The sequence below is a fragment of the Rathayibacter sp. VKM Ac-2929 genome (assembly GCF_022815495.1).
GTDB classification, from domain to species: Bacteria; Actinomycetota; Actinomycetes; order Actinomycetales; family Microbacteriaceae; genus Rathayibacter; species Rathayibacter festucae.
This window is the reverse complement of the sequence record NZ_JALGRV010000001.1, coordinates 859,060-971,303: the sequence shown is the minus strand read 5'-3', so window position 1 is coordinate 971,303 and position 112,244 is coordinate 859,060. Positions and strand designations below refer to the sequence as shown.

Genomic DNA, 112,244 nt, shown 5'->3' with positions numbered 1-112,244 from the left:
GCCACCTGCTGGCCGCGGGCGCGCTGGTCGGTGTGCGGCGCCTGAACGGGGCCCAGCTCGGCGCGCGCGCGGAGCAGCAGCTCGGCGGTGCGCACGGCGGTGCCGGAGGGCGAGTCGACCTTGCGCGCGCCGTGGGTCTCGACGATCTCGACCGCGTCGAAGAAGCGCGCCGCGACGGTGGACAGCGCGGTGGCGAGGACCGAGCCGAGCGAGAAGTTGGGGATGATCACCACGCCCGCGCCGGGCTGCGCGTCGACGCTGCGGCGGAGCGCCGCGATGCGGTCGCCGGTCCAGCCGGAGGTGCCGACGAGCACCTTCCTGCCGTTCGCGACGGCGAGGTCGACGATCTGCTGGCTGACGGCGGGAAGCGACATGTCCACGACGACGTCCGCCGCGAGCATCTCGCGCGGGTCGCTGCGCGAGCCGAGCCGGGCGACGAGGTCGAACTCCTCCGAGGCCTCGAGGAGCGAGCAGGTGAGGGAGCCGAGTTTGCCGGTTGCACCGACGACGGCGACGGAGGTGGTCACCGTGCCAGCCTAACGACCGCGGGTGGGGTGGGACTGCGGGCGGAGCGGGATCTCGATACGCCCGCTGCGCGAGCTACTCGATCAGCATGAGGGCGACACGGCCGCAGGCGACTGCGCGATCACGGGGACGGCGACAGCTCCGCTTCATGCTGGTCGAGCAGCCCCGGTGGGGCGTATCGAGACCGACCGTCGCCGGCAGGGCGGGTCTGCAGGCTTCTGTTCTGACGCTGGTGGATCTCGAGACGCCCGCTGCGCGGGCTGCTCGATCAGCATGCAGGCGATGTCAGTAGGACTGGGCCTCGGGGAGGCCGGTGCGCAGCTCGACCGGGAGGTGGGCGAGGTCGTTGTGGACGACGAGGACCGGGGGCTTGCGGGAGCGGACGCGGATGATCGTCAGGCCGCAGTTGGCCTGGTTCACGCCGAGCCAGCGCCAGTCGGGGGCGTCGAAGACGTGCCGGACGAACCAGCCGATGACGAAGTTGTGCGTGATGAGCAGGTCGTGGCGGTCCTCGCGGGACGGGGCGAGGAACTCGGCCACGGCGTCCTGCATCTGCGCGTGCCCGGCGTCGATCTCGGCCGGGGTGACGCTGCCGAAGAACGGCTCGAAGGCGCGCGGCATGTCCGGGGTCGGGCCGGAGGGGATGCAGTCGAACAGCAGCGAGGACGGCTCGATCGACAGCCCGGGCAGGACCGCCTGGAAGCGTGCGGCGGTCTCCTCCGCCCGGCGCAGCGGCGAGTGCCACGCCCCGGTGAAGGGGACGCCGCCGAGCCGCTCGGCGATGAGCCGGGCCTGGCGCTCGCCACGGGCCGACAGCGGCCCGTCGGGCATGCCGTGCTCGGCGTCCTGCTGCTCGCCGTGGCGGACGAGGTAGATGTAGTGGGACACGGAGGTCCTCCCTGGTGCGGCGCGACGGTGCGCGGTCAGCGGGTGTTCTCAGAGCGGATCAGGCCGCTGGAGTGGTCTCGATCTCGGCGATGCCGGCGAAGGTCGACTCGTCGACCGCCCCGACGGCCGAGATCGACGACGGCCCCCGGGCCAAGTCTGCCGCGAGTGCCTGGACGTCCTCCGCGCCGACGAGGGCGAGTCGGCGCAGGCTCTCGTCGAGGTCGACGAACTCGCCGAAGGTGAGCTCGGAGCGGCCGAGCCGCGACATCCGGGTGTCCGAGTCCTCCAGGGCGAGCGCTGCCGCGCCCGAGAGCTGGCCGCGGGCGCGGGCGAGCTCCTCGGCGGTGACGCCGTGCTCCGCCAGCCGGGTGAACTCGGCCAGCAGCAGCTCGGCGACGGTGCCGGCCTTCGACGGCGTGCAGGCCGCGTAGAGGCCGAAGAGCCCGGCGTCGGAGTAGGACGGGGCGAAGGAGTAGACGGAGTAGGCCAGGCCGCGCTTCTCGCGCACCTCCTGGAAGAGGCGCGAGGACATGCCGCCGCCGAGGATCGAGTTCAGCACGCCCATCGTCATCCGCCGGTCGTCCGCGGCGGCCAGGCCGGGGAAGCCGATCAGCAGGTTCGCCTGCTCGGTCGGGCGGTGCGTGATCGAGAGGGCGGTGCCGCGGGTGAAGACGGCCGAGCCGCCGACCCGGCGCTCGACCGGCGCGGCCGGCGTGCTGAGATCCCAGCCGTCGGCGGCGAGGACGCGCTCGAGCTGCGCGACGAGCACCTCGTGGTCGACCGCTCCCGCGACCGTGACGACGAGGTCGCGCGGGCGGTAGGCGGCGCGGTAGTGCGCCCAGACGGCGTCCCGGGTGGCCTCGCCGATGATGGCGGGGGTGCCGCCGATCGGGCGCCCGAGCGGGTGCTCGCCGAAGACGGCCTCGAAGAGCCGCTCACTGGCGACGTCGGCCGGGTCGTCATCGGCCATCGCGAGCTCCTCGAGGATGACGCCCCGCTCCGTCTCGAACTCGGCCGGGTCGAGCAGGCTCGAGGTGACCATGTCGCCGATGACCTCGACCGCCATCGGCAGATCGCGGTCCTGCACCTTGGCGTAGTAGCAGGTGTACTCCTTGGCGGTCAGCGCGTTGTGCTCGCCGCCGACCGAGTCGAAGGCGACCGCGATGTCGAGCGCCGACCGGGTGCCCGTGCCCTTGAAGAGCAGGTGCTCGAGGAAGTGCGTGGAGCCGAAGTTGGACGGCACGGCGGGACGTCCGTCGACCGCGGGAAGGGCGGGCGCCTCGTCGCGGGAGCCGGCCGCGACCCAGAAGCCGATCGTCGCGCTGCGGGCTCCGGGCATCGCCTCGCTGAGGATGCGGACACCGCTCGAGAGGACGGTCCGGCGGACGAGCGAGCCGCCGGCGGCCCCGATGGTCGTCTCCGGCTGTTCGAGAGGGAGTGCGACACCGTGGTTCATCCGGCACAGCCTAGGCCACCTGCACCGGGTGATCCCTGCGCGACCCGTCAGCGGCGGGCGCGCTCCAGGGCCGCCAGGTGCCCGGCGTCGAGCTCGAGCGAGACGGCGCGCACCACCGCGTCGACGTCGGCGGGAGATCGCGGGGCGACCGCAGCCGCGGTCACTCCCGGCCGGAAGAGCAGCCAGGCCAGTGCGACGGCGGCCGGGGTGGCCGAGAGCTCGGCGCCGATGGCGTCGAGGGCGACCAGCACGCGCCGCCCGCGCCGCCCGACGTGGGCGGCGGCGAGGACGCCGTCGGGGAGTCGGCCGAGCTGCCGTCGTCCGCGCTCGACGCCGTCGAGGAAGCCGTGCGCGAGCGGCGCCGTGCAGAGCAGCGAGAGACCCTGGCCGGCCGCGACGAGACCGAGGTCGCCGTCCGCCCGGGTGCTGTCGAGCAGGCTGTAGGGCAGCTCGACGCCGGCGAACCGCGGGTGGCCGTGGCCGGCGAGCACGCGCGCCTCGAAGAGCTCCTCGGCGGCGAATCCCGAGGCGACGGCGGTGCCGACGAGACCGCGCGCGAGCAGCACCTCGACGGCGCTGAGCAGCTGGTCGAGGCGACCGGCGCCATCGGGGCGGACTGCGAGGACGTCGAGTCGCTCGACTCCGAGGCGTCGCAGCGACTCCTCGACGCGGGTCACCAGGGCGCGCGGGGAGGCGACGGCGGACGGGGAGCCGCCGAATCGGCCGAGCAGCCGGAACCGATCGCGGTCGCGGTGGCCGGCGAGCCAGGCGCCGATCCGCTCCTCCCCCGACGCGGATCCGGCCGTGTCCGCGACGACGACGCCGTCGCCGCCCCAGGCCGCGAAGCGCTCGAGCAGCTCGGGGCCGCCGACCTCGCGCCGCGCGAGCGCTGCGGCGTCGAGGACGAGCGGGAAGAGGGACTCGGCCGTGTCGCCGAGCGAGCGCCGGAGGGCGGCGGGGGCCACGACGGGTCCGCTGTCCGCGAGGGGCGGATGCGCCGCGGTGCCGCGCACCGTCCGCGCGCCGGAGCCGGCCTTCACCCTCGCCACTCGCCCACTCCCCCGCGGCGGTCGGGTCCGCCGAGACCGAGGGTATCCGAGCGCGGCGGGCGCCTCGCGGGGCGCTCGGGAACGCTTAATCCGATCGTTACACGGTGTTCTCCGGCGGTCTCGCGAGGGTGCCCGGCGACGGTGCGGCGACCCCGCCGGCGTCGGTGGTGGCGGCTAGATTCGGGCCATGGAGCCCCTCACCCCGACCCCCGCGACGCCCTGGTGGACGAGCGCGGTCGTCTACCAGATCTACCCCCGCTCGTTCGCCGACTCGAACGGCGACGGGTTCGGCGACCTCGGCGGCATCCGCGCGCATCTCGACCACCTCGCCGACCTCGGCGTGGACGTCGTCTGGCTGTCGCCGGTCTACCCGTCGCCCCAGCACGACAACGGCTACGACATCTCGGACTACCAGGACATCGACCCGCTGTTCGGCTCGCTCGAGGAGTTCGACCTGCTCCTCGCCGAGGCGCACGAGCGCGGCATCAAGCTGGTGATGGACCTCGTGGTGAACCACACCAGCGACGAGCACGCCTGGTTCGTGCAGTCGCGCTCCTCGCAGGAGGACGCGCAGCGCGACTGGTACTGGTGGCGGCAGGGGCGCGAGAACGCGGCTCGGGAGGCGGTGCTCGCGCCGGACGCCGAGCTCGAGGCGACCGCGGAGGCGGGCTTCGACGTCGCCGAGCCCAACGGCTGGCGCTCCTACTTCTCCGGCCCGGCCTGGACCCTCGATCCGGCGACCGACGAGTACTTCCTGCACCTCTTCGCGGTGCAGCAGCCCGACCTCAACTGGGAGAACCCGGAGGTCCGGCACGCGGTGCACGCGATGATGAACTGGTGGCTCGACCGCGGGGTCGACGGCTTCCGGATGGACGTCATCAACCTGGTCTCGAAGAACGTCGAGGAGATCGACGGGCCGGGCGGCGGCTCCGGGATCGTCGGCGGGGTGGGCCCCCGGCTGCACGAGTACCTCCGCGAGATGAACGAGGCGGTGTTCGCCGGGCGCGACGCCGCGCTGATGACGGTCGGCGAGATGCCGGGCGTCACGCTCGAGGAGGCGGTGCTCGTCACCGACCCGGAGCGGCGCGAGCTCGACATGGTCTTCCAGTTCGAGCACGTCGGGATCGACCACGGCGTCGACAAGTTCCACCCGGTCCCACTCGATCTCGTCGCCCTCAAGGCGAATCTCGCCCGCTGGCAGGACGGACTGGCCGAGCGCGGCTGGAACAGCCTCTACCTCGGCAACCACGACCAGCCCCGGCTGGTGTCCCGCTTCGGCGACGACGCCACCTGGCGCTACGAGTCGGCCACGCTCTGGGCGACGCTCCTGCACCTGCAGCGCGGCACGCCGTACATCTACCAGGGCGACGAGATCGGCATGACCAACGTGCCGTTCGCCGGCATCGAGGACTTCCGCGACGTCGAGTCGCTGAACTACTACGCCGAGGCGGTGGAGGAGCGCGGCGAGGACCCGGAGCAGGTGCTCGCGGGACTGCGCGCGCAGAGCCGCGACAACGCGCGGACGCCGGTGCAGTGGGACGGCGGACCGCAGGCCGGCTTCACGACGGGCGAGCCGTGGATCCCGGTCAACCCGAACCACGTCGAGGTGAACGTCGCGGCCGACCGTGCGGCGGAGCGCTCCGTCTTCGAGTACTACCGCGCGCTGATCGCGCTGCGGCACGAGGACGAGACGGTGCAGCTGGGCCGCTTCGCCCTGCTCGAGGCCGAGCATCCGACGCTCTTCGCGTTCACCCGCACCGGGGCGAGCGAGCTGCTCGTGGTCGGCAACGTCTCCGGCGAGCCGCTCGAGGTCGCGCTGCTCGAGGAGTGGGCCGGAGCCGAGACGGTGCTGGGCAACGTCGCGGGCGCGTCGGGATCGACGCTCGGGCCGTGGGAGGCGCGCATCCTGCGTCGCTGACCGCCGGACCGGCAGCACCCCTGCTCGGCGGGGCGCTGCCGGGCCGGCCTGTGCTGCCCACCGACCTGTGGGGGCGCCGCTCAGGCGGAGGCGCGGTCGAGCTGGGCGATCTCGCTCCGGGTGATCGGCAGCGTGGCGGCTCCGAAGATCGATGCCAGTTCCTCGGCGCCGCGGGCGCGCACGATGACGGCCGAGACCTCCTGGTGCGCGAGCACCCAGGCGAGCGCGGCGGTGCCGGGGTTGCTGCCGTGCGCCTCCGCGACCTCGTCGAGCGCCGCGAGCACCTTGTTGCCGTGCCGGCCGACGTAGTCGAGCGCGGCCTCGAACATGACCGACTCCGGCTCGTCGGAGCGGTGGCGCAGCCGACCCGTCAGGTAGCCGCTCGCGAGCGGCAGGCGGGCGAGGGTGCCGAGACCCTGGCGGAGCACCTCGGGGGCGACGTCGGCCTCGTAGTGCTTGCGCTCCATCAGGTTGTACTCGGCGATCACCGCGGTGAAGGCGGGCAGGCCGAGGTCGCGAGCCGCCGCCTCCGCCTCGGCCAGGGCGGCCCCGCTGAAGTGCGCCGCGCCCAGGGCGCCGACCGAGCCGTTCTCGATGAACGGGGCGACGGCGGCGAGGCTCTCGGCGATCGGGACCTCCGGGTCCTCGCTGTCGAAGGAGAGCAGGTCGATCCGGGTGCCGAGCCGCTCCAGGCAGCCCTCGATCGCGACCCGCACGTCCTCGGCCGCGAGGCCCGGGGCGTCGGGGTGGCGGCCGACCTTGGTGGCGACGAGCAGCTCGTCGCGCCGGGTGGACTGCTCGAGCCAGCGGCCGATCATGTACTCGCTGCGCCCGGTGGCGTAGTGGTCGGCGGTCGAGATCAGCGTCCCGCCGAGCTCGGCGAACGCGTCGAGGACCTCGGTGGTCTCGTCGATGCTCGCGGCCCAGCCGAAGACGGAGCCGTCGAGGGCGACCGGGTGCACGGGCAGACCGGTGGCTCCGAGGAGGCGGGGCGGAAGGGGCGTCTCCGGCGCGAGGGCCGGGGGCGTCGAGTCGGTCACGGGGTCCTCCGGTCGGGGCGGTGCGACGGCACGGTCCCGCCACCGTACCCCACGGACGACGGGCCGCCGGCCCACCGGGGTGCGGCCGTACTCCGGGAACGACGGACGCCCGCCCCACCGGAGGGGACGGCCATCACCCCCGGGAACGACGGACGCCCGCCCCACCGGAGTGGGACGGGCGTCGGTCGTGCGGGAGGGATCAGCTCTCGGCGGGGACCTCGACGGGCGCCTCGGCGTCCTCGGCCACGACGGGCGCGAGGGACAGCTTGCCGCGGTCGTCGATCTTGGTGATCGAGACGAGCAGCTTCTGGCCGACTCCGAGGACGTCCTCGACGTTCTCGACGCGCTTGCCGCCGGCGAGCTTGCGGACCTCGCTGATGTGCAGGAGGCCGTCCTTGCCGGGGAGGAGCGAGACGAACGCACCGAAGGTCGCGATCTTGACGACGGTTCCGAGGAACTGCTCGCCGACCTCGGGGTTGGTCGGGTTCGCGATGGCGTTGACCTGGGCGCGAGCGGCCTCGGCCGACGGTCCGTCGACGGCACCGATGTAGACGGTGCCGTCCTCCTCGATGGAGATGTCGGCGCCGGTCTCGTCCTGGATCGCGTTGATCGTCTTGCCCTTGGGGCCGATCAGCTCGCCGATCTTGTCGACGGGGATCTGGACCGAGATCACGCGGGGCGCGGTCGGGGCCATCTCGTCGGGCTGGTCGATGGCCGCCGTGAGCACCGCGAGGATCGTGGTGCGCGCGTCCTTGGCCTGCTTGAGCGCGGCGTCGAGGACCGACGACGGGATGCCGTCGAGCTTCGTGTCGAGCTGGATGGCCGTGACGTACTCGGAGGTGCCGGCGACCTTGAAGTCCATGTCGCCGAGCGCGTCCTCGGCGCCCAGGATGTCGGTCAGCGCCGCGTAGCGGGTGTGACCGTCGACCACGTCGGAGACGAGGCCCATCGCGATGCCCGCGACCGGGGCGCGCAGCGGCACACCGGCGTTGAGGAGCGACAGGGTCGATGCGCAGACGGAGCCCATCGAGGTGGAGCCGTTGGAGCTGAGCGCCTCGGACACCTGGCGGATCGCGTAGGGGAACTCCTCGCGGCTCGGCAGCACCGGCACGAGGGCGCGCTCGGCGAGGAAGCCGTGCCCGATCTCGCGACGCTTCGGCGACCCGACGCGGCCGGTCTCACCGGTCGAGTAGGGCGGGAAGTTGTAGTGGTGCAGGTAGCGCTTCTTCGTGACGGGCGACAGCGAGTCGATCTGCTGCTCCATCTTGAGCATGTTCAGCGTGGTGACGCCCAGGATCTGGGTCTCGCCGCGCTGGAAGATCGCCGAGCCGTGGACGCGCGGGATGACCTGCACCTCGGCGTCGAGCGGTCGGATGTCGGCCAGGCCGCGGCCGTCGATGCGGACGCCGTCGCGGAGGATGCGGCCGCGGACGACCACCTTCGTGACGGACTTGTACGCGGCGCCGACCTGCGCGAAGGCCTCGGCGGAGAGGCGGCCGGAGGCGATGCGCTCGGCGATCTGCTCCTTGACCTTCGCCTTGAGGGCGTCGTCGGCGTCCTGACGCTCGACCTTGTCGGCGATCTGGTAGACGCGGACGAGCTCGTCGTAGCTGAGCTCGGCGACGTTGTCGTAGGTCTCCTGCGCGTAGGGCAGGAAGACCGGGTAGTCCTTGACCGGCTTCGCGGTCTCGGCGGCCAGCTTCGACTGCGCCTCGACGAGCGCGCGGAGGAAGGGCTTGGCGGCCTCGAGGCCCTGGGCGACGACGGCCTCGTCGGGCTTGGTGGCGCCCGCCTTGATGAGGTTCCACGACACGTCGGTGGCCTCGGCCTCGACCATCATGATGGCGACGTCCGAGGAGCCGTCCTCGTTGGTGACGACGCGGCCGGCCACGGTGAGGTCGAAGACGGCGTTCTCGAGCTGCGAGGCCTTGGGGAAGGCGACCCACTGGTCGTTGCCGGAGCCGTCGGACATGAGCGCGAGGCGCACACCGGCGACCGGGCCCGAGAAGGGCAGGCCGGAGATCTGGGTCGAGGCGCTCGCGGCGTTGATCGCGAGGGCGTCGTAGAACTCGTCCGGGGCGATGCTGAGGACCGTGATGACGATCTGGACCTCGTTGCGCAGGCCCTCGACGAACGAGGGGCGCAGCGGCCGGTCGATCAGACGGCAGACCAGGATCGCCTCGGTGGAGGGGCGGCCCTCGCGGCGGAAGAAGGAGCCGGGGATCTTGCCGGCGGCGTAGGAGCGCTCCTCGACGTCGACGGTCAGCGGGAAGAAGTCGAAGTTGTCCTTCGGGTTCTTCGACGCCGAGGTGGCGGAGAGGAGCATGGTGTCCTCGTCGAGGTACGCGGCGACCGCGCCCTGAGCCTGCTGCGCGAGGCGGCCGGTCTCGAAGCGGACGGTGCGGGTGCCGTACGAGCCGTTGTCGAGAACGGCTTCGGCGAATGTGATTTCAGGACCTTCCAAGAGGTCTGTCTCCTTAACGTCTGCAGCGGCACCCCTCTGGGCGCCGGCGTTCGTCGGAGCGGCATGACGGTCAGGAATCGCACGCGATCCCACGGCAGGGCTTCGCGCCGTGCCGTCGTGTGGAGGGCGTTCGTGCTGGCCACCAGTAGAAGGGCTCCGGGTCTGCCCGACATCGTCCACTGCGCTGCAGCAGCGCGTGATGTCGCGAACCGGGACTCCACCACCGAGGACCAGCTTCCTGCCGGCCTGCTCCGTGGTTCGAACCCGACGGCGACCGGCGGTCGCTCCCGGATTCGGAACCGGTTCATGCTATCAGTGCGGGCCCCGATCGACCAGGAACCGCGGGATCGCCGCGCGGCTCCGCCCCGGGATCACCGCCGCACGGCTACCAGATCGTGCCGGCCCCGACGGTGATCGCCGCGAGCATCAGCGCGCCGAGGACGAGTCCGACCACCGCGCGGGTCACGCCCGCGCCCCGCCGCGCGCCGCCCTTGACGAGTCCGACGACACCGAAGACGACGGCGAGCAGGTCGAGCGGGCCGCCGAGCAGCAGGCCGATGAACAGCGGGATCGGGGTGAGGAGCACGCCCAGGATCCCGAGGACGAGAGACGCGGTCGCGGCGGCGTTGCCGAGCGGGGCCGCGGGCGGTGCGAGCGGAGCGAGGTCGCCGGTCCACGCGCGGCCGTCCCAGTAGCGCTGCGTGTTCACCTGCGCCGGGTCCGGGTACCAGCCGGCCGGCGGACCCGCCGCAGCCGGCTCGTCCCAGAAGCCGGCCGCCGAGCGGTCGGCGCCGGCCGGGCCCTCGGCGTCAGCCACGGGTCTCGTGCATCAGCAGCTGGACCCGGAGACCGCCCTTGCCCCTCACGATGCGGGCGGGGATGCGCGGCTGCTTGCCGGCCTCCGTGAGCCGGGCCAGGGCCGCCTCGACCACGTTCTCGAGCCCGCGGGGCACGTAGCCGACGAGATCGGTCGGCCGGTGGTTCGCGAAGAGCCGGACCGGCATCGGGGCGTCGGTGCGCTCCTCCTCGATCGTGCGACGCGGGATGACCGCCGTGATCTCCTCCTCGCCGAGGGCGTGCACGCGGGCCAGCTCGTCCTGGTGCGGCAGGGAGTCGGCGATGCCCAGGAGGGTGTCACCGCGCTTGGACTTCGGCCGCAGCTCGTAGTCGTAGTCGTCGAGCTTGCCCGAGCCGCGGTCGCCGGCGGGCAGGGGGTCGGAGTCGGAGCGGCCGAACGAGAAGAGCTTCATGCCTCCATCATGGAGCGCCGGGGCCGCCCCTGTCGCGGGCCGCGCCCGCCTCCCGCAGCAGGCGTCCTCAGACGGCCGAGCGCAGCATCCGCGCGATGGCCACCAGCACGAGCGCGAGCACGATCGCCACGAAGCCGACCAGCACCGGAACCGCGGGGAGGACGGCGAGCGCCGCACCGATCAGGAGGACCGGGACCGCGAGACCGACGTAGGAGGCGAGGAACATCCCGGCGAGGACCTCGCCGCGGGTCTCCTCGGAGGCGAGCGAGCCGGCGACCCCGAGCGCCAGGCGGAAGATCAGGCCGACGCCGGCCCCGGCGATCACGCCGCCGCCGATGAAGGCGGGCAGCACCACGGCGACGGCGCCCCAGGTGACGAGCACGAGCCCGACGGTGAGGGCCGCGGCGGAGAGGAGCAGCGCGCGGCGGACGGGCAGGCGCGCGGCGGTCAGCTGGGCGACAGCTCCGGCCGCGAAGACGCCGAAAGAGACGACGCCCGCCAGCAGGTGCGAGGTCTCACCGAAGCGGCCGGCCAGGAAGGTCGGCGCGAGCGAGGTGAAGAGGCCGAAGACGGCGAAGCCGGCGAACGCGCCGACCGCGGCCGACAGGAAGGTGCCGCGCGAGGCGGCGGGGACGGCGAGCCGCTGCGGCCGGTAGGCGGGCAGCTCCTCGCGGCGCTCGACGGTCTCGGGGACGAGGGCGACCGCGATGCCGAGCACGACGAGCAGCACCAGGAAGACCTCGTAGGGCACGACGAGGGGGCGGTCGACGGTCACCGCGAGGACGCCGCCGATCAGCGGGCCGAGGGCGAGGCCACCGACGTTGACGAGGGTCGAGACGGCGCGCGAGGCGCCGGGTCCCTCCTCCGGCCGGGCGATCGCGCGGAGCTCGGAGAGGTGGGCGGTGGCGGTCGCGGTGAGCGCGCCGACGCCGATGCCGGTCAGCAGACGGGCGACGATCAGACCCGGCACGTCCGGCCAGAGCAGGAAGACGATGCTCGCCAGCACCTCGACGAGGATCGCGGCGAGCAGGATGCGGCGCCGGCCGAGCCAGTCGCTGACGTGGCCGGCGAGGAAGAGGCTGGCCACCACTCCGACGGCGTAGGCCGCGAAGATCACCGTCACGACGAAGGCGGGGAAGCCGTCGCGCTGCTGGTAGATCGCGTAGAGCGGGGTCGGCACGGTCGAGAAGGCCATCACGGAGAGGAAGGCGACCGCGATCACCCAGAAGCCGAGGTGGTGCCCGAGCTCGGGGCGGCGTGCGGCGGAGGAGGCGGTGCGGGCGGTCGTGCGCTCGGCGGGGGTTCCGGTGGTCGGCATGCGCCCAGACTGCTCCTCCCGATCGTCCACGTCCAACGGAGGATCATGGACGCATTGATCGACGATCCTGCATGATTCTCGGATGGACGATCGTCAGCTCGCCGCCTTCGTCGCCGTCGCGGAGGAGCTCAGCTTCACCCGCGCGGCCGCCCGCCTCTACGTGGTGCAGTCGACGCTGTCGGCGACCGTCCGCGCGCTCGAGCAGGACCTGGGGGCGCCGCTGTTCACCCGCTCGACGCGGCGCGTGGCGCTGACGGCCGTCGGCGAGGCGCTGCTGCCCTCGGCCCGCGCGGCGATCGACAGCGTCGACCGGATGCGCTCGCTCGCGGCCGAGGACGCGGCGGGGCTCCGCGGCCGGGTCCGGGTCGGCACCTTCTCGGCGCTCGACATCCTCGACCTGCCGGGTGTCCTCGGCGCGTTCCGGCGCCGGCATCCGCTGGTCGACCTGCTCCTGCGCACCTCGCCGAGCGGATCGACCGGGCTGGCAGAGGACCTGCGCCGTGGCCGGCTCGACGTCGCCCTGCTCGCGCTGCCTGTCGCCGAGCTGGACGATCTCGCCGTGACGACCGTCGTCCGCGACCGGTACGTGCTGCTGGTCGACAGCGCGGACCCGCTGGCAGGGCTGGTGCGGCCCTCCCCCGCGGACCTGGAGGGCGCGGCGTTCATCGACACCCCGTCCGGCTTCGGCAACCGCGTCAGCGTGGACCGGGCCTTCCGTGCGGCGGGAGCGACGCGACGGGTCGCGACCGAGGTCGCCGATCTGCCCGCCATCCCGCTCTTCGTGCAGGCCGGTCTGGGACCCGCGGTGGTCCCCCGATCGGGCATCGCGCCGCTGGAGGGGGTGACCGCGATCGAGCTCGACTGGCCCGGGCTGGTCTGGGAGGTCTCGGTCTGCAGTGCGCAGCGCCCCTCCGCGGCCGTGCAGGCCCTCACCGCGCTGCTGGCGGAGCGGACCGGGGCGGTCTGACGCCTCGGCCGGTCCGGCCCGCGGGCGCTCAGCCCTGGCGTAGGGGCCCGCGGACGATCGAGTCTCCCGAGTGCTGCGGGTCTCCGTCGTCGGGCTCCTCGGAGATGTCGACGAGCGAGTACTCGGAGAGGTCGATGTCGGCGGGGACCGTGAAGCGGCCGTCCGTGCCGTCCAGCACCCCGAGCCCCACCAGTCCGGTGGCGTCGGCGGCGATCAGCCAGACCTCGCGGTAGGAGTCGGTCGCGCCGGCCGCGTCGAGGTGCACGACCAGCCGGCGCTCGCCGTCGGCGTCCTCGAGCTCGGCGCTGCCGCTCGCGCCCTGCCAGTCGGGGAAGGCGGCGAGATCGGCGCGGGCGACCACGACCGCGTCGGTGCCCTGCGACGCCTGCAGCCAGAAGCCGCCGACGACGCCGATCGCCAGGGCCGCGAGGGCGGCGAGCGCTGCGGGGAGCAGCCGGCGAGCGCGCGGTCGGCGGTGCGAGGGCGTGTGGCGGCCCACCGGGAGCGCGGTGACCGGGGCGATCGGCGCATCCGCGCTCCCCAGCGCGAGCTCCCCGCGGATCCGGTCCCAGACCTCCGCCGGCGGCGCCTCGAGGGTCAGCGAGCGGCTCTGCCGGCCGAGACCGGCGGCGTGGCCGAGCTCGACCAGCTGCTGAGCGCACTCGGGGCACGCCTCGAGGTGGGCGGCGGCGTCGGCGGAGGAGTCCTCGCCGAGGGCGAGGAGGGCGAGCTCGTCGGGATCGAGGTGGGTCATGTGCTGCTCACCTCCAATCGGGAGCGGAGTCTGTCGAGACTGCGGCGGATGTGGCTCTTGACGGTGCCGAGCGGCAGGCCCGTCAGCTCGGCGATCTCGGTGTGGGTCAGGTCGTCGTAGAAGGCGAGGCTCATCACCCGCCGCGGGACAGGGTCGAGGCGGGCGAGCTCGTCGGCCACCAGGACCCGCTCCTCGAGATCGACCGCCGGCTCGCCCTCGTCCGCCGGGGCGACCGCGACCAGCGCGGCGGTGAGCCGGCGCTCGCGCGAGCGGTTCTCGTGGGCGTCCGCGATGCGCTTGCGCGAGATTCCGACCAGCCAGGCGCCGAGCGCCGCGCGGCCGGGGTCGAAGCTGCCGCGCCCGGTCCAGGCGGAGACGAAGACCCGCTGGACGACGTCCTCGGCGTCGCCGCGGTCGCCGAGCGAGCGCAGGGCGAGGGTGAACACGAGCGGGGACCAGCGGGAGTAGGCCTCGGCGAGCGCCGACTCCTCCCCCGCGGCGAACCGGAGGCCGAGGCGCTGGACGAGGGCGCGCTCGTCGGCGGCCTCGTCGTCGGGCTCGCGGGTCTGGGCGTCGCTCAGGGGGGTCCTCCTGGACTGGGGGCGGCAGCGGAGCCCGGTCGCGAGTGGCTCTGCGGCCGGCGGCGCTGCGGTGACGCTCATGCTACGGCTCGCTCACGGCGGGAGCACGGAAGCGGCCGGCGGGAGTCATCGTCGGGCGGTCACGGCGAGGGGGTCGCGGTGACGACCACGTTGCTGAGGTAGTGGCGGGTGTCGTAGTCGAAGTCGCCGCCGCAGGTGATCAGGACCAGCCGGGCAGCGCCGTCCTGGACGAAGACGCTGGAGAGGTCGACCGTGGTCTTCTCCGTGGTCTCGACGGTGTCCACCGTGTAGACACGCTGGACGCCGTCGTCGCCCGTGAGGCCGATGCGCTGGCCGGGCTGCGCCTTCTTCAGCTCGGCGAACGGGCCGAGGCCGTAGGTGAGGGAGTCGACGTGGGCGGCGATCACGGTCGTCCCCTCCGCGGCGTCGAGCCCCCGGCCGTAGCGGTACCAGCCGGCCACGTCGGTGTCGTCGACCAGCTCCATCGTGCCGTCGTCGGCGACGCCGACCGGCTGCACGGGCATGTCGATCGGCAGGCCGTCGACGACCAGGCGCGTCGGCGCGAGCACCACCGGCGCGGGAGTCGCACCGAGGCGGGCGTCCGCGACCGGGACGTCCGGCACCGCGGCGGCGGACGGGCCGGGAGTGCTGGAGGGGATCGCGGCCGGCGTCGACGTCGGGAGCGGCGCACTCGCGTCAGGGGCGGGCACGACCCCGACCGCCTGTGCCGAGCAGCCGCCGAGGCCGAGGCCGACCGCGATCGCGCCGACCACGAGGAGAGCGCGCGGCCGGGTGGGGATCCTGCTCATCACGTCCTCCTCTCGTCGTGGTCGGCGGCCGGCCCGGGTGCGGGGGCACACCGGGCCGGCGGTCTTCGGTGCCGGTCGGGGACCGGCGGTCGTCCGCGTCGGTCAGCGACCGGCGGCGGCCTTGCGGCGGCCGACCAGCGCGGCGCCGATCAACGCGAGCGAGGCGAGGGCGGCAGCGCCCCACCAGCCCGCGGCCGCGTCGGTGCGGTTGTCGGCGGCGAGGCCGGCCTCACCGGCGGGGACACCGGACGGCGAGGAGTGCAGACCGCCGATGGTCTGCGTCGCGAGGGCGAGGTTGCCCTTCTCCAGGCTGCCCCAGGCGTAGACGATCGTGCTGACGCCCTCCTGGACCTGGACGTCGGCCGGGCCGATGACCGGGGTGGTGGTCCCGGTCGCGGCGACCACGGTCGAGATCGTGGCCGGAGCGAGGTTCAGGACGCCCTCGTTCGGGTTGGTCACGTTCGTCAGCACGGGCGAGCCGCCGGCGAGGATGTCCACGGCGGGCGCCGCGGCGATGTGGCGGACCGTGAGGCGTCCCTCTCCGGCCGCGGTGGCGGAGATGTCGTTCGGGAACAGCGTCGCGGTGGGGGTGTTCTCGGGCGTGAGGTGCGCGGCGACGGTGTAGCTCTTGCCGGCCTCGAGCGCGAGGTCGACCGGGCCGATGACGGGAGCGCTCGCGTCGGCGGCGTCCGCGGCGGTGATCGCGACGGTGTACGTCCCGGTGGGCAGGTCGAGCGGGCCGGCCAGCGAGCCGGGCGTGAAGTCGTCGAGCGTCAGTGCTCCGTTGACGTACACGTCGACCGGGGTGTCGGGGACCGCGTGCAGCACGTAGAGGTCGGCCGAGTCGGCGTCGGCCGCGCTCGCGGGGGCGGCGGCGAGACCGGCGACGGCGAGGGTGCCGAGGCAGGCTCCGGCGAGCAGGCGGTGGGTGAGGCGGGAGGTGGTCACGGTGTTCCTCTTTCACGACGGGACCCGCGGGCGGGTCGGTGGGTTCTCGAGAAGGGCCTTCACCACTACTTCCGGCCGAGGGGCCTCCGCGGATGCACCGGACCGGAGAATTCTCGAAGGAATTCCCGTCCCTTCCCCACCGGTCGCGCTCAGGGCCTGGTCAGGGTCCGGTTCCGGGTCTAGCCTCCGAGCAGAGGGAGTCCCGCATGGTGCGTCGAGGCACGGTGGCGTCCGCGCTCGATCGGGTGCGGCGGGGTGGAGTGCGGCCGAATCGCTCCGTCGCCGCCGTGCGTCGCCGCGATTCCCCCGGCCGGCTCCTCGGCGCGACCGCCGCCTCCGCCGCCGCGATCGCGGTGCTCGCGCTCGCCCTCGCCGCCCTCGCTCCCCTCGCCGGGCTGCCCTCCGCGGCCGGCGGGACGACCGGGCCGTGCGACGAGCCGCGCGAGCTGCTCGCCGCCTCCTCCGTGCTCGACCGCGAGGGCGAGGCGCTGGCCGGGCATCTGCTGGCCTGCGTCGACGCCGACCACCGGAGTCTGACCATCCACAACGACACCCCCGTCGTCTGGGTGCTGAGCGATCCCGGGGTGCGCGGGGTGGTCGGTCAGAGCGACCCGCGCCGCGACGCCGGAGTCACCGGTCTGCTGAGCGCGTACTCCGCTCGGATCGGCCGCGGCCTGGTGCTCCCTCCGGGAGCGTCCGCCGCGATCTCGGCCGGTCCGGGCCGGCTGGCACCGCGACCGGACGAGGAGGCGACCCGGCTGTTCCTCGCGCTGACGGCGATCGTCGGGGCCCAGGACCAGGTGCGGGCCACCGAGCCGGCGCGGGCGCCGCGGAGCGTGGTCCGGACGGCGGCGCTGACCTGCGCGCTCGCACTCGTGCGGGACGGCGCCGCCCCCGGCGCCGCGTCGATCACCCGGGCGGCCGGCGAGCCCGCCTGCTCGGACGCCTGGCAGCGGGCGCAGGCGAAGGCCCTCGACGACCGGTGGACTCTGCCCGGTCTCGCCGAGGCCCTGGCGCTGCCCGGACGACCTGAGGCGGACGCCACGCTCGCCCGATCGGCGGACGACTGGTTCTCGGCGTCGGCCGGCTTCTCCTGGGGCGGCGTCGACCGGCCGGAGCGCCTGGACTGAGCACGCCGCCGGGGCGCGCGATGCCGGGGAACTCGGTGGCCGGGAACGCGGAACGGGCCGCCCTCCCGGAGGAGAACGGCCCGTTCTGAAGAAGATCGCGGTGTCATCGAGACCCCGCGCTCGACCCGGTGAGGGGAGGAGCGGAGGGGACTATCGACGCAGGCCGAGACGCTCGATCAGCGAGCGGTAGCGGCTGATGTCCACGTCCGACAGGTAGCCGAGGAGTCGACGACGCTGACCCACGAGCAGCAGCAGACCACGACGCGAGTGGTGATCGTGCTTGTGCTCCTTGAGGTGCTCGGTGAGGTCCTTGATCCGCTTGGTCAGGACGGCCACCTGCACCTCGGGGGATCCGGTGTCACCGGGGTGGGTCGCGTACTCTTCGATGATCGCCTTCTTGACGTCTGCTTCGAGTGCCATGAATGGGATCCCCTCTCTCTCGTTGCGCGGTGCCCGGCGCCTGATGCGTGGGCTCTCTTGATCCGCGGCCGTTGGACGGCAACCTGAGGAGCCTACCAGAGCGCAGGGGCCGGTGGTCGAGCGGATCGGGAGCCGGCCGGCGGGGACCGGTGGTCAGGCGCCGACGGCCCGGTTCCAGAGCTCGACGAGCCACGGCGAGACGAGCAGCTCCCAGAACACGACGACGAGCACGTTCAGCACGACGCCGATCCAGCCGGCGATCGCCGGACGGCCCTCGCGGCGCCGCGCGCGGATCGAGGAGACGCCGAGCAGCACGCCGGCGAGCAGGAGCGCGTGGATGATCGCGGTGTAGAGGACGCCGACGAGCAGGTCGCTGACGGCCTGGTCGCCCGGGTAGGCGCCGAGCGAGATGATCGCGTACCAGACGAAGAACGCGATCGGGACGACGACGATCGCGAGGAGGATCGAGGCCGTCGCGGCCCCGTAGCGACGACGGAGCGTGGCGAAGCGGCCTCCCGGGGCCGCGGCGCTCGAGCTCGCGGTGCGGGTCAGGGTGCGCGGAGCGGGGGCGGCGCGGCGCGCGGGGGCGGCGCCGGCGACGCGCGACGCGGTGGTGCGCGGGCGTCGGGGCGCGCCGTCGGATGACGTGCTCATGCTCCCCACCCTACGGGCTCAGTCCTGACGGCCTCGTGCGCCCGATCGCCGCGCTGCACCACCGCGCAGCACCACCGCGCTGCACCACCGCGCTGCACCACCGCCGTCGCCTCCGCACGGCCCCTGCGGGCAGGCACGAGAATGGAGCAGGTGAGCCAGCCCCCCTCCGCGCCCCGGCGCAGCCACGTCGTCGACCTCTCCCCCCTCCGCGAGTCCCCCGCCTTCGCCCGCCTCTGGGCGGGCAACGTGATCTCCGGCATCGGCGGGCAGATGACGATCGTCGCCGTCGGCCTGCACATCTACGAGCTGACCGGATCGACGCTCGCCGTCGCGATGGTCGGCGTGGTGGCGCTGGTGCCGACCGTGATCGCCGGGCTGTACGGCGGGATGCTCGCCGACGCCTTCGACCGGCGGCTGGTGCTGCTGCTCTCCGCGATCGTCGCCTGGGGCTCGACCGCGGCGATCGCGGCGCTCGCCTGGTTCGGGGCGGAGACCCCGCTCACCCTCTACGCCCTGACGGCGGTCAACGCCGTGGCGACGACCATCATCGGCGCGACCCGGATGACGGTGGCGCCGCGGCTGCTGCGGCTCGAGCTCGTGCCGGCGGCGGCGGCGCTCGGCGGGATCGCGGGCGGCGTGGAGGTGACGGTCGGGCCGGCTCTCGCGGGCGTGCTGGTCGCCTCCTCCGGCTTCGCGGTGACCTACACGATCGACGTGGTGCTCTTCCTCGCGGCGTTCCTCGGCATCGCCGGGCTGCCCGCGCTGGTGCCCGAGGGCGAGCGGCAGCGGCCGGGGCTGGAGTCGCTGCGCTACGGGCTGCGGTTCCTCCGCGGGGCGCCGAACATCCGGCTGTCCTTCGTCGTCGACATCGTGGCGATGACGTTCGGGCAGCCGCGGGTCGTCTTCCCGGCGGCGGCGGCACTGCTGCTGGGCGGCGGTGCGGTGACGGTCGGCTTCCTCACCGCGGCGTACGCGGTCGGGGCGCTGCTGAGCAGCGTCTTCTCGGGGCGGCTGACCGGGGTGCGGCGTCAGGGGCTCGCGATCGGCCGGTCGATCCAGGCCTACGGCGCGCTGATCCTCGGCTTCGGCGCGGTGCTGCTGGTCGCGGAGCTGACGGCGCACGACGCCTCCGAGCCGAACCTCGGCCTGATCGCGGCGGCGTCGGTCGCGCTCGCGGGAGCCGGTGCGGCCGACAACGTCAGCTCGATCTTCCGGCAGACGATGCTGCAGACCGCGGTGCCCGACAACATGCGCGGGCGGCTGCAGGGCGTCTTCATCGTGGTGGTGACGGGCGGGCCGCGGGTGGGCGACCTCTACACGGGGCTGCTCGCCTCGCTCGCACTGCTCTGGCTGCCGCCGCTGGCCGGCGGACTGGCGATCGTCCTGATCCTGGCGGCGGTGCTGCGGCTCAGCCCGAGCTTCCGGCGCTACGACGCGCTGCACCCGGTGGCCTGAGGCCCGGGGGACCGCGCCGCACCCCGCTGGACGGGCGTGCGACGCGGTCGAGGGGCTACTCGCCCGCGTAGGCGCCGGCGGCGTTGCCGTCGGTGAGGTCGTTCGAGACCTCGCCGCTGTCGTCGTCGCGTCCCTCGACGCGGACGGGGCGGTAGACGTGGAAGCCGTCGATCTCGCCGTCCAGCTCCCAGACGACCTCGACCTCCTCGCCGTCGATGTCGGCGACGCGGGTGAGGGAGCGCTGCGGGGAGCCGTCGATGAGTTCGAGGCGGATGCTCTCCTGCTCCGCGCCGCTGTCGAGCATGGCCGTGTACGTGGTGGTGTCCATCCCTCGACGCTAGCCAGGCCGTCGGCGCGCTCGCCACCCCTTGCGGCGGCCGTGCTTCCGCGTAGCGTCGGCAGCATGACCGACACCACCATCACCCCCGCCACGGACGACGACCGCGCTCAGATCACCGAGATCGTGAAGAGCGCGAAGATCGGACTCCTCACCACCGTCAACGAGACCGGGCAGCTCGTCAGCCGGCCGCTCGCCGCTCAGGACGTCGACTTCGACGGCGACCTCTGGTTCTTCACTCAGGACCCGTCGGCGAAGGTCGACGACATCCGCGCCAACCCGAGCGTCAACGTCGCCTTCGAATCGAAGAAGGGCTACCTGTCGGTGGCCGGCTCGGCGACCGTCGTGCACGACCCCGCCAAGGTGGACGAGCTGTGGTCGCCCTCGATCTCGGCCTGGTTCCCCGACGGCAAGGACGACCCGACCGTTGCGCTGCTGCGCGTCTCGGCCGAGACCGTCGAGCTCTGGGTGACCGACTCCCCCGCCCCCGTCGTGCTCTTCAAGGTCGCCAAGGCGGCCGTCACCGGCGGCCAGCCCGACATCGGCGAGAACCGCACCGTCTCCTTCGAGTAGCCGCGGCTCCTTCCTCTCCGCGAGATGCCACTTGTGCGCGCTTTTCACGGCGTGTCGTGCTCATAAGTGGCATCTCGCGGGAGGGGTAGAAGTGCGGACTCTTTCCGCGAGATGCCAGTTGTGCACGCCTTCTGCGGCGTGTCGCGTGCACAAGTGGCATCTCGCGGAGGGGGGCAGGGGTTACGGGCCGCCGAAGCGCTCGGTGCGGACGCGGGCGGGGTCGTGGCCCTGGGCGACGAGGGCGGTGGCGACGGCCTCGACGAAGGCGGTGGGACCGCAGACGTAGACCGTCGGCTCCTCCGAGGCGGGGATCGCCGTGGCGGCCAGCAGCTCGGGCGTGAGCCGGCCCGCGGGACGGGCGGCGTCGGGCGGGGCGACGCGGGTGTACACGAGCTCGGTCTCGACGCCGCCGCGGTCGGCGGGAAGCTCGCCGAGTGCGCGCAGGTCGTCGCGGTAGTAGGCGAAGACGCTGGAGCGCACGGAGTAGAGCAGGCGCATCGGGGCGGCGCTGCCGACGCGGCCGTGCTCGCGGGCCATCGCCATCAGCGGGACCAGACCGCTGCCGCCGGCGATCAGCTGCACCGGCTCGGTCTGCTCGGGACGCCAGACGAACCAGCCGCCGATCGGACCGCGCACCTCGAGGCGGTCACCCGCCTCCAGGCCCTCGACCAGGTAGGGCGAGACCTCGCCGTCGTCGAGGCGCTCGACGGCCAGCTCGACGCGCTCGCCGTCGGAGGGGGCGCCGATGGAGTAGGAGCGGCTCGCCTGGTAGCCGTCGGGCGCGGTCAGCCGCACGTCGAGGTGCTGCCCGGCGAGGTGCCCGGGCCAGCCGGGGACGCGGAGCGCGATGAGGCGAGAGGTCGGAGTGAGCGGCAGGACCGACTCGGTCACCGCCTCCGTCCAGATCACCAGTAGCGCTCCTCCTTCCAGGGATCGCCGTGCATGTGGTAGCCGTTCTGCTCCCAGAAGCCGGGCTCGTCGCCGGGCATGAGGCGGAGGCTACGGACCCACTTCGCGCTCTTCCAGAGGTAGAGGTGCGGCACGAGCAGCCGCGCGGGGCCCCCGTGCTCGGCCGCGAGCGGCGCACCCTCGAACTCGGTCGCGATCCAGGCCTTGCCGTCGCGGATCTCGGAGAGCGGCAGGTTGGTCGTGTAGCCGCCGTAGCTCTGCGCCATCACGAAGCCGGCGTCGCTCTCGATGCCGTCGAGCAGGAGGTCGACCGAGACGCCGCGCCAGTTCGTCGCGAGCTTGGACCAGCGCGTGACGCAGTGGAGGTCGGTGTGGATGTCCTCGCGGGGCAGCGCGGCGAACTCGTCCGCCGTCCAGCGGCGCACTCCTGCGGGGCCGGCGTCGATCGAGAAGGCCCACTCGTGGATGTTCGGGGTCGGTCCGATCGAGAGGACGGGGAAGCCTTTCTCCAGGTACTGGCCCGGCGGGATGTCCGGGTTCTGCTCGCGCTTGCCGAAGAAGCCCCGCGTGATGATGCCCATGTCCGCCTCAAGTCCTCGGGTGCGCCCCGGTCCGTGGATGCCGCTCGTCGCTCGCCAGGCTAGCGCGCGGCGCCCCGCTACCGCATCGGGCCGCGAGCGGCGAGCCCGCGACCGTGTCGGGGGTGGGTGCGAGGATCGGGCCATGAGCAGAACAGTCGTGCCGCCGTATCTCCTCGTCCGCATCGCCCGACTCGACGACCCGGCGTTCGCCCGGGCCGCGCGGGCGGCCAGCCGCTCGCTCGAGCAGGACGTGCCCTTCCGTCGCGTCCGGCCGGGCGAGCCCTCCCCCGGTCGCTCGACCGCCACCGCGTCGCCGGTCCCCCGCGCGGAGCGGGTCGCCGCCCTCCAGCGGACCATCTCGGACGCGCAGTCGACCGAGACCCTGCCCGGCACCGTCGTGCGCACCGAGGGCGCTCCCGCCACCGGCGACGCCGCGGCGGACGAGGCCTACGACGGGCTCGGCGCGATGTCCGAGTTCCTGCAGCAGGCCTTCGGCCGCGACTCGATCGACGACGCCTGGCTGCCGCTGGACGCGACGGTGCACTTCGGCGAGGACTACGACAACGCCTTCTGGGACGGCTCGCGCATGGTCTTCGGCGACGGCGACGGGCAGGTCTTCCGCCGCTTCACGGTCTCGCAGAGCGTGATCGGCCACGAGCTGGCGCACGGGATCACCGAGTACACCGCCAACCTGGTCTACCGCGGGCAGTCGGGGGCGCTCAACGAGTCGATCTCGGACGTGTTCGGCGCGATGCTCGAGCAGTTCGGCGCCGGCCAGAGCGCGGAGGACGCGAGCTGGCTGATCGGCGAGGGCCTCTTCACCGACGAGGTGCAGGGCACCGCGCTGCGCTCGATGATCGCGCCGGGCACCGCCTACGACGACGACGTGCTCGGCAAGGACCCGCAGCCCGGATCGATGGCCGACTACGTCGACACCGAGGACGACAACGGCGGCGTGCACATCAACTCCGGCATCCCCAACCGCGCCTTCGCGGTGGCGGCGATCGAGCTCGGCGGTCCCTCGTGGGAGCGCGCGGGCCAGGTCTGGTACGACGTGCTGACCGGCGGCGTGCTCACCGCGACGGCGGATTTCGAGGGCTTCGCCGCCCTCACCGTGGCCGCCGCGGCCGAGCGCTTCGGCGGCGGCTCCGAGGTCGAGGCGGCGGTCCGCACCGGCTGGACGACGGTGGGGGTCGCGCTGCCGGAGTAGCCGGCTCCCCCTGCTGGTCGAGGAGCCCCGCAGGGGCGTATCGAGACCCACCATCGTCAGCAGTCCCGTCTGCAGGCTCGCCTCTCGGCGGTGGTGGATCTCGATACGCCCGCTGCGCGGGCTACTCGATCAGCATGGGGGCCCAACGCGCGGGTCACACGGCCAGCATGAGCGCCCGTCGCGCGGACCACACGGGCAGCATGAGGGGCCGTCGCGCGGGCTGCTCGACCAGCATGCTGTGGGGGCGGGCGCGTACGATCGCGGCCATGGATGTGATCGTGTCGCGCAGTGGCGGCTTCGCCGGGCTCCGCCGGGTCTGGCGGATCGATGTCGATCAGCAGCCGGACGAGGGCGCCTGGCACGCTCTGATCGGCTCGCTCGACTGGGACGACCGGCCGCGCGCCGCGGCGACCCCCGCCGGGCGGCCCGACCGGTTCGTCTACGAGATCCGGGTGCAGACGCACACGGTGCGGCTCGGTGAGACGGAGCTCGACGGGGCCTGGCGCGAGCTGGTCGAGCGGGTGAAGAGGGCGCAGCCGCGCTGAGGGCCTCGGTAGTCGACGAGCGAAGGCGCAGACCCCGGTGATCCGGGGGCTGCGCCTTCAGTGCTTGCGGGGTGGGTCTCGATACGCCCCTTCGGGGCTACTCGACCAGCATGAATCGAGACGCCCCTTCGAGGTACTCGACCAGCACGAATCGATACGCCCCTTCGGGGCTATTCGACCAGCATGCGGCGGAGTGCGGGCTACTTCGTGCCGAGGAGGTCGATCACGAAGATCAGGGTCTTGCCGGAGAGGGGGTGGCCTCCGCCGGCGGGGCCGTAGGCGAGGGCGGGCGGGCAGATCAGCTTGCGACGGCCGCCGACCTTCATGCCGGGGATGCCCTGCTGCCAGGCGCGGATGAGGTTGTTGAGGGGGAAGTTGATCGACTGGTTGCGGCTCCAGGAGGAGTCGAACTCCTCGCCGGTGTCGTACTCGACGCCGAGGTAGTGCACGTCGACGGTGGAGCCGGGCTGGGCCTCGGCGCCGTCGCCGATGACGAGGTCCTCGACGACGAGGGTGTCGGGGGCCGGGCCGTCGGGGGCGTCGAGCTCGGGCTTGGTCAGGTTCTCGCTGCTCATGCTCTCCATCCTAGGAGGGCCGCCCTGGACGCTCGGTCCGGCCGCTCCCCCGCCCGGGCCGCTCACTCGACCAGGGTGAGGCGCTGCGTCGGCCGGGTCATCGCGACGTACAGCGAGGCGGCGCCGCGCTCCTCCGCCGCGATCAGCCGCGGCCGGGCGATGACGACGGAGTCGAACTCGAGCCCCTTCGCGTCGGCCGTCGAGAGCACGGCGACCGGCCGGTCGAGTCCGCGGGAGCCGCGGCCGACCTCGCGGCCGAGCTCCTGCTCCAGCCGCGCGGTGATCGCGTCGAGCTCGTCGTCGGGCGCGATCACGGCGAGCGTGCCGTCCCCGATCGCCCGGTCCTCCAGGACGACGGCGAGCACCCGGTCGGCGACCAGGGCGTCGCCGCGATCGCGCACGGTGCGGACCGGCCACTCCGTGGAGCGCACCGCCTCGCCCGGGGTGATCTCGAGTCCGTTCTCGCGTGCGGTGCGCTCGGCGTAGGCGACGATCTGCGCGGGCGTGCGGTAGTTGACCGTCAGCTCCTCGAGGCGCCACGGAGCCGCCTCGCCGTCGCGGCCCTGCCGGCCGAAGGTGTCGCGGAGGGCGGCGTCCCAGCTGGACGCGGCCGAGGCGCCGGACGCCTGGGCGACGTCGCCGACGATGGTGAAGGAGCGCATCGGGCAGCGGCGCAGCAGCACCCGCCACTGCATCGGCGAGAGCTCCTGCGCCTCGTCGACCACGACGTGGCCGTAGGTCCAGGAGCGGTCGGCCGCGGCTCGCTCGGCGGTGATGCCGACGCTGGTGCGCTCGGCGAAGCCGGCCGCGAGGTCCTTGGCGTTGACGAGCCCGTCGACGCCCATATTGCGGATCGCGGCCTCGGCGTTCTCGACGTCGCGGCGGCGCTGCTCCTTCTCGGCCTTCTTCTGCGCGTCGGCGTGGTCGTCGTAGGCGCCGAGGAGCTCGGCCGCCTCGTCGAGCAGCGGCACGTCGGAGACGGTGAAGGCCGCGTCGCGGTCGCGGCGGAGCAGGGCGCGCTGCTCGGGAGTCCAGCGCGGGGTGAGCGAGGCGAACCAGTTCGGCCGGGCGTAGAGGTCCTGCAGCAGCTTCTCCGGGGTGAGCGGGATCCACGCGGTGTTGAGGGCGACGCGGACGTCGTAGGCGGTGCGGACGTCCTCGCGGAGGACGGCCTCGTCGGCCTCGTCGACCGTGTTGCCGTGGCTGCGGAGCTGGTCGGCGAGCTGCCGCGTCAGCTGGGTGATCATCGCCTTGACGAAGGTGACGCGGGCCTCGTTGTGCGGCTTCCGGGAGTCGCGGGCGCGGGTGATCGCCCGCTCGACCTCGTGCGGCTCGAGCCGCAGCTTCTCGCCGTTGACGTCGAGGACCAGCGTCTCGGCCGGCACGGCCTGGCGCGAGCGGACGGCGCGCTTGAGCAGCTCGGCCATCCGCGCGGAGCCCTTGACCCGGGCGACCGCGGGGCGGTCCTCCTCGATCAGGTCGAGGCCCGGGTAGAGCTGGCCGAGGGTGGAGAGCACGACGCCGGTCTCGCCGAGCGACGGCAGCACCGCCTCGATGTAGCGCAGGAAGGAGCGCGACGGCCCGACGACGAGCACCCCGGAGGACGCGATGCGGTCGCGGTGCGAGTAGAGGAGGTACGCGGCGCGGTGCAGCGCCACCGCGGTCTTGCCGGTGCCAGGGCCGCCCTGCACGACGAGCACGCCCCGCAGCTCGGAGCGGATGATGCGGTCCTGCTCGCTCTGGATGGTCGCGACGATGTCGTGCATCCGCCCCGTGCGCTGGGCGCCGAGGGCCGCCATCAGCGCGCCCTCGCCCTGAAGCGCCGTGCCCTCGCGGAGCAGCTCCTCGTCGAAGACCTCGTCCTCGAAGCGGACCACCTCGCGGCTGCGGAGGGTCAGGTGCCGGCGGGCGCGGGTGCCCATCGGCCGGGCGGCGGTGGCCTGGTAGAAGGCGGCCGACTGGGGAGCGCGCCAGTCGAGCAGCAGGGTGTCCTGCTCGTCGTCGCGGAGGCCGATGCGGCCGATGTAGCGGTGCTCCGTCTCGGCGTCGGCGAGGGTGAGCCGGCCGAAGGCGAGCCGGTCGTCGGCGCCCGAGAGCGAGCGGATGCGGTCCTCGTAGAGGCGCGCGAACGCGTCGCGCTCGGACCGGCTCTGGTGGTTGCCGCCGACGCTCTCGATCCGGACGGAATCGAGCGCCTCCCTGGACTGCGCGATCAGCTCGTCGAGGCGGGCGTAGAGCCCCGCCACGTACGCGCGCTCGCGCGAGAGCTCGGACTCGAGGATCGTGTCGCTGTCCGTCATCGTGCGCCCTTCCCTGCCGGTTCCGCGGTCTCGGGCGGGAGGCGGATGCGCTCCGGGGACCGTCGAAAACAGGCGGTCCAGTCTAACGACCGCGCGGGCGCCGACCGGCGCGACGGGGCTTCTCGCGCCTCGCCGTGGGCGAACGGCGCCGCCCTCTTGCGGGCGGCCGCCGAGAGGCGCATGCTGTCCTCCAAGAAGAGCTCGACGCCCCGTCAGAGCAGCCGGCCCTGCCGCTGCCGCAGGGCGTCGAGGTCTTTAACGGGCGTTCTCCGGCGCCGATCTCGTCGGACCCGCTCGGGAAGAGAAGCGGCCGCCCCCGCGTTGCAGGATGCATGCCTTCGACGAGCAGCACTGTCACCGCCCCCTCCCGCGCCTCGATCGACACCACCGAGTCGGCTCGCGCCGGCTGGGAGTCGTGGCTCGCGCGCCGTGCCGAGCGGGTCACCGGCCCGCACGGCGACCTGGCCCTGGTCGAGACCCGCTGGCTCGAGCCGGGCGAGCGCGTCGACGACGAGGCCGCGCTGGCCGGCTACGGGCCGACGGCGACCCTCACCCGGATGCGCCGCGCGAGCCTGGACACCGGCGAGGAGGAGTACGGCTATCGCGTCTGGGACGCGGCCTCCGAGGGCATCCGCTCCTTCGACGCGATCGAGACCTTCCCCTTCGACGCCGCCTGGGTACTCGAGGCCTGGTTCGAGCCGGTCGACGACGCGCGCACCATCCCGTTCGAGCACCTCCGCGACAACGGGGCGACGCGCGACCTCGTCGTGCCCGGCGACATCACCTTCTCGCTCGTCGACGACGGGCGGGCGCACGAGTACACGGTCGCCGCGTTCGACGACGGCGGCACACTGCTCGTCCCGTTCGGCGACCCGACCAACCGCAGTGACGACCCTGAGCTGAAGAGCTACCCGGTCGGCCGGTTCCTCGTGGTGCAGCGCCTGGGCGGAGCGGCCGACGCCGGGACGCCCGGCCCGGTGCTGCTCGACTTCAACCGCGCCTACATCCCGCCGTGCGGGTTCTCGCCGCACTACAACTGCCCGCTGCCGCCCGCGCAGAACCGCCTCGGCGTCGCTGTGACCGCCGGCGAGCGCCGGGTGCTGCGCGCCGACTGAGGCCGCTCGGGCTCAGGATCGGCCGTCTCCCGCGGGAGGCGCCGGCCTCGGGTCCGCCGGCCTCGGCTCAGAGACTCTCCCAGGTCGTGCGCGCGGCAGGGCCCGGCACGATGCGGACGCGGTCGATCGACGACCGACGCCCCTCCCGGTCGACGAAGGCGAGCTCCAGCCGCTCGCCCGAGTCCGCATCGGAGGCGAGCGAGGCCGCGCCGTGCGGGGCCGGGCGGTTCTCGTCGCCCCACTGGGCGAGCGCGACGAGGACGAGCTTGAGCGCACGGCCCTGCTCGGTCAGCTCGTAGCGCGAGCGCTCCCGCGAGCCCTCCGGCCGGTAGGGCACCTTCTCGAAGACGCCCGCCTCGGTCAGGGTCCGCAGCCGCGCCGAGAGCACATCGCTCGGCACCCCGAGCCGCTCGCGGAACTCCGAGTAGGTGCTCGCCCCGCGCAGCGCCTCGCGGACGATCAGGAGGCTCCAGCGCTCGCCGAGCAGTTCGAGCGACCGGGCGACCGAGCAGCGCTCGGCCCGGTCGTCGTCGACATCGACGGGGCTGCGGGCAGTGGGCACTCATCGAGACTAACCCGGCTCGACCTCGCTTGGACATTCCAAGCCAGGGCACTAGCGTGACCTCCATGCCGACTCCCAGCACCCTCGTCCGCCCTCCCGCGCGCTTCGGGCGGCGAGGCGCCTTCTGGGTCTCGACGCTCGTGCTGGCGCTCTGCCTCTGGTCCAGCGGCGCCCCCTCCGTGCTCTACCCGAGCTACGCCCAGGAGTGGGGCCTCTCCCCCGTCGTCATCACCTCCGTCTTCGGCGCCTACCCCGTCGCGCTGCTTCTCGCGCTGCTCCTGGTCGGCGGACTGTCCGACGTGATCGGGCGGCGGCGGACGATGCTGCTGGGCATCGCGCTGATCGCGGTCTCGGCGGTCGTGTTCTCGCTCGCGGACGGCGTCGCGCTCCTCTACGTCGGCCGGGCGATGCAGGGTGTCGGGACCGCGCTGGCGCTCAGCGCGGCGAGCGCCTCCCTCGTGGACGACAACGTGTCCGCGAACCCGCGCCTGCCCTCCTCGCTCACGACCGTGTCGACCGCCGCGGGGCTCACCCTCTCGCTGCTGCTCTCGGGCGCGCTGGCGCAGTACGCGCCGCTGCCGCTGCAGCTGAGCTACTGGGTCCTGGCGCTGGTCGGGGCGGTCACCCTCGTCCTGCTGGCGCTCGGCCGCGACGACCGCCCGGTCGCGGGCGCCCGCTGGCGGCCGCACCTCCCCTCCGTGCCGGTCGGCCTCCGAAGGGCGTACGCCGGCGCGACCCTCGCCGTCTCGGTCGCCTACGCGGTCGGCGCCCTCGTGCTCTCCCTCGGCGCCCAGATGGCCCGGGAGCTGACCGGCACGACCGACCTGCTCGTGATCGGCTCGGTGCTCGCGCTCTCGTCGATCGTGATCGGGCTCACCGCCCTGGCGATCCAGCGCGTGCTCGCGCACCTCGCGATCATCGTCGGCGCCGTGGTCGCGATCGCCGGGCTCGCGCTGATGGAGTGGACGGCGGCCAGCGGCTCGCTCGTGCTGTTCGTCGCCTTCATGATCGTCGGCGGCGTCGGCTACTCGCTCAGCTTCTCCGGCGGGCTCGCGCTGGTCGGGCAGGCGGCTCCGGCCGAGCACCGCGGCTCGATGATCTCGGCCGTGTACCTCCTGAGCTATCTGGTCCAGGCGATCACGGCCGTCGCGGCCGGGGCCGTGGCGACGGCGCTCGGGCTGGAGGCGGCGATCGACCTGGTCGCGCCGGCCGTGGCGGTCCTCGCTCTCGCCTCGGGGGTCGTCGCCGTCGTCGATCTGCGGCGTCGCCTCGCGGAGGGGCGCGGCGTCGAGACGGCGCCTGTCGCGGAGGTCGCGGCGGTCCAGCCGCGCTGATCGGCGCGCTCGACCGCGGAGAGCGGCGTCAGCTGAGGGCGGCGTCAGCTGACGGCGATCAGGCGGCCGAGCGCCTCGGGCAGCCGGCGCAGCACCGAGACGTGGCCGTCGTCGGGGTGCTCGATCAGCTGGGCGGTCGGGAGCAGCGCCCGGAGCCGTCGGGCGTGGTGCGCCGGGATCACGCGGTCGAGGCCGCCCTGGACGAGGACGACCGGGCAGCGGATCGCCGCGAGGTCGACTCCCCACGGCGCGGCGAAGGCGACGTCGTCGTCGATCAGGCCGCCGTCACCCCACTCCTCCGAGCGCGCGACGTCCTCGCCGAGGGCCGTCCACTCCTCCTCGAGGGCCGCGTAGTCGGCCGCCACGAACGACTCGGGGTCGAACTCGTCGGTCTCGGCGAAGCGGGCGCGCGCCTCGCGGCCGTCGCGCGCCGACGCGAGGCCGCCCGGAGCGGCCATGCCGTCGAACCAGGCGGGGTCGCCGTCGTCCGGGGCGGGTGAGGCGAGGACGACGACGCCGTCGACCCTGTCGCCGAGCAGTGCGGCGCAGGCCAGGGCGTGCGGGCCGCCACCCGAGGCGCCCGCGGTGAGGATCCGGTCGAGGCCCAGCGCGTCGAGCACGGCGCGGACGTCCTCCGCCGCGGAGGCGACGTCGCGGCCCGGGAGCTCGGTCGAGCCGCCGTAGCCGGGGCGAGCGTAGGAGAGGAGGCGGAGTCCGCGCGCGCGGGCGGCCTCGAGCACCGGGGGGAGCAGGGCGCCGGTCTGCGGGGAGCCGTGCTGCCAGAGCAGCGGCCGCCCCTCGTCGCCACTGTCGTGGACGACGAGCGTCCTGCCGTCGCCGGTCGCGACCTCGATGGTGGGGGCCATGTCCTGCTCCTGTCCTCTCGCGGACCCCGCGGCCCGCTGATGCCTCGGTCCGGACCGCTCAACCGCCGGTGAGCGCCGCGCGGCGGGCGACGAGCTCGTCGAGCAGCATGCGCTCGTCGACGGCGGCCGCTCGACCGCCGCGGCCGGCGAGCTGCTGCTGGCGCACGTGCGCGAGCCTCGTCGCGGAGCGGATGAAGCCGCGCATCGCCCGGGGCCGGTCGCCCCCGGCCACCCGGGCCCAGCGCGCCGCGGTGCGACGACCCTCGGCTGTGCCGATCATCCGCACCTCGGTCGGCGAGAGCCAGCCCGCAGCCGCGTAATCGCCGAGTCGCTCGAGCGTGACCCGCCGCTCCTGCCGGCGCAGGAGCGCCACGACCACCACGGCGACCACGAACAGCGGCACCTGCACCACGCCGTAGAAGCCGAACCAGTCGGCGACGAGGAAGGACGAGCCGTTCCAGAGCGCGTGCAGGAACGCCGCGAGGGCGAGTCCCAGGAGCGCGATCGGCAGGCGCGCGGCCGGCGGGCGGCTCATCGCGAACCCGAGGGCCGCACCGGTGCAGGACGTGAAGAGCACGTGCGCGAAGGGCGACAGCACGCCGCGGAGGAAGAACGTGACGGCGAGCGAGCCGAGACCGCCCTCCACCAGCGCGCTGCCGAAGTAGAGGATGTTCTCGACGAAGGCGAAGCCGGAGGCGACGACCGCCGCGTAGACGATGCCGTCGACCGGTCCGTCGAAGCTGCGGCGCCAGATCAGCAGGATCAGCAGCACGCCGAGGCCCTTCGCCGACTCCTCGACGATCGGCGCCTGGATCACGGCGCCGACGAAGTCCGACTCGCTCGGCTGCGCACCGGAGGCGTAGACCGCGATCTGCACGCCGAGGTCGACCAGCAGCGAGATGGCCACCGAGCCGGCCGCTCCCCAGAGGAAGGCGAACCAGAGGCCGAGCGGCGCTTCGGGCTCCCAGCGGTCGACCCAGCGGACGCCGGCCAGCACGATCAGCAGCGGCACCAGGGCGACGACCGCGCAGATCCCGGCCGCGGTCGCGCCGAGCCCGGAGACGACGTAGGCGAGGACGAGGAGCAGCAGGACCCCGAGCAGCGCGACGCCGATCGCGCCCAGCACCGTCGGGACGATCGAGGGGCGGGCGGGGGCCGGCGGCGGATAGGCGCTCATGGGCTCCGAGGGTAGGGCACCGGCGGGCGCGCGGTCCGGCGGTTGACAGGGGGTGCGGGTGTGGCGTGCCGCGGGACCGCCAGGGTGATCGAGTAGCCCGCGGAGCGGGCGCATCGAGATCCGCCGTTGTCAGAAGCCCTGTCCGCAGACCCGCCCCGCCGACGACGGCGGGTCTCGATACGCCCCTCCGGGGCTACTCGACCACCATGACCTCGTCGGTGCGGGGATGTCCATGCTGATCGAGTAGCCCGCGCAGCGGGCTTATCGAGATCCACCACCGTCAGAAGCCCGGTCCGCAGACCCGCCCCGCTGGCCACGGCGGGTCTCGATACGCCCCTCCGGGGCCACTCGACCACCATGACCTCGTCGGTGCCGGGAGGTCCCTGCTGATCGAGGAGCCCGCGCAGCGGGCGTATCGAGATCCACCACCGTGAAGACGGACGCCGCCGCATCCTCCCCCTCACCACCGAGTCGCGAAGCGGCTTCGTCGTGCGGGTCGGAGGCAGCGCAGCGCGCGGAGCCGTGTCCGATTCCCGCGATCCTCCGGCCGCGGGGCGTGCCAGTCTCGGAGCATGATCGAGGATCCGCTGTTCGAGGAGCGCTACCGCGCGGTCGCCTCGCGCGACTCCCGCTTCGACGGCCGGTTCATCACCGGGGTGCACTCGACCGGCATCTACTGCCGGCCGAGCTGTCCCGCCACGACGCCCCGGCCCGCGAACGTCCGGTTCTACCCGACCGCGGCGGCCGCGCACGAGGCGGGCCTGCGCGCCTGCAAGCGCTGCCTGCCGGACGCGGTGCCCGGGTCGCCGGAGTGGAACCTGCGCGACGACACCGCGGCGCGCGCGATGCGGCTGATCGGCGACGGTGTGGTCGATCGCGAGGGGGTCGAGGGGCTGGCCGGGCGCCTGGGCTACGGCGCCCGCCAGCTCGGGCGGATCCTGCGCGTCGAGCTGGGTGCGCCGCCGCTCGCCCTCGCCCGGGCGCAGCGGGCGCAGACCGCCCGGCTGCTGCTCACCGGCACGGAGCTGCCGGTGTCGGAGGTGGCGTTCGCCGCGGGGTTCGCGAGCATCCGGCAGTTCAACGCGACGATCCAGGAGGTGTACGAGCGGAGCCCGAGCGCACTGCGGGCCTCGGCCCGGGGAGGCCGGTCGGAGGCGGCCGTCCACGCGGGCGCGACGACGCTCGAGCTGCGGCTCGCCGTGCGGGCGCCGTTCGATCCGGGCGTGCTCGCCGTCCTCGGCGCCGACGCAGTGCCGGGGCTCGAGGAGGCGGGGCAGGGCCGGTACTCGCGCTCGCTCGCGCTGCCCGGCGGCCCGGCGGTCGTGCGGCTCGAGCCGGACGGCGAGGCGATCCGCTGCACCGCGACCCTGGTCTCGGTGGCCGACGTCGGCCCCCTGGTCGCGCGGGTGCGCCGGCTGCTCGACCTCGACGCCGACTCCGCCGCGATCGACGAGGCGCTCGGCGCCGATCCGGTGCTGGCGCCGCTGGTCGCCGAGACCCCCGGGATACGCCTGGCGGGCTCCGTCGACCCGGCCGAGACCCTGCTGCGCGCGCTGATCGGGCTCGGTGCGCCGGCTGCGGTCGCGCGCACGGCGCTGACCCGGCTGGTCGCGGCGCTCGGCGAGCCGCTGCCCGCCGGCCTCGCCGCCGGCGGCGTCACCCACGCGTTCCCGTCTCCCGCGGCGATCGCGGAGAACGGAGCGGACGTGCTGCGCGGCTCCGAACGCCTCATCGAGACGGTCCGGCGGAGCGCGGCCCTCCTGGCTGACGGCACTCTGCGCCTGGACGCGGGCCTCCGCCGCGAGGACCTGGTGGAGCGCCTGCTCGCCGTCGACGGCATCGACCCGGCGACGGCCGTCTCCGTCGCGGCGCGGATCACCGGCGACCCGGACGTCCTGCCGGCCGGCGACCAGGCGGTCCGCGCCGGCGCCGCCGCACTCGGCCTTCCCTCGACTCCCCGAGCTCTGACCGAGGCGTCCCGCCCCTGGGCCCCCTGGCGCAGCTACGCCGCCCGCCACCTCGCCGCGAGATGCCACTTATGAGCGCGACACGCCGCAAAGGGCGCGCACAAGTGGCATCTCGCGGAAAGCTGACCGCGACGCACCAGCACTGAGTGCGACCCGCCCGGGTGATGCTCCTCGGCAGCTGCGCGCAGGCGCTCCCCGCGAGATGCCACTTATAAGCGCGACACGCCGAGGAAAGCGTGCACAAGTGGCATCTCGCGGAGGGGGCGGGGCGGGCTACTCCGTGGGGGGCTCGATGATCGGGAGGGCGGCGGTCATCGCCTCGATGCCGGAGAGGCGGGCGGGTGAGATGAGGCGCAGGACCTCCTCGCGGGACATCAGGCCGGCCTCGACGACGAGGTCGGCGACGTTGCGGCCGGTGGCGAGCGCCGCCTTCGCGATCGCCGCCGACGCGGTGTAGCCGATGCTCGGGGTCAGCGCGGTCACGACGCCGACGGAGGAGGCGACCATCGCCTCGAGCCGGTCGACGTTCGCGGTGATGCCGTCGATGCAGTTGATGCGAAGGGTGAGGCAGGCCTGGGTCATCCAGGTGATGCTCTGCAGGAGCGAGTGCGCGATGACGGGCTCGAACGCGTTCAGCTGCAGCTGACCCGCCTCGGCCGCCATCGTCACGGTGACGTCGGCGCCCGCCACCGAGTAGGCGACCTGGTTGACCACCTCGGGGATCACCGGGTTCACCTTGCCGGGCATGATGCTCGAGCCCGCCTGGCGCGACGGCAGGTTGATCTCGCCGAAGCCGGCCTGCGGGCCGGAGGAGAGCAGGCGCAGGTCGTTGCAGATCTTCGACAGCTTGATGGCCGAGCGCTTCAGCGCGCTCGAGAACGACATGAAGACCCCGGTGTCGCTGGTGGCCTCCACGAGGTCCTGCGCCATCTCGAGGTCGAGGTCGGTGAGCTCGTTGAGGTGGCGGACGGCGGCCGCGCCGTAGCGCGGGTCGGCGGTGATGCCGGTGCCGATCGCGGTGGCGCCGATGTTGACCTCGGCGAGCAGCCAGATCGTCTCCGAGAGGCGGGCGTGGTCCTCGCCGAGCGTGGTGGCGAAGCCGTGGAACTCCTGGCCGAGGGTCATCGGGACGGCGTCCTGCAGCTGGGTGCGGCCGACCTTGAGGACGCTGCCGAACTCGACGGCCTTCCGCGAGAACGCGGCCTGGAGCAGGGCGAGCTCGTCGAGCAGGCGGCGCAGCGACCAGGTCATCGCGATCTTGATCGAGGTGGGGTAGACGTCGTTCGTCGACTGGCTGCGGTTCACGTCGTCGAGCGGGTGCAGGAAGGCGTAGTCGCCCTTGGGGCGCCCGGCGATCTCGAGGGCGACGTTGGCGACGACCTCGTTCGCGTTCATGTTGGTCGAGGTGCCCGCGCCGCCCTGGATCACGCCGACCACGAACTGGTCGTGGAACTCGCCGTCGATGATCCGCCGGCAGGCCTGCTCGATCAGCTCGGCCTTCGCCGGGGCGAGGCTGCCGATCTCGGTGTTCGCCCGCGCGGCGGCGAGCTTGACGGTCGCCAGGGCGCGGACCAGATCGGGGTAGATCGAGATCGGGCGCTTGGAGATCGGGAAGTTGTCCAGCGCTCGGGCGGTGTGGATGCCCCAGTAGGCGTCGGCCGGGATGTCGAGCGGGCCGAGCGAGTCGGTCTCGGTGCGGGTGGCGGCGTCCACGGGGGGTCCTTCCGGCGGGGCCTGCAGGGCGGTGCCCCGCGGGCCGTTGCTCACGGGGTCGTTGCTCAGGGGGTCGTTGCTCGCAGGGTCGGTGCTCTCGGGGAGGGTGGTCGAGGCGGATGTCACGTCAGCTCCGTCGCTGTCGTCGTGCGGCCCCGAAGGGTGCAGGGGGTCCGCGAACTGCGCCGCCAGCCTACGCCGGGGCTCCGCTCCGGGCGGATCGGCGGCGTTCGGCGCAGGCTCCGGCCCGCCTCCTGCTCGACGGATCGCCGGACGCCGGTCGGGTGGACGGATCCACCGTCGGTCGGGCCACCTCGGACGAAGCGGCCACCGAAGGACCGTGACGCGCAGAGTGGCCCTTCTTCTCGCCCCCAGGGACGCGTGGACCGGGCCACTCTCGGAGCATCACCTCGAGATCGGATGCCCCATGCTCGCCCTGCTCCTCGTCCTCGCTCTCCTCGCCGCCGTCGCGGTTCCGCTCGCACTCGCGGTCCGGCGCGACGGCTACTCCCCCGTCGCGTTCGACCGCGCCTACGACAGCCGGGGCGGCGGCGCCTGACACGGTGCCGCCACCCCGCGCTCAGTCGACGCGGTCCGGCTCCGGGATGCTCGGCGCGGCCTGCAGTCCGCCGCTCAGCGCGTAGCGCTCCTCGGGCGAGAGGACGAGGCGCTTCCGGCCCCAGACGGCGAAGCCGATCAGGATGATCACGTAGACCACGGCGATCGCGATGATCGCCGGCTGGAACGCGTCGTTGAAGAGGAAGCCGAGGAAGATCAGCACGTTGATCAGTGCCGCGATCACCGCACCCGGGAGGCCCCACGGGCTGCGGTAGGGCCGGCTCGCGTTCGGGAACCGTCGGCGCAGCAGCACGAACGACACCATCTGCATGAAGTAGGCGACGACCGCGCCCCAGACCGCGATGTTCAGCACGATCGCGCCCGCGACGGCGCCGGCGTTGTCCGGGTCGAGCCTGCTGAGCACGTCGACGACGACGAGGGCGACGAAGCCGATCACGGCCCCCACGGTGAGCGCGATCCACGGAGTCTGGCGCTTACCGGTGAGCGAGAACACCCGCGGGTAGTAGCCGGCCCGGGAGAGCGAGTACATGTTGCGCCCGTAGGCGAACATGATGCCCTGCAGCGACGCGAGCAGCCCGATCAGGGCGAAGAGCGCGAGCACAGCGGCCGCGCCGTCGCCGACCATCGCGCGGAAGCCGTCGAGCAGCGGCTCGGTCGAGACGCCCATGTCCTCGGAGCCGATCAGCGCCGTGTTGAGGAAGAGGACGAGCAGGCCGGTCACGATCAGGGTGCCGCGGGCCCAGAAGCCGGCACGGGGGATGTCGCGGACCGGGTCGTGCGCCTCCTCGGCCGCGAGCGGCAGCTCCTCGATGCCGAGGAAGAACCACATGGCGAACGGCAGCGCGAAGAGGATCGGCAGGACGCCGTGCGGGAGGAACTCGGTCTGACCCGCGTCCGGCGCGATGTTCCACAGACTCGACCAGTCCAGCGCCGGCGACAGCAGCGCCATCACGGAGAAGGCCAGGAGGATCGCGATGGACACGATCGAGACGACGATCGCGAAGCGGAACGAGATCGCCGCGCCCGCCGAGTTCAGGGCGACGAAGACGATGTAGAGCACCAGCCACCAGATCCACATCGCACCGGAGAGATCGAAGCCGAGCAGCTCGCTCGTCACCCCGTTCGCGTACTGCGCGGAGAAGAACACGACGACGGCGGTGGTGGCCACGTACTCGATGGTCTCGGCCAGCCCCGTCACCAGGCCGCCCCACGGCCCCATGGCCGAGCGGGCGAAGGAGTAGGCGCCGCCGGTGTGCGGCATGGCGGCGGACATCTCGCCGATCGAGAAGATCAGGCCGTAGTACATCACCACGAGGACGGCGAAGGCGATGAGCATCCCGCCGAAGCCGGCGAAGGCGATGCCGAAGTTCCAGCCCGAGAAGTCGCCGGAGATGACGGCGGCGACCGCCAGGCCCCACAGGCCCCAGACGCCCGCGGAGCGGCGCAGGGTGCGCTTCTCGAAGTAGCCCTCCTCGGCCTCGCGATAGGTCACCCCCGCGGTGCTGGTGACGTTCGCGGAGTCGGGTCCCGACGCCGCCGGGCGCCGCGCACCCTTGCTCGTCGGAGTCTGCTTCGTCTGCTCTGCCATCGGGTCTCCTCGGCTCGGGTGGTCCGAGCATAGGGACCTCAATGGACGCTGGGAAGACCGATGGCGTTACGACGGTGTGAACGGCGCGATCCGAAGGATCCGACGATCGGCGCGAGCTCCGCGCCAGCGAGCGCGGCGTCACTCCCCGGCGACAGCGGCTGTGCTTCAATGGACCCCGATCCGACCATGCGGCCTCGTCCGGCCACCCGGCGGAGTGACCCCCGGAGGCATCCCATGGCACCTGTCAGCGCCGAGAGCCGTGCCGCCGATCGACGAGGTGCCGCCGATCCCGCCCCGGTGCGGGGCATGCTCACCCTCGAGCGACTCGACGATCTCATCGACGCCGGTGAGATCGACACGGTGATCGTCGCCTTCACCGACATGCAGGGCCGGCTCGTCGGCAAGCGGATCTCGGCGAGGCTCTTCCAGGACGAGGTCGCTGCGCACGGAGCCGAGTGCTGCAACTACCTGCTCGCCGTGGACGTCGAGATGAACACCGTCGAGGGCTACGCGATCTCGAGCTGGGAGCGCGGCTACGGCGACATGAAGATGATCCCGGACCTCTCGACGCTGCGTCTCGCGCCGTGGCTGCCGGGGACCGCGCTGGTCACGGCCGATCTCACCTGGCTCGACGACGCTCCGGTCGGCGAGGCGCCGCGGCAGATCCTCCGCGCGCAGCTGGACCGCCTGGCCGAGCGCGGCCTCGAGGCGTTCGTCGCCACCGAGCTCGAGTTCATCGTGTTCGACGACTCCTACCGCGAGGCCTTCGCGAAGGGCTACCGCGGCCTCACGCCCGCCAGCGACTACAACATCGACTACGCGCTGCTCGCCTCGACCCGGATGGAGCCGCTGATGCGGGACATCCGGGTGTCGATGGAGGGCGCCGGCCTGTACTGCGAGGGCATCAAGGGCGAGTGCAACCTGGGCCAGCAGGAGATCGGCTTCCGCTACGACGCCGCGCTCGTCACCTGCGACAACCACTCGATCTACAAGTCGGGGGCGAAGGAGATCGCCGACAAGCACGGCAAGAGCCTGACCTTCATGGCCAAGTTCAACGAGCGCGAGGGCAACTCGTGCCACATCCACCTCTCCCTCCGCGGCACCGACGGCACGCCCGTCTTCGCCGACGCGGAGAGCGAGCACGGGATGTCGCCGCTCTTCCGGCACTACCTGGCCGGCCAGCTCGCCGCGATGCGCGAGTTCACCCTCTTCTTCGCGCCGAACATCAACTCCTACAAGCGCTACGTCGACGGGTCGTTCGCGCCGACCGCGGTCGCCTGGGGTCTCGACAACCGCACCTGCGCCCTGCGCGTCGTCGGCCACGGCGCCGGGATGCGCGTCGAGAACCGGGTTCCGGGCGGCGACGTCAACCAGTACCTGGCCGTCGCCGCGCTCGTCGCCGCCGGGCTGCACGGCATCGAGAACGAGCTGGAGCTCGAGGACGTCTGCACCGGCAACGCCTACGGGTCCGGAGCGCCGCGCGTCCCGACGACCCTGCGCGAGGCCGCCGACCTGTTCGAGTCCTCCGCGCTGGCGAGGGCCGCCTTCGGCGACGAGGTCGTCGACCACTACGTGAACAACGCCCGGGTGGAGCTCGCCGCCTACGACGCCGCCGTCACCGACTGGGAGAGGGTGCGCGGCTTTGAGCGGCTCTGACCCGCGGACGGACTCCGAGCAGGGTCCCGTCGCCCCGCGTCCGATCATCGGGCTCACCACCTACCGCGAGCGCGCCGTCTCCGGCGTCTGGGACGTCGAGGCGTCCTTCCTGCCCGCGAACTACATCGACTCGGTGACGCGGGCAGGCGGCGTCGCGCTGCTCCTGCCGCCGCAGCCCGCCTCGGCGGAGACCGCGCGCGCCGTCGTCGAGCGCCTCGACGGGCTGATCGTCTGCGGCGGCAAGGACATCGACCCCGCCCGCTACGGCCAGGAGGCGCACCCCGAGACCGACGTCCCCCGCCCCGAGCGCGACGCCTGGGAGGACCACCTGATGACCGCCGCGCTCGAGGCCGACCTGCCGTTCCTCGGCATCTGCCGCGGCGCGCAGCTGCTCAACGTCTCGCTCGGCGGCACCCTGCACCAGCACCTGCCCGACGTGGTCGGCGACCGCCGCTACCAGGCGGGCGGCGGCGTGTTCTCGCACGTGGACGTCGCGGTCGAGCCGGAGTCACGACTGCGCGGACTGCTCGGCGAGGACGCCGTCGTCGCGCAGGTCTACCACCACCAGGCGGTCGACCGGGTCGCCGACGGCCTCGAGGTCGCCGCGCGGACCGCCGACGGCACCATCGAGGCGCTCGAGCTGCCGGGGCGCCGCTTCGCGCTCGGCGTGCAGTGGCACCCGGAGGAGGACACCGCCGACACCCGCCTCTTCACCGGCCTGGTGGCCGCCGCGATCGCGCACCGCGCGGGCACCGGCGCGGCAGAAGGCTCCTCCCTCAGCACCCCGAAGGACGCACTCCGATGACACCGCAGACGCCCGCCCCGCGGACGACCACCGCGCAGACGACGACGCAGTCCCTCGTCGACCCCTCGACGGGCGCCGCCTTCGACGAGGTCGCCCTCGCCGACCTCGCGACCGTCGACGCCGCGATCGAGCGCGCGGCCGTGGCGCAGCGCGGCTGGGCGGCGCTGGCCCCGCTCGACCGAGCCCGCGCCCTCCGCCGGTTCGCCGCCGCCGTCGACGGTGCGATCGAGGAGCTGGCGCAGCTCGAGACCCGGAACTCCGGTCACCCGATCACCCAGTCTCGCTGGGAGGCGGGGCACGTCCGCGACGTCCTCGAGTACTCCTCCGCCGCTCCGGAGCGCCTGCTCGGCGCGCAGATCCCGGTCGCCGGCGGGCTGGACGTCACGGTGCACGAGCCGCTCGGCGTCGTCGGCATCATCACGCCGTGGAACTTCCCGATGACGATCGCCTCCTGGGGCTTCGCGCCGGCGCTCGCCGCGGGCAACGCCGTCGTGCTGAAGCCGGCCGAGTGGACGCCGCTGACGAGCCTCCGCCTCGCTGAGCTGGCCCTCGCGTCCGGACTGCCGGAGGGCCTCTTCCAGGTGCTGCCCGGCCGCGGCGACGTCGTCGGCGAGCGCTTCGTGACCCATCCGCTGGTCCGCAAGGTCGTCTTCACCGGATCGACGCGCGTCGGCAAGCGGGTGATGGCGGGCTGCGCCGACCAGGTGAAGCGGGTCACGCTCGAGCTCGGCGGCAAGAGCGCGAACATCGTCTTCGCCGACTCCGACCTGGAGCGCGCCGCGAGCACCGCCCCGTACGGAGTCTTCGAGAACGCCGGCCAGGACTGCTGCGCCCGCAGCCGGATCCTCGTCGAGCGGCGCGTCCTCGACCGCTTCCTCGAGCTGCTCGAGCCGGCCGTGCAGGGCGTCGTCGTCGGCGACCCGCGCGACGAGGCGACCGAGATGGGTCCGCTGGTCTCGGCCGCCCACCACGAGCGCGTCGCCGCCTTCGTCCCGGAGGGAGCGCCCGTCGCGTTCCGCGGCTCGGCGCCCGCCGGCCCCGGCTTCTGGTTCCCGCCGACCGTGCTGCTGCCCTCGAGCGGCGACCCGGTCTGGCGCGAGGAGGTCTTCGGCCCGGTCGTCTCCGTCCTCCCCTTCGAGGACGAGGCCGACGCGATCCGGCTCGCCAACGACACCGACTACGGCCTCTCCGGCTCGATCTGGACCCGCGACCTCGGCCGCGCGCTGCGGATGTCACGGGCGGTCGAGAGCGGCAACCTGTCGGTCAACTCGCACTCCTCGGTCCGCTACTCGACCCCGTTCGGCGGCTTCAAGCAGTCCGGGCTCGGCCGTGAGCTCGGACCGGACGCGGCACTCGGCTTCACCGAGACCAAGAACATCTTCTTCGCGGCCGACTGACCCGCCCCGTTCCACCCCCGCACCCTCCCGTGAAAGGCCGCACCATGGCTCTCCCTCCCCTCGACACCACCCCGATCGACCTCACGCAGCGGCTCGCCGGCAAGGTCGCCGTCGTCACCGGCGGCGCCAGCGGGATCGGCCTCGCCACCGCGACCCGCTTCGCCCGCGAGGGGGCGCGCGTGGTGATCGCCGACGTCGACGTCGCGCGCGGCACCGAGGTGGCGGAAGCGCTCGGCGGGATGTTCGTGAGGGTCGACGTCACCAGCGAGGCGGAGGTCGACGCGCTCTTCCAGGCCGCGGTCGACGCCTACGGCGCGGTCGACATCGCCTTCAACAACGCGGGCATCTCGCCGCCCGACGACGACTCGATCGAGACCACCGAGCTGCCGGCCTGGGAGCGCGTGCAGGACGTCAACCTGAAGTCGGTCTACCTCTGCTGCCGGGCGGCGCTGCGGCACATGACGAAGCAGGGTCGCGGATCGATCATCAACACGGCCTCGTTCGTCGCGGTGCTCGGCTCGGCGACGTCGCAGATCAGCTACACCGCGTCGAAGGGCGGCGTGCTCGCGATGAGCCGCGAGCTGGGCGTGCAGTTCGCGCGCCAGGGCATCCGGGTCAACGCGCTCTGCCCGGGTCCGGTGAACACCCCGCTGCTGCAGGAGCTGTTCGCGGCCGATCCGGTGCGGGCTCAGCGTCGGCTGGTGCACATCCCGGTCGGGCGCTTCGCGGAGCCGGAGGAGCTCGCCGCCGCGGTGGCGTTCCTCGCCAGCGACGACGCGTCCTTCATCACCGGGGCGACGTTCCTCGTCGACGGCGGCATCTCCTCCGCCTACGTGACCCCGGAGTGAGCACGACGTGAGCGCGGGCACCGGGACGGGCGGGACGGACGACGACGCGGAGGGCCGCCCGGCGGCTCCCGCGGCGAGCGCCAGGGAGGCGATCCTCCGGCGGCTGCTCCGGAGCAACGCCTTCGAGGAGACGGTGCAGCGGCTGATGCAGACGGTGAGTCTCGGGCTCGTGGGGCCCGGCGAGCGGCTCCCCTCAGAGCGCGAGCTCGCCGCGCAGCTCGGCGTGGGGCGCGACACCTTGCGCGAGGCGATCGCCTCGCTCGCGGACGCGGGGTACCTGGTGGTGCGGCGCGGCCGGTACGGCGGGGCCTTCGTGGCGGAGGAGCTGCCGGCGGTGCCGGTCGGCCGGCGCGGCTTCGACCGGGCCGAGATCGACGACGTGGTGGCGCTGCGCGAGATCCTCGAGGTGGGGGCCGCGCGGCTCGCGGCCGGCGCGGACCTGACGGCCGCCGATCGGGAGCAGCTGTTCCGGGCTCTCGCCGACGTCGAGGACGCGAGCCCCGAGGACTACCGGCGGCTCGACTCCCGGCTGCACCTCACCATCGCCGAGCTGGCCGGCGTCCCGTCGCTCCTGCCACTCGTCGCCGAGAGCCGGACGCGGGTGAACGCCCTGCTGGACGACATCCCGCTGCTGCCGCGGAACATCGCCCACGCGGACGAGCAGCACCGGGCGCTCGTGACGGCGATCCTCACCGGTCGGGCGGTGGAGGCGGCCCGGCTGATGACCGAGCACGTGCACGCCTCCGCGGCACTGCTGCGGGCGTTCCTGACCTGAGTCGGGAGCGCCTGCCCGGTCAGTCGACGTCGGTGCCGGTCGCGATCGCGACGAACGGCACCAGCAGGCCGAGGAAGAGCAGGGCGACGACGAAGAGCACGACGAGGCTGATCATCACCGCGTTGAGGACGATGCCCCAGATCGCGAGCGTGCGGCCGGTCGGCTCGCGGCGGAGGCCCAGGATGCCGAAGACGAGGCCGGCGACCGGCGCGATGACGGTGAGGCCGAAGAAGACGGAGGTGACGCCGAGGATGAGGCTGGTCAGCGAGAACGGAGTGGACGGCGCCGGGGCGGCGGCGACGGGCGGGACGCCGTAGGGGGCCGGGTGCTGCACGGAGGGCCGCTCGAACGGCGGGTCCTGCTGCTCGGACTGCTGCTGCCGCGACTCCGGGGCCGGGTCGGTGAGGACGGCGGTCGAGCCGTAGACCTCGGTGGGCTGCTCGTCGGCGGGGGTGGTGCGGGTGGTGCGGGCGGTCGGGGTGGTCTCGGCGTTCGACATGGTCGGTGCTCCTTCTGCGGGGTGCGGTGCCGGGGCGCCCGGCGATGCCTCCACGCTACGGAGGACGCGGATCCTCCCCCATCCGGCTAACCCCCGGGCGGGAGGGGGAACCCCCCGCTCACTCCCGGGGGCCGGTGCGAGACTGGGACGACCGGCGGTGCGCCGGGACGATCGCGAGGGAGCGGCCGCGGATGGACGACGACGAGACGCTGCGCCGTCGCCGCGACGGCCGCGGGGCCCGCGCGGTCTGGCTCGCCGGACTGTCGGCGATCGCGGGCTTCGTGATCCTCTCCCCGCTGATCTCGGTGACGGCGACGGTGCTGGCCTGGGGCGCCCGGCGTCGCGGCGGCACTCTGAGCGACCGCAACGGCGTCGTCGCTGTGAACTGGCAGCTGACCTATCTCGCCCTCCAGCTGATGCTCGTGCCGCTGCACCTCGCGCTCGTCTCGGTCCGCGACACCTGGGGCGGCGGCTGGCCCACCCTCACCATCGCGGCCATCCTCGGCCTCTTCGTGCTGAACCTCGTCCTCTGCGTCGTGCTCGGCATCCGCTCAGGCCGCGGCCGCAGCGTCCGCCTCGTCATCGCGGTGCCGTTCGTCCGCTCCTCCCGGCCGTTGCGCTGACCGGACGCGCCACCCGCCTTCTCTACCGGATCAGCACTTGATCGCGCCGTGGATTATCCCCCCCAGCAAGCCGACCGTCGCCGAAGTGATCGCGCCGGGCCCGGTGATCGCCCCGACGAAGCCTCCAACGGCGGCGCCCGCAATGCCCGATTCCGAGACGCAGTGGCCCCACTCCTTCGAGCTCCAGTCGCTGGAGAGGGTCAGTGCCGCCGCACCGCTCCGTTGTGAAGGAGCGAAGTGGAAGGTGATCGTGTCGGAGTCATCGACCGTCCAGCTACCCCTCACGGTCTGCTTGCCTTCGACACTGACCTTGGTGGGAAGGGCTTCCGACGTGACGTTCCCGTCGGTGACGCGGACCTTGCCGTCTTTGGACTTCACGGGTCTGGCTCCGCCGCCGACGTCGAAGGTGACGGTCGAGGCGGTTGTGCGCTTCACCGTCATCTCGACGTGACCACTGGACTGCACCTGTGCCGGTGCCTCCGCTGCGGTCGACGCCGCGGCGACGGGTGCTGCGCTCAGCACAGCCGCGCAGACGGCCATCGCCGTCACTGCCGTTCTCGCGATCTTCATGTAATTACTCCTCTTGATCGGTTCACCGGCGCTGATCGCGCCGGAGGTTGAGCAGGGTGCAGATGATGAGAACGACGATCGAGCTGACCAGGATCTTGACGAGCAGATCCCATGGGTCGGTCGCGCCGACGGCATCAGCGACGGTGTTGCCGCAAAACGTCCCGACGAAGAGCAGCACGAACAGCGACCAGGGCTCGAGCTTTCTCCACGTCGGCTCCTGCTTCCGTCGATCCGCTGGCTGCTCTGAGTTCTTCATCACGGGAACCATACCAAGATGGCTACGACGCGCTTCCCATCGGCGGCGGTCCTCCGGCATTGGCGCGCGACGTCGCCTCATCCGCCAGCGGTCAAGATCTCCGGTGGCCAGTCCGGCCTCGGAGCAGGAGCCTGCACGAGCGCGTCGAGCCCGCCAGCGCGGGATGGCAGGGTGGTCGGGTGACGCCGATCGCCTTCCCCCCGCCCGTGTCCGTGGTCGCCGACGACGGGACGCGGATCGCGACGTACGCGCTCGGCGACGAGGGGGCGCCGACCGTGCTGGCCGTGCACGGATTCGCGTCGAACGCGGTGCTGAACTGGGAGACGGCGGGCTGGCTGCGGACGCTGACTCGCGCCGGGTACCGGGTCGTCGCGCTCGATCAGCGCGGGCACGGCGCCAGCGAGAAGCCGCATCGCGCCGGCGCGTACGGGGTCGACCTGATGGTCGCCGACATCGTGCGGGTCATCGAGACCTACGACCTGATCGCTCCGCACTATCTCGGCTACTCGCTCGGCGCGCGGATGGGCTGGGTGCTCGGGCTGGAGCGCCCGGAGCTGCTGGCGACGCTCAGCCTCGGCGGGCTCACGGTGGGCGAGCCGCTGCGGCACTTCGATGCGGCGGCGGCCCGGGCGCGGGTGGCCGACGGCGGCGAGATCGACGACCGGTTCACCCGCGCGTTCATCGGCATGGCGGAGGGCGTCGCCGGGAACGACCTGGCCGCCCTGGTGGCGGTGGCCGACGGGGTGCGCGGTGGGGCGCATCCGGAGCTCGGCGCGCACCCCGAGCTGCCGACGCTGATGGTGACGGGCGGGGCCGACCCGATCGCGCCAGGCGGGGCGCGGCTGGCGGAGGAGGCGGGCGCGCGCTTCGTCAGCGTCCCGGGCCGCGATCACACGAGCACGGTGCCGGCGCGGGCGTTCAAGGACGCGGTGCTGGCGTTCCTCGCGGAGCACGCCTGACGCCGGCGCGCGATCCGCAGGCGGTCCCGGCGGGAGCGCGCTCTCGTCCGCGCGGAGGCGCCGGCGGAGCGCCGGATCACCTGCGGATCGGACGGGACCGCCCGTGGAGGCGCGCGGCGTAGCATCGCGGGATGCTTGCGATCCGCGTCGAGAACCCCGGCCCCGACTCCCGCCTCGTGCTCGAGGAGACCGCCACCCCCTCCCCCGGACCCGGCGAGGTGCTGCTCCGCGTGGCCGCCGCGGGCGTGAACCGCGCCGACCTCGGGCAGCGCGCCGGCGTGTACCCGCCGCCGGCCGGAGCGTCGGAGATCCTCGGCATGGAGGTGTCCGGGACCGTCGTCGGCCTCGGCGAGGGCGTCACGACGGTCGCCCAGGGCGACGAGGTCTGCGCGCTGCTCTCCGGCGGCGGCTACGCCGAGCACGTCGTCGTCGACGCGGGGCTGCTGCTGCCGGTGCCGGAGGGCGTCGACCTGATCTCGGCCGCCGCGCTGCCCGAGACGACCGCGACCGTCTGGTCGAACCTGGTCCTGGTCGCCGGGCTCCGCGCCGGCGAGACCGTGCTGATCCACGGCGGCGGCAGCGGGATCGGCACCACCGCGATCCAGATCGCCTCCGCGATCGGCGCCCGGGTGGCCGTGACGGCCGGCAGCCCGCGGAAGCTCGACGCCTGCCGGGCGCTGGGCGCGGACATCCTGATCGACTACCGCGAGCAGGACTTCGTGGAGCGGATCGCGGCCGAGACGGACGGCGGGGTCGACGTGATCCTGGATCCGGTCGGCGGCGACTACCTCGCCCGCGACGTCGAGGCGCTCGCGCTCGGCGGCCGCGTCGTCTTCATCGGCAACCAGTCCGGCGCGCAGGGCTCCCTCGACATCGGGACGCTGATGCGCAAGCGCGCGGCGGTCCACGCCACGACGCTCCGCGCCCGGCCGCTGGAGGAGCGGCGCGCGATCGTCGCCGCGGTGCGCGAGAGCGTCTGGCCGCTCGTCGCGGACGGGACGGTGCGGCCGGTGGTCGACGAGGTGATCCCGCTGGCCGAGGCCGAGCGGGCCCACGAGCGGATGACCGCCTCCGGACACATCGGCAAGCTGCTGCTCAGCCCGTGACGGAGAGCTGACGACACAGCATCAGCCGAGAGGCCCCGTCAGCCGCGATCGGCGATGACGGGGCCTCTCGGCTGACGTTCTGCGGCGCGGACCGGTCAGACCGCCGCGCGGAGCAGGCCGAGCGAGCGGTTGATGCCGTCGACGTCGACGCTCGCGGGGTCGAACGCCGCCTCCGGGGCGAGCCCGAGGGCGTCGAGCGCCTCCGCGTGGTCGGCGGACGACGGGTCCGTCGCGGCGCGGACCGTGTCGGCCCAGGCGGCCGGGCCGCCGGGCGCGTCGAGCGGAGCGGCTCCGCGCGCGCCGGTGCAGCGCGGCAGGGCGGCGCCGAGCGGCGACACCGACTCGAGGCGGATGACGTGGCGCCACTCGTCCTCGAGGTCGTAGACGTAGAACAGCTCGTCGCCGACGCTCTCGAGCACCACGGCGAGCGCGACACCGCCCTCGTCGACGAGGCCGGAGCCGAGCTCCTCCGCGTCGGCCGGCGAGCCGATCGGCGCCTGCTCCTCGTCGGGCACGCCGACGCTGAAGTAGTGCGGCTGCGCGTCGGTCCAGCCGAGCGAGAGCTGCAGGGCGAGGTGCAGATCGCGCAGCGACGACTCCGAGGACAGCTCGAGCCGACGCCAGACGACCGGCTTCGTGCCGAGCAGCGAGACGTGCAGGGCGTAGGCGGCGTCGGTGTCCTCCGTCGCCTCGTCGAGGATCTCGAGGCGGGTGGCGTCGCGGGCGCCGAGCAGCACGATGCTCGCGCGGACGACCGAGGCGAGGACCGGCTGCAGGCCCTCGGGGAGCACGTAGCCGAACTCGGGCGAGTGCAGCAGCAGTCCGAGCTCGGCGGCCTCGTCGAGCATCCGCTCGGCCGCGCCGACCATCCGCTCGCGCTCGTCCAGCGCGTCCTCGAGCGAGACGTCGAGATCGGCGGCGAGCTCGTCGACCAGCTCGCCGACGACGAGGCCCTCGTGGATCTGCGCCTGGCAGGCGACCGCGATCCGCGCGAGGACGGCGTCGGTGGTGGTGATCGCGCGCTCGCGCGGCGAGAAGGCGCCGTTCTCGGTGTCGGCGACGGCGAGCGCCTCCTGCGCGCTGACGAGCCAGAGCTCGATGAAGCGGGCGATGTAGGCGATGCGCTCGACCGTGGCCTCGCGCGCCTCGGAGCTGCGCCAGGCCGGCGCGGCGTCACCGAGGCCCGCGGTGGAGCCGTCGGTGTCGAGCACCTCGGAGGCGACGAGCGCGTCCCACCAGGCGGAGACCGGGATGCGGACGGCGTCGTCGCTCGGCGACGAGCCGGCGGAGGCGACACCGGCCTCGACCATGATCTCGCGGGCGGCGCGCTCGGAGATCGTCGCTCCGTCGGTGGCGGCGAGGTGCTCGACGACGACGTCGGCGGCGTGCACGAGGGCGGTGGCGCGGGCGGCGGAGAGCATCTCGGCGTCCGGGATCTCCTCGACCTCGAGCAGGTCGTCGAGGACGGCCTCGACGAAGGAGCCGGCGAGGTCGAGGACCTCGTCGAGCACGGCCTGACACTCGTCGAGCTCCTCGTCGGTGCCGGTCCAGAGGTCCTCGTCGGTGAGGAAGTCGAGGAAGTGCTCGACGACCTCGGCGACGGTGAAGAGGGTGTCGTCCAGGTCGGCCTCGCTCTCCTCGCCGGAGAGGTCGGCCTCGATCTGGTCGAAGACGGCCTCGAGGAGCTCGGCGTCCGGCTGGGCGAACGAGCCGCGCGGGCGGAGGTCGCGGGTCATGGCGAAGAGGTCGGTGAGGACCTCCACGGCCTCGTCGACGTCGAGGTGCTCGTGCAGGACGGCGACGTCGGCGAGGTGCGACCGGTACCAGCTGCGGAACCGCACCATCAGCGCGGTCTCGGCCGTGCGGCCGCCGCCCTGGCCGCCGGAGCCGCCGGAGCGCCCGTTCCCGGATCGTCCCTGATTGCGCTTCTTGCCCATCGTTCCTCCGCGACCGCTCCCCCTCGACGACGGAGCAGTACAGCCTACCCAGTGCGGGCGAGCCGGGTCACGCGCGAGGGACTCCCGGTGATGAACGCCTCGGGAACTCGGAGCGGCGGGCCGACCCGCCCGCTCACCGCCCCGGAGCAGGGATCGGCCGCCCGTTGACAGCGGGCCCCCACCCTGCCTGACTGTGCTCGACACGAGGAGGCGCTCATGGTGGGGATCACCGCATTCGACCACGTCGGCGTGACAGTGCACGATCTCGAGACGGCGACGGCGTTCTTCGTCGTCGGGCTGGGCCTCGTGCTCGAGGGGCGGGCGCCCGTGGAGGGCGAGTTCCTCGACACGGTGGTCGGCATGCAGGACGCCCGGACCGACATCGTGATGCTGCGGCCGCCCGGCGGCGGGACCGCCGTCGAGCTCTCGCGGTTCGTCCGGCCCGCACCGCGGCCCGTCCCCGCCCCCGTCGAGGCGGACGAGCCGGGGCTCCGGAGTCTGGCCTTCGTCGTCGACGACCTCGCCGCCGTCCTCGAGCGGCTCGCAGGCGACGGGTACGGGCTGGTCGGCGGTGTCGGCGAGTACGAGGGTGCCTGGCGGATGGCGTATGTCCGCGGCCCGGAGGGCGTCATCGTCGCGCTCAGCGAGCGGCTGGCCTGAGGCACGACCCTCCTCCGCGCGGATCGATCCGTCGCGAAGGGCTGTCCCGCCCGCTTCGATCCGTCGTGAAGGGCTGCCTCGCGTTCTCCGGCAGGTGCTTCCCCGACGGATCGATCGGAGCGTCGGCGATGCGGCCGCGCGCGCGTCGGCGTAGCGTCGGGCCATGGGTGCATGGAGTGGAGAGCCGTTCGGCAACGACACGGCGAGCGACTGGGTCTACGAGCTCGACGAGGCCGGCGACTGGCAGTACGTCCGCGAGGCGCTGGACGCCGCGGTCTCGCCGACGCAGGTGGACGCGGATGCCGCGACCCTCGCGATCGCGGCCGCCGAGGTGGTCGCACGCGGACTCGGCCGGGAGGGCGGTCCGCACGCCGAGACGATCGCGCACTTCGTGCAGCGCGCCGGGCGACCCGACGACGAGCTCGTCGCGCTCGCCCTCGCGGCGCTGGCCGCCGCCGACTCGCCCGGGAGCGAGCTCACCGAGCTCTGGGAGGAGGCGGACCCGGAGGAGTGGCGGGAGGCCAACGACGCGGTGCGGAGCGTGCTCGAGGAGGCCTGATCGCGAGAGTCTCCCCGCGGGCGGCGACGCGCCACTCACGCCGCACTAGCGTGGCGGGGAGCGGCCGGAGCAGGCCGCGACGAGAGCGACAAGGGGCCACGATGCCGGACTTCACCACGGACGACGGGGTCCGGCTGAGCTGGACCGAGCAGGGCGACCCGGCCGGGCGGCCGGTGGTGCTGATCGCCGGGTTCAAGGCGCCGGCGACGAGCTGGAAGCCGCAGCAGGGGCCGCTCGCCGAGGCCGGCTACCGGGTGATCTCGTTCGACCGGCGGGGGCACGGGCTGTCCGAGCGGACGGAGGCCGGCGCGACGATGCTCCGGCACGGCGCGGATCTCGCGCAGCTGCTGCGCCACCTGGATCTGTGCGGCGCGGCGCTGGTCGGCGGGTCGATGGGCGGGAACTCGATCTGGGCGTTCCTGGCCGGCTCCGCGGGAGGCACGGCGGGAGGCACCGACGAGAGCACCGGAGCGAGTACCGGAGAGAGCGCGGACGAGAGCACCGACGAGAGCACCGACGAGAGCCGCGTCGACCGCATCGTGATCGTCGACCAGACGCCCCGGATGCTCAACGGCGACGACTGGCCCTACGGCTTCTACGACTACACCGAGGCGAACCGCGACACCCTCTTCGCGACGACGATCCCGGATCCCGGACGCTGGAGTGTCGCATCCAAGGGGCCGGTGCGGATCGCGCGGCTGCTGAAGGCGCTCGGCGGCGGCGAGCGCCGGGAGCTGACGGAGACCGAGCGGCGGCTGCTGAACGACCACGCGACGGCGGACTGGCGGCCGGTGATCGCGCGGACGAGCGTGCCGGTGCTCTTCGTCGCCGGCCGCGAGAGCGAGTTCTGGCCGGCCGAGCACGCGGCCGCCGCGGCCTCGCTCGCCCCGCGCGGCGACTCCCTCGTCATCGAGAAGGACGGTCACGCGGCGAACATCGAGCAGCCGAAGGCCTTCACCGAGGCACTGCTGGAGTTCCTGGCGCGCTGATCCCGGGAGAACCGACAGCGGCGCTTCAGCCCGGGAACGCCTTGCCCGGGTTGAGCACGCCGAGCGGATCGAGCGCGTCCTTGATCGAGCGGTGCATCCCGAGCACGCGCGGGCCGAGCTCGTCGGCCGCTCCCGGCAGCTTCAGGAGGCCCACGCCGTGCTCGCCGGTGACGGTGCCGCCGAGGTCGAGGCAGTCCTCGACGATGCGGTCGAAGGCGCTCTTCGCGCGGGCCTTCGCAGCCTCGTCGCCCTCGGGCGCGATGATCAGCGGGTGCAGGTTGCCGTCGCCGGCGTGCGCGATGGTCGCGATGACCACGTCGTGGTCCGCTGCGGCCGAGCGGATGCGGGAGAGCATCTCCGGGACCGCGCGGCGCGGCACGCAGACGTCCTCGGTGAGCACCGGCCCGAGGCGCTCCAGCGCCGGATAGGCGAGGCGGCGGGCGAGGAAGAGCCGGTCGACCTCGTCCTGGTCGGTGGCCTGCTCGACCGAGAGCGCGCGGGCGCCGGCCATCAGCGCCTCGACGCGGTCGGCGGCGGTGCGGCCCGCCTCCCCCGGCTCGTCGACCTTGGCCAGCAGCAGCGTGTCGACGCCGTGCGGCAGCCCGAGGTGCTGCCAGTCGTCGACGGCGCGCAGGCAGGTGCTGTCGATGATCTCGAGGGCGGAGGGGATGATGCCGGCGGCCGAGATCGCGGCGACCGCGACTCCGGCGTCCTCGAGCGAGCCGAAGGAGCCGACGATCGCGCGCTGCTCACGGCCCGCGAGCGGGAGCAGGCGGAGCGTCAGCTCGACGATGATGCCGAGTGTGCCCTCCGAGCCGACCATCAGGCCGGTGAGGTCGTAGCCGACGACGCCCTTCGCGGTGCGGCGGCCGAGGCTGACGAGCGAGCCGTCGGCGAGGACGACCTTCATGCCGAGGACGTAGTCGCGGGTGACGCCGTACTTCACGCAGCAGATGCCGCCGGCGTTCGTGGCGGCGTTGCCGCCGATGGTCGAGATGGCGGAGCTGGCCGGGTCCGGCGGGTACCAGAGTCCGGCCTCGGCGACGGCCGCCCGCAGCGCGTCGTTGATCACGCCGGGCTGAGCGACGACGAAGCGCTCGTCGGCGTCGATCTCGAGGACGGCGTCCATCCGCTCGAGCGAGACGACGAGGCAGCCGGCGAGCGCGTTGGCGCCGCCGGAGAGGCCGGTGCCGGCTCCGCGCGGGACGACGCTCAGACCCGCGCGGGCGGCGAGGCGGACGGCGTGCGCCACGTCCTCCGCGCTCTCGGCGAGGACGACCGCCAGCGGCAGCCCGGAGGGCGCCCACTCGGCGTCGTCGTGGCGGTAGGCCTCGAGGACGTCGGCGTCGGTGAGGACGAGGTCGCCGAGCAGCTCGCGCAGATCGGCGAGCACGCGGTCCCCGGCCGCTGGCCCGTCCTGGGTCCGCTCGTGATCCTGGGTCTGCATCGGCACCGTCTCCACGACGGACGAACCTACACCCGGCGCCTGCGCGGCCTGCGGCTCACCGGGCCCTCACGCGTCGAGCCCGGTGATCAGGGCGCGGTGGAAGAGCTCGCCGCGCTCGAGGGCCGCGATGTCGGCGTGCTCGTCGACGCCGTGGATCCCGGCGCGCTGCTCCTTCGTCATCAGGAGCGGTGCGAAGCGATACACCGCGGGGGCGAAGCGGTGCAGGTGGCGCGAGTCGGTCGCCGCGTTGATGACGTAGGGGACGACCGCCGCCTCGGGGTGCGAGACGGCCAGCGCCGCCCGCAGCGCCGCGAAGGGGGCGCCGTCGCTCGGCGACTGCGGCGACGGGTCCTCCCCCAGCACGACCTCGACGGTCACCTCGCGGTCGCGGATCCGCCGGCGGACGCGCTCGGCGGCCCCGGCCGCGGTCTCCCCGGGGGCGAGTCGCAGGTTCAGCACGGCGGACGCCTCCGCCGCGAGCACGTTGTCGGCGGTCCCCGCGCGGAGCATCGTCGGCGCGATCGTGGTGCGGACCAGGGCTGCCGTCTCGCCGCCGAGCGCCGCGAGCACGGGCGCGGCGAGCTGCGGCCGGGCGCCGAGCAGCCGGTAGAGCGCGCCGCGGGCGCCGGGTGCTCGGTCGGCGAGGAGCGCGAGCGCGCGGGCCAGCGCCTCCGGGACCCGGGCGGGGAAGGTCGAGGGCGTGAGCCGGGTGATCGCCCGCGCCAGCCGGCCGACCGCGGTGAGTCGCGGCGGGGCGGAGGCGTGACCGCCGGCGGAGCGCGCGGTCAGCCGGAGCGTGAGCAGGCCCTTCTCGCCGACGCCGATCATCGCGACCGGCCCGACGACTCCGGGCAGCGGCGCCTCGACGACGGCGCTGCCCTCGTCGAGCACGAGCCAGGGAACGATCCCGCACTCGTGCAGCGTCTCGGCGATCGCGCGGGCCGATGCCCCGCGCACCTCCTCGTCGCCGCCGAGGGCCAGCAGGACGTCGCGGGCCGGCACGACGCCGGCGGACAGCAGGTTCTCGACCGCCTCGAGCACGACGACGAGCGGGCCCTTGTCGTCGAGGGCGCCACGGCCCCAGACGGCGCCCTCGACGATGTCGCCGCCGAAGGGCGGGTGCGTCCAGGCGGCCGGGTCCTCGACCGGCACCACGTCCAGGTGCGCCATCAGGACCAGCGGGTCCGCATTGGAGTCGCGGCCCGGCCAGCGGTAGAGGAGTCCGCGGTCGGTGATCCGCTCGGGCTCGAGACGCTCGTGAGTCAGGGGGTAGAGCTCGCGGAGCAGCGCGAGCGCCTCGTCGACGCTCTCGAGCTCGGCGGAGACGGTGCGGAGGCGGATCAGGCGCCCGAGCCGCTCGGGCAGACCGGGACGCGGGGCGATGTCGTGCAGGGGGTCCTCGATCCGTCGCGGGGCGTGGGCCCATCGTGGCGCACGGCGGGAGGGGCCGCGTGTTTCGAGCATGAGAAATCACGCAGCGATCTCGCGGCAGGGGTTGCGCCTGGCGCTCGTTCTCGTTGGAATCACCGGATGACCGAAACGACGAACGCCGCCGCCAGTGCCCCCGCGAAGGGCGGAGGGTCGCTGAAGAAGGTCATCACCGGCCCGCTGCTCTTCGCCTTCATCGTCGGCGACACGCTCGGCGCCGGCATCTACACGCTCGTCGGCACGATGGCCGCGGACGTCGGCGGCGTCATCTGGCTGCCGCTGCTGATCGCGCTCGTCATCGCCCTGCTGACCGCCGGCACCTACGCCGAGCTGATCACCAAGTACCCGCACGCCGGCGGCGCCGCCCGCTACGTCGACCGGGCGTTCGGGAAGCCCTACCTGTCGTTCCTCGTCGGCTTCCTGATGATGGCGTCCGGGATCACCACCGCCGCCTCCCTCGCCAACGCCTTCGCCGGCGACTACCTCGGTGCGCTGCTCGACGTGCCGCCCGTGCCGACCGCGATCGTCTTCATCGCGGTGCTCACGCTGATCAACCTGCGCGGGGTGAAGGAGTCGCTGACCGCGAACCTGGTCGCCTCGGTGATCGAGGTCAGCGGACTCGTGATCGTGATCGTCTGCGCCGCGATCTTCTTCGGCGGCGGCAACGGCGACGCCGGCCGCGTCCTGGAGTTCAACCCGGAGGTCGCGCCGCTGCAGGGCGCGTTCGCCGCATCCATCGTCGCCTTCTTCTCCTTCCTCGGCTTCGAGGCCGCGGCGAACATGGCCGAGGAGGTCCGCAATCCCTCGAAGGTCTATCCGCGGGCGCTGTTCGGCGCGCTGATCACCGCCGCCGTGGTCTACCTGCTGATCGCCCTCGGCGCGGTGATCGTGCTGCCGAACGAGGAGCTCGCGGAGTCGACCGGCCCGCTGCTCGACGTGGTCGCGGCCAGCGGCGTGGCGGTGCCGCCGTGGCTGTTCGGCCTGATCGCGCTCATCGCGATCGCGAACGGCGCGCTGCTGTTCATGGTGATGGCGAGCAGGGTCGGGTTCGGACTGGCGTCCTCCGGTCTGCTGCCCAGCGCCTTCGGCCGCGTGCTGCCGAACCGCCGCACCCCCTGGGTCTCGATCGTCGTCGTCGGCGGCGTGACCATGCTGCTCAGCCTGATCGGCGACGTCGGCACGCTGGCCGAGACGACCGTGCTCCTGCTGCTCCTGGTCTTCATCTCGGCGAACATCTCGGTGCTGGTGCTGAAGAAGGACCGCGTCGACCACCCGCACTTCTCGGTGCCGCGGGTCGTTCCGATCCTCGCGATCATCGCGAGCGTCGTGCTGCTGACGCAGCAGACCGGCGTGGTCTGGCTGGGTACCGCCGGCTACGTGATCGTGGGCACGCTGCTGTTCCTGGCGACGCGCTTCGGCAAGAAGAAGCACGCGGAGCAGACCGCGGCGGCGGAGAACGAGGGCGCGGACCGCTCCTGATCGCGGTTCGGCGCCGGAGCCGCGCGCAACATCAGCTGAGAGGGGTGGGCCTCCCCTGTGGGGCGAGGCCCACCCGTCTCAGCTGATGTTGCGCGGCGGGTGTGCGAGCGTGGGGGCATGCCCGTGTCGCTCGCACCGTTCCCGCTCGCCGAACTCGCCGAGTGGATGTCCGTCCAGCGCGCGTCCTACGTCGCGGACCGGATGCGCGCGGGCGACGACGAGGCCGCGGCGTTACGGAACGCGGACGCGAACGACGAGCGGCTGTTCCCGGGCGGAGTGCTCGCACCGGGCCACGACCTGCTGCGGATCCTCGACGAGGGACGCCCGGTCGGCGTGATCTGGGTCGGCCCGCACCCGCAGGAGCTCGAGGGCGTCGCCTACATCTGGGACGTCGAGGTCGACCCGTCGGAGCGCGGCCGCGGGTTCGGCCGCGCGGCGATGCTGCTGGCGGAGGAGCACGCCCGCTCGCGCGGCTACCGGGCGCTTGCGCTCAACGTCTTCGGCTTCAACACGACGGCGCGGGGACTGTACAAGTCGCTCGGCTACGAGCCGACGTCGATCCAGATGCGCAAGGAGTTCGGCTGACCGGACGCGGAACGCGGCCCGGCGTCGCCGCGGGGCCCCGTTCGGGTCCGGTCGGCGACGGACCGAGAGTCGAGTGGGCGCGGAACGGGGCCACAACGGTCCGATGACCGGGGCGGCGGCGGGACACCTCTCGTCGGAGGAAGGGGGTATCGGGAGCACCGCTGTAGGTTGGCAGCCATGTCCGATGACGACGTCCTCGACGCCCTCCGCGCCTTCGTCCGGGAGCGGGAGTGGGCGCAGTTCCACTCGCCGGAGAACCTCGCGAAGAGCATCAGCATCGAGTCGGGTGAGCTGCTCGAGTGCTTCCAGTGGGGCGGGAGCGACCTCCCGGCGGCGGTCGAGGAGCTCGCGGACGTCCTGACGTACTGCTTCCTCCTCGCCGACCGGCTCGGGGTCGATCCCGGCGCGATCGTCCTCGACAAGCTCGAGAAGACGCGCGCGAAGTACCCGGTGGAGAAGGCGCGGGGCCGGAGCGAGAAGCATGACCGGCTTTGAGCTCGAGCGGCTCCCGTTCGAGGCGGACCGGGTGCGCGTGTGGGGAGCCGCCGACCCTCGCCACCGCAACTGGCCCGTCGTGTACGTCCTCGACAGCGCCTCGGAGGTCTACGTCGGCGAGTCGCTGAACGCGGAGGCGCGGCTGCGCCAGCACCTGGACTCGCCGGCGAAGAGCCGACTCGATCGCGTGCGGGTGGTCTTCGACGACACGTTCAACAAGTCGGCCTGCCTCGATCTCGAGTCGTTCCTCCTGCGGATGCTCGCCGGCGAGGGACGTCTGACGGTTCTCAATCAGAACGCCGGCATCACCGACGCCGACTACTTCGACCGCGCGTCGTACCGCGAGACGTTCGACGAGGTCTTCGAGGTGCTCCGCACCCGGGAGCACCTCTTCCAGCGGACCCTCCCGGAGATCGTCAACAGCGACCTCTTCAAGCTGTCGCCGTTCAAGGCGCTCAACCACGATCAGGCCGTCGCCGTCGAGGACATCCTCGAGGGGCTGTTCGCCGACCTCGAGTCCGGCGAGCGGAGCACCGTCGTCGTGCAGGGCGACCCGGGCACCGGGAAGACCGTCATCGCCATCTACCTGCTGAAGCTCCTGCAGGACATCCGCCGGCACGACCCGGAGGAGCCGCTGGACGCCGACTCCGTCTTCAGCGAGTTCTTCACCCCGGGGCACGCCGAGCTGCTCGCGACACTGCGGGTCGGCCTGGTCGTGCCGCAGCAGTCGCTGCGCGGATCCATCTCGCGGGTCTTCACGCTCACGCCGGGACTGTCGAAGGAGCTCGTGCTGACGCCGTTCCAGGTCGGCGAGAGCCACGAGCCGTTCGATCTGCTGCTCGTGGACGAGGCGCACCGGCTCAGCCAGCGCGCGAACCAGCCGTCGGGGCCGCTCAACCGGAAGTTCATCGACATCAACGAGCACCTCTTCGGCGAGGACTCGCTGGAGCACACGCAGCTCGACTGGATCCGCGCGCAGAGCCGGCACACGATCCTGATGCTGGACACCGCGCAGACCGTGCGCCCGGCGGACCTGCCCGCCCGGGTCACCCGCGGGGTGCTGGCGGAAGCGTCGGCCGCGGGTCGGCTCTACCCGCTCCGCTCGCAGATGCGCATCGCCGCGGACAAGGACTACGTCGGCTACGTGCGCGCAGTGCTGTCCGACGAGCCTCCCGAGCATCGCGAGGACTTCGGCGGGTACGACCTGCGCTTCTTCGACGATCCGAGCGAGCTGCGGCGGGAGGTGGTTCAGCGTGACCTGGAGCACGGCCTCTCGCGCCTGGTCGCCGGCTATGCGTGGAAGTGGGTCACGAAGACGGACAAGGGCGCCTTCGACATCGTGATCGGCGACGAATCGCTCCGCTGGAATCAGACGCAGCGCGACTGGATCAACTCCGCCGGCGCGATCGACGAGGTCGGCTCGATCCACACGGTGCAGGGCTACGACCTGAACTACACCGGAGTGATCATCGGCCGGGACCTGCGCTACGACACCGCCTCGGGCCGCATCGTCTTCGACCGCGCGCACTCCTTCGACAAGAAGGGCCGCGAGAACAACAAGAAGCTCGGCATCACCTACAGCGACGAGGACCTGCTCGCCTACGTCCGCAACATCTACACGGTGCTGCTCACCCGCGGAATCAAGGGGACCTACGTGTACGTCTGCGACGAAGCGCTCCGCGCGCACCTGGCGCGCTACTTCTGAGCGGGGTCCGAGGTCATCAGCTCACCCATCAGTGTCGCCACAGCCGGCGACCTCCTCGAGGATCCGGGTCAGCCAGGTCCTCGCAGCATCGGCTGTCGGCACAACCGGAGTCCGACCACCGACCTCCGTCTCCGCACGAGCGTCCTGATAGGCGGACCCCCAGCCGTCCATGGACCGCAGAGGGAGAGGCGGCCACGGCTGTCGACGTCGCCAGCCGAAGGTCCGGACGCACAGGCTGAGGACGAGCGCCGGATCGGGACCGGCCTCCCACAGCAGCTGCAGGTCGACCAGATCGTGCGCCCGCACGCAGGTGGGGTCGGTCACGGCGTGGAGCTTCTGCGCGATCTGGTATTCGAGACCGACCACCCTGACGGGCCGCAGATCACCGAAGCCGAAGGCGGCCCCGAACCGCACGAGCTCGTCGTCGATCTTCAAAGGCAGGTGTCCGTCCGGCTCCGTCTCCGGGTCGGACACCTCGACGTCGAGGGCACCCCAAGAACTGCCGAGGAAAGCGATCGATACCCGGTAAGGGTGCATCACGTACTCGGGGCGGGTGAGCCCTGGATCGTGGAGCCTGACGGCGCGCACCGTCGCGGTGAACGCCACACGGGGTGGCGCATCCGGGTCGCGGCGCTGCTCGCCCCGGGACGCCGGAACCGCGCCCCACCCCTCGGCCAGACGCGAGCGGAAGTCGCGCTCGAACTCCTCCCCGCGGTCACGGGTGGAGACATCGAAGTCCGAGGTGGCGCGAGTGCCGCGCTCACCGAAGCGGAGCTTCACACCCATTCCACCCTTCACCGCGACGGAGTCGGGAAGCATCTGCGACACGATCAGCGTGCAGAGCATCACCCGTGCACGCGCTACCGGGATCCCCAGCTCGCTCGCCGACTGCGCGAGTCTCTCGTTCAGCTGTGTCACGTTCAGCGGAGGCACCGCCGTCATCGCGCCGCTGCCTTCCACGTCCTGACCTCCTGGTCTTCGACCAGTTCCCGCCGCCCTGCCTCCTCGACCAGGGCGGACCAGCGGTCGGGCGGCATCCGGTGCTCCATGTCCTCCAGCGCTCGCCGAACGGTCGTCGCCGGGACACCCTCGTAGCGGGTGAGCTCGTGGTCGGAGAGGTCGGTCCGGTTCTGCAGATCGAGCCAGTCCGGCAGAGCCCGCCGAACCCGGCGGCGGGTGCCCACGCGCACCTTCGGCGGATTGAACTGCCCGAGTGTCAGCAGATCGAGCACGGACTCCCGATGCAGGAACGCACCCTCCCCCGCGAGCGCGACGGCGATCGCCGGCTGGGTGACCCGGGTCGTCGGCACGTCGCGGTGCGTGTACACACCCTGGCCGTGCGCCCGGAGCGCCCCACGAGCAGCGAGCTTCCGGACCTCGACGGCCGGAACGCCGGCATCCCCCGCCTCCGCGATGGTCACCACGCCGCTCCGCGCGGCGGCCAACTCCCACAGGTCTCTGCGATATCCCATCTCGCCCTCCTCTGCCAAAAGAGTACCGAAATCAGGACTGTTTTGACCGTGGTCGGCCCGGTCAGCGTCATTCTGGCGTGCGCTGCGTGATGGGCAGCGAACGGAGTGGCGTCCTCGGCGGTCAGGGGCCGGAGAACGTGACGGCGGTCGCGCCGCTGGGGACCGCGGCGGCCGCGAGTGTCGCCGCGGCGCGGTCGGCGTCGCTCGTCAGGGTCACGGCGAGGTGGTCGGGGGCGGCGCGGAAGCCAGCGGTGGGGACGGCGGCCGAGATCGCGGACCAGAGGCGCTGGGCGTCGTCGAGCCAGGGGCCCGGGGTGCCGGTGACGAGCAGCGAGCGGTCGGCGCTCTGGACGCTCACGTGCAGGGGCGGGGCATCGGGGAGGAGCGCGGGGGCGTCGCGGGCGAGCGCGAAGGCGTCGTCGGCAGTCGCCTGCTCCGCCAGGAAGAGGCTCAGGCCGCTCACGCGGTCCTCGCTGTCATCGGCCGCGAGGGCGAGGGAGGAGACCCGCGGGTCGTCCCGGAGCGCGAGGGCGGCGGCGATCCGGCCGGACGTGAGGTCCTCGTCGCCGGACACGGGCAGGGTGAGGTCGTCGGCGTCGAGGAGGATCCGCACGTCACCCGTCGGGCGCTTCGCGGCGAAGGCGGCCAACCGCTCGGCGAGGGACGTCAGGTCGGCGTCGGACAGGTCCCCGCGGGCCACGATCTCGGCGCTGACGCCGCCGGTGAACGGCATGTCCTCGACCGTCGCGAGCTCGACGTGGGCGACCGCCTCGTCAGTGGCGAAGGTGCGTGTGAAGTCGGCGCGGAAGGAGTCGCCGCTGCAGCCGGCCAGCAGGAGTACCGCCGTCAGGGCGAGGGCCGCGAGGCCGAACCCGCGCGTCCGACCCTGCCTCATCGCGCCAGCGTACGTCGCAGCTGCGGAGCGCACCGGGAGTGGACGGATCGGCCTCCGCGTGCTCGGTGCGCAGGAGGGCGCATCGACCCGGCGCGGAGGGTCGTCTGGAGACCGTCGAGGCAGCCGTTGGTGACGGATCGATGCGGCGGCAGCGGCGGGGGCGGGGCAGGTCGGGGCCGCCCGCGTCGAGGGCGGGCGGCCCCGGGGGTCAGCTCGTCGAGGGGACGGCGGTGGGATCGGCCGACGGGGCGGGCTCGGCGGCCGAGGTCGAGGCCACGCCCCGGCCGAAGGCCTGGCCCTGCAGGATGGCTCCGAGGTCGACGCCGGTCGCGGACTTGACGCTGTCGAACGTGGCCGTGAGGCTCGCCGCCTGCTCGCGGGCGATGTGCGTGGCCGCGGTGTCGCCTCCGATCAGGGTGATGGTGCCGACGTTCTGGTAGCCCTTCGCGAACTCCGCCATCAGGGACGGCAGTTGGCCGATGAGCTCGCGGCCCAGGATCGCCTCCTGGTTCTCGCGGAGCGCCTCGGCCTCGGCCTGGATCGCTGCCGCGCTCGCCTCACCCTTGGTGCGGATGGCCTCCGCCTCGGCGGAGGCGTTCGCGCGCAGGGCCTCGGCCTCGGCGCCGGCCTTGGCGCGCAGAGCGTGGGCCTCCGCCTCGGCGCGGGCGCTGACCGCCGCCGCCTCGGCCGCAGCCGACGCCTGACGGGCCTCCGCCTGGCGCTGGACGGCGTAGGCCTCGGCGTCGGACACCTGCTGCGCGACCTGGCGGTCGGTCTCGGCCTTCTTCGCTCGGCCGTAGGCGTCGGCGTCGGCCTCCGTCTGGCGCCGGTACTTCTCGGCGTCGGCCACGCGCTTGACGTCGGCGTCGAGCTCGGCCTGCCGGTTCTCGGCCCGCTGGACGAGGACGGCCTGCTCGCGCTCGGCGCGGGCCAGGTTCTCGGCCTGCTCGGCCTCGGCGTTGGCACGGCCGACCTCGGACTTGGAGGCGGCGGTGTTCTTGTCGAAGGCGGTCTGCTCGATCAGGTTCGCCTCGTCGGTGGCGAGCTGACGGGCCTTGACCTCGCGGGCCGCGTTGATCCGGGCGACGTCGGCCTCGCGGCGGACGCGCTCGATCTCCTGCGCGCCGAGCGCCTCGATGTAGCCGTTGCGGTCGGTGACGCCCTGGATGGCGAAGGAGTCGAGGACGAGGCCCTGGGCGAGCAGGTCGCCCTTGATGCCCTCGGCGATCTCGTCGCCGAGCTTCTGGCGGTCCTGCATCACCTCCTCGACGCTGAGCTTCGCGACGACGCCGCGCAGCGCGCCCTCGAGCTGCTCGGTGGTGAAGACGTCGATCGACTGGTCCTGCGAGGCGAAGCGCTCGGCGGCGGCGCGCACCTGATCGGGCGTCGAGCCGATCTTGACGAGGGCGACGCCCGCGAGGTGGATCGTCACGCCGTTCTTGGTCTGCGCGACCGGCTCCATCTTGATCTGCCGCGACCGCAGCGAGATGCGGTCGGAGCGCTGGGTCAGCTTGTTGACGAAGGCGCCGCCGCCGGTGATGACGGTCATGTTGGACGTCAGCCCGTCGTCGCCCTTCTGCTTCTTTCCGACGATCACGATCGCCTCGTCGGCCTGCGGGACCTGGTACCAGGCGCGGAAGATGAAGAAGCCGATGATGGCGAGCAGCAGGACGACACCGACGACGATGCCGGCGCCGACGACCCAGAGCAGATCAGAATTCATGGACGAGGGACCCCCTTCTCGGAACCCGCGCGGGGCGGGTTTCTGAGCGATGTACAGGTTCATCGTGGCATGGACGGGGTTACCGGGCGTCGGCCGGACGGCGGATGCGCGGTCGCTCGCGCGGGACGCGCGGAGGTGCCGGGCGGAGAGCAGAACCGCGCTCGGAACGCCGCGCGACGAGGCGGATCGGCGCGATCGCAAAGAACGGACGCACGGGCGGGATCGCAGCGAGAGGAGCCATAGCGGCGACGAACGCCGAGCGATGCTTCGACTCTCGCGAGCACTTCATTGCTGGGGTACCTGGACTCGAACCAAGAACAACTGAACCAGAATCAGTCGTGTTGCCAATTACACCATACCCCAATGGCCATCCGGCGATGAGGCCGGGACCAGGCGGCGGCCGGAGTGGAACTCGGCGCCGAGAGACGACAGTACCCTACGGACGCACGCCGCTCAAATCGGCTCCGCGATCGTGCACGGCGAGGGCCTCCGACTCGGGCGCGGCCTCGCCGAGGCGGGCGCGGACGAGGTCGCGGTTGATCGCCGAGGCGACCTGCGCGCCGGAGCCCGCGGCGACGATCAGCTGCTGCGGTCCGGGGGCGGTGACCTCGCCGGCGGCGTAGAGGCCGGGGACGGAGGTGCGGCCGCCCGCGTCGACGCGGAGGAAGCCGTCGGGGTCGACCTCGGGGCCGGCCGGGTCGAGGTAGTCGAGGACGGGGACCCACACCGGGCGGACGAAGGCGCCGGTGCGCGGGATCACATCGCCGTCGGCGAGGGCGACGCCGGTCATCACGGCACGCTCCCCCACCAGGTCCGCGACGGGGCGGCGCTCGATGCGGATGCCGATCGAGTTCAGGAGCGACTCGTCGGTGTCGCTGACGACTCCGACGCCGTTGGTGAAGACGATGAGGTCGGTCGACCACTGGGAGAGGAGCATGGCGCGCTCGGCGAGGTCGGCGGTCTCGCCGATCAGGGCCAGGGGCTCACCGGCCTTCTCGTAGCCGTCGCACTCCATGCAGCTGTGCACGGCGGTGCCGTAGTAGGCGCGGAGGCTGGGCAGCGTCGGGAGGCGCTCGGAGAGGCCGCCGGCGACGACGACCGCGGTCGCCAGCACCGAGCGGTCGGCCGAGCCGCGGACGCCCTTCGCGGTGACGACGAACTCGCCGCCGGAGCGCTCGACGGCGGTGACCATCGCGTTGTGCACCTCGGCCTCGTCGTACTGCTCGAGCTCGGCGCGGCCGAGGCGGCGCAGCTCCAGCGGCGAGACGCCGTCGCGGGTGAGGAAGCCGTGCGAGTGCAGGGTCGCCGCATTGCGCGGGCGGTTGCTGTCGAGCAGCAGCACACTGCGGCGCGCGCGGACGAGGTTCAGCCCCGCCGAGAGCCCCGCGGGACCGGCGCCGATGATGACGACGTCGTAGTGGCCGCCCTGCACCTCCGCCACGATCAGCTCCGGGTGTCGGCGAGGCGGGCGAGGCGGGCGATCGACTCGGACTTGCCGAGGATCTCCATCGACTCGAACAGCGGCGGCGAGACGCGGCGGCCCGAGATCGCGGTGCGCAGCGGCCCGTAGGCGATGCGGGGCTTGAGGCCCAGGCCCTCGATCAGCGCGCCGGCGAGCGCCTCCTGGATCGAGGCGGTCAGCCACTCCCCCTCGGGCACGAGCTCGAGGGCGCCGATCGACGCGGCGAGGACCTCGCCGGCGTTCGCGGGCAGGCCCTTCAGCGCGTCCTCGTCGTAGGAGAGGGCGTCGGCCGTGGTGAAGAGGAAGCCGAGCATGCCGGGCGCCTCGCCGAGCAGGCCGATGCGCTCCTGGACGAGCGGGGCGGCGGCGTCGAGGACGGCGCGCTGGTCGGCGGTCGGCTCGGTCTCGAGGACGCCGGCGGCGATCAGGTAGGGGATCGTCCGCTCGGTGAAGTCGTCGACCGCGAGCAGGCGGATGTGGTCGCCGTTGATCGACTCGGCCTTCTTGAGGTCGAAGCGCGCCGGGTTGGGGTTCACGTCGGCGACGTCGAAGGCGGCGATCATCTCGTCGATCGAGAAGACGTCGCGGTCGTGGGTGAGCGACCAGCCGAGAAGGGCGAGGTAGTTGACCAGGCCCTCGGGGATGAAGCCGCGGTCGCGGTGGTGGAAGAGGTTGGCGGAGGGGTCGCGCTTGGAGAGCTTCTTGTTGCCCTCGCCCATCACGTAGGGGAGGTGGCCGAAGCGCGGGACGAAGGTCGTCAGTCCGATGTCGATCAGCGCGTGGTACAGCGCGATCTGGCGCGCGGTCGAGGGCAGGATGTCCTCGCCGCGGAGGACGTGCGTGATCTGCATCAGCGCGTCGTCGACCGGGTTCACCAGCGTGTAGAGCGGCTGGCCGTTGGGGCGGACGACGACGAAGTCGCTGAAGGACCCGGCCGGGAAGGTGATCTCGCCGCGGACGAGGTCGTCGAAGGAGAGGTCGGCGTCCGGGACGCGCAGGCGGAGCGCCGGGCTGCGGCCCTCGGCGCGGAAGGCGGCGCGCTGCTCCTCAGTGAGGTCGCGGTCGAAGTTGTCGTAGCCGTGCTGCTTGGCGCGGCCGGCCGCCTCGTTGCGCGCGTCGATCTCCTCCGCGTTCGAGTAGCTCTCGTAGAGGTGGCCGGAGGCGAGCAGGCGCTGGATGACGTCGGTGTAGACGTCGCTGCGCTCGGACTGGCGGTAGGGGCCGTGCGGGCCGCCGACGCCGACGCCCTCGTCCCAGTCGAGCTTCAGCCAGCGGAGCGCGTCGATGAGCTGCTCGTAGCTCTCCTCGCTGTCGCGGGCCGCGTCGGTGTCCTCGATCCGGAAGACGAAGGTGCCTCCGGTGTGCCGCGCGTAGGCCCAGTTGAACAGGGCCGTGCGGATGAGGCCGACGTGCGGCGTCCCGGTCGGGGACGGGCAGAAGCGGACGCGGACGTCGCTCCCGGTCGCGGTCGTGAACGGGTGCGCGTCGTGGGCGCGATCGGAGGGCGGGGTGAGCTCAGACATACGGGGCGATTCTAGCGGCGGGGCGGGGAGCGGCGCCCGGACTGGACAGGGGGCCGACTCGGGCGTCGGTCCGGCTCGCGGGACCGATCCGGCTCGCGGGCGGCCGGAGCTCTTAGCGCGAAGCAGTGCTCCGAGTCAACGGACTTCTCCAACGGGAGGAGCAGTGGTGGCCTGTGGCTACTGCTTCTCCCCCGGGGCCGCTCGACGACGAGCGCGTCGCATCCCGCCGCCCCGGACGCGCCAGCATGCCCGGAAAGGGGTCCCGATGAGCACGGTCGTTCTCGACACCGCCCTCTCAGCGCTCGCCCCCGCGACCGACTCGCCGAGCGAGCCCGCCTCGCCGCGCGAGGAGAAGGACGCCCGCACCCTCTCGCTCTTCCAAGCGGCGGCGACCGCCGACGACGCCGAGGGCGCCCGCATCCGGGAGCGCATCGTGCTCGACCACCTCGGGCTGGCCGAGGCGATGGCGAACCGGGTGTCCCGCGCCGGCGGCGACCGCGCGGATCTCCGCCAGGTCGCCTACGTGGGGCTGGTCAAGGCCGCCCGCCGCTTCACGCCGGAGCGCGGCGACAGCTTCGCCGCCTTCGCGGTGCCCACCATCACCGGCGAGCTCAAGCGCCACCTGCGCGACCTCGGCTGGATGATCCGCCCGCCCCGCGGCGTGCAGGAGCTGCACCGCCGCTCGGCCGTCGTCGCCGACGAGCTCGCGCAGGAGCTCGGCCGCCACCCGAGCGATCGGGAGATCGCCGCGCGGCTCGGCGTCGAGCCGGCCGAGGTCGCCGACGCGCGCGCGGCCGGGCATCCGCTCTCCCTCGACGAGACCGTCGGCGAGACCGGCGTCCGGCTGGCCGAGACGATCGGCGGGGAGGACGAGGACCTCGCGGCGATCGACCGCCGGCACGGCCTGGCCCGGGCGCTCGCCGAGCTCGAGAACGGCCAGCGCGAGCTGCTCCGGATGCGCTTCGTCGAGGAGATGACGCAGCAGCAGATCGCCGACGCGCTCGGCACCACGCAGATGCAGGTCTCGCGGCTGCAGCGCCGGATCCTCGCGCAGCTCGCCGACCGCCTCGGCGCCCCGTCGCGCAGTCATCAGCCCACGAACCGCGCGCGGGTAGCGTCGGTCGCCGTGGTCACGCCCGTCCACCCTGCGGCGCGGCTGCGGACCGCCTGAGGTGCGCGTCGGCGCGCGAGGGCAGGGTGGCGAGCGCGTCGAGGACGTGCTCGGTCCGCACCGCGAGCAGCGCCGGGTCGGGCTCGGAGGAGAAGACGTCTCCGCGGCGCAGCGACGCGTCGGTCAGCACGATGTGTGGTCCGCTCGCCGGCGGACCCCACGCCTCGGGCGGCGCCGGTCCGAAGATCACGACCGACGGGATGCCGTAGGCGGACGCCAGGTGCGCGGCACCGGTGTCCACCGTGACGAGCACCTCGGCCGCGGCGACGACCGCGGCGAATCCGCTCAGGTCGATCGCACCGGCGAGCACCTCGCCCGTTCCGGCCAGCTCGGCGACGCGGCGGGCGCGGTCGGCCTCGTTCGCGCCTCCGGTGTAGACGACGCGGTGCCCCTCGGCGGCCAGCGACTGCGCGACCGCGGCGAAGCGCTCCTCCGGCCACTCGCGCGAGCCGTAGAACGCGCCGATGTGCACGATCGCCGCGCCGTCGACGGGCGCGGGCACGGCCGGGACGGCGATGCCGACGTCCTCGGGGTCGGCGTCGAGGCCGATGGAGTTGACCAGGCGGGCCCAGCGCGCGCGCTCCAGTTCGCCGTCGAGCCAGAGCGGGCGCGGGTCGTCGTGGCTCGCGTCGGGGTCGAGAGCGGGCACGCGGAACTCGAGGCGGCGCTCGGACTCGAGCGCGATCAGGGCGTCACGGGACTCCGGGCCGTTGCCGTGCAGGTTCACGGCGAGCTCGATGCGCCCGGGCGCGACCGGCAGCGGATCGTCCAGCCCGCGCAGGGTCGGCACGAGGGCGTCGAGGCCGTCGATGAGGTCGACGATCGGCTCCAGCCAGGGCGTGGTAGCGAGGATCAGCCGGTGCTCGGGGAAGCCGCGGCGCAGCGCCTTCAGGGCGGGGACGGCCACGAGGATGTCGCCGAGCTTGAGGGCTCGCAGGGCGAGGATCTCCGGGGTTCCGTCCGGGTCGGTGAGAGCGCGCACGGCGCCTCCTTCCTGTCGGAGGTCCCGTACCCCGCTCCGGCGACCTCAGACGCGCGGATCTCGCCCAGGCGGTCCCGCGGCTCCGACGCGCCCGAGCGGACCACTTCTCCTCCCCCGCGTTTGGAACCCGGAGGAGGGGGGTACGAGGGAGAGGTGAACGACTCGATCCAGCCGGGCTCCGCGCACCGCACCGCGGAGGACGCCCCCGCCCCGCGCGCCGCGCGGCTGCGCGGAATCCTCTTCGACCGCGACGCGACGCTCGTGATCGACGTGCCCTACAACGGCGACCCGGCGCTGGTCGAGCCGATGCCCACCGCGCTGGACGCGGTCGAGCGGGCCCGCGAGGCGGGACTGAAGCTCGGCGTCGTCACGAACCAGTCCGGCATCGCCCGCGGCATCATCGACCGCGCGCAGGCCGACGCCGTGAACCGCCGCGTCGACGAGCTGTTCGGCGGCTTCGACGCCTGGATGCTCTGCCCGCACGGCCCCGAGGACGGCTGCGCCTGCCGCAAGCCCGCGCCGGGCATGGTGCTCGACGCCGCGCAGAGCCTCGGGCTGCCCGCCGGCTCCCTCGCGGTGATCGGCGACATCGGCGCGGACGTCGGCGCGGCTGCGGCCGCGGGGGCCCGCGGCGTGCTCGTGCCCACCCCGATCACCCGGGCCGAGGAGGTGGCCGCCGCTCCGCTGCGCGCGGCGACGCTCCTCGAGGCCGTCGAGCTGCTGCTGGCGATGCAGCCGGACGAGGACGCCGAATGACCCGCCGCGTGCTGGTGGCGCGCCTCGATAGCGCCGGCGACGTGCTGCTCTGCGGACCGGCCGTCCGCGCGATCGCGGCCGACGCCGAGGTGCTGCTGCTCGCCGGACCGCAGGGCGCGCCCGCCGCGGCGCTGCTGCCGGGGCCGACGCGGGTCCGCACCTGGTCCTGCCCGTGGATCGGCGACGCCTCGCGCCCGGTCGACGCCGCCCTCGTGGCGGAGCTGCGGTCGATCGTCGAGGAGTTCGCTCCGGACGAGGCCGTGATCCTCACCTCCTTCCACCAGTCGCCGCTGCCGCTCGCGCTGCTGCTGCGCCTGTCCGGCGTCGCGCGGATCTCCGGCGCGTCCGTCGACTTCGCGGGGGCCCTGCTCGACGTGCGGCTGGTGCCCGGCGAGACACTCGTGGAGGACCAGCCCGAGCCGGAGCGCGCGCTCGCCATCGCGGCGGCCGCGGGCTTCGCGCTGCCCGAGGGCGACGACGGGCTCCTGCGGGTGAATCGCGAAGGCGTCCTCCCCGCCGCGCTCGAGGGCGTCGGACCGTACGTGGTCGTGCATCCCGGTGCAGCGGTTCCCGCGCGGGCCTGGCCCGCCGAGAACGCGGCGCGCGCGGTCGAGCTGCTCGCCGACTCCGGAGTCGCGGTCGCCGTCACCGGCGGCCCCGGCGAGCGCGCGCTGACCGCGCAGGTCGCGGGCAGCCGCGGCATCGACCTCGGTGGCGCCACCGACTTCGCCGGCGCGGCCGAGGTGCTCGCCCGCGCCGAGGTCGTCATCAGCGGCAACACCGGGCCGGCGCACCTGGCGGCGGCTTCCGGCACCCCGGTGGTCAGCCTGTTCGCGCCCGTCGTCCCGGCGATCCGCTGGGCGCCTTACGGCGTCCCGGTCGAGCTGCTCGGCGACCAGCAGGCCGCCTGCGCCGGCTCGCGCGCCCGCGTCTGCCCCGTTCCCGGCCACCCCTGCCTGGCGGGGGTGAGCGCCGAGGAGGCGGTCGCCGCCGCCCAGCGGCTCCGCGCGCTCCCGCGGCGCGACTCCACGACATCCACCACGACACCCTCGGAGGCGCTCGCATGAGGATCCTGCTCTGGCACGTGCACGGCGGCTGGGCGGACGCGTTCGTCCGCGGCGACCACGAGTACCTGCTGCCCACCACTCCCGCCCGCGACGGCTGGGGCCTCGGCACCGGCGGCCGCGACTGGCCGAACACGATCGAGATCGCCCCGGAGGAGCTGCGCGACGCCGACGTCGACGTCGTCCTCCTCCAGCGCCCCGACGAGCTGGCCGAGGCGGAGCGCCTGCTCGGGCGGCGGCTCGGCCGCGAGATTCCGGCGGTCTACGTCGAGCACAACACGCCCCGCGGCGACGTGCCCGACAACCGCCACCCGCTCGCCGACCGCGACGACCTCCTCCTCGTGCACGTCACGCACTTCAACGCGCTGATGTGGGACACCGGATCGACGCGCACCACGGTGATCGAGCACGGGATCAACGACCCCGGCCCCCTCTACACCGGCGAGCTCGCGCGCTTCGGCGTCGTCATCAACGAGCCGGTGCGCCGGCAGCGGGTGACCGGCACCGACCTCCTGCCGCGCTTCGCCGCGGTCGCCCCGCTGGACGTCTTCGGGATGAAGACCGAGGGCCTCGTCGGGACGCCCGGGCTGCCCGCCGACCGCCTCGACGTGCTCGGCGACGTGAAGACCGGCGCGATGCACGCGGAGCTGGCCCGCCGCCGGGTCTACCTGCACCCGTTCCGCTGGACCTCGCTCGGCCTCGCGCTGCTCGAGGCGATGCACCTGGGGATGCCGGTCGTCGCGCTCGAGACCACCGAGGCCGGCCGCGCCGTGCCGCCCGAGGCGGGCGCCATCTCGAACGACCTGGACGCACTGGCCGCCGCCGCCCGCGCGCTGATCGAGGACCCGGAGCGCGCCGCCGTCGCCGGAGCGGTCGCCCGCGAGGCCGTGCTCGCCCGCTACAGCCTCGGCCGCTTCCAGCGCGACTGGGACGAGCTGCTCGGCGACCTCACCCGCAGCCGGCCCGCCCGGCGCGACCTGTCCACCGCCGGAACCGCCGGAACCCGCGAAGGGAGCTCCCTGTGACCTCGACCCGTCCCCTCTCGATCGCGATGGTCTCCGAGCACGCCAGCCCGCTGGCGACGCTCGGCGGCGTCGACGCCGGGGGCCAGAACGTGCACGTCGCCGCGCTCGCCGACGCGCTCGCGCGCCGCGGCCACCGCGTCACCGTCTACACGCGGCGCGACGACGCCTCCCTCCCCCGCCGGGTGCCCTTCACCTCCGGCGTCGAGGTCGTGCACATCGACGCGGGCCCGGCCAGCAAGGTGTCCAAGGACGAGCTGCTGCCGTTCATGGGCGACTTCGCCGTCGACCTCGCGAACGACTGGCTCGACTCCCGCCCCGACCTGGTGCACAGCCACTTCTGGATGTCCGGGGTCGCCGCGCTCGACGCCTCCGAGCGGGTGGAGCGCGCCACCGGGCGCCGCGTGCCCGTCTTCCACACCTTCCACGCGCTCGGCGTCGTGAAGCGCCGCCAGCAGGGCGCGCTCGACACCAGCCCCGAGGAGCGCGCCTGGCTCGAGCCCGGTGTCGGCCAGCGGGCGGACGGCGTCGTCGCCACCTGCTCCGACGAGGCCTTCGAGCTGAAGGGCCTCGGCGTGCCCACCTCGAGCATCTCGGTGGTGCCCTGCGGCGTGGACCTCGAGCGCTTCACGCCCGACGGACCCGTCGCCGAGCGCACCGCGCGCGTCCGGCTGATGAGCATCGGCCGCCTCGTGCCCCGCAAGGGCATGGGCCACGCGATCGAGGCGCTCGCCCGCCTGGTGGCTGACGGCTGCGACGCCGAGCTCGTCGTCGTCGGCGGCTCCGGCTCGGGCGACGCGCTCATCGCCGACCCGGAGTACCAGCGCCTGCACGGCGTCGCCGAGGGCCTCGGAGTCGCCGACCGCGTCGTCTTCGCCGGCCAGCTCTCGCAGACCGAGATGCCGGCGATGCTCCGCTCCGCCGACATCGTGATCTGCGCGCCCTGGTACGAGCCGTTCGGCATCACCCCGCTGGAGGCGATGGCCTGCGGCGTGCCGGTGGTCGCCTCCTCCGTCGGCGGGCTGATCGACACGGTCGTCGAGGACGTCACCGGCGTGCACGTGCCGCCGCGCGACCCCGAGGCCCTCGCCGCGGCCCTCGCCGCGCTGATCGCCGACCCCGAGCGCGCCCGCGCCTACGGAGCCGCCGGCCGCGCCCGCGTCGAGTCCCGCTACTCCTGGGACCGCGTCGCCGCGGACACCGAGCGCGCCTACCTGACCACCCTCGCCGGACTCGGCGACGGCGGTGCCGCCAGGAGCGGCACCGCTCGCACCTCCCTCTCCTCCACCCCCCGGAAGGCGGCCCCGCGCAGATGAGCATCGACACCGTTCTGGACACCCCGACGGGCACGCCGTCCGACACCTCGACGGACGCCGCCCGGCGCCTCGTCGACGACCACGTCGCCCGCGCGCTCGACGTCGTCGCGCAGCTGGAGCGGCACTCCGACCGGATCGTCGCCTGGGGCGTCGAGCTGGCGGACCGCCTGCACACCGGCGCCCGTCTGCTGGCGGCCGGCAACGGCGGCTCGGCCGCGGAGGCGCAGCACCTCACCGCCGAGCTGGTCGGCCGCTTCGACGGCGATCGCATCCCGTTCTCCGCGATCTCGCTGCACTCCGAGACCTCGAGCCTCACCGCGATCGGCAACGACTACGGCTTCGACCACGTCTTCGCCCGCCAGGTCACCGCGCACGCCCGCGCCGGCGACGTCGTCGTGCTGCTCTCGACCAGCGGCCGCAGCGCCAACCTGCTGCACGCGGCCGAGGCGGCCCGTGCGGCCGGCGCCCGCACCTGGGCGCTCACCGGCGACGGACCCAACCCGCTGACCGAGGCCTGCGACGAGTCGATCGCGCTCGAGGGCCACGGCTCGAACGTGCAGGAGGCGCAGCTCGTGCTGGTGCACGCGCTCTGCCGGGCGTTCGAGCACCGGATCCGCGTGCGGACGGGAGCGGCCGCGTGAGCCGCCTGCGGATCGCCGTGGTCGGCGACGTGATGCTCGACGTCGACCTCTCCGGGCCGGCCGAGCGGCTGAGCCCCGACGCGCCGGTGCCCGTGGTCGACGTGTCGACCCGCGGGGTGCGCGCCGGCGGCGCCGGGCTGGTGGCGCGGATGCTGGTGCGCGACGGCCACGAGGTCGTGCTGGTGACGGCGCTGGCCGACGCCGCCGATGCCGATGCGGCCGAGCTGCTCGCCGCCCTCGACGGCGTCCGAGTGGTCGCCGGGCCCTCCGGCGCGCCGACGCCCGTGAAGACGCGGGTCGCCGCCTCCGGTCAGGCGGTCGTCCGCTTCGACCGCGGCTGCGAGCGCCCGCCGGTGCCGACCGTGACCGAGGAGATGCTCGCCGCGCTCGGCGAGGTCGACGCGGTCGTCGTCGCGGACTACGGCCGCCGGCTCACCGAGGACGCCTCGCTCCGCGCGGCCCTCGACGCGCTCACCGTGCCGCTGGTCTGGGATCCGCATCCGCGCGGGACCGAGCCGGTCGCCGGGACGACCCTCGCGACGCCGAACCTGGGCGAGGCGACCGGCTTCTCCGGGGCGAGTGGCCGCGGCGTCACCCTCGCCGAGACCGCCGCGACGACGTTGCTCGAGCGCTGGGGCTGCGGCGCGGTCGCGGTGACGATGGGCTCCGGCGGTGCCCTGGTCCGCTCGCGCGGCGCCGGCGTGCCGGTGGTGCACCCCGCCGCCGCCGTGCCGCCGACCGATCCCTGCGGGGCGGGCGACCGCTTCGCCGCCTCCGCCGCCGTCGCGCTGGCCGGCGGGGCCACCCCCTCCGAGGCGGTCGGCGCGGCCGTCGCCGCGGCCGGCGCCTACCTGCTCGCGGGCGGAGTCTCCTCCCTCGGCACTCCGGCCGACACCGCCGCCCTGCACGGGGCGTCCGGAGTGGACGCGCTGCGCGTCGCCGAGGCCGTCCGCGGCGCCGGCGGCACCGTGGTCGCGACCGGCGGCTGCTTCGACCTGCTGCACGCCGGCCACGCCCGCACCCTCTCGGCCGCCCGGGCGCTCGGCGACTGCCTGATCGTCTGCCTCAACTCCGACGACTCCGTGCGCCGGCTCAAGGGACCGGCCCGGCCGATCATCCCCGAGGACGACCGGGTCGACCTGCTGCTCGCGCTCGAGTGCGTCGATGCGGTCCTCGTCTTCGGCGAGGACACCCCCGACGAGGCGCTGCGCCGCATCCGCCCGGACGTCTGGGTGAAGGGCGGCGACTACTCCGCCGAATCGCTGCCCGAGACCGCGACGGTCGCCGAGTGGGGCGGCCGCGTCCTGACGGTGCCGTACCACGCGGGCCGCTCGACCACCCATCTCGCCGCCGCGCTCGCGCGCGTCGGCTGACCGCGTCGGCTCCGGCCGACCACCGCCCCGCTGCGCCGATCCCGTCGGCGCTGACGATCCTGGAAGGGACACCCATGACCACCACCCCCACCCCCATCGGCCGCGTCCTGATCACCGGAGGCGCCTCCGGACTCGGAGCCGCCGTCGCCGCCGCCGTCACGGCCGCGGGCGGCACCCCGATCGTCCTCGACCGCGACGTCTCGAACGTCCAGGAGGGCGTCGCCGCCTACCAGGTCGACGTCGCCAAGACCCGCGAGGCCGAGAAGGCCGTCGTCGAGATCGCCCGCGAGCACGGCGGCCTCGACGCCGTCGTCACCGCGGCCGGCATCGACCGCTGCGGCCGCCTCGTCGACGTCGAGCCGGAGGAGTGGGAGCGCGTGATCTCGGTCAACCTGCTCGGCACCGCCGCCGTCGTCCGCGCCGCGCTGCCCTTCCTGACCGAGACCCACGGCCGCGTCGTCACCGTCGCGTCCTCGCTCGCGATCAAGGCCGTCTCGGACGCCACCGCCTACTGCGCGTCGAAGTTCGGCGTGCTCGGCTTCACGCGGGCGCTCGCTGCCGAGACCAAGGGTGAGATCGGCGTCACCACGCTGATCCCCTCCGGCATGAAGACCCGCTTCTTCGACGACCGCGACGCCCAGTACAAGCCGGGACCCGACGCGCTCCTCAACGACCCGGAGAACGTCGCGAACGCCGTCATGTTCGTCCTCGGCCAGCCCCGCGGCTGCGAGGTCCGCGAGCTCGTCATCACCCACGAGGAGGAGCCCTCCTGGCCGTGACCTGACGCCCCGGACGTCTGACGCTCCCCCGCGTCCGACCCCTCCCGCGAGATGCCACTTATGAGCGCGACACGCCGGTGTCGGTGCTCATAAGTGGCATCTCGTGGTGGGGGGGGCAGGGCCCGGGCGACGTCAGCGGGTGGAGGCGAGGACGCCGCGGACGTCCTCGAGGACCCGGGCGACGGGGACGTCGTCGACGAAGGACAGCTCGTGCTCGCAGCGCGGAGCGGTCCAGCCGACCTGGGTGACGTCGATGCCGCAGATCGGGCAGCGGGTCGTCCAGCTCAGCTGCACGCGGTGGCGCTGGCGGCCGAGGGGCTGGGCGTTGATGGCGTTGCCGACCCAGAAGACGCCGACCGTGGGCGCACCGACCGCCGCCGCGAGGTGCCGCGGTCCGCTGTCGTTGCCGAGCACGAGGTCGGCGAGCGAGAGCAGCGGACCGAGATCCGGGAGCTCGACCCGGTCCGCCCAGGACACCGCGCCCGGAGCGCCCGCGACGATCGCCTCCGCGGCGGGCGCGTCGGAGGCGTCGCCCACGACGAGCACCCGCGCCCCGTCGGCCAGCAGCGCGCGGGCGACCTCCGCGAAGTTCGCCGAGCTCCAGCGGCGCCGGACGTCGGTCGCCCCCGGGTGGATCAGCACCAGCGGCCCGCCGGCGGGCAGCGCGGCGGCGAGGCGGTCGCGGCGCTCCGGGTCGACCTGCAGCGACGGCTCGAGCCGGACGGCGGGCGCCCCGGCGAGCCCGACGATCTCGAGCGCGCGCAGCATCTCGTGCTGGTAGTAGACGTAGGGGATCGTGCACTCCAGCTCGGCCGCGTCGTCGGTGCGCGAGCCGATCGTGTGCCGCGCGCCGAGGCGCTGCAGGAACGGGTTGGAGTAGCGGCCGCCGCCGTGCAGCTGCACCGCGAGGTCGAAGCGCCGCGCGCGCATCCGCTCGGTGAAGTCCTCGACGACCCGAGGGTCCTCGCCCTCGCCGTCGCGGACGCCCTGCGCCACCGGCAGGATCTCGACGTCGGTCACCGGCGAGTCGACGCCCTGCAGCAGCACGCGGTGCGCCGGAGTGCCGAGCAGCACGATCTCGGCGCCCGGGTAGGCGGCGGCGAGCGCGTCCACGGCGGGCAGCGCGAACAGCAGGTCGCCGAGTCCGCCGCCGCGCAGCACGGCGATCCTCTCGACTCCGTCGAATCGGTCTCGGAGCGGGGCGATGGCGACCACGGGCGTTCCTCTCGGTGGGCGGAGCGCGACGGCTCCGGGGGAAGGGGCACTCCTCCTCTTCCCCGCCGGGGGCGATCCGAAACCGTCGACGAGCGGTCGGGGCCCGCACGACATCAGCTGAGAAGGGAGGGCCTCCGCTGTGGGGGGGGGGGAGGGACCCTGCTCTCAGCTGATGTCGTGCGGCAGCAGTCCGCCCGGCCCGCTCAGCGCTGCGGGTGGATGTGCACCTTGCGCGCCGACTCCGAGCTCGCCGCGGCGAGCGCCTCCGCGTAGTCCGCGAGGCCGAAGGTGTGCGTGACCATGCGCGCCGCCAGGTCGGGGAGCGTGACGACGTCCTCGACCGCGGCCGGGTAGGAGGTGGCCAGCGACTGCGAGCCGACGATGGTCAGCTCCCGGTCGAACAGGTCGTACGGGAAGAGATCGATCGACGCGGTCGGGCTCACCACGCCCATCTGCAGCAGCGTGCCGCGCTCGGCGAGGCGCACGAGCGCGTCGGACACGGCGGAGGGGTGTCCGCTCGCCTCGATCACGAGGTCGACATCGCGCTCGCTGCTCCGCTCGCCCGGTGCGAAGACGGCATCGACGCCGAACTCGACGGCGGCCTGGCGGCGGACGGCGCTGGGCTCGACGACGTCGATCCTGGCGCCGCCGCGGGCACGCACCAGTGCTGCCGCGAGCAGACCGATGGAGCCCGCTCCGTAGATCAGGACCCGCTGCCCCGCGACGGGGCCGACGCGGTCGAGGGCGTGCAGGACGCAGGCGAGGGGCTCGATGAGGGCGCCCGTGGTCCAGTCCATCCCCTCGGGGAGGCGGAAGACGACGCCGACCGGCACGCGGACCAGCTCCGCCACCGCGCCGTCGGAGGTGACGCCGATCGGCACGAGGTTCCGGCAGAGGTTCGTGGCGCCGACGTCGCACTGATCACAGTGCCCGCAGGCGACGTTCGGATCGACGCAGACGCGGTCGCCGACCGCGAACTCCTCGACGTCCGCGCCGATCTGGACGACGATGCCGGCGAACTCGTGGCCGGGCACGACGGGGAAGGTGCCGGTGGGGTAGTCGCCGGAGGCGAGGTGGATGTCGGTTCCGCAGATGCCGACGACCTCCGGCGCGATCACGACCTCGCTGAGCCCCGCTACCGGGTCGGGCAGCTCCGCGACGTCGATCGAGCCCCTGCCGTCGAGAACCACTGCGCGCATCTGAACACCTTCCGCTGTCGGGGCCGAAGGCGATCCTCGGCCCTGAGGACCCGCCGCCGCCCTGTGCGGGCGTGGCGAGTGCTGGACAAAGGCTAGCAATGTTTGTACGTACAGTCCAGACGAATCGCTCGCCAGCGGGACAGTAGGAACGAGGGTGTCCGCGCGGCACCCGATTGCGGCCGGACAGCACGCTGCTCCTGTCCAGCCGGTGAGGACAGTCCGTGCGTTACTGTCGGAGGGCCCGCCCCGAGAGGGCGGAGGACATCGATCGGAGACTGCGATGATCCCGCCCATCGAGCGCGACTCCCCCGTCCCCTACTACGAGCAGCTCTTCGGGATCCTGAAGCAGCGGATCGTCTCGGGCGGCATCCCCGCCGACGAGCGGCTGCCGAGCGAGCTCGAGCTGGGTCGCGAGTTCGGGTTGTCCCGCGCCACCGTCCGCCAGACGCTGCAGAAGCTCGAGACCGAGGGCTTGGCCCGCCGCGTGCCGCGCCGCGGGGTGTTCGCCGCCGCCCCCGAGCGGACGACCGGCTGGACCGTGCAGGACACCGCGGGCTTCCTCGACTCGCAGCTCCGGCACGGGCGCACCGGGATCGCGACGCGGGTGGTCGACGCGCGCTCGCTGGTCCCGCCCGAGCACGTCGCCCAGGCGCTGCGCCTCGCTCCGGGCACGCCCGTCTTCGCCCTCGAGCGCGTCCGCTCCCTCGACGGGACGATCGCCATGTTCAGCACCAACTGGTTCCCGAGCGAGGTGGCGCGCACGATCTCGACCGCGCAGGACGTCCTCGACGGCACCGGCTCCGTGGACAGCACCCTCCGCCGCGCCGGGTTCACGACCGACGGTGCGCACCGGATCATCCGGTCGATGCGCGCGCCGCAGCACGTCGCGACGCAGCTGCGGATCGGCTCGGAGGACCCCGTGCTCCGGGTGCGGTCCAGCTCCTGGAACCGGGACGGCTTCCGCTTCGACTACTACGAGACGTGGGTCCTGACGGACGTCGTGCCGCTGGAGGTGCTGGTCTCCGCGAGCTGAGCGCGGGTCCCCTGCCCGTGCACGCTCAGGCGCGCGGAGGAGAGCCGCCGAGCACCACGGCCGGCTCCGGATCCCAGCCGACGGCGCGCGCCGCGAGGAGCGCCGCCGAGACCGCGGTGACCTCCGGCTCGAAGATCGGCGTCGTCCGGTAGCCGTTCACCGCCGACTTGATCTCGACCCAGCCGGGCGAGTGCACCCAGCCGCCGGCGAGCCGTACTTCCGGCCGCTCCGGGGCTCCTCGGCGGACCGCGTCGACGGCGTCGCGCCCGGCGATCGCGAGCGCCCCCAGCACGGCGGACGCCCGCGCCCGCGGGTCCCGCGGGGCGTGCAGCGCGTAGGACGGACGTCCCCCGCCGCGACGACCCGGCACGAAGTACCCCGAGTCGAGGACCGGCAGCGGCTCGGAGCGCCCCGCCAGGAGGTCGCGGAGGTGCCCGTCGATGGCCGGGTCCTCCCCCGCCCAGGCCACGTTGCGCGCCAGCTCCTCGACCCGGAGCAGCGTCACGCCGGCGGAGCGGATCCCGGGCGCGACGTCGACCTGGTCCCGCCGCCCCGCCTCCGGCAGCGGCGACTGCGTCACGACGACCTCGGCCGTCCCCATCGAGTCGAGGACCGCTCCGGGCGCGATCTGGTCGACGCCCCAGCCGCCGATCGGATGGTCGTGCCCGCCCGCGACCACGACCGCGTCTGCGGCGAGCGCCCCCGCCTCGCGCAGGAGCGTCGAGCGGAGCGCGCCGACCACGTCCCCCGACCGCACGACCGGCGGCAGCAGCTCGACCGACCCGAGCGTGGCGTCGACCCGCTCGGAGGCCCACCGGCGATCCCGCGACCGCCAGGCCGCCGTGCGCGAGGCCAGGGTGTCGCTGAGGAACGGGCGACCACTCCAGACGACGCCGGAGTAGTCGGCCAGGGCGATCCAGGACGCGGCGCGACCCTCGAGAGGCTGCGTGCGCGCCCAGGCCCAGCCGACGAGGGTGCGGACAGGGTCGGTCTCGGCGTCGAAGCTCTCGTCGTCGTGGAGGCGTGGCCGCAGCGACCGGAAGACGCCCTGCCGACGCGGGTCGAACCAGGCGAGCGCGCGGGTCAGCGGGCGCAGGCCCCCGTCCACCAGGACGCCGTCCTCGCCGACCCCGACGGAGCAGATCGCCCGCACCACGCGGACGCCCCCGCAGACCTCGACGACCATCTCCTCGACGCAGCGGAGCAGTGTGACCGCGTCGACCGAGAGCTCGCCGTTCTCCCGTGGCGTCGCCCGGCCGGCCCGCGCGACGACGCGGCCGGCGGCGTCGAGCGCGACCACCTTGACGTTCGTGCTGCCGACGTCGACTCCGCAGGCGACCGCGTCCCGCTCCGTGCTGCGCACCCGTCCACCCTCCTCGACGCCCCGATCCATTCTCGCCACTCCCCGGTCAGGAGGCGGAGCGGCGCAGGAGAGCGGGCGCGGCCGCGGAGTCGTAGCCGAGCGCGGTCTTCGCCGCCGCGTGCTGCGCGAGGATCTGCGGCTGGGACGCCGAAGGCTGCAACTCCGTCGCCGTGCTCGTCCACTCGGGGAAGGCGCCGGACAGCGCGACCGCGGCCTGCATCGCGGCTCCCTTGGTCACGTACTCGTCGGGGTCGGGCAGGAGCACGGGGAGCTCCACGAGCTCGGTCAGGATCCGCTGCACCGCGAGGCTCCGCGCGGCGCCGCCGATCAGCAGCAGGCGGCGGGGGCGGATGCCGCACGCGCCGAGGGCGTCGAGCATCTCGACCTGGCTCGCGAGCGTCCCCTCGAAGACCGCCCGGGCGAGGTTGGACCGGGTGAGGCTGGTGAGCGAGGCCCCGTGCAGCGACCCGCGCGCGTCGGGCAGATCCGGCGTCCGCTCCCCTTCGAAGTACGGCAGGAGGGTGAGCCCCTCGGCCCCCGGTGCCGCGGCGAGCGCCAGGTCGGACAGGTCCGCGTAGCTGCAGCCGAGCAGCGCCGCGCCGAGCTCGAAGTTGCGGGCGGCGTTGAGCGTCGCCACCAGCGGCAGATGGGCGCCGGTCGCGTCCGCGTAGTCGCAGACGTAGCCGGCGTAGTCGCGCACCGGCGAGGACGACCGGGTGTAGACGACTCCGGAGGTGCCGAGGGAGAGGACGACGTCGCCCTCCTCCAGGCCGAGCGCCAGCGCCGCGGCGGCGTTGTCGCCGCTGCCGATGCCGAGCGCGAGCCCGGCGGGTATCCCGGGAGCGCCGGCGCCGGTGAGCCCGGCCGCGGCGAGCGGCGGCAGCACTTCCGGCAGCAGAAGGTTCCGGCCGAAGGCGTGCTCGACGAGGTCGCGGTCGTACTGCCCGCTGGCGGCGGACCAGTACGCGGTCCCGCTCGCCTCGGAGCGGTCGGTGACGAGAGCGCCGATACCGCCCTCGCGCCCGCGCAGCCGCCAGGTCAGCCAGTCGTGCACGATCGCCACGGCCGCGGTCCGGCGCGCCGCGTCGGGGTCCGTGTCGCGCAGCCAGCGCAGCTTTACCGCGGTGTCGGAGAGCGTGATCGGCAGCCCGGTGCGCCGGATCCACTCGTCGCGGCCGAGCTCGGCGTTGAGGTCCCGCATCTGCGCGTGCGAGCCGGTGTCGTTCCAGAGCGGAGAGGCGCAGACGACCTCGCCGGCCGCGTCCAGGAAGACAGGGGTGTGCTGCTGCCCGCTGACGGAGACCGCGAGGACGTCCTCCAGGCCGCCGGCGCGGTCGACGGCCCGCAGCAGCGCGGTCCACCAGACGTCGGGGTGCACGATCGTCTGCGGCGGGTGCTCGGCCTTCCCCTCGCGGACCGCCCGCCCTGTCTCGAGATCGCGGACCGTGACCTTGCAGGCCTGGGTGGAGGAGTCGATCCCCGCGACCAGCCTCGCCGGAGCGCCGCGCGTCACGACGGCAGTCCCCGGAGGTGCTGCCACTGCTCCGCGGTCCGGGCGGACCATGCGGCGAGCAGGGCGCGGCGGTGGGGATCGGGGTGCACGTCGAGCGGGTCGCAGTCCTCCCAGCGCGCCGCGACACCGCTGGCGAGGGCCTGCGCGCCTCGCGAGACGACCTCGGGGAAGCGCGAGACGCTGAGGCTCGTGCCCAGCAGGTCCGCTTTCAGCTGCAGCCAGAGCGGGTTCCGGCTCGCCGGACCGATGACCTTGATGCGCTCGGGCGGCTCCGGGAACAGCGCAAGCACGTCGCGGAACTGCACCGCGAGCCCGAGGAAGCAGCCCAGGACGAGCTCGTCCCGGCCGGTGTCGCTGCGGAGCCCCGCGATGATCCCGCGCGCCGCTGCATCCTTCGCGGGCGGAGGGCTGCCGCGGAACTGCGGAAGCACGAGCGGGAGTGCGTCGACGTCGACCCCGCCCTCGAGGTAGCGGCGGTGCGCGGTGCCGATGGTCGTCGACAGCTCCTCGGCGTCGATCCCGAGCAGCGACTGCAGGGTGGCGAAGGCGGACCCGCCGGTGGGGATCGAGGCGAACAGGGTGGACCCGGCGCCGGTGCAGGCGATCCCGTTGGCGAGCTTCGCGCGCTCGGCGTCGGCGCCCAGCTCGGGGACGTCGCGCAGCAGCAGCAGGCCCTCGGTGGTGCCGGTCGAGTTCAGCAGCTCCCCCGAGCGCAGGTCCGCCCCGATGGCGCCGACCATGTGGTCGTGACCGGCGACGTGGACCGTCGCGTCCGGCGGGAGCCCCGTCTCCCCGGCGGCCCCGGCACTGAGGGGCGTGCCGTCCGCCGCCGTCCGCAGCTCGGGCAGGACCTCGACGCCGACGCCGAGCAGCGCCGCCACCTCGGCCGACCAGGTGCGGGTGCCGAGGTCGAGCGCCATCGTGCGACTGGCGAGGGAGTACTCCGACCAGCGCCGCCCGGTGAGGGTCGCGGCCAGGTGCTCGGCGATGTTCAGCCACTGCGCGCCGGCGGCGTCCTCGCCCGCCTGCTCGAGGGCCCAGGCGATCTTCGACAGGCCGTAGTTCGCGTTGACCGGCAGACCGGTGGAGCGGTAGACGAGCGAGCGGTCCGCGGCGGTGAGCCCGGCGAGCCGCTCCGCTCCGCGGTGGTCGTGCCAGAGGATCATCGGCGATGCGAGCGAGCCGTCCGAGCGGACGAGGCCGCCCGACTCCCCCACCGCGGTGATCGCCAGCCGCTCGACGCCCGCGCGGAAGGACGGGTCGAGGCCGCGCACGAAGGCGATCAGCCCGCCCCGGAGCAGGTCGACCTCGTAGATCTCGCCCCATGCGTCCTGCCGCGTCGGCGTGCCCTCTCGCGCCGAGGCGACGAGGCCACCGTCCGCGTCGAAGGCGCACAGCTTCACGCTGGTCGTCCCGATGTCGATCGTGATGGTGGGGAGCATGCCGGCCCCCGTCAGGCGACCGAGGGGTTCAGCGTGCGGATGCGCCGCTCGACCACGTCCGCGATCGCCGCCACCGCGCTGGTGGACACCCGGATCAGCGAGGCCTCCCGGTTGTTCGCGTTGTAGGCCTCGCCGAAGGCGCGGATCATCGCGTTCCGGAGGTCACTGGCGACGTTCACCTTCACGACGCCGAACTCGTGCAGCCGGGCGAGCTGCTCGTCCGGCAGCCCCGAGCCGCCGTGGACGACGAGCGGGACGCTGCTCGCGGCGCGGACCCGCGCCAGGAGGTCGAAGTCGATCGTCGCGCCGGGCACGTAGCCGTGCTGGTTGCCGACCGAGACCGCGAGCATGTCGCAGCCGACGGCGTCGATGAAGTGCTTCACCTGATCAGGGTCGGTGGTGCTCGCGTGCTCGGGTGCGACGTCGTCCTCCTTGCCGCCGATGCTGCCGAGCTCCGCCTCGAGGGCGATCTCCGGGGCGCAGAGAGCCCGTGCCTGGGCGGAGACGCGCACGTTCTCCTCGTAGGGGTGCTCGGAGTAGTCGATCATCACCGAGGTGAAGTCGGCGGCGAGCGCGCCCTCCACGGCAGAGAGCTCCTTGCCGTGGTCGAGGTGCAGCGCGACGGGCACGTCCGTCGACGCCAGGCGCCGGCTGACCATGTCGTGGATGTACTCGTAACCCGAGAGCGCGACGTTCGTGGGCGCCACCTGGATGAAGGTGGGCACGCCGACGCGCTCGACCGCCTCCACGATCCCCATCGTCGTCTCGATGTTGGTGGTGTTGAACGCTCCGGCGACGAGGCCGCGGGAGGTGCACTGGCTGATGACGTCGATTCCGCTGACCAGGGGCACGGCGGGTCCTTTCGTGTGGTGCGCCGGGGTGGCCGGCGAGGAGCGGGACGCGCCGAGGGGTCGCTCCCGTGGGAGGGGCGGCGGCGATCGCCGCGCGCCCCTCGGGATCAGCGGCCCTCGGCCGGAGCCGCCGGGGCGGTGGAGCCGGAGAGGTCGTCCAGCGGGCGGCCCTCGGCGACGACGCGCTGCGCCTCCTCCGGCACCTGGAGCCAGCGGACCGAGACGCCCGCGAGCACGTAGAGCGCGGCGAAGACGATGGTGACGCCGCCGGCGCCGATCGGCCCGAGGAGCAGCGCCACGATCAACGGACCGACGAAGGTCGCCGCTCCCGCGCCGAGGTTCAGCACGGCGATCGAGTTGCCCTTCTGGCCCGGGGCCATCAGCGACATCAGGACCGAGATCGGGGTGAAGCCGGCGAGCGTGATCCCGAACAGAGCGGCGCAGAGCGCGGCGACCCAGTACTCGTCGCTGACCGCCGTCGGCAGGAAGTAGAACGCCAGAACGCTCACGGCGGAGCCGATGCAGCCGAACCAGCGCAGCGTGCGGTGCCAGCCGAGGCGATCGCTGAGGACGCCGAAGAACAGGTTCGCGAAGATGTTCGAGGCACCGAGGATGAAGACGAGCTGCAGCCAGCCCGCCGTGCCGAAGCCGAGATCGACCGCGAAGACGGTGGGGAAGAACACGAAGAGCCCGAACTGCGGCGCCGTGTTGACCACGCGGACCAGGCAGCCGAGGCCGACCCGGGGCTGGGTGAAGGCGATGGCGACGCTGTTCACCAGACTGCGGCCGGTGCTCACCCCGGGAGCTGCGAGGCGGCCGCCGCCACGGGCCTTGCGCAGACCGACGAGGGAGACGAGACCGCCGAGGACCACCAGGCCGAGCGAGAGCCAGAACGTCTCGTACTCGCCGAGGACGGGGACGGTGCCGGAGGCGACGAGCGAGCCGAGCGTCGGCAGGCCGCCGGTGAAGGCGAAGTAGAACCAGCCGACGGCCGAGCCGAGGCGGTGCGCCGGGCTCGCGCCGAGCACCCAGACCAGGAAGCCGTAGGCGAAGAACGGGTAGGCGATGCCGCGCAGCCCGTACACGATCAGCATCAGGGTGAAGTTCTCGGAGGGGAGCGCCACCGCGAGGAACACCACCTGCAGGCTCGCCCAGAGGACCAGGCCGATGACCATCACCCGGCGCGGGCCCCAGACGTCGGAGAGGGCACCGGAGAGCCAGGAACCGAGGGTGACCATCAGCCCGTAGACCGTGATGATGACGGCCGCGTTGGTCTCCGACCCGGCGCCGTTGTCGGCGAGGTAGGGCGCGATGTACCCCGACTCGACGCCGTCGCCGATCATGAAGAGCAGGAGGCCGACGAAGCCCCAGACGAGGGGCTTCGGCAGGCCGATCCTCTCGATGAACGAATGCGGCTCGGGGCCCTGAGCGCGGATGCTCGTCGTCGCTGACATGCGGATCCTTCGGTCGTGGTGCGGGAGGAGTTCCGCGAGGCGGTGGGCCGAGGGCTCGACGCGGGAGGAGAGATGCGCTGACCGCCTCATGCGGACTGTACGTACAGAACGTACCATGAGAACGCCGGCCACGGCGAGGGCGTCAGCCGTCCCGGCGAGACGGCCGTGCGCTCTCGGAGCTCAGTCGGCGGCGAGCGCCCCGCGGCGGATCTTGCCCGCGTCGTCGCGCAGCGGTGAGCGCTGGAGCCGCAGAGCCCGCGGCGCCCGCGAGCCGAGGTGCTCGCGCGCGAAGGCGAGCAGCTCCTCCTCCGTCACGTCGCTCTCCGCGATGTCGACCACCGCCTCCACCGCCTGGCCGGGCTCCGCGTCCGGGACGCCGAAGGCGACCGCTCCGCGCACCGCTGGGTGCTCCTCCAGCACCCGCTCGATCTCCGCCGGGTAGACGTTCACCCCGCCGCGCAGGATCAGGTCGTCCGCCCGGTCCAGCACCGTCAGGTAGCCGTCCGCATCGACGGAGCCGAGGTCGCCGAGGGTGTCCCAGCCGTCGTCGGTCCGCTTCGACTCCCCGCCGAGGTAGCGGTAGGTCGGCTCCCCACGGCGCATCTGCACGAGCCCCGGCTCGCCGACCGCGCACTCCGACCCGTCCTCGCGCAGCACCCGCAGCTCGGTCCCGCCGATCGGCCGGCCGACGCTGCCCGGCCGCTCCAGCCACTCGTCGCCGCGGATCATCGTCAGCCCGTTCGACTCGCTGCCCGCGTAGACCTCGACGACCTTCTCCGCACCGAGCCAGTCGATCAGCGCCCGCTTATCGGCGGGCGGGCACGGCGAGCCCAGGTGCAGCACCGTCTCGACCGACGACACATCCGCGACCCGGTGCGCGGGCGTCCGCAGCAGCCGGTGGATCATCGTCGGCACCAGCAGCGCCCAGGTCACCCGGTGCTCCGAGATCGCCGCGAGCACTCGCGCCTCGTCGAAGCGCGGCAGGATCACCAGCCGCTGCCCGGTCAGCAGCCCGCGGAAGGCGTAGGTGAAGGTCGCGGAGTGCGTGAGCGGCCCGGCCACGAGCTGCACCCCCTCCCGCGGCAGGAACGCCGCGACCGGCTGCGTCGGATCCATCAGCGCGGGCGCCGCCGCGAGCACGATCTTCGGCCGCCCGGTGCTGCCGGAGGAGGCGGGCGCCTTCCACGACGCAGCCCAGATGTCGGGCAGCTCGTCGTCCGGCAGCGCGGGGTCGGGCGCGAAGCCGGCGGGGACGAAGGGCACGCCCGCCAGCTCCACGCCGATGCTCAGCGACGGCCGCCCGAGCGCGCCGACCTCGGCGAGCTCCCGCGCCGACAGCCCGCGCGAGAGCGGCTGCGGCGTCGCGCCCGCCTTCCAGATCGCCGCGCAGGCGAGCACCAGCTCGGCGCTGTTCGGCAGCGAGACCGCGACGAGCGAGTCCGGAGTGACGCCCCGCGCCGCGTAGGCGCGCGCGAGCCGGTTCGAGGCCAGGTCCAGGGCGCCCGCGGTGAGGATCGCGTCGTCCGCGACGACCACGACGCGCTCGGGGTCCCGCTCGGCCAGCGCCGAGAAGCAGCGCGAGAACGACCGGCGCATCAGGCGGCGCCCGCGTGAGCCCGGTACAGCGCCTCGTGACTCGCGGCGACGTCGTCCCACGAGTGCGAGAACGCGAGCTCCCGCCCGGGCCCGGGCTCCGGCGCCGCCCCCGCGAGCGCCGCGGCGAGCGCACCCCGGATCCCCGTCACGTCGCTCCCGTACGCCACCGTCTCCCCGAACACCTCGCGCAGCACCGGCAGATCGCGCGCGACGACCGGCACCCCCGCGGCGAGCGCCTCCATCGCCGCGAGCCCGAAGCCCTCCTTGGTCGAGACGAAGCCGAGCACCGCCGCACCGGCGACGAGCGCCGCGAGCCGCTCCTCCGGCACCGTGCCGAGCACGACCGGCGTCACGCCCAGCTCCGCCGCCCGGCGCTCGAACTCCTCGCGGTAGCCGCGGTAGTCGAACAGCGTCTCCCCGCCGCCGAAGACGAGCGCGGTCCCCGGAGCCAGCCCCGCGAACGCCTCAAGCAGCTCGATGCTGCCCTTCCGCGGCTCGATGCCGCCGAGCGCGAGCACGTAGCGGCCGAGCTCGGCCCGCCACTCCCCCGCGGCAGCACCGCCGGCCGCGGCTGCGAACCGCGCGGCGTCGACGCCGTTCGGGATCACCGCCGGCGCCCGCCCCCAGCCCGCCGCCACCTCGTCCGCGACCGCCCGCGACACCGCGAGCAGCCCGGCCGGCCCGGTGATCGCGCGCTCGTGGCAGGCGATCAGCGCCGGCGTCGTGAAGGCGTCGAGATGGTGCACGGTGCGGAGCAGCCCGCCGGCCCCCGCGAAGCCCGCGTCGAGCGCGGCGTTGGCCGAGATGCAGTCCTGCGCGTGCACGACGTCCCACTCCCCGCCGTCCTCCCCCAGCGCCACCGCGAGCGCGTCGAGCGAGCGGACGATCCGGTCGCCGACGTCCTCCCCGTCGCGCGCCGCGAACGGGACCACCCGGACCGCCACCGCGGGTTCGACCGCGCGGAAGAAGGCGGAGTCGCCGCCGCGGCCGAGCGTCCAGACGGTCACCTCGTGCCCGCGCCGGGCCAGCGCCTCCGACAGCGCGAGCGTGTGCACCACGCCGCCGCGGGGCTTCGTGGAGTAGGTCAGCTGCGCGATCCGCACGGGGTCTCCTTCAGGCGGGGCGACGCCCACGGGCGGCACCGGTCGGACGGGCGGGCCGGGAGCTCAGACGGCGGGAGCCGCGCGGTGGTACGCGTGCTCGGCGCGGTCGCGCAGGTGGTCCATGCTGCGGCGGGCTCGGGCGACGGAGGCCGAGACGTCGTCGGTCGCGAGCGCCAGCCCGCCCTTCGCCCAGGTCTTCGCGAGGATCTCGCCGGCCGGGTCCACGACCTTCGCCTGCCCGAGGAAGCGCAGCCCGCCGAGCACCCCGGTCTGGTTCGAGGAGACCAGGTAGACCTGGTTCTCCGCGGCGCGCGCGCAGTCGTAGAGGTCGAACAGGTGCGCCTGGCGGTCGTTGCGGATCCGGTCGGAGCGGTCGGTGACGCTCGCCGGCCAGGCGCTGAGGCAGCAGAGGATCTCGGCCCCGTCGAGGGCGAGCGAGCGCGCCGACTCCGGGAAGGTCTTGTCGAAGTCGATCATCATCCCGATCCGCCCCACGGCCGAGTCGAACGAGCGGAAGGAGGCGCCCGCGGCGTACGCCTCGGACTCGCCCAGCGGCAGGTGCACCTTGCGGTGCGTCCCGATCACCTCACCGCCCTGCACGCAGACCGCCGAGTTGTAGCGCCGCACCTCACCGCCCTCGAGCGCGCGCTCCGCGATGCCGAAGCACACCGTGGTGTCCCCCGCCATCGCCGCGACGGCCGCCACCTCCGGCCCGTCCACCTCCACGGCCTGCGGCAGGTCGTCGGGGCCGGGGTGGTGCATGTCGAGGAGGTAGCCGCCGAGGGTCGCGTCGGGCAGCACCAGCAGGTCGATCCCGCGCTCCTGCGCGCTCGCGATCATGCCGGGCAGCTTGACGAGGGTGCGCTCGATGTCGCGGCCGAAGTGCGCCGCGACCGCGGCCATCGTGATCGTCGACATGGTCCTTCTCTCCCGCCCTCTGCGGGCGGCCGGTGCGCCGGGGCGGACGGAGAGCATCCGCCCTCCTCCGCCCCGCGCGGCAGAGCGGTGCGCTCGGGCCGAGCGCGTGGCCGTCACCGTACCGCGGCGCCCTCGAGCCGGTCCATCCGCGCGCCGCCGAGCAGCTGCTCCGCCACGTGCTCCGCGTCGCGCGCGATCGCCTCGAAGCGCCCGGAGCCCCAGGTGTTCAGCCACGGCAGCCCGAGGAAGTGCAGCCCGGGCACAGCGGTCGCGCCGCGCCGGTGGGTGGGGTGCCCGGCGCCGTCGAAGACGCCGATCTGCATCCAGGAGTAGTCGGAGCGGAAGCCGACCGCCCAGACGATGCTCGTGATCCCGGCGGCCGCCAGGTCCAGCTCCTCGATCTCGCGCTCCGGCCGCCAGACCGGCGCGTACCGGGCCTCGGTCGGCGCCGAGACCCCCGAGCGCTCGATGTAGGCGTCGATGTCGTTCTTGATCGACTCGGCGACCGAGTCCGCGTAGTCGAGCGACGCCTCCGCCGTCGGGGCGAATCGGAGCGACCCGCCGTCGACCTGCTGCAGCCGGCCGTAGAGCGTCATCCCGTCGCGCGCGAACGCCCGCAGGTCGATGTCGCGGCCGCCGCCGCGCCCGGTGACGTAGTGGTTGGTCGACTCCCGCTTGGAGAGCCCGCCGACCTGCGCGTGCACCGGCACGTCGTAGACGCCCATGTCGGCGAGCCAGGCGACGCAGTCGCGGCCGCGGTAGAACCGGGCGACCCGCGGGGCCGTTCCCAGCGCCAGGTGCACGTCGCGCCCCTCGAGGAAGAGGTCCTCCGCGATCTGCGCGCCGGACTGGCCGGAGCCGACCACGAGCACCCCGCCCTCCGGCAGCGCCGCGGCCGAGCGGTAGTCGGCCGAGTGCAGCTGCACGATCGAGTCCGGGATGCGGTGCGCGACCGCCGGGAGCACCGGCCGGTGGTAGCCGCCGGTGGCGACGACGACCTGGTCCGCCGTGATCGTGCCGCGCGAGGTGACGATCTCGAACGCCCCGTCCGCGCTCTCGCGCATCCGGAGCACCTCGGTGTCCTCGGCGACGGGAGCGTCGAATGACTCCGCATAGCGCCGCACCCAGGCGTGCACCTCGGCGCGGGTCATGAAGCCGTCGGGGTCGTCGCCGTCGTAGGGGTAGCCGGGCAGCCGGCACTGCCAGTTCGGCGTGACGAGGGTGAAGTTGTCCCAGCGGCGGTCGATCCAGTCGTGCGCGATCGTGTCGCGCTCGATCAGGAGGTGCTCGACGCCCTGGTCGGTGAGCAGGCGGCTGATCGACAGCCCGGCCTGGCCGGCGCCGATCACGGCGACCGGCATGTGCCGGCCGTTCTCGAGCGCGGTCATGCGCGCGCCCCCTGCGCGGACGCGGGGACGGAGGCCGGAGGCAGCGGCGGATCCATCGCCAGCACCCGCACGCGGCCGCCGTCGAAGCGCGCGGCGGCCGCGAGGATCTCCGACTCCTGCTGCAGCGCGGAGGTGCAGGCGAAGCCGAACTTCGCGCGCACCCGCTCGCTCGCCAGCCGCAGAGCCTCGGTCGAGCGCCCGACGAAGTCCTCGATCGGGTAGCTCTCGCCCTCGGCGAGGTAGTCGTGCATCACCAGGCTCGGCGAGTAGCAGCGCTCCTCGACGCCGTCCGGCCAGCGGACGTGGAAGGTCATCTCAGGCATGGACCAGCCCTCCGCTCCAGACACGGTCGATGTCGTAGGCGTCCGGCCGGCGGTCGCGGAGGTGGAACATCCCGCCGCGCATCGCCTCGAAGGTGCCCCGCACGTCGATGTCGGCGACCGCCATGCCCGAGCCGAGCAGCGTCGTCGCGAGGATGTTGCCGCCCGGATCGACGACCTTCGCGTTGCCCACGTAGCGGAGCGACCCGAAGGTGCCGGACTGGTTCGACGCCAGCCAGAACACCTGGTTGTCCAGGGCCCGCGCGATGTCGAACTGGTTGAAGCGGTAGGTCCAGCGGTCCTCCTGCAGGTTCTCCGCCGTCGCCGTCCGCGCGGCCGGCCAGGCCGAGAGCGAGGCGATGATCTCCGCCCCGTCCAGCGCCATCGAGCGGGCCGCCTCCGGGAAGGCCTTGTCGTAGCAGATCTGCAGCCCGACCCGGCCGACCGGGGTCTCGAAGACCGAGTAGCCGGGCCCGGGCGAGTACGACATGTGCTCGCCGAGCGGCTGGTGCACCTTGCGGTAGCTGCCGTAGATCTGCCCGCCGTCGAGCAGGGCGGCCGCGTTGTAGCGGGTCTCGCCGTCCGCGTCGAGCTCGCAGAAGCCGATCGCGACCAGCAGATCGCCGGCGATCTCCTGCACCCGGCGCAGCTCCGGCCCGTCCAGCGCGATCGCCGGGGGCATCGAGCGGGTGGTCGTCTTGACCGTGTCGCCGTGGTTCCCGAGCGAGGAGAGGTAGCCGCCGATCGCGGCCTCGGGCAGGACGAGGAACTCGACCCGCTTCTCGCGGGCCTCCTCGGCCAGCGCGGCGATGAGCGCGTAGTTCTGATCGAGGTCGCGGGTGAAGTTCGCCGCGACCGATCCGACGACGGTCATGGCGCGCGCCTAGAGGTTGTAGGTCGAGTTGATGATGGCGCCCTTGCGGGCGTAGTGGATGACGGCGTCCTGGACGTCGAGCGGGTGGCAGGGGATGGTGCCCTCGATCAGGTCCTCCTCGCGCAGGCCGTGCAGCGCCATGCCGAAGCGGCAGACGAAGACGCGGTTGCCCTCGTCGATGAAGGTCTTCAGGGCGTCGTTGATGTTCTGCTCGCCCGGGAAGCCGGAGTCGCCGACGGTCGGGAAGCCGCGGGTGGCCATCGCGTTGATCGTGCCGGGGCCGTAGAAGTAGACGGCCGACTCGAAGCCCTTGCGAGCCGCGCGGGTCGCCTGCAGGATCGCGACGAAGCTGACCGACGACTCGTGCGCGATGCCGTGCACGAGGGTGAAGTAGGACTGGCCGGGCTCGGCCTGGTAGTCGGGGAAGACCTTGGTGGAGCCGTAGAGGTTGCTGCCCTTGGGCAGCGAGGGGTGCGCGATCTCGGAGCGCGACGTCTCGATGTTGGCGCTGATCTGCTCCTCGATCGAGGCCTGGTCGTCGGTGCTGTGGTCGGCGGGGGTGGTCTGGTCGTCGGTCATGAGAACCTCCGGGGTTCGGTGGGGAGCGCGCCGGACGGGGCGCGAGCGAGTGGTGCAGGGACAGGAGTGCCGGGTGGAACGGGCGGTGCTGTGATGCAGAGGCCGGTGTCGCTCGGGGCGGTGCGAGGACGAGCGGAGCGACGGGGCCGGGTCGGGAGCGTTCGTCCCGACTGCGTCCAGTCAAGGCCGCTCGTGTTTCGGAGTGGTTTCGGCCAGAAGAAGCCTGCGTGACGCCGGGCAGGCATCGGGTGGGCGCCGGGGCCGCCGCCGGATGTAACACGATCGCGTTCCCGATGTCATCGCTCCGAAACACCGCGTTGACCTAATGGAGGCTCACGACGTCGGACTCCGCCGTCGCGCACCGCTCGACTCGAGACTCCGAGGAGCACCATGACCGATCTGCAGACGCCCCGCCTCCGCACCGCCGATCCCGCACCCTCCGACTCCGCCGACTCCTCCTGCGCCGCCGACGCCTGCGGTTCCGCCCCCGTCCGCCGCACCGGCTCCTCAGCCCTGCGCACCCGCGTCGACATCGCCCTCCAGGGCATCCGCGTCGACGCCCCCGTGCACCGCGAGGCCGGCGCCGGCCCGAGCGACGACGGGCACGTGATGCTCGGCGGGCTCGGCGCCGCCATCCCGGTGAACCCGAAGAGCCCCTACGCCGTCACCAACGGCCGCCTCCTCCTCGACGGCGCCGACATCGGCCTCGACATCGAGCCGGTGAAGCGCCCGCGCTTCTACGACCTGAGCACCGCCGACGGCGTCTCCTACGAGAAGATCGCCCGCCTGCACGGCCGGAACATCCTGGCCACCACCGTCGTGCAGACCTGCATGCGCTACGACGAGGCCGAGCGCTGCCGCTTCTGCGCGATCGAGGCCTCGCTCGCCAACGACTCGACCATCGCGGTGAAGACCCCGGCGCAGCTCGCCGAGGTCGCCGAGGCGGCCGCCCGGCTCGACGGCATCCGCCAGATGGTGATGACCACCGGCACCTCCAAGGGCCGCGACCGCGGCGCCCGGCACCTCGCCCGCTGCGTCCGCGCGGTGCTCCAGGCCGTCCCCGGGCTGCCGATCCAGGTGCAGTGCGAGCCGCCGGAGGACCTCGCCGCGCTGCAGGAGCTCAAGGACGCCGGCGCCCTCTCCATCGGCATCCACATCGAGTCGATGGACGACGACATCCGCCGCCGCTGGACCCCCGGCAAGGCGCGCGTCTCGACCGCGAAGTACTGGGAGGCCTGGGACGAGGCGGTGCGGATCTTCGGCCGCAACCAGGTCTCGACCTACCTGCTCGTCGGCCTGGGCGAGGACCCGGACGAGCTGGTCGCCAGCGCCGGCGAGCTGATCGAGCGCGGGATCTACCCGTTCGTGGTGCCGTTCCGGCCGCTCAAGGGCACGCTGGCGACGGAGGTGGACCACGTCCTGCCGCCGGCCGGCTCGCTGCTGGAGAAGGTCAGCGAGCAGGTCGCCGCGCTGCTGATCGCCGCCGGGATGCTCTCCTCCGGGCAGAAGGCGGGCTGCGCGGCCTGCGGTGCCTGCGGTGTGCTGAAGACCGCCGGCGCCTGATGGAGCTCTCGATCCTCGAGGGGGTCCGGGCGGTCGCGCCGGCCGCCCGCGAGGCCTTCGTGGTCGGGGTCGCCGATGCGGCCGAGGTGGCCGCCTACCGGGCGCTCCGCCGCGAGGTGTTCGTCGGCGAGCAGGGCCTCTTCGACGCCGACGACCGCGACGCGCTCGACGAGGATCCGCGCACCGTGGTGCTGGTGGCCCGCTCGGCCGACGGCGTGCTCGGCGGGGTGCGGATCGCGCCCGCGCTCGAGCAGGATCTGGGCTGGTGGACCGGCAGCCGATTGGTGGTCCGCCGCAGCGCCCGAGGCGGGGCCGGAATCGGCGCCGCGCTGGTGCGCGCGGCCTGCGCCGAGGCCGAGGCGCGCGGCGTGATCCGCTTCGAGGCGACGGTGCAGACGCAGAACGAGGTGCTCTTCCGCCGGCTCGGCTGGGACCGGCTCGGCGCCGTCGAGGTCGCGGGGACTCCCCACGTGCGGATGCGCTGGCCGATCGACCGCTTCGACCGTCTCGCGCGCGGCGCCAAGGCCGCGCTCGGTCCACTGCTCGACGCCTTCGCCGGCCAGCTCGGCGGCCCGGGCTTCCGCGGCGACGACGGCGCCCCCGTCCCCGGCTCCGACCTCGTCGCCGTCTGCGACGCGATCGTCCCCTCGATGGTCGAGCGCGATCCGGAGTGGGCGGGCTGGTGCTCGGTGCTCGTCAACGTCAACGACCTCACGGCGATGGGCGCGGATCCGGTCGGCCTGCTCGACGCGGTCGCCGCGCGCGACGCCTCCTTCGCCGCCCGCGTCCTCCGCGGACTGCGCGCCGGCGCCGAGGCCTGGGGCGTCCCGCTGCTCGGCGGGCACACTCAGCTCGGCGTCCCGGCCGCGCTCTCGGTCACCGGCCTCGGCCGCACTGAGCGCCCGGTCCCGGGCAGCGCCCCGGTCGGGCACGAGCTGAGCCTGACCGCCGACCTCGCCGGCGGCTGGCGCCCGGGCTACGCCGGACTGCAGTGGGACTCGACCTCGGGCCGCTCACCGGAGGTGCTCCGCGCGCTGGCCGCGAGCGTCGGCACCGCCGCACCCGACGGCGCGAAGGACGTCAGCATGGCCGGCCTCGTCGGCACCGTCGGCATGCTCGCCGAGGCGTCCGGCGCGGGCGCCGAGCTCGAGGTCGCCGCGATCCCCCGCCCCGCCGCCGCGGGCCTCGCCGACTGGCTCTCCTGCTTCCCCGGCTTCGCGATGCTCACCGCCGACCGCCCCGGCGCCTCCCGCATGGGCACGCCTCACACGACGACCGCCGCCATCGGCCGCGTCGTCCCCGGCGAGGGCGTCACCCTCCGCTGGCCCGACGGCGAGACCACCCCCGCGATCACCTCCGCCGTCACCCGCCTCGGCCCCGCCTGACCCCCGCCGCGACCGCAGAACATCAGCTGAATCGAGCTCTCATCAGTCATCGGCGGTGAGTCGCCTTCTCAGCTGATGTTCTGCGGCGGTATCCGTTTGAGCCGCCGCCGCGCGGGTACCGGAGGTCTGCACGCGCGTCCGCGACCCCTGCGGACGCCTCCGACCGAGAGGTGACCGTGACCATCGACACCGCGACCCCCGCCGCCGGCACGACCGGCGCCACCGCCGACCTCGCCGCCGACGCCGTCTCCCGCGCCCGCGCCGCCTTCCCCGCCTGGGCCGCCACCGCGCCCGCCGAGCGCGGCGCCCTGCTGCGCGCCGCTGCCCACCGCGTGGCCGCCCGCGAGCAGGAGCTCGCCGACCTCAACACCGAGGAGACCGGCAAGCCCGCCGGTGACGCCCTCGGCGGCGTCCGCGCCGGCGTCGACACCCTGCTGCAGTACGCCGAGCTCGGCCCCCTGCACCGCGGCAAGAGTCTGCGCGGCGGCGCCCTCAACGTCGACCTCGCCCTGCCGCACCCGCGCGGCGTCGTCCTCGCGCTCACCCCCTGGAACGACCCGGTCGCCGTCGCCGCCGGCATGCTCGGCGCCGCGATCGTCTCCGGCGACGTCGTCGTGCACAAGCCCAGCGAGCGCAGCCCCGGCACCGGCGCCCTCTTCACCCGCCTGCTCGCCGAGGCCCTCCCCGAGGGCGTGCTGACCCTCGTCGAGGGCGACGGCGCCGTGGGCGACGCCCTGGCCCGCACCGACGGCGTCGACGTCCTGGCGCACGTCGGCTCGACCGCCACCGGCCGCGCCCTGGCCCGGATCGCCGCCGTCACCGGCGCGCACACCATCCTCGAGAACGGCGGCAACGACGCGCTCGTCGTCGACCGCGACGTCGACCCCGTCTGGGCCGCCGAGCAGGCCGCCCTCGGCGCCTTCGCCAACGCGGGCCAGATCTGCACCTCCGTCGAGCGGATCTACGTGCACCGCGACGTCGCCGAAGCCTTCACGGCCGCGCTGGTCGTCGAGGCCGAGCGCTGGCGCGACGGCCCGCTCCCCCGCCTGGTCGACGCGCGGATGCGCGACGCCGTGCACGAGCACGTCACCTCCGCCGTCCGCGACGGCGCCCGCGTCCTCACCGGCGGCGAGCCCGGCGACGGCACCTTCTACCCCGCCACCGTCCTCGCCGACTGCACCGACGAGATGCTGGTGATGACCGAGGAGACCTTCGGCCCCGTCGCCCCCGTCCTCGTCGTCGACGACTTCGACGAGGCGCTCACCCGCGCCGCCGCCGGTCCCTACGGACTCGCGGCCACCGTCCTCACCGCCGACATGGAGCACGCGCACCGCGCCGCGGCGACCCTCCCGGTCGGCACCGTCAAGATCAACGGCGTCTTCGGCGGCGCCCCCGGCGGCAGCGCGCAGCCCCGCGGCACCAGCGGCTCGGGCTTCGGCTACGGCCCGGAGCTGCTCGACGAGATGACCACCACCACCGTCGTGCACTTCGGCCTCCCCGTCCTCCCCGGCGCCGGGCGATGAGCCTCGAGGGCTCCGCACTCCAGCGGGCGAGCGCGCTGGTCGCGCACGTGCGCGAGCGGCCGCCGGTCGTCGCCGTCGTCGGCGACCTCATCCTCGACTCCTGGTGGCTCGGCGAGGCGGAGCGGGTCACCCGCGAGGCCCCCGCCCCGGTGCTGCGCCTCGAGGACGTCGTCGACGTCGCTGGCGGCGCGGCCAACACCGCGGCGAACCTCTGCGCGCTCGGCGCCGTCGTCCGCACGGTCGGCGTCGCCGGGCGCGACCCCGAGGGCGACCGCCTCCTCGCCGCGCTCGAGCGCGCAGGCCTGGACACCGGTGCGATCGTCCGGAGCGACGCCGCGACCACCATCAAGACCCGCGTCGTCGGCGGCGACAGCGTGATGCTGCGCGTCGACTCCGGCCCGCACCGCCCGTCCGACCCCGAGCTGGCCGAGCTCGCCGAGGCCGCCGTCCGCGCGGCCGACGGCGCCGACGCCGTGCTCGTCTGCGACTACGGATCCGGGATCCTGCGCGAGGCCGTCGAGCGCGTGCTCGCCGTGCGGCGCCCCGGCCTCCTCGTGATCGACGCGCACGAGCTCGCCGACTGGGCCTTCGCGGCCCCCGACCTGGTCACTCCGAACGCCAAGGAGGCGGAGCGACTCCTCGGCACCCCGCTCGGCCGCGGCACCGAGCGCGCCGCCGCCGTCCGCGCCGCGGCCGAGAGGCTCCGTGAGCGCTCCGGCGCCCGGCACGTCGTGGTCACCCTCGACCGCGACGGCTCGACCGCCCTCGACGCCGACGGCACCGTCTCCCGCACCTTCGCGCAGCCGGCCGAGGAGAAGCAGGCCTCGGGCGCCGGCGACACCTTCGCCGCCACCGCGACCCTCGCCCTCGCCGCCGGCCGCTCGCTGGCGACCGCCGTCGACCTGGCGCAGGCCGCGGCCGACGTGGTCGTGCAGCGCCCCGGCACCTCCGTCTGCACCGCGGACGACCTGCTCGCCTCGCTCGCCGCGCCCGGCGCCGTCGTGCTCGGCGAGGACGGCCTGGTGGAGGTGCTCGCCGAGGAGGCCCGCCGCGGCCGCCGCATCGTCTTCACCAACGGCTGCTTCGATGTCCTGCACCGCGGCCACACCGCCTACCTCCGTCAGGCGCGCGAGCTCGGCGACGTGCTGGTCGTCGCCGTGAACGACGACGACTCCGTCCGCCGGCTGAAGGGCGAGGGCCGCCCGATCAACCCCGAGGGCGACCGCGCGGGCGTCATCGCCGAGCTGGGCTGCGTCGACTACGTGACGCTCTTCAGCGGTGATACCCCGATCCCGCTGCTCGAGCGCGTGCAGCCCGACGTCTACGTGAAGGGCGGCGACTACGCCCCCGACATGCTCGCGGAGGCGGTGGTCGTCCGCTCCTACGGCGGCACCGTCACCACCGTGGGCTACGTCTCCGAGCACTCGACGACCGAGATGGTCCAGCGCATCCGCTCGTCGTCGGCGCCGTGAGCAGCCGGCGCTGGTCGGGGCTCTGGGGACGCGACCTGCCCCCGGAGGCCCCGGCCGTCGACGTCCTGATCCCGACGGCCGGCCGCTCGGCCGAGCTGGCGGCGACCCTCGCGGGCCTCGCCGCGCAGGACGATCCGCCGTTCCGCGTCGTCGTCAGCGACCAGTCGGACGCCGCAGTGACGGAGACGGACCCGACCGTGGTCTCGATGCTGCGGATCCTCGCCGCGCAGGGCCGCGCTCCGCTCGTGCGCCGGCATCTCCCCCGGCGGGGCCTCGCGGAGCAGCGGCACTATCTCCTCTCGCTCGCGACCGCGCCCGCGGTCCTCTACCTCGACGACGACGTCTGGCTCGAGCCGGGCACGCTGGCGCGGCTGCACGACGCACTCGAGCGCCTCGGCTGCGGCTTCGTCGGCTCGGCCGTGCAGGGGCTGTCCTACCTCGGCGACGAGCGGCCGCACGAGCAGACCGCCTTCGCGCCCTGGGACGACGGCGTCCAGCCCGAGCGGATCCGACGCGGGACGCCGGAGTTCGAGCGCTGGCCGCTGCACAACGCGGCGAACCTCACCCACGTCGCCGCGCGCCTCGACGTGCCGGAGGGCGCCTGGCGCGCCTACCGCGTCGCCTGGCTCGGCGCGTGCGTGCTCTACCGTCGCGAGGCGCTCGTCGCCTGCGGCGGCTTCGACTTCTGGGAGCAGCTGCCCCCGGAGCACAGCGGCGAGGACGTCGCCGCGCAGTGGCGCGTCATGGAGCGCTTCGGCGGCGCGGGGCTCGTCCCCAGCGGCGCCGTGCACCTCGAGACGCCCACGACGGTCACCGACCGGCGCGTGGACGCCTTCGACCGGCTCTTCACCGAAGAGCACCAGCACTGACCGAACGACGAAAGGACAGCACGATGGATGCACCCAACCCGATCCAGGTCCAGAAGTACCTCTCCGGGATCGACTACCCGGCCTCGAAGGACACGATCGTCGAGACCGCCGAGAAGGAGGGCGCCGACAGCGACGTCCTCGAAGCCCTCCGCGCCATCCCGGCCGGCGACTACGACAAGCCCACCGACGTGAGCTCCGCCGTCTCGAACGTCTGACCCCCTCCGCGAGATGCCACTTGTGAGCGCGACACGCCGTGTCGCCCGCTCACAAGTGGCATCTCGCACGTGGAGGTCGCACCTGCGGTGCGGCTCCCCTCCATGCTGGCCGAGCAGCCCTGCGTCACGAGGTCGCACCTCCGGTGCTGCCGCCCTTCCATGCTGGTCGAGTAGCCGTCCGCAGGACGGCGTATCGAGACCCCGCCCCGCCCGCACTCAGGCCGAGACCGCCTCGCGCTCCTTCAGCACGCCGGACTCCAGCGCCGCGAACGAGAGCACCTTGTAGCCCTCGGACTCGAAGAAGATCGTCGCGCGGTCGTCCTCGACGCTCATGACCGTCCCCGCACCCCACTCGCGGTGCTCGACGGCCTCGTCGACGCTCAACGGCGCATCGGCAGGAGCCGCGGACGCCGCCTCGTCGGCCGCCTCCTGGCGCGCCTCGTGCCGCTCGCAGCCGTCGCAGTTGCCACACCACTCCGGCCCCTCGACGCCGAAGTAGTCCAGCAGCACGCGCCGCCGGCACTGCGAGGTCTCCGCGTAGGCCCGCATCATCGACAGCCGCGACTCCGCGATGCGCTCGCGCGAGGCGAGCCCCTCCTTCACCGCGCGCACCGCGTCGTCCCCGCTGGAGTCGCTCACGGCCCGCAGGCCGCCCTCGGTCTCGAGCAGATCCGCCTCGGCCAGGTCGTTGACCAGCCGCGCGACGGTGCGCGGCGACTTGCCCAGCGCCTCCGCCAGCTCGTCGACCTGCACGCCCGGCTTGTCGGACACGGCCGCCCACACCACGCGCAGCGCGGCCGGCTCGACCCGGCGCTTGGCGAAGAAACGGCGCAGCCCGAGGTCCTCGAGCCGGTAGTGCAGCGCGGCCGTCGCGGGCTCGCTGTCGCGACCGGCGCGTCCGATCTCCTGGTAGTACGCATCGAGCGACTCGGACGTCGTCGCGTGCAGCACGAAGCGCACATCGCCGCGGTCGATCCCCATGCCGAAGGCGGAGGTGGCGACCACGACGTCCAGCTCGCCGTCGCGCCACTGCCGGTGCACGTCGCGCCGCTCGCTCGTCTTGAGCCCCGCGTGGTACGCCGCGACGGAGCGGCCCTCGGCAGCGATCTCCGCCGCGTAGGTCTCCGTCTCCTTGCGAGTGGCCACGTAGACGAGCCCCGGAGCGGTCCAGCTGCGGGCCTCCTCGGCGACGGCCGCGCGCTTCTCGTTCTCGCTCTCGTGGCGGTGCACCACGAGACGGATCTCGGGGCGGTCGACGCCGTGCACCTGCACCTCGGGGTCGGTCATGCCGAGCCGGTCGATGATCTCCTCGCGCACCGGCCGGGAGGCAGTGGCCGTCATCGCGAGCACCGGCGGGTCGCCCAGCGCACTGCGGACGTCCTTGAGTCGCAGGTAGTCCGGGCGGAAGTCATGGCCCCAGGAGGAGACGCAGTGCGCCTCGTCGACGACCAGGAGCGAGACGCCGGCCGCGGCAAGCCGGGCGACGTTCTCCTCCTTGGCCAGCTGCTCCGGAGCGAGCAGCACGTACAGCGGGCCGCCCTCGTCGATGCGCTCCCAGGCCCGCGCGACGGCGGCGGTGCCCTGCGCGGAGTTGATGGCGACGGCGGGCGGCGCGGCCGGCGCGGCCTCGATCGAGGCGAGCTGGTCGGCCTGCAGCGCGACGAGCGGCGAGACGACGAGCACGACGCCCCCGCGCTCGGCGCCGGCGATCTGGTACACGGCGGACTTGCCGCCGCCCGTCGCGAGCACGAGCAGCGTGTCCCGGCCCGCGGCGGCCGACTCGATGGCCTCGCGCTGCCCCGGCAGCAGCGACGTCCAGCCGAAGTCCTCGCGAGCGATGCGATCGACGCTGCTGCGCGTGATCTTCTTCGTGGCGGTCTTCTTCGCGCCGGACTTCTTCGCGCCGGTCTTCTTCGCGGTGGTCTTCTTCGCGGTGGTCGTCTTCGCGCGGCTCTTCTCAGCGGCAGCGGTCGTCGTGGCAGTGCTCTTGGTCGTGGCGGTGGTATCGGAACTGCGGGTCGTGCGGGACGAGCTCATGCTTCGACGCTACGACTCCGTCCCCGTCGAGCGTCTCCACTTGACAGCTCCGGGGAGCACGGTGAAGCCACCGCCCCGCCCCGTGCCGGTCGCAGAGCGCCGAAGCGCCCCCGTGCTGGCCGAGTAGCGCCGCAGGCGCGTATCGGGACCCACCTACCGCCGGAACGTGTCAAGACCCTGACGCCCGCCGCCGCCCGCGTGCTCCGATGGACACTCCGACGAGAGGAGCCCCCGTGCCCGAGAACGTGAACGAGGACCTGCCCGAGCAGGAGTCCGACCTGACCCCGAACACCGGCGGCGCCCAGACCGTGCTGCCCGGCGAGGACGCGACCGACGCGAGCGCCGCGGGCGCCGCTCCGGGCGGCACCGCCACCGACCGCGGCGTCTCCGACTCCGTCACGGAGGGCGACAGCGCCGGTGACACCGTCTCCGGCGACGCCGACCTCCCCGACGCCACGGACGGCCCCGTCACCGACGACCGCGCCTCCGCCGACTGAGTCGAGCCCGTCGACGTCCGCGAGATGCCACTTGTGCACGCGACACGCCGTGAGAAGCGTGCACAAGTGGCATCTCGCGAGGACGCGTCAGGCTCGGGACACCACCGGGCTGAAGAGCGTGCCGATGCCCTCGATGTCGATCGCGACCGTGTCGCCGTTGGCGATCGGCCCGACGCCGGCGGGCGTCCCGGTCAGGATGATGTCGCCCGGCAGCAGCGTGAACACCCGCGAGACGTAGGCGATGATCTCGGGCACCCCGTGGATCATGTCGCCGGTGTTCCCGGACTGCAGCCGCCGTCCGTTCACCCGCGTCTCCAGCGCGCTCTCGTTCCAGACGAACTCGGTCTCGATGACCGGCCCGATCGGGCAGAACGTGTCGTAGCCCTTCGCCCGGGCCCACTGCCCGTCCGACTTCTGCAGGTCGCGCGCCGTGACGTCGTTCGCGATCGTGTACCCGAAGACGACGTCCTCGTAGTCCTCCGCCCGCACGTTCCGCGCGATCGCCCCGATCACGACCGCGAGCTCGCCCTCGAACTCCACCTGCTGGCTGTCCTCGGGCAGCACGATCGCCTCGTCCGGCCCGATCACCGAGGTGTTCGGCTTGAGGAACATCAGCGGCTCGGCCGGAGCGTCGCCGCCCATCTCGGCCGCGTGGTCGGAGTAGTTCTTGCCGATCCCGATCACCTTCGAGCGCGGGATGACCGGCGCGAGCAGCTTCGCCTCGGCGAGCGGGATCCGCTCGCCCGTGGTCTCGAAGCCCGCGAACATCGGGTCGCCGGCGAGCACGACCAGGTCGTCCTCGTCCAGGATCCCGAAGTGGATCGCGCCCCCGTTGTCCCCGGAGCGCTGTGTGGCGAATCGTGCGATCTTCATGCGTCCAACCTCGTCATCCAGCCGTGCGTGTCCTCGCGACGTCCGTACTGGATGTCGGTCAGCTCCTCGCGCAGCGACATCGTCAGCGCGCCGGCCGGCGCGCCCTCGTGGCCCACCGAGAAGCCGTCGCCCTTGAGCTCGGCGATCGGCGTGATGACCGCCGCGGTCCCGCAGGCGAACACCTCCACCACGTCGCCGGACTCGACCCCGTCGCGCCACTCGTCGATCGACACCTGGCGGCGCTCCACGCGGTGGCCGCGGTCCTCGGCGAGCTGCAGCACGCTGTCGCGGGTGATCCCCTCGAGGATCGAGTCCGACTCCGGCGTGACGAGCGTGCCGTCCTTCTTCACCAGCACCACGTTCATGCCGCCGAGCTCCTCGATCCAGCGCGACTCCTGCGAGTCGAGGAAGAGCACCTGCGCGCAGCCGTGCTGGTACGCCTCCTGCTGCGGCAGCAGCGACGAGGCGTAGTTGCCGCCGGTCTTCGCCGCGCCGGTGCCGCCCTTGCCCGCGCGGGCGAAGGACGTCGACAGCCAGATCGACACCGGGGCCACGCCGCCGGAGAAGTAGGCGCCGGCCGGGCTCGCGATCACGTAGTAGCCGACCTCCTCGGCCGCGCGCACGCCGAGGAACGCCTCCTTCGCGAACATGAACGGCCGCAGGTAGAGGCTCGTCTCCGGCTCGGACGGCACCCAGGCACCGTCCGCCGCGATCAGCTGCCGCAGCGACTCGACGAACAGCTCGGTCGGCAGCTCGGGCAGTGCGAGTCGCCGGGCGGAGCGCTGCAGCCGGCCGGCGTTCGCCTCGGGGCGGAAGGTCCAGATCGAGCCGTCCGCGTGGCGGTAGGCCTTCATCCCCTCGAAGATCTCCTGCGCGTAGTGCAGGACCGCCGCGGCGGGGTCGAGCTGGATCGGGCCGTAGGGCTCGACGCGCGCCTGGTCCCAGCCGCCGGCGCGCGACCAGCGGATGTCGACCATGTGGTCGGTGAAGTGGACCCCGAAGCCGGGGTTCGCGAGGATGCGGGCGCGCTCCTCGTCGGAGCGGGGCGCGGGGTTGGCGGTCACCTCGAAGGCGAGGGCCTGCGCGGGGAGGGTGTCGGTCATGAGGGGTTCTTCCTGAAGTGGCGTGGGGCCCGGGGGCGGGGGCCGGAGAGGAGGGTCAGCGGAGCCGCGAGACGACGGAGTCGCCGATCGCGGCCGTGGAGCGCGGGGTGCCGTCGCGCGACTCGATGTCGGCGGTCACGGCCGCCGTCACGCGGGCGGCCTCGTCGCCGCGACCCAGGTGGTCGAGCAGCAGCGCCACCGACAGGATCGCGGCGGTCGGATCGGCGAGCTGCTTCCCGGCGATGTCGGGCGCGGATCCGTGGACCGGCTCGAACATGCTGGGGAACGCGCCGTCGGGGTTGATGTTGCCCGAGGCCGCGAGTCCGATGCCGCCGCTGATCGCGCCGGCCAGATCGGTCAGGATGTCGCCGAACAGGTTGTCGGTGACGATGACGTCGAACCTAGCAGGATCGGTCACCAGGAAGATCGTCGCCGCGTCCACGTGGAGGTAGTCGACGGCCACGTCCTCGTAGGTGGCCCCCACCTCGTCCACGAGCCGCTTCCACAGCGAGCCCGCGAAGACCAGCACGTTCGTCTTGTGCACCAGCGTCAGCTTCGAGCGGCGCTTGCGGGCCAGCTCGAAGGCGTGCCGGACGACGCGCTCGACGCCGTAGGCCGTGTTCACCGAGACCTCGTTGGCGATCTCGTGCGGCGTCCCCTGGCGGATCGACCCGCCGTTGCCGACGTACGGCCCCTCGGTGCCCTCGCGGACGACGACGAAGTCGACCTCGCCGGGCGCCGACAGCGGCGACGGCACGCCCGCGTAGAGGCGGGTCGGACGGAGGTTGACGTAGTGGTCGAGCGCGAAGCGCAGGCGCAGCAGCAGCCCGCGCTCGATGTTCGCGTCCCTGAGGCGCGGGTCGCCGGGCACGCCGCCGACGGCGCCGAGCAGGATCGCGTCGTGCGCGGAGATCGAGGCGAGGTCCTCGTCGGTGAGGACGTCGCCGGTCTCGAGGAACCGGCCGGCGCCGAGCGAGAACGGCGTCTTCTCGATCACCAGGTCGGAGCCGGCGATGACGGCGTCGAGGACCTTCACGGCCTCGGCGATCACCTCCGGTCCGATCCCGTCTCCGGGGATGACGGCGAGCTTCACGGTGCGGGTCATGGCGGTCCTCAGACGTGCGGGGGGCACGGGCCGGAGTGCTGCGCGTCCAGAGGACTGGGTGCGCGGAGCACTCGAGCGTGCGGGGCAGGAGACCAGCCCAGCGTACTCTCGGGCCGCGCCGCCCGCCGGTCGCGCCGCGTCAGCTCCGGCGCAGGCGCCAGGCCGCCACCACACCGGCGAGCAGCACCAGTCCGACGCCGATCCAGGCCGACCAGCCGACGCCCGCGTCGAACGCGGCTCCGGCCGAGGCGAGCAGGCTCGACGCCGACTCCGCGGGGATCTCGCCCGCGACCGCGACCGCACCGCCCAGGGTCTCCCCCGCACGCTGCGCCTGGCCGGCGTCGAGGCCCTCGGGCAGCACGACGCCGCTCCGGTAGGCGGCCGTCAGCACCGTGCCGAGCGTCGCCGTGCCGAGCACCGCGCCGAGCTCGTACGCCGTCTCCGACACCGCCGAGGCGGATCCGGCCTTGTCGGCCGGCGCGTTCGCGAGCACCAGCTCGTTGGAGACCGTCTCGGCCGCGCCGATCCCGAGGCCGAGGAAGGCGAACGAGATCGCGACGGTCAGCGCGGAGGCGCCGCCGGGCGCCGCGCTGCCGATGGCGAGCAGCGCGTAGCCGACCGCCGAGATGACGAGTCCGGCCGGCACGACGATCCGCGGCGAGATCCGCCGGGCGATCGGCACCACGCCGAGCCCCGCGCCGATCATCACCACGAGCCCGGGCACCAATACCAGCCCGGCCTCGAGCGGCGAGAGGCCGACGACGAGCTGGAGGTGCTGCGAGACGAAGAACAGCCCGCCGACCAGCGCGACGACGCTGAGCAGGTTGACCAGGATGGCCGCGCTGAACGAGCCGCGGCGGAAGAGCGAGAGGTCGAGCATCGGCACCTCGCGGCGCTGCTGCCGGCGCACGAAGAGCACGCCGCTCACGACGCCGACCACGAGCGAGAGCACCGCGACCGCGTCGATCCCGTGCTCGGCGGCCGACTTGATCGCGTAGACGATCGGCGCCATCGTCGCGAGCGACAGCACGATGCTGACCACGTCGACCGGGCCCGGCTTCGGGTCACGCGACTCCGGCACCAGGATCGGCGCGAGCACCACCAGCGGCAGCAGCACCGGCACCGCGAGCAGGAACACGGAGCCCCAGGCGAAGTTCTCCAGCAGCACGCCGCCGACCAGCGGGCCGACGGCCGAGCCGACCGCGAACCCGGTCGCCCAGATCGCGATCGCCATCCGGCGCTGGTCGCGGTTCGGGAAGAGGCTGCGCAGGAGGGAGAGGGTCGAGGGCATCAGGGTGGCGCCGAAGAGACCGAGCGCCGCGCGGGCGGCGATGAGCGCGCCGGCCGTCGGAGCGAAGGCCGCCGCGACGGAGACCACCGCGAAGCCGACCGCGCCGATCAGCAGGAGCTTCCGCCGGCCCACCCGGTCGCCGAGGCTGCCCATCGCCACCAGCAGTCCGGCGAGCACGAGCGGGTAGGCGTCGACGATCCAGAGCAGCTCGGTGCCGGAGGGACCGAGGTCCTCCGCGATCAGCGGCAGCGCGAAGTTGAGGACGGTGTTGTCGACCGAGACGAGCAGCACCGGCAGCATCAGCACGGCCAGCGCGAACCAGGCGCGGCGGCCGACGCGGGGTCCGTCGGGCTCGACGGCGGCGCGCGCGGCGGGGCCGAAGGTCGTGACGGTGCTGACGGGTGCGGTGCGGGCGGACACAGTGGTGCTCTCTCTCGAACGGGGTGATCGCGACCGAGTATACCGTCCAGCCGGTACAGTAGCCAGGGGTGGAACCGGGATCCGTCTCTAGGATGGAGCCCATGCCCGCCGCCCCCGCCCGCGACCGCGTCCTCGACGCGTTCGAGGCCCTGCTGATCGAGCAGGGCGAGCGCTCGGCCACCCTCGACGCCGTCGCGAAGGCCGCCGGAGTCTCCAAGGGCGGGCTGCTGTACCACTTCCCCTCGAAGGACGCCCTCGTCGACGGACTCGTCGGACGGCTCGACGACCGCCTCGCCGAGGACATCGACCGGATCCGCACGTCCGACGAAGGCGTCGTGCCGTACCTGATCCGCACCTCGTTCGCCGCGGACACCCCCTTCGACCGCACCATCCTCGCCGTCTCGCGCGTGGCCCAGGGCCACGACGAGCGCGCGAGCGCCGGCCTCGCCCGCATCCACGACAGCTGGTACGCCGTCGTCGCCGAGGCCGTCGGCGACCCCCTGGTCGCCCGCGCCATCGTCCTGCTGAGCGACGGCCTCTACTACAACTCCGCCCTGCTCCCCACCGGCGACAGCCCCCGCGGCGAGGCCGCCGACGTCCTCGCCGTCATCGCCCGCCTCCTCCCGAGCTGACCCCGGAGGAGCGGCGCCGTCCCGGCCGCCGGTGGAGCGGCCGCATCCGCGACCACCCGAGCCCTTTGCTGGTCGAGTAGCCGGCCGCAGGCCGGCGTATCGAGACCCACCACCGCCGGCACGCCGGATCTCGATACGCCCGCTCCGCGGCCTACTCGATCAGCATGCAAGGAGCAGCGGCTGATGCGCCTGCCACGCGCTGCCATGCCATGCCGGCGGGCATGCTGGTCGAGTAGCCGGCCGCAGGCCGGCGCATCGAGACCCGCCGCCTACAGCCGCACGGTCCCCTCGATCAGCGTCGCCGTCGCCCCGCCGATCCACAGGTCGTCCCCCACGCGCTCCACGAGCACGCGTCCCGCGCGTCCCATCGCGGTCCCCTGCGCCGCGACGTACCGCTCGGGCGCGAGCCCGGCCCCGATCAGCCACTGCGCGATCCCCGCATTCAGGCTGCCGGTCACCGGATCCTCCGCCACCCCCGCGTCCGGGATGAACGCGCGCACCTCGAAGGCGCACTCCGCCCCCGCCGGATGCGGTCCGACCACGCCGACGGCAAGCCCGCCGAGCCGCGCCGACTCCGGGCGGATCGCGAGCACCCGCTCCGCCGACTCCAGCCGCAGCGCCAGCCAGCCCGGCCCGTTGTCCGCCCACTCGTGCCCGAGGATCTCCTCGCGCGCGAGCCCCAGCGCTGCCGCCGCACGCGCCAGCGTCGGCTCGTCCACCGGCCCCGTGCGCTGCCGCGGCGGCGCCGCGAACGCGATCGCCCCGTCCGACACCCGGAGCAGCACGAGCCCCGCCGCGCACTCCTGCACCAGCACTCCGGAGTCGCGGGGCACTCCCCCGGCCGCGAGCCACGCGTGCGCACTGCCGAGCGTCGGGTGCCCGGCGAACGGCAGCTCGCGCCGCGGCGTGAGGATCCGCAGCCGGTAGTCGGCCTCCGGGGTCGTGGGCGGCAGCAGGAACGTCGTCTCCGAAAGGTTCGTCCAGCGCGCGAACACGGCCATCGACGCGTCGGACACGCCGTCGCCGTCGACGACCACCGCCACCGGGTTGCCGAGGAACGGCTCCGCGCCGAACACGTCGACCTGGGCGAACCTGCGCTCCATGCTGCCGTCTCCTCCGCCGCGCTCGGACCTACTCGGTGATGTCGATCTCCTGCATCAGGTCGGCGTCGATCGCGACGCGGACCTTCTCCAGCAGTCCGTCCGGCGCCGGCGAGTCGATCGTGATCACCGAGAGGGCCTTGCCGCCCGCCTCGGTGCGCGCGATCTGCATGCCCGCGATGTTGACGGAGGCCTCGCCGAACTCGCGCCCGTAGACCGCGACGATCCCGGGACGGTCGACGTAGCTCATCACCACGTGGTGCTTCGCGAGCGGCACCTCGACGTCGTAGCCGTTGATCGCGACGAGCTTCTCGACCTGCTTGGTGCCGGTCAGCGTGCCCGAGACCGAGATCTGCGAGCCGTCCGAGAGGGCGCCGCGGAGTGTGATCACGTTGCGGTACTCGTCCGAGACCGCGTCCGTGATCAGCCGCACCTCGATGCCGCGCTGCTCCGCGAGCACCGGCGCGTTGACGTACGACACCGTCTCCGACACCACGTTGCTGAAGACGCCCTTGAGCGCCGCGAGCTTGAGCACCTTGACGTCGAAGCCGGCCAGCTCGCCGCGCACCTCGACGTCGATCGACGTGACCGGCGAGGCGGCGAGGCCGGAGAAGACCTGGCCCAGCTTCTCGACCAGCGGGATGCCCGGGCGGACGTACGGGTCGATGACGCCGCCGGCGACGTTCACCGCGTCCGGCACGAGCTCGCCCGAGAGCGCGAGTCGCACCGACTTCGCGACCGAGACGCCGGCCTTCTCCTGCGCCTCGTCCGTCGACGCGCCGAGGTGGGGAGTGACGACCACGTTCTCGAGGGCGAGCAGCGGCGAGTCGGTCGGCGGCTCCTTGACGAACACGTCGAGCCCGGCGCCGGCGATGGTCTTGGCGACGAGCGCGCGGTGCAGCGCGTCCTCGTCGATCAGCCCGCCACGCGCGACGTTCACCAGGAACGCGGTCGGCTTCATCAGTGCGAGCTGCGCGTCCGAGATCATCCCGGTGGTCTCCGGGGTCTTCGGCATGTGGATGGTGATGAAGTCGCTCTGCGCGAGGAGCTCCTCGAGCGGCAGGAGCGTCACGCCGAGCTGCTGCGCGCGGGCGCTGGTGACGTAGGGGTCGTAGGCGACGACGTTCACGCCGAAGGCCTGCAGGCGCGCGGTGATCAGCGCGCCGATACGGCCCAGGCCGATGATGCCGACCGTCTTCTCGTAGAGCTCGACGCCGGTGTACTTCGAGCGCTTCCAGAGACCCTGCGCGAGCGCGCTGTGCGCCGCCGGGATGTGACGGGCGAGGCTCAGGATGTGGCCGACGGTGAGCTCGGCGGCCGAGATGATGTTCGAGGTCGGCGCGTTCACGACCATGACGCCCGCGGCGGTCGCGGCGGTGATGTCGACGTTGTCGAGGCCCACGCCGGCGCGCGCGACGACCTTGAGCGAGGGCGCCGCGGCGATCGCCTCCGCGTCGACCTGCGTCGCGGAGCGGACCAGGATCGCGTCGGCCGAGCCGAGCGCCTCGAGCAGCGCGGGGCGGTCGGTGCCGTCCACGGAGCGGATCTCGAAGTCGGGACCGAGGGCGTCCACGGTGGCGGGCGAGAGTTCTTCGGCGATCAGGACGACCGGCTTAGTCACGAGAGGCGCTTCCTTCGGAGAGGGGACGGAGCGGGCACCGAGCACGAGGGCCGGTGGAGCCCCCGCCACTGTAGCGGAGGCGCGCAGCCGTCCCCGGCCGTGTGACGCCCGGCCTCGACGGCGGGCGCGACGGCGGCCTAGAGCGAGACGAGGCTCTCGAATCCGAGGATCAGCTGCACGTCGAGCGACAGCGCCGCGGAGAGGCAGAGCGCCGCGAACAGCAGCCCGGTCCGCGCCAGGAGCCCGCGCCGGCGGCCGAGAATCAGTGCCAGCACGAAGCAGACCACCGGCAGCGCCAGCCCGAGCAGCAGCACCGTCCAGCCCGTGCCGTTCAGGTCGGTGCCGAGCGTGGCGGCGTAGGTGCGCAGGCCGACCAGGTTGCCGATCCCCTCCCAGACGTCCCAGGCGAAGAAGAGAGCGAAGACCGCGGCGATCAGCACCGAGAGCAGGAGGCGCTTCCGACGGCCGTCACGGTGTCCGGTCCCGCCGAGGGTCGCCTTCACCGTGCTCCCGGTCGCGGCGAAGTCGGTCGATGCGCTGTCGCTCATCACGCCCCCTTCAGGAACGGCAGGGGTGCCAGCAGGATCAGCCCGGCGATCAGCCAGAGCACCCGGGTGCGCGTGCGGGCGCTCCGCGTGCCGAGCAGCACGGCGGCGAACCAGGCCGCCGGCCCCGCGACCGCGAGCCAGAGTCCGAGGCCGTAGAGTCCGCCGCCGAGCGGGTCGCCCCCGAACGTCCCGGCGACCGTGGCGTTCTGCCGTGTCGCGGTGATCATCCAGCCGATCGTCCAGAGCAGGTACAGGCCCGCGGCGACACCCATCGCGACCAGCAGCACGGAGGAGGCGGCCGCCGCGTCGGCGGCGTCGCGCTCGTCGTCCTCATCGTCCTCGAGCTCGTCGTCGTCCTCACGGAGCTCGTCGTCGTCCTCGCGGAGCTCGTCCGGCAGCTCGTCGACGTCGCCCTCGCGCATCTCACGGACCTCCGGAGCCGAGCGCACCGCACGGGGTGTCCGGCGTCGTACCGGGGCGTCGCCCGCCACCAGGGTGGGGTCGCCGCCCTCGCCCGCCCAGCTGAGCGCGTCGTCGTCCCGGTCGTCCTCGGGTCTGCTGTCGATCACCGCAACACCCTAGCCGCGCGGCCTCGCCGTCGGCTCGGAGCAGCCCGACACCTCCCCGCCACCGCGGCGTCACCGTCCGGCCTCCCCGGCGGGCGACCCTTCGGGGATGGCGGAGCAGTCGGGGACGGACGAACGCGGGGTGGAGGGCGGCCGGCGCCGCTACGTCGCGATCGGCGACTCCTTCACCGAGGGCGTCGGCGACCCGCACCGGCTCCTGCCCAACGGCGTGCGCGGCTGGGCCGACCGCGTGGCCGACCGGCTCGCCCGCGCCGAACCCGGCTGGGAGTACGCGAACCTCGCGATCCGCTCCAAGCGGCTCGCCCAGATCACCGCGGAGCAGCTGACGCCCGCGCTCGAGCTGCGGCCGACCCTCGTCACCCTCTACGCCGGCGGCAACGACATCCTCGACCTCGGCACCGACATGCGCGTCCTGATCGACGGCTACGAGCACCTGGTCGACGCCCTGGCGACGACGGGCGCGTCGCTCGTGCTCTTCACCGGCTTCGACATCCCCGGGCTGCCCGCCCCCCGGATGTTCGTCAAGCGCAACCGCGTCTACAACAGCGCCGTCCGCCGCATCGCCCGCGAGCGCGGCGCCGTCCTCGTCGACTACTGGCGGATGCAGGCGTTCCGCGACGCCGCGATGTGGTCGAGCGACCGGATGCACCTCTCCAAGCGCGGGCACCGCGTGCTCGCCGCCCAGGTGCTGGACGTCCTCGGCGTGCCGCACACGATCTCGGTGGGCCCGTGGGACCCGCCCGAGCCGCTCACGCCGCGCGAGCTGCTGCGCGACCAGTACCGCTGGGCGCACGACTGGGTGCTCCCCCTCGTCGGCCGGAAGATCCGCCGGGTGACCCTGGGCGACCACCTCTCCCCGCGCTGGCCGGAGCCCGTGCTCGTCCCGCCCAAGGGCGGCCTGCGCCGCCTCGCCCGGGACACCGCCCGCTGACGAGCGTTCACGCGCAGAACATCAGCCGAGAGCACTCGTCATCCGCCATCGGCGATGAGCAGCACTCTCCGCTGATGCTCTGCGCGACGAGTCGCCCGATCCCGAAGCGTCGGCCGCTAGGACAGCAGCGGCAGTCCCGCCACCAGCAGCAGCGCCACCGCGAGCATCACGATCGGCGCCACCCGCCCCGCACCCGCGCTCGACGGCGCGGGCCTCCGCGCCAGTCCGGTCAGCCGGCGGCGGTCGATCGCCGCCGCTCCCCCGCGCACCGACAGCGGTCCCTCCTCGAGATCCCCCGGCCAGCGCTCGACCAACAGCCCGCGGCTCCGGGCCAGGGCGGCGTCGGACGCGCGCAGCACCGCCAGCGGCAGCCCGTTCGCCTGGGACGAGCCGATCCCGGCCGCAGCTCCGGCCGCGACGACGACCGCCGCGGTGACGACGGCCCCCTCCGAGCCCTGCAGCGCGATCACCGCGATCATCAGCAGCACGCCGGCGAGCGCGAGGACGATGCCGACGAGCGAGAGCGCCGAGAACAGGAGGGAGTGGGCCCGCAGATCCCGCGTGGCCGCCCTCCTCCTCGCCTCGGCCCGTGCGGCACGCGACGGCGCGAGGATGCCGACGAGGTCCGCCGGCGAGAGCGCGTCCTCCGGCAGTCGCAGGTCGAACGGCAGATCGGCGGTCTCCGCGAGGTCGTCCCGGCCGAGGTCGGCGGGGACCGGCCAGGCGGCCCGGGCGAAGCGGGCTCCCGCGGCCTCCGTCCGTCTCCGCAGGGCGGTGGCGGTCGCCACGAGGACCGTGCCGGCGATCAGCGCCAGCGCGAGGGCCGTGACCGTCCGCAGCGCCACCGGCGCCGACTCGAGGATCCCCCCGGACGCCAGCGCGAGCGCCGCCGCCAGCCCACCACCGGCCACCCCGCACAGCACGATCCCCGCCGACACCTCGTACGACAGCCCGTCCCGCGCCGCCGCCACGCCCTCGTCCCACTGCCGCAGCCGCCGTGCCCGTCGCTCCATCCGCCCCACGCTACCCGCGCCTCCCGTGAGCTCTCCCGCGGTTCGCCTGCTGATCGAGCAGCCCGCGCAGCGGGCG

Annotated in this window: 106 protein-coding genes and 1 tRNA gene (1 of these 107 running past the window's edge); 44 read left to right on the top strand and 63 right to left on the bottom strand. The window is 73.6% G+C overall.

The genetic code is table 11. The features are described 5' to 3' along the window. From dapB to MT355_RS04315, 4 genes are all read right to left on the bottom strand, one after another. Positions 1–527 carry the 5' portion of a 4-hydroxy-tetrahydrodipicolinate reductase gene (dapB, locus tag MT355_RS04330; protein ID WP_243598656.1) on the bottom strand. The gene continues 307 nt to the left of window position 1, outside the view, so the window shows 527 of its 834 coding nt (coding positions 1–527); its start codon is at positions 525–527; its stop codon lies off the left edge, out of view. Between the two features lie 283 nt (positions 528–810). After that, positions 811–1,413, bottom strand: coding sequence for a histidine phosphatase family protein (locus MT355_RS04325; protein ID WP_123447881.1), 603 nt, complete (start codon positions 1,411–1,413; stop codon positions 811–813). A 58-nt stretch (positions 1,414–1,471) separates the two neighbouring features. Then, entirely contained in the window at positions 1,472–2,869 is a 1,398-nt protein-coding gene (locus MT355_RS04320) for a pitrilysin family protein (RefSeq protein WP_123737198.1), read from the bottom strand. A gap of 47 nt (positions 2,870–2,916) precedes the next feature. Then, the gene (locus tag MT355_RS04315; protein WP_243598655.1) at positions 2,917–3,918 is read right to left on the bottom strand and encodes an aldo/keto reductase; all 1,002 of its coding nucleotides are present in this window, start codon (positions 3,916–3,918) and stop codon (positions 2,917–2,919) included. A 187-nt stretch (positions 3,919–4,105) separates the two neighbouring features. Between MT355_RS04315 and MT355_RS04310 the strand changes: the two genes are divergently transcribed. After that, the gene (locus tag MT355_RS04310; protein ID WP_243598654.1) at positions 4,106–5,836 is read left to right on the top strand and encodes an alpha-glucosidase; all 1,731 of its coding nucleotides are present in this window, start codon (positions 4,106–4,108) and stop codon (positions 5,834–5,836) included. 80 nt (positions 5,837–5,916) lie between these two features. Here MT355_RS04310 and MT355_RS04305 read toward each other — a convergent pair whose 3' ends face one another. The 5 genes from MT355_RS04305 to MT355_RS04285 all read right to left on the bottom strand — a co-directional run bounded on the left by MT355_RS04305 (position 5,917) and on the right by MT355_RS04285 (position 11,908). After that, positions 5,917–6,876, bottom strand: a complete 960-nt coding sequence (locus tag MT355_RS04305; RefSeq protein WP_185020530.1) for an aldo/keto reductase — start codon at positions 6,874–6,876, stop codon at positions 5,917–5,919. Positions 6,877–7,075: 199 nt separating this feature from the next. Then, entirely contained in the window at positions 7,076–9,340 is a 2,265-nt protein-coding gene (locus tag MT355_RS04300) for a polyribonucleotide nucleotidyltransferase (RefSeq protein ID WP_123447886.1), read from the bottom strand. A 385-nt stretch (positions 9,341–9,725) separates the two neighbouring features. Further along, entirely contained in the window at positions 9,726–10,157 is a 432-nt protein-coding gene (locus MT355_RS04295) for a DUF2510 domain-containing protein (RefSeq protein ID WP_243598653.1), read from the bottom strand. Beyond that, a complete protein-coding gene (locus MT355_RS04290) occupies positions 10,150–10,590 on the bottom strand; it encodes a hypothetical protein (RefSeq protein WP_243598652.1) in 441 nt (146 codons plus the stop codon). The genes MT355_RS04295 and MT355_RS04290 overlap by 8 nt, the downstream gene beginning before the upstream one ends. Before the next feature lie 67 nt (positions 10,591–10,657). Then, positions 10,658–11,908, bottom strand: a complete 1,251-nt coding sequence (locus tag MT355_RS04285; RefSeq protein WP_243598651.1) for an MFS transporter — start codon at positions 11,906–11,908, stop codon at positions 10,658–10,660. Positions 11,909–11,990: 82 nt separating this feature from the next. On the opposite strand from MT355_RS04285, the gene MT355_RS04280 reads away from it, so the two are divergent. After that, complete coding sequence (locus MT355_RS04280; protein WP_123447890.1) at positions 11,991–12,875, top strand: LysR family transcriptional regulator; 885 nt, start codon at positions 11,991–11,993, stop codon at positions 12,873–12,875. 28 nt (positions 12,876–12,903) lie between these two features. Here the strand turns inward: MT355_RS04280 and MT355_RS04275 are convergent, their stop codons facing one another. The 4 genes from MT355_RS04275 to MT355_RS04260 all read right to left on the bottom strand — a co-directional run bounded on the left by MT355_RS04275 (position 12,904) and on the right by MT355_RS04260 (position 15,988). Further along, a complete protein-coding gene (locus MT355_RS04275; RefSeq protein WP_243598650.1) occupies positions 12,904–13,629 on the bottom strand; it encodes an anti-sigma factor in 726 nt (241 codons plus the stop codon). Further along, complete coding sequence (locus tag MT355_RS04270) at positions 13,626–14,291, bottom strand: RNA polymerase sigma factor (RefSeq protein ID WP_243598649.1); 666 nt, start codon at positions 14,289–14,291, stop codon at positions 13,626–13,628. Before MT355_RS04270 ends, MT355_RS04275 begins: the two co-directional genes overlap by 4 nt. A 59-nt stretch (positions 14,292–14,350) precedes the next feature. Further along, entirely contained in the window at positions 14,351–15,040 is a 690-nt protein-coding gene (locus tag MT355_RS04265; RefSeq protein WP_243598648.1) for a class F sortase, read from the bottom strand. A 102-nt stretch (positions 15,041–15,142) separates the two neighbouring features. After that, on the bottom strand, positions 15,143–15,988 hold the full coding sequence (locus MT355_RS04260; RefSeq protein ID WP_243598647.1) for a DUF4397 domain-containing protein: 846 nt from the start codon (positions 15,986–15,988) through the stop codon (positions 15,143–15,145). Between the two features lie 206 nt (positions 15,989–16,194). Here MT355_RS04260 and MT355_RS04255 point away from each other — a divergent pair, with 206 nt between their 5' ends. Continuing rightward, on the top strand, positions 16,195–17,118 hold the full coding sequence (locus tag MT355_RS04255; RefSeq protein ID WP_243598646.1) for a hypothetical protein: 924 nt from the start codon (positions 16,195–16,197) through the stop codon (positions 17,116–17,118). A 150-nt stretch (positions 17,119–17,268) separates the two neighbouring features. Here the strand turns inward: MT355_RS04255 and rpsO are convergent, their stop codons facing one another. Together rpsO and MT355_RS04245 are read right to left on the bottom strand one after the other, a co-directional pair. Beyond that, positions 17,269–17,538, bottom strand: coding sequence for a 30S ribosomal protein S15 (gene rpsO / locus MT355_RS04250; RefSeq protein WP_123447896.1), 270 nt, complete (start codon positions 17,536–17,538; stop codon positions 17,269–17,271). Positions 17,539–17,691: 153 nt separating this feature from the next. Then, positions 17,692–18,192 carry a hypothetical protein gene (locus tag MT355_RS04245; RefSeq protein ID WP_243598645.1) on the bottom strand — a complete coding sequence of 167 codons (501 nt, stop codon included), beginning with the start codon at positions 18,190–18,192 and terminating at the stop codon, positions 17,692–17,694. A 141-nt stretch (positions 18,193–18,333) separates the two neighbouring features. Here MT355_RS04245 and MT355_RS04240 point away from each other — a divergent pair, with 141 nt between their 5' ends. Beyond that, positions 18,334–19,647 carry an MFS transporter gene (locus MT355_RS04240; protein ID WP_374204631.1) on the top strand — a complete coding sequence of 438 codons (1,314 nt, stop codon included), beginning with the start codon at positions 18,334–18,336 and terminating at the stop codon, positions 19,645–19,647. Between the two features lie 55 nt (positions 19,648–19,702). Here MT355_RS04240 and MT355_RS04235 read toward each other — a convergent pair whose 3' ends face one another. Continuing rightward, entirely contained in the window at positions 19,703–19,975 is a 273-nt protein-coding gene (locus tag MT355_RS04235; RefSeq protein WP_243598643.1) for a hypothetical protein, read from the bottom strand. Positions 19,976–20,050: 75 nt separating this feature from the next. Here MT355_RS04235 and MT355_RS04230 point away from each other — a divergent pair, with 75 nt between their 5' ends. After that, complete coding sequence (locus MT355_RS04230; protein WP_123737212.1) at positions 20,051–20,557, top strand: pyridoxamine 5'-phosphate oxidase family protein; 507 nt, start codon at positions 20,051–20,053, stop codon at positions 20,555–20,557. Positions 20,558–20,737: 180 nt separating this feature from the next. On the opposite strand, the gene MT355_RS04225 is transcribed toward MT355_RS04230, so the two are convergent. Next, entirely contained in the window at positions 20,738–21,466 is a 729-nt protein-coding gene (locus MT355_RS04225; protein WP_243598642.1) for a ferredoxin reductase, read from the bottom strand. Beyond that, positions 21,463–22,047, bottom strand: a complete 585-nt coding sequence (locus MT355_RS04220) for a molybdopterin-dependent oxidoreductase (RefSeq protein ID WP_123447901.1) — start codon at positions 22,045–22,047, stop codon at positions 21,463–21,465. Before MT355_RS04220 ends, MT355_RS04225 begins: the two co-directional genes overlap by 4 nt. A gap of 142 nt (positions 22,048–22,189) precedes the next feature. Between MT355_RS04220 and MT355_RS04215 the strand changes: the two genes are divergently transcribed. Beyond that, entirely contained in the window at positions 22,190–23,257 is a 1,068-nt protein-coding gene (locus tag MT355_RS04215) for a M4 family metallopeptidase (protein ID WP_243598641.1), read from the top strand. A 266-nt stretch (positions 23,258–23,523) separates the two neighbouring features. Further along, positions 23,524–23,802 (top strand): protealysin inhibitor emfourin, encoded by a 279-nt coding sequence (locus MT355_RS04210; RefSeq protein WP_133963663.1) that lies wholly within the window; start codon positions 23,524–23,526, stop codon positions 23,800–23,802. Between the two features lie 200 nt (positions 23,803–24,002). On the opposite strand, the gene MT355_RS04205 is transcribed toward MT355_RS04210, so the two are convergent. Together MT355_RS04205 and MT355_RS04200 are read right to left on the bottom strand one after the other, a co-directional pair. Continuing rightward, positions 24,003–24,377 carry an FKBP-type peptidyl-prolyl cis-trans isomerase gene (locus MT355_RS04205; protein ID WP_123447904.1) on the bottom strand — a complete coding sequence of 125 codons (375 nt, stop codon included), beginning with the start codon at positions 24,375–24,377 and terminating at the stop codon, positions 24,003–24,005. 62 nt (positions 24,378–24,439) lie between these two features. Then, on the bottom strand, positions 24,440–26,677 hold the full coding sequence (locus MT355_RS04200) for a UvrD-helicase domain-containing protein (protein WP_243598640.1): 2,238 nt from the start codon (positions 26,675–26,677) through the stop codon (positions 24,440–24,442). Between the two features lie 332 nt (positions 26,678–27,009). Here MT355_RS04200 and MT355_RS04195 point away from each other — a divergent pair, with 332 nt between their 5' ends. Beyond that, positions 27,010–27,792 (top strand): DUF1684 domain-containing protein, encoded by a 783-nt coding sequence (locus MT355_RS04195; protein ID WP_243598639.1) that lies wholly within the window; start codon positions 27,010–27,012, stop codon positions 27,790–27,792. Between the two features lie 67 nt (positions 27,793–27,859). On the opposite strand, the gene MT355_RS04190 is transcribed toward MT355_RS04195, so the two are convergent. Next, a complete protein-coding gene (locus MT355_RS04190) occupies positions 27,860–28,354 on the bottom strand; it encodes a helix-turn-helix domain-containing protein (protein ID WP_243598638.1) in 495 nt (164 codons plus the stop codon). 65 nt (positions 28,355–28,419) lie between these two features. On the opposite strand from MT355_RS04190, the gene MT355_RS04185 reads away from it, so the two are divergent. Further along, the gene (locus tag MT355_RS04185; RefSeq protein ID WP_243598637.1) at positions 28,420–29,688 is read left to right on the top strand and encodes an MFS transporter; all 1,269 of its coding nucleotides are present in this window, start codon (positions 28,420–28,422) and stop codon (positions 29,686–29,688) included. 44 nt (positions 29,689–29,732) lie between these two features. Here the strand turns inward: MT355_RS04185 and MT355_RS04180 are convergent, their stop codons facing one another. Together MT355_RS04180 and MT355_RS04175 are read right to left on the bottom strand one after the other, a co-directional pair. Then, positions 29,733–30,554, bottom strand: a complete 822-nt coding sequence (locus tag MT355_RS04180) for an alpha/beta fold hydrolase (RefSeq protein WP_243598636.1) — start codon at positions 30,552–30,554, stop codon at positions 29,733–29,735. A gap of 58 nt (positions 30,555–30,612) precedes the next feature. Then, on the bottom strand, positions 30,613–31,731 hold the full coding sequence (locus MT355_RS04175; protein ID WP_243598635.1) for a PrsW family intramembrane metalloprotease: 1,119 nt from the start codon (positions 31,729–31,731) through the stop codon (positions 30,613–30,615). 572 nt (positions 31,732–32,303) lie between these two features. On the opposite strand from MT355_RS04175, the gene MT355_RS04170 reads away from it, so the two are divergent. Further along, positions 32,304–33,773 carry an Ada metal-binding domain-containing protein gene (locus MT355_RS04170; RefSeq protein ID WP_243598634.1) on the top strand — a complete coding sequence of 490 codons (1,470 nt, stop codon included), beginning with the start codon at positions 32,304–32,306 and terminating at the stop codon, positions 33,771–33,773. Between the two features lie 198 nt (positions 33,774–33,971). Here the strand turns inward: MT355_RS04170 and MT355_RS04165 are convergent, their stop codons facing one another. Next, on the bottom strand, positions 33,972–35,438 hold the full coding sequence (locus MT355_RS04165) for an aspartate ammonia-lyase (RefSeq protein ID WP_185020012.1): 1,467 nt from the start codon (positions 35,436–35,438) through the stop codon (positions 33,972–33,974). 400 nt (positions 35,439–35,838) lie between these two features. On the opposite strand from MT355_RS04165, the gene MT355_RS21170 reads away from it, so the two are divergent. Next, entirely contained in the window at positions 35,839–35,970 is a 132-nt protein-coding gene (locus MT355_RS21170) for a hypothetical protein (protein ID WP_279392003.1), read from the top strand. A 21-nt stretch (positions 35,971–35,991) separates the two neighbouring features. Here MT355_RS21170 and MT355_RS04160 read toward each other — a convergent pair whose 3' ends face one another. Beyond that, the gene (locus MT355_RS04160; protein ID WP_243598633.1) at positions 35,992–37,578 is read right to left on the bottom strand and encodes an amino acid permease; all 1,587 of its coding nucleotides are present in this window, start codon (positions 37,576–37,578) and stop codon (positions 35,992–35,994) included. A 306-nt stretch (positions 37,579–37,884) separates the two neighbouring features. Between MT355_RS04160 and MT355_RS04155 the strand changes: the two genes are divergently transcribed. From MT355_RS04155 to MT355_RS04135, 5 genes are read left to right on the top strand one after another with little or no spacing between them, the layout of a single operon-like run. Further along, positions 37,885–39,234 (top strand): glutamine synthetase family protein, encoded by a 1,350-nt coding sequence (locus tag MT355_RS04155; protein ID WP_243598713.1) that lies wholly within the window; start codon positions 37,885–37,887, stop codon positions 39,232–39,234. After that, on the top strand, positions 39,221–40,039 hold the full coding sequence (locus tag MT355_RS04150) for a gamma-glutamyl-gamma-aminobutyrate hydrolase family protein (RefSeq protein ID WP_243598632.1): 819 nt from the start codon (positions 39,221–39,223) through the stop codon (positions 40,037–40,039). Before MT355_RS04155 ends, MT355_RS04150 begins: the two co-directional genes overlap by 14 nt. After that, the gene (locus MT355_RS04145; RefSeq protein ID WP_243598631.1) at positions 40,036–41,436 is read left to right on the top strand and encodes an aldehyde dehydrogenase; all 1,401 of its coding nucleotides are present in this window, start codon (positions 40,036–40,038) and stop codon (positions 41,434–41,436) included. The genes MT355_RS04150 and MT355_RS04145 overlap by 4 nt, the downstream gene beginning before the upstream one ends. Positions 41,437–41,480: 44 nt before the next feature. Further along, positions 41,481–42,284: a 3-oxoacyl-ACP reductase gene (locus MT355_RS04140; protein WP_243598630.1), complete on the top strand. Its 804-nt coding sequence runs from the start codon at positions 41,481–41,483 to the stop codon at positions 42,282–42,284. 7 nt (positions 42,285–42,291) lie between these two features. Beyond that, positions 42,292–43,059: a FadR/GntR family transcriptional regulator gene (locus tag MT355_RS04135; protein ID WP_243598629.1), complete on the top strand. Its 768-nt coding sequence runs from the start codon at positions 42,292–42,294 to the stop codon at positions 43,057–43,059. A 19-nt stretch (positions 43,060–43,078) separates the two neighbouring features. Here MT355_RS04135 and MT355_RS04130 read toward each other — a convergent pair whose 3' ends face one another. After that, positions 43,079–43,558 carry a DUF4190 domain-containing protein gene (locus MT355_RS04130; RefSeq protein WP_243598628.1) on the bottom strand — a complete coding sequence of 160 codons (480 nt, stop codon included), beginning with the start codon at positions 43,556–43,558 and terminating at the stop codon, positions 43,079–43,081. Positions 43,559–43,749: 191 nt separating this feature from the next. Between MT355_RS04130 and MT355_RS04125 the strand changes: the two genes are divergently transcribed. After that, positions 43,750–44,181: a DUF4870 domain-containing protein gene (locus MT355_RS04125; protein WP_243598627.1), complete on the top strand. Its 432-nt coding sequence runs from the start codon at positions 43,750–43,752 to the stop codon at positions 44,179–44,181. A 30-nt stretch (positions 44,182–44,211) separates the two neighbouring features. Here the strand turns inward: MT355_RS04125 and MT355_RS04120 are convergent, their stop codons facing one another. Both MT355_RS04120 and MT355_RS04115 read right to left on the bottom strand, forming a co-directional pair. Further along, positions 44,212–44,751 carry a hypothetical protein gene (locus tag MT355_RS04120; protein ID WP_243598626.1) on the bottom strand — a complete coding sequence of 180 codons (540 nt, stop codon included), beginning with the start codon at positions 44,749–44,751 and terminating at the stop codon, positions 44,212–44,214. Between the two features lie 22 nt (positions 44,752–44,773). Then, complete coding sequence (locus MT355_RS04115) at positions 44,774–45,019, bottom strand: hypothetical protein (protein WP_243598625.1); 246 nt, start codon at positions 45,017–45,019, stop codon at positions 44,774–44,776. Positions 45,020–45,186: 167 nt separating this feature from the next. Here MT355_RS04115 and MT355_RS04110 point away from each other — a divergent pair, with 167 nt between their 5' ends. Together MT355_RS04110 and MT355_RS04105 are read left to right on the top strand one after the other, a co-directional pair. Then, the gene (locus MT355_RS04110) at positions 45,187–45,966 is read left to right on the top strand and encodes an alpha/beta fold hydrolase (protein WP_243598624.1); all 780 of its coding nucleotides are present in this window, start codon (positions 45,187–45,189) and stop codon (positions 45,964–45,966) included. A gap of 131 nt (positions 45,967–46,097) precedes the next feature. Next, the gene (locus MT355_RS04105) at positions 46,098–47,072 is read left to right on the top strand and encodes an NAD(P)H-quinone oxidoreductase (RefSeq protein ID WP_243598623.1); all 975 of its coding nucleotides are present in this window, start codon (positions 46,098–46,100) and stop codon (positions 47,070–47,072) included. Between the two features lie 95 nt (positions 47,073–47,167). On the opposite strand, the gene MT355_RS04100 is transcribed toward MT355_RS04105, so the two are convergent. After that, positions 47,168–49,009, bottom strand: coding sequence for a plasmid pRiA4b ORF-3 family protein (locus tag MT355_RS04100; protein ID WP_243598622.1), 1,842 nt, complete (start codon positions 49,007–49,009; stop codon positions 47,168–47,170). Positions 49,010–49,225: 216 nt separating this feature from the next. On the opposite strand from MT355_RS04100, the gene MT355_RS04095 reads away from it, so the two are divergent. The 3 genes from MT355_RS04095 (at position 49,226) to MT355_RS04085 (ending at position 51,217) form a co-directional block, all read left to right on the top strand. Next, a complete protein-coding gene (locus MT355_RS04095; protein ID WP_243598621.1) occupies positions 49,226–49,669 on the top strand; it encodes a VOC family protein in 444 nt (147 codons plus the stop codon). 163 nt (positions 49,670–49,832) lie between these two features. Continuing rightward, positions 49,833–50,228 (top strand): DUF4259 domain-containing protein, encoded by a 396-nt coding sequence (locus MT355_RS04090; RefSeq protein ID WP_127887103.1) that lies wholly within the window; start codon positions 49,833–49,835, stop codon positions 50,226–50,228. A gap of 101 nt (positions 50,229–50,329) precedes the next feature. Next, positions 50,330–51,217: an alpha/beta fold hydrolase gene (locus tag MT355_RS04085; RefSeq protein ID WP_243598620.1), complete on the top strand. Its 888-nt coding sequence runs from the start codon at positions 50,330–50,332 to the stop codon at positions 51,215–51,217. A gap of 25 nt (positions 51,218–51,242) precedes the next feature. Here MT355_RS04085 and MT355_RS04080 read toward each other — a convergent pair whose 3' ends face one another. Next, positions 51,243–52,664: an FAD-binding oxidoreductase gene (locus MT355_RS04080; RefSeq protein ID WP_243598619.1), complete on the bottom strand. Its 1,422-nt coding sequence runs from the start codon at positions 52,662–52,664 to the stop codon at positions 51,243–51,245. A gap of 66 nt (positions 52,665–52,730) precedes the next feature. Beyond that, on the bottom strand, positions 52,731–54,128 hold the full coding sequence (locus MT355_RS04075) for a M20/M25/M40 family metallo-hydrolase (RefSeq protein ID WP_243598618.1): 1,398 nt from the start codon (positions 54,126–54,128) through the stop codon (positions 52,731–52,733). Positions 54,129–54,194: 66 nt separating this feature from the next. On the opposite strand from MT355_RS04075, the gene MT355_RS04070 reads away from it, so the two are divergent. The 4 genes from MT355_RS04070 (at position 54,195) to MT355_RS04055 (ending at position 58,356) form a co-directional block, all read left to right on the top strand. Then, positions 54,195–55,571, top strand: a complete 1,377-nt coding sequence (locus tag MT355_RS04070) for an APC family permease (RefSeq protein ID WP_243598617.1) — start codon at positions 54,195–54,197, stop codon at positions 55,569–55,571. 117 nt (positions 55,572–55,688) lie between these two features. Continuing rightward, positions 55,689–56,156 carry a GNAT family N-acetyltransferase gene (locus MT355_RS04065; protein ID WP_243598616.1) on the top strand — a complete coding sequence of 156 codons (468 nt, stop codon included), beginning with the start codon at positions 55,689–55,691 and terminating at the stop codon, positions 56,154–56,156. A 177-nt stretch (positions 56,157–56,333) separates the two neighbouring features. Continuing rightward, complete coding sequence (locus MT355_RS04060; RefSeq protein WP_243598615.1) at positions 56,334–56,651, top strand: nucleotide pyrophosphohydrolase; 318 nt, start codon at positions 56,334–56,336, stop codon at positions 56,649–56,651. Continuing rightward, a complete protein-coding gene (locus tag MT355_RS04055) occupies positions 56,638–58,356 on the top strand; it encodes a DUF2075 domain-containing protein (RefSeq protein ID WP_243598614.1) in 1,719 nt (572 codons plus the stop codon). The genes MT355_RS04060 and MT355_RS04055 overlap by 14 nt, the downstream gene beginning before the upstream one ends. A gap of 21 nt (positions 58,357–58,377) precedes the next feature. Here MT355_RS04055 and MT355_RS04050 read toward each other — a convergent pair whose 3' ends face one another. From MT355_RS04050 to gltX, 7 genes are all read right to left on the bottom strand, one after another. Beyond that, on the bottom strand, positions 58,378–59,316 hold the full coding sequence (locus MT355_RS04050; RefSeq protein WP_243598613.1) for a nucleotidyl transferase AbiEii/AbiGii toxin family protein: 939 nt from the start codon (positions 59,314–59,316) through the stop codon (positions 58,378–58,380). Further along, a complete protein-coding gene (locus tag MT355_RS04045) occupies positions 59,295–59,846 on the bottom strand; it encodes a type IV toxin-antitoxin system AbiEi family antitoxin domain-containing protein (RefSeq protein WP_243598612.1) in 552 nt (183 codons plus the stop codon). The genes MT355_RS04050 and MT355_RS04045 overlap by 22 nt, the downstream gene beginning before the upstream one ends. 103 nt (positions 59,847–59,949) lie before the next feature. Then, positions 59,950–60,723 (bottom strand): hypothetical protein, encoded by a 774-nt coding sequence (locus MT355_RS04040; protein ID WP_243598611.1) that lies wholly within the window; start codon positions 60,721–60,723, stop codon positions 59,950–59,952. Between the two features lie 208 nt (positions 60,724–60,931). After that, positions 60,932–62,446, bottom strand: coding sequence for an SPFH domain-containing protein (locus tag MT355_RS04035; protein WP_123733991.1), 1,515 nt, complete (start codon positions 62,444–62,446; stop codon positions 60,932–60,934). A gap of 291 nt (positions 62,447–62,737) precedes the next feature. Continuing rightward, positions 62,738–62,809 (bottom strand) — tRNA-Gln (locus MT355_RS04030). Between the two features lie 73 nt (positions 62,810–62,882). Then, positions 62,883–63,878: an NAD(P)/FAD-dependent oxidoreductase gene (locus MT355_RS04025; protein ID WP_374204636.1), complete on the bottom strand. Its 996-nt coding sequence runs from the start codon at positions 63,876–63,878 to the stop codon at positions 62,883–62,885. Positions 63,879–63,889: 11 nt separating this feature from the next. Further along, a complete protein-coding gene (gene gltX / locus MT355_RS04020) occupies positions 63,890–65,431 on the bottom strand; it encodes a glutamate--tRNA ligase (protein WP_132438280.1) in 1,542 nt (513 codons plus the stop codon). Positions 65,432–65,696: 265 nt separating this feature from the next. Between gltX and MT355_RS04015 the strand changes: the two genes are divergently transcribed. Continuing rightward, positions 65,697–66,602 carry a sigma-70 family RNA polymerase sigma factor gene (locus MT355_RS04015; protein ID WP_243598609.1) on the top strand — a complete coding sequence of 302 codons (906 nt, stop codon included), beginning with the start codon at positions 65,697–65,699 and terminating at the stop codon, positions 66,600–66,602. Here MT355_RS04015 and MT355_RS04010 read toward each other — a convergent pair. After that, positions 66,562–67,584, bottom strand: a complete 1,023-nt coding sequence (locus MT355_RS04010; RefSeq protein ID WP_243598608.1) for a glycosyltransferase family 9 protein — start codon at positions 67,582–67,584, stop codon at positions 66,562–66,564. The genes MT355_RS04015 and MT355_RS04010 overlap by 41 nt on opposite strands. 153 nt (positions 67,585–67,737) lie before the next feature. On the opposite strand from MT355_RS04010, the gene MT355_RS04005 reads away from it, so the two are divergent. From MT355_RS04005 to MT355_RS03975, 7 genes are all read left to right on the top strand, one after another. After that, positions 67,738–68,340: an HAD family hydrolase gene (locus MT355_RS04005; RefSeq protein ID WP_308197296.1), complete on the top strand. Its 603-nt coding sequence runs from the start codon at positions 67,738–67,740 to the stop codon at positions 68,338–68,340. Then, entirely contained in the window at positions 68,337–69,407 is a 1,071-nt protein-coding gene (locus MT355_RS04000; RefSeq protein WP_243598607.1) for a glycosyltransferase family 9 protein, read from the top strand. The genes MT355_RS04005 and MT355_RS04000 overlap by 4 nt, the downstream gene beginning before the upstream one ends. Then, positions 69,404–70,429 (top strand): glycosyltransferase, encoded by a 1,026-nt coding sequence (locus tag MT355_RS03995; protein ID WP_243598606.1) that lies wholly within the window; start codon positions 69,404–69,406, stop codon positions 70,427–70,429. Before MT355_RS04000 ends, MT355_RS03995 begins: the two co-directional genes overlap by 4 nt. 26 nt (positions 70,430–70,455) lie before the next feature. Continuing rightward, on the top strand, positions 70,456–71,742 hold the full coding sequence (locus tag MT355_RS03990; protein WP_243598711.1) for a glycosyltransferase: 1,287 nt from the start codon (positions 70,456–70,458) through the stop codon (positions 71,740–71,742). After that, positions 71,739–72,383 carry an SIS domain-containing protein gene (locus MT355_RS03985; protein WP_243598605.1) on the top strand — a complete coding sequence of 215 codons (645 nt, stop codon included), beginning with the start codon at positions 71,739–71,741 and terminating at the stop codon, positions 72,381–72,383. Before MT355_RS03990 ends, MT355_RS03985 begins: the two co-directional genes overlap by 4 nt. A 5-nt stretch (positions 72,384–72,388) precedes the next feature. Next, positions 72,389–73,756, top strand: coding sequence for a PfkB family carbohydrate kinase (locus MT355_RS03980; RefSeq protein WP_243598710.1), 1,368 nt, complete (start codon positions 72,389–72,391; stop codon positions 73,754–73,756). Between the two features lie 74 nt (positions 73,757–73,830). Continuing rightward, on the top strand, positions 73,831–74,535 hold the full coding sequence (locus MT355_RS03975) for an SDR family oxidoreductase (RefSeq protein WP_123733999.1): 705 nt from the start codon (positions 73,831–73,833) through the stop codon (positions 74,533–74,535). Between the two features lie 132 nt (positions 74,536–74,667). On the opposite strand, the gene MT355_RS03970 is transcribed toward MT355_RS03975, so the two are convergent. Beyond that, on the bottom strand, positions 74,668–75,750 hold the full coding sequence (locus tag MT355_RS03970) for a glycosyltransferase family 9 protein (protein WP_243598604.1): 1,083 nt from the start codon (positions 75,748–75,750) through the stop codon (positions 74,668–74,670). A 203-nt stretch (positions 75,751–75,953) separates the two neighbouring features. Then, positions 75,954–76,949 (bottom strand): alcohol dehydrogenase catalytic domain-containing protein, encoded by a 996-nt coding sequence (locus MT355_RS03965; protein ID WP_243598603.1) that lies wholly within the window; start codon positions 76,947–76,949, stop codon positions 75,954–75,956. Positions 76,950–77,229: 280 nt separating this feature from the next. Between MT355_RS03965 and MT355_RS03960 the strand changes: the two genes are divergently transcribed. Then, on the top strand, positions 77,230–77,982 hold the full coding sequence (locus MT355_RS03960; RefSeq protein WP_243598602.1) for a GntR family transcriptional regulator: 753 nt from the start codon (positions 77,230–77,232) through the stop codon (positions 77,980–77,982). A 25-nt stretch (positions 77,983–78,007) separates the two neighbouring features. Here the strand turns inward: MT355_RS03960 and MT355_RS03955 are convergent, their stop codons facing one another. The 12 genes from MT355_RS03955 to MT355_RS03900 form a co-directional block, all read right to left on the bottom strand. After that, positions 78,008–79,345 (bottom strand): FGGY family carbohydrate kinase, encoded by a 1,338-nt coding sequence (locus MT355_RS03955; RefSeq protein ID WP_243598601.1) that lies wholly within the window; start codon positions 79,343–79,345, stop codon positions 78,008–78,010. Positions 79,346–79,391: 46 nt separating this feature from the next. Beyond that, positions 79,392–80,858, bottom strand: a complete 1,467-nt coding sequence (locus tag MT355_RS03950) for an FGGY family carbohydrate kinase (RefSeq protein ID WP_243598600.1) — start codon at positions 80,856–80,858, stop codon at positions 79,392–79,394. Continuing rightward, positions 80,855–82,300, bottom strand: coding sequence for an L-fuculokinase (locus MT355_RS03945; RefSeq protein ID WP_243598599.1), 1,446 nt, complete (start codon positions 82,298–82,300; stop codon positions 80,855–80,857). The genes MT355_RS03950 and MT355_RS03945 overlap by 4 nt, the downstream gene beginning before the upstream one ends. An 11-nt stretch (positions 82,301–82,311) precedes the next feature. Further along, complete coding sequence (locus MT355_RS03940) at positions 82,312–83,151, bottom strand: class II fructose-bisphosphate aldolase (protein ID WP_160090335.1); 840 nt, start codon at positions 83,149–83,151, stop codon at positions 82,312–82,314. Positions 83,152–83,258: 107 nt separating this feature from the next. Then, positions 83,259–84,605, bottom strand: coding sequence for an MFS transporter (locus tag MT355_RS03935; RefSeq protein WP_160090336.1), 1,347 nt, complete (start codon positions 84,603–84,605; stop codon positions 83,259–83,261). A 180-nt stretch (positions 84,606–84,785) separates the two neighbouring features. Beyond that, a complete protein-coding gene (locus tag MT355_RS03930; protein WP_243598598.1) occupies positions 84,786–86,201 on the bottom strand; it encodes an AMP-binding protein in 1,416 nt (471 codons plus the stop codon). Then, positions 86,201–87,304, bottom strand: coding sequence for an MSMEG_0565 family glycosyltransferase (locus MT355_RS03925; protein WP_243598597.1), 1,104 nt, complete (start codon positions 87,302–87,304; stop codon positions 86,201–86,203). Before MT355_RS03925 ends, MT355_RS03930 begins: the two co-directional genes overlap by 1 nt. A 63-nt stretch (positions 87,305–87,367) precedes the next feature. Further along, a complete protein-coding gene (locus MT355_RS03920) occupies positions 87,368–88,222 on the bottom strand; it encodes a carbon-nitrogen hydrolase family protein (protein WP_243598596.1) in 855 nt (284 codons plus the stop codon). A 113-nt stretch (positions 88,223–88,335) separates the two neighbouring features. Beyond that, a complete protein-coding gene (locus MT355_RS03915) occupies positions 88,336–89,610 on the bottom strand; it encodes an MSMEG_0569 family flavin-dependent oxidoreductase (RefSeq protein ID WP_243598595.1) in 1,275 nt (424 codons plus the stop codon). Further along, the gene (locus MT355_RS03910) at positions 89,607–89,933 is read right to left on the bottom strand and encodes an MSMEG_0570 family nitrogen starvation response protein (protein WP_127887124.1); all 327 of its coding nucleotides are present in this window, start codon (positions 89,931–89,933) and stop codon (positions 89,607–89,609) included. The genes MT355_RS03915 and MT355_RS03910 overlap by 4 nt, the downstream gene beginning before the upstream one ends. Continuing rightward, the gene (locus MT355_RS03905; protein WP_123447958.1) at positions 89,926–90,804 is read right to left on the bottom strand and encodes a carbon-nitrogen hydrolase family protein; all 879 of its coding nucleotides are present in this window, start codon (positions 90,802–90,804) and stop codon (positions 89,926–89,928) included. The genes MT355_RS03910 and MT355_RS03905 overlap by 8 nt, the downstream gene beginning before the upstream one ends. A 9-nt stretch (positions 90,805–90,813) precedes the next feature. Further along, positions 90,814–91,383, bottom strand: coding sequence for an MSMEG_0572/Sll0783 family nitrogen starvation response protein (locus MT355_RS03900; protein ID WP_243598594.1), 570 nt, complete (start codon positions 91,381–91,383; stop codon positions 90,814–90,816). 390 nt (positions 91,384–91,773) lie between these two features. On the opposite strand from MT355_RS03900, the gene MT355_RS03895 reads away from it, so the two are divergent. The 6 genes from MT355_RS03895 to MT355_RS03870 all read left to right on the top strand — a co-directional run bounded on the left by MT355_RS03895 (position 91,774) and on the right by MT355_RS03870 (position 98,410). After that, positions 91,774–92,946, top strand: a complete 1,173-nt coding sequence (locus MT355_RS03895) for an MSMEG_0568 family radical SAM protein (RefSeq protein ID WP_243598593.1) — start codon at positions 91,774–91,776, stop codon at positions 92,944–92,946. Beyond that, the gene (locus MT355_RS03890) at positions 92,946–94,331 is read left to right on the top strand and encodes an MSMEG_0567/sll0787 family protein (protein WP_243598592.1); all 1,386 of its coding nucleotides are present in this window, start codon (positions 92,946–92,948) and stop codon (positions 94,329–94,331) included. The genes MT355_RS03895 and MT355_RS03890 overlap by 1 nt, the downstream gene beginning before the upstream one ends. A gap of 176 nt (positions 94,332–94,507) precedes the next feature. Then, on the top strand, positions 94,508–95,854 hold the full coding sequence (locus MT355_RS03885) for an aldehyde dehydrogenase (protein WP_374204630.1): 1,347 nt from the start codon (positions 94,508–94,510) through the stop codon (positions 95,852–95,854). Next, a complete protein-coding gene (rfaE2, locus tag MT355_RS03880) occupies positions 95,851–97,326 on the top strand; it encodes a D-glycero-beta-D-manno-heptose 1-phosphate adenylyltransferase (protein ID WP_243598591.1) in 1,476 nt (491 codons plus the stop codon). Before MT355_RS03885 ends, rfaE2 begins: the two co-directional genes overlap by 4 nt. After that, complete coding sequence (locus tag MT355_RS03875; RefSeq protein ID WP_243598590.1) at positions 97,323–98,195, top strand: glycosyltransferase family 2 protein; 873 nt, start codon at positions 97,323–97,325, stop codon at positions 98,193–98,195. Before rfaE2 ends, MT355_RS03875 begins: the two co-directional genes overlap by 4 nt. 23 nt (positions 98,196–98,218) lie before the next feature. Further along, entirely contained in the window at positions 98,219–98,410 is a 192-nt protein-coding gene (locus tag MT355_RS03870; RefSeq protein ID WP_243598589.1) for a DUF2795 domain-containing protein, read from the top strand. A gap of 216 nt (positions 98,411–98,626) precedes the next feature. On the opposite strand, the gene MT355_RS03865 is transcribed toward MT355_RS03870, so the two are convergent. Beyond that, on the bottom strand, positions 98,627–100,447 hold the full coding sequence (locus MT355_RS03865; RefSeq protein ID WP_243598588.1) for a RecQ family ATP-dependent DNA helicase: 1,821 nt from the start codon (positions 100,445–100,447) through the stop codon (positions 98,627–98,629). A gap of 233 nt (positions 100,448–100,680) precedes the next feature. Between MT355_RS03865 and MT355_RS03860 the strand changes: the two genes are divergently transcribed. Next, complete coding sequence (locus MT355_RS03860) at positions 100,681–100,944, top strand: hypothetical protein (RefSeq protein ID WP_243598587.1); 264 nt, start codon at positions 100,681–100,683, stop codon at positions 100,942–100,944. A gap of 87 nt (positions 100,945–101,031) precedes the next feature. Here MT355_RS03860 and MT355_RS03855 read toward each other — a convergent pair whose 3' ends face one another. The 4 genes from MT355_RS03855 to MT355_RS03840 all read right to left on the bottom strand — a co-directional run bounded on the left by MT355_RS03855 (position 101,032) and on the right by MT355_RS03840 (position 105,736). After that, positions 101,032–101,817 carry a fumarylacetoacetate hydrolase family protein gene (locus tag MT355_RS03855; RefSeq protein ID WP_123447967.1) on the bottom strand — a complete coding sequence of 262 codons (786 nt, stop codon included), beginning with the start codon at positions 101,815–101,817 and terminating at the stop codon, positions 101,032–101,034. Next, positions 101,814–102,920 carry a branched-chain amino acid aminotransferase gene (locus MT355_RS03850; RefSeq protein ID WP_243582333.1) on the bottom strand — a complete coding sequence of 369 codons (1,107 nt, stop codon included), beginning with the start codon at positions 102,918–102,920 and terminating at the stop codon, positions 101,814–101,816. Before MT355_RS03850 ends, MT355_RS03855 begins: the two co-directional genes overlap by 4 nt. A 55-nt stretch (positions 102,921–102,975) precedes the next feature. Then, positions 102,976–104,025, bottom strand: coding sequence for a 3-isopropylmalate dehydrogenase (locus MT355_RS03845; protein ID WP_243598586.1), 1,050 nt, complete (start codon positions 104,023–104,025; stop codon positions 102,976–102,978). Between the two features lie 139 nt (positions 104,026–104,164). After that, a complete protein-coding gene (locus tag MT355_RS03840) occupies positions 104,165–105,736 on the bottom strand; it encodes an MFS transporter (RefSeq protein ID WP_243598585.1) in 1,572 nt (523 codons plus the stop codon). A 101-nt stretch (positions 105,737–105,837) separates the two neighbouring features. On the opposite strand from MT355_RS03840, the gene MT355_RS03835 reads away from it, so the two are divergent. Beyond that, a complete protein-coding gene (locus tag MT355_RS03835) occupies positions 105,838–106,368 on the top strand; it encodes a TetR/AcrR family transcriptional regulator (protein WP_123447970.1) in 531 nt (176 codons plus the stop codon). A 269-nt stretch (positions 106,369–106,637) separates the two neighbouring features. Here MT355_RS03835 and MT355_RS03830 read toward each other — a convergent pair whose 3' ends face one another. The 4 genes from MT355_RS03830 to MT355_RS03815 form a co-directional block, all read right to left on the bottom strand. After that, positions 106,638–107,471 (bottom strand): PhzF family phenazine biosynthesis protein, encoded by an 834-nt coding sequence (locus MT355_RS03830; protein ID WP_243598584.1) that lies wholly within the window; start codon positions 107,469–107,471, stop codon positions 106,638–106,640. Between the two features lie 28 nt (positions 107,472–107,499). Beyond that, a complete protein-coding gene (gene serA / locus MT355_RS03825; protein ID WP_123447972.1) occupies positions 107,500–109,089 on the bottom strand; it encodes a phosphoglycerate dehydrogenase in 1,590 nt (529 codons plus the stop codon). 137 nt (positions 109,090–109,226) lie between these two features. Then, a complete protein-coding gene (locus tag MT355_RS03820; protein WP_243598583.1) occupies positions 109,227–109,637 on the bottom strand; it encodes a hypothetical protein in 411 nt (136 codons plus the stop codon). Next, the gene (locus MT355_RS03815; RefSeq protein ID WP_243598582.1) at positions 109,637–110,206 is read right to left on the bottom strand and encodes a hypothetical protein; all 570 of its coding nucleotides are present in this window, start codon (positions 110,204–110,206) and stop codon (positions 109,637–109,639) included. Before MT355_RS03815 ends, MT355_RS03820 begins: the two co-directional genes overlap by 1 nt. Positions 110,207–110,312: 106 nt before the next feature. On the opposite strand from MT355_RS03815, the gene MT355_RS03810 reads away from it, so the two are divergent. Next, a complete protein-coding gene (locus tag MT355_RS03810) occupies positions 110,313–111,155 on the top strand; it encodes an SGNH/GDSL hydrolase family protein (RefSeq protein ID WP_243598581.1) in 843 nt (280 codons plus the stop codon). 116 nt (positions 111,156–111,271) lie between these two features. Here the strand turns inward: MT355_RS03810 and MT355_RS03805 are convergent, their stop codons facing one another. Next, complete coding sequence (locus tag MT355_RS03805; RefSeq protein ID WP_243598580.1) at positions 111,272–112,168, bottom strand: hypothetical protein; 897 nt, start codon at positions 112,166–112,168, stop codon at positions 111,272–111,274. Positions 112,169–112,244 lie beyond the last annotated feature (76 nt).

Coding starts and splice junctions, on each gene's coding strand:
- MT355_RS04320 (WP_123737198.1), bottom strand. CDS start 2,869: ATGAACCACGGTGTCGCACTCCCTCTCGAACAGCCGGAGACGACCATC.
- MT355_RS04310 (WP_243598654.1), top strand. CDS start 4,106: ATGGAGCCCCTCACCCCGACCCCCGCGACGCCCTGGTGGACGAGCGCG.
- MT355_RS04290 (WP_243598652.1), bottom strand. CDS start 10,590: ATGAAGCTCTTCTCGTTCGGCCGCTCCGACTCCGACCCCCTGCCCGCC.
- MT355_RS04285 (WP_243598651.1), bottom strand. CDS start 11,908: ATGCCGACCACCGGAACCCCCGCCGAGCGCACGACCGCCCGCACCGCC.
- MT355_RS04280 (WP_123447890.1), top strand. CDS start 11,991: ATGGACGATCGTCAGCTCGCCGCCTTCGTCGCCGTCGCGGAGGAGCTC.
- MT355_RS04275 (WP_243598650.1), bottom strand. CDS start 13,629: ATGACCCACCTCGATCCCGACGAGCTCGCCCTCCTCGCCCTCGGCGAG.
- MT355_RS04270 (WP_243598649.1), bottom strand. CDS start 14,291: ATGAGCGTCACCGCAGCGCCGCCGGCCGCAGAGCCACTCGCGACCGGG.
- MT355_RS04265 (WP_243598648.1), bottom strand. CDS start 15,040: ATGAGCAGGATCCCCACCCGGCCGCGCGCTCTCCTCGTGGTCGGCGCG.
- MT355_RS04255 (WP_243598646.1), top strand. CDS start 16,195: ATGGTGCGTCGAGGCACGGTGGCGTCCGCGCTCGATCGGGTGCGGCGG.
- rpsO (WP_123447896.1), bottom strand. CDS start 17,538: ATGGCACTCGAAGCAGACGTCAAGAAGGCGATCATCGAAGAGTACGCG.
- MT355_RS04245 (WP_243598645.1), bottom strand. CDS start 18,192: ATGAGCACGTCATCCGACGGCGCGCCCCGACGCCCGCGCACCACCGCG.
- MT355_RS04240 (WP_374204631.1), top strand. CDS start 18,334: ATGGAGCAGGTGAGCCAGCCCCCCTCCGCGCCCCGGCGCAGCCACGTC.
- MT355_RS04235 (WP_243598643.1), bottom strand. CDS start 19,975: ATGGACACCACCACGTACACGGCCATGCTCGACAGCGGCGCGGAGCAG.
- MT355_RS04230 (WP_123737212.1), top strand. CDS start 20,051: ATGACCGACACCACCATCACCCCCGCCACGGACGACGACCGCGCTCAG.
- MT355_RS04220 (WP_123447901.1), bottom strand. CDS start 22,047: ATGGGCATCATCACGCGGGGCTTCTTCGGCAAGCGCGAGCAGAACCCG.
- MT355_RS04215 (WP_243598641.1), top strand. CDS start 22,190: ATGAGCAGAACAGTCGTGCCGCCGTATCTCCTCGTCCGCATCGCCCGA.
- MT355_RS04210 (WP_133963663.1), top strand. CDS start 23,524: ATGGATGTGATCGTGTCGCGCAGTGGCGGCTTCGCCGGGCTCCGCCGG.
- MT355_RS04205 (WP_123447904.1), bottom strand. CDS start 24,377: ATGAGCAGCGAGAACCTGACCAAGCCCGAGCTCGACGCCCCCGACGGC.
- MT355_RS04200 (WP_243598640.1), bottom strand. CDS start 26,677: ATGACGGACAGCGACACGATCCTCGAGTCCGAGCTCTCGCGCGAGCGC.
- MT355_RS04195 (WP_243598639.1), top strand. CDS start 27,010: ATGCCTTCGACGAGCAGCACTGTCACCGCCCCCTCCCGCGCCTCGATC.
- MT355_RS04185 (WP_243598637.1), top strand. CDS start 28,420: ATGCCGACTCCCAGCACCCTCGTCCGCCCTCCCGCGCGCTTCGGGCGG.
- MT355_RS04180 (WP_243598636.1), bottom strand. CDS start 30,554: ATGGCCCCCACCATCGAGGTCGCGACCGGCGACGGCAGGACGCTCGTC.
- MT355_RS04175 (WP_243598635.1), bottom strand. CDS start 31,731: ATGAGCGCCTATCCGCCGCCGGCCCCCGCCCGCCCCTCGATCGTCCCG.
- MT355_RS04170 (WP_243598634.1), top strand. CDS start 32,304: ATGATCGAGGATCCGCTGTTCGAGGAGCGCTACCGCGCGGTCGCCTCG.
- MT355_RS21170 (WP_279392003.1), top strand. CDS start 35,839: ATGCTCGCCCTGCTCCTCGTCCTCGCTCTCCTCGCCGCCGTCGCGGTT.
- MT355_RS04160 (WP_243598633.1), bottom strand. CDS start 37,578: ATGGCAGAGCAGACGAAGCAGACTCCGACGAGCAAGGGTGCGCGGCGC.
- MT355_RS04155 (WP_243598713.1), top strand. CDS start 37,885: ATGCTCACCCTCGAGCGACTCGACGATCTCATCGACGCCGGTGAGATC.
- MT355_RS04145 (WP_243598631.1), top strand. CDS start 40,036: ATGACACCGCAGACGCCCGCCCCGCGGACGACCACCGCGCAGACGACG.
- MT355_RS04140 (WP_243598630.1), top strand. CDS start 41,481: ATGGCTCTCCCTCCCCTCGACACCACCCCGATCGACCTCACGCAGCGG.
- MT355_RS04130 (WP_243598628.1), bottom strand. CDS start 43,558: ATGTCGAACGCCGAGACCACCCCGACCGCCCGCACCACCCGCACCACC.
- MT355_RS04125 (WP_243598627.1), top strand. CDS start 43,750: ATGGACGACGACGAGACGCTGCGCCGTCGCCGCGACGGCCGCGGGGCC.
- MT355_RS04120 (WP_243598626.1), bottom strand. CDS start 44,751: ATGAAGATCGCGAGAACGGCAGTGACGGCGATGGCCGTCTGCGCGGCT.
- MT355_RS04115 (WP_243598625.1), bottom strand. CDS start 45,019: ATGGTTCCCGTGATGAAGAACTCAGAGCAGCCAGCGGATCGACGGAAG.
- MT355_RS04105 (WP_243598623.1), top strand. CDS start 46,098: ATGCTTGCGATCCGCGTCGAGAACCCCGGCCCCGACTCCCGCCTCGTG.
- MT355_RS04100 (WP_243598622.1), bottom strand. CDS start 49,009: ATGGGCAAGAAGCGCAATCAGGGACGATCCGGGAACGGGCGCTCCGGC.
- MT355_RS04095 (WP_243598621.1), top strand. CDS start 49,226: ATGGTGGGGATCACCGCATTCGACCACGTCGGCGTGACAGTGCACGAT.
- MT355_RS04090 (WP_127887103.1), top strand. CDS start 49,833: ATGGGTGCATGGAGTGGAGAGCCGTTCGGCAACGACACGGCGAGCGAC.
- MT355_RS04085 (WP_243598620.1), top strand. CDS start 50,330: ATGCCGGACTTCACCACGGACGACGGGGTCCGGCTGAGCTGGACCGAG.
- MT355_RS04080 (WP_243598619.1), bottom strand. CDS start 52,664: ATGCAGACCCAGGATCACGAGCGGACCCAGGACGGGCCAGCGGCCGGG.
- MT355_RS04075 (WP_243598618.1), bottom strand. CDS start 54,128: ATGCTCGAAACACGCGGCCCCTCCCGCCGTGCGCCACGATGGGCCCAC.
- MT355_RS04070 (WP_243598617.1), top strand. CDS start 54,195: ATGACCGAAACGACGAACGCCGCCGCCAGTGCCCCCGCGAAGGGCGGA.
- MT355_RS04065 (WP_243598616.1), top strand. CDS start 55,689: ATGCCCGTGTCGCTCGCACCGTTCCCGCTCGCCGAACTCGCCGAGTGG.
- MT355_RS04060 (WP_243598615.1), top strand. CDS start 56,334: ATGTCCGATGACGACGTCCTCGACGCCCTCCGCGCCTTCGTCCGGGAG.
- MT355_RS04055 (WP_243598614.1), top strand. CDS start 56,638: ATGACCGGCTTTGAGCTCGAGCGGCTCCCGTTCGAGGCGGACCGGGTG.
- MT355_RS04040 (WP_243598611.1), bottom strand. CDS start 60,723: ATGAGGCAGGGTCGGACGCGCGGGTTCGGCCTCGCGGCCCTCGCCCTG.
- MT355_RS04035 (WP_123733991.1), bottom strand. CDS start 62,446: ATGAATTCTGATCTGCTCTGGGTCGTCGGCGCCGGCATCGTCGTCGGT.
- gltX (WP_132438280.1), bottom strand. CDS start 65,431: ATGTCTGAGCTCACCCCGCCCTCCGATCGCGCCCACGACGCGCACCCG.
- MT355_RS04015 (WP_243598609.1), top strand. CDS start 65,697: ATGAGCACGGTCGTTCTCGACACCGCCCTCTCAGCGCTCGCCCCCGCG.
- MT355_RS04000 (WP_243598607.1), top strand. CDS start 68,337: ATGACCCGCCGCGTGCTGGTGGCGCGCCTCGATAGCGCCGGCGACGTG.
- MT355_RS03995 (WP_243598606.1), top strand. CDS start 69,404: ATGAGGATCCTGCTCTGGCACGTGCACGGCGGCTGGGCGGACGCGTTC.
- MT355_RS03990 (WP_243598711.1), top strand. CDS start 70,456: ATGGTCTCCGAGCACGCCAGCCCGCTGGCGACGCTCGGCGGCGTCGAC.
- MT355_RS03985 (WP_243598605.1), top strand. CDS start 71,739: ATGAGCATCGACACCGTTCTGGACACCCCGACGGGCACGCCGTCCGAC.
- MT355_RS03975 (WP_123733999.1), top strand. CDS start 73,831: ATGACCACCACCCCCACCCCCATCGGCCGCGTCCTGATCACCGGAGGC.
- MT355_RS03965 (WP_243598603.1), bottom strand. CDS start 76,949: ATGCGCGCAGTGGTTCTCGACGGCAGGGGCTCGATCGACGTCGCGGAG.
- MT355_RS03960 (WP_243598602.1), top strand. CDS start 77,230: ATGATCCCGCCCATCGAGCGCGACTCCCCCGTCCCCTACTACGAGCAG.
- MT355_RS03945 (WP_243598599.1), bottom strand. CDS start 82,300: ATGCTCCCCACCATCACGATCGACATCGGGACGACCAGCGTGAAGCTG.
- MT355_RS03935 (WP_160090336.1), bottom strand. CDS start 84,605: ATGTCAGCGACGACGAGCATCCGCGCTCAGGGCCCCGAGCCGCATTCG.
- MT355_RS03930 (WP_243598598.1), bottom strand. CDS start 86,201: ATGCGCCGGTCGTTCTCGCGCTGCTTCTCGGCGCTGGCCGAGCGGGAC.
- MT355_RS03920 (WP_243598596.1), bottom strand. CDS start 88,222: ATGTCGACGATCACGATGGCCGCGGTCGCGGCGCACTTCGGCCGCGAC.
- MT355_RS03915 (WP_243598595.1), bottom strand. CDS start 89,610: ATGACCGCGCTCGAGAACGGCCGGCACATGCCGGTCGCCGTGATCGGC.
- MT355_RS03910 (WP_127887124.1), bottom strand. CDS start 89,933: ATGCCTGAGATGACCTTCCACGTCCGCTGGCCGGACGGCGTCGAGGAG.
- MT355_RS03905 (WP_123447958.1), bottom strand. CDS start 90,804: ATGACCGTCGTCGGATCGGTCGCGGCGAACTTCACCCGCGACCTCGAT.
- MT355_RS03900 (WP_243598594.1), bottom strand. CDS start 91,383: ATGACCGACGACCAGACCACCCCCGCCGACCACAGCACCGACGACCAG.
- MT355_RS03895 (WP_243598593.1), top strand. CDS start 91,774: ATGACCGATCTGCAGACGCCCCGCCTCCGCACCGCCGATCCCGCACCC.
- MT355_RS03890 (WP_243598592.1), top strand. CDS start 92,946: ATGGAGCTCTCGATCCTCGAGGGGGTCCGGGCGGTCGCGCCGGCCGCC.
- rfaE2 (WP_243598591.1), top strand. CDS start 95,851: ATGAGCCTCGAGGGCTCCGCACTCCAGCGGGCGAGCGCGCTGGTCGCG.
- MT355_RS03870 (WP_243598589.1), top strand. CDS start 98,219: ATGGATGCACCCAACCCGATCCAGGTCCAGAAGTACCTCTCCGGGATC.
- MT355_RS03865 (WP_243598588.1), bottom strand. CDS start 100,447: ATGAGCTCGTCCCGCACGACCCGCAGTTCCGATACCACCGCCACGACC.
- MT355_RS03855 (WP_123447967.1), bottom strand. CDS start 101,817: ATGAAGATCGCACGATTCGCCACACAGCGCTCCGGGGACAACGGGGGC.
- MT355_RS03850 (WP_243582333.1), bottom strand. CDS start 102,920: ATGACCGACACCCTCCCCGCGCAGGCCCTCGCCTTCGAGGTGACCGCC.
- MT355_RS03845 (WP_243598586.1), bottom strand. CDS start 104,025: ATGACCCGCACCGTGAAGCTCGCCGTCATCCCCGGAGACGGGATCGGA.
- MT355_RS03835 (WP_123447970.1), top strand. CDS start 105,838: ATGCCCGCCGCCCCCGCCCGCGACCGCGTCCTCGACGCGTTCGAGGCC.
- MT355_RS03830 (WP_243598584.1), bottom strand. CDS start 107,471: ATGGAGCGCAGGTTCGCCCAGGTCGACGTGTTCGGCGCGGAGCCGTTC.
- MT355_RS03820 (WP_243598583.1), bottom strand. CDS start 109,637: ATGAGCGACAGCGCATCGACCGACTTCGCCGCGACCGGGAGCACGGTG.
- MT355_RS03810 (WP_243598581.1), top strand. CDS start 110,313: ATGGCGGAGCAGTCGGGGACGGACGAACGCGGGGTGGAGGGCGGCCGG.
- MT355_RS03805 (WP_243598580.1), bottom strand. CDS start 112,168: ATGGAGCGACGGGCACGGCGGCTGCGGCAGTGGGACGAGGGCGTGGCG.